General features: G+C 68.8%; 107 protein-coding genes, 1 tRNA gene, 1 other RNA gene, 1 pseudogene and 1 riboswitch (1 of these 111 only partly in view). Of the genes and pseudogenes, 58 read left to right on the plus strand and 52 right to left on the minus strand.

The genetic code is table 11. The features are described from left to right. The 4 genes and pseudogenes from ON41_RS02370 to tgt all read left to right on the plus strand — a co-directional run. Positions 1–248, plus strand: a pseudogene (locus ON41_RS02370) (RrF2 family transcriptional regulator); the annotation flags it as partial. 85 nt (positions 249–333) lie between these two features. Beyond that, positions 334–2067 (plus strand): ABC transporter ATP-binding protein, encoded by a 1734-nt coding sequence (locus ON41_RS02375; RefSeq protein ID WP_040744731.1) that lies wholly within the window; start codon positions 334–336, stop codon positions 2065–2067. Between the two features lie 82 nt (positions 2068–2149). After that, a complete protein-coding gene (locus ON41_RS02380; protein WP_040744732.1) occupies positions 2150–4084 on the plus strand; it encodes an ABC transporter ATP-binding protein in 1935 nt (644 codons plus the stop codon). A gap of 212 nt (positions 4085–4296) precedes the next feature. After that, positions 4297–5541 (plus strand): tRNA guanosine(34) transglycosylase Tgt, encoded by a 1245-nt coding sequence (gene tgt, locus ON41_RS02385; protein ID WP_040744733.1) that lies wholly within the window; start codon positions 4297–4299, stop codon positions 5539–5541. 58 nt (positions 5542–5599) lie between these two features. On the opposite strand, the gene ON41_RS02390 is transcribed toward tgt, so the two are convergent. After that, positions 5600–6373, minus strand: coding sequence for a queuosine precursor transporter (locus ON41_RS02390; protein ID WP_085995595.1), 774 nt, complete (start codon positions 6371–6373; stop codon positions 5600–5602). 49 nt (positions 6374–6422) lie between these two features. Between ON41_RS02390 and ON41_RS02395 the strand changes: the two genes are divergently transcribed. Next, a complete protein-coding gene (locus tag ON41_RS02395) occupies positions 6423–6977 on the plus strand; it encodes a DUF4190 domain-containing protein (RefSeq protein WP_040744735.1) in 555 nt (184 codons plus the stop codon). 63 nt (positions 6978–7040) lie between these two features. On the opposite strand, the gene ON41_RS02400 is transcribed toward ON41_RS02395, so the two are convergent. From ON41_RS02400 to ON41_RS02410, 3 genes are read right to left on the minus strand one after another with little or no spacing between them, the layout of a single operon-like run. Further along, a complete protein-coding gene (locus ON41_RS02400) occupies positions 7041–7793 on the minus strand; it encodes an RDD family protein (RefSeq protein ID WP_040744736.1) in 753 nt (250 codons plus the stop codon). A 44-nt stretch (positions 7794–7837) separates the two neighbouring features. After that, positions 7838–8776, minus strand: coding sequence for a tRNA glutamyl-Q(34) synthetase GluQRS (gluQRS, locus tag ON41_RS02405; protein ID WP_040744737.1), 939 nt, complete (start codon positions 8774–8776; stop codon positions 7838–7840). Positions 8777–8811: 35 nt separating this feature from the next. Further along, positions 8812–9282, minus strand: coding sequence for a DUF309 domain-containing protein (locus ON41_RS02410; protein WP_040744738.1), 471 nt, complete (start codon positions 9280–9282; stop codon positions 8812–8814). 398 nt (positions 9283–9680) lie between these two features. On the opposite strand from ON41_RS02410, the gene ON41_RS02415 reads away from it, so the two are divergent. Then, on the plus strand, positions 9681–9893 hold the full coding sequence (locus tag ON41_RS02415; protein ID WP_040744739.1) for a DUF397 domain-containing protein: 213 nt from the start codon (positions 9681–9683) through the stop codon (positions 9891–9893). A gap of 51 nt (positions 9894–9944) precedes the next feature. Here the strand turns inward: ON41_RS02415 and qcrB are convergent, their stop codons facing one another. Then, complete coding sequence (gene qcrB, locus ON41_RS02420; protein ID WP_040744740.1) at positions 9945–11567, minus strand: cytochrome bc1 complex cytochrome b subunit; 1623 nt, start codon at positions 11565–11567, stop codon at positions 9945–9947. A gap of 102 nt (positions 11568–11669) precedes the next feature. Here qcrB and ON41_RS39945 point away from each other — a divergent pair, with 102 nt between their 5' ends. From ON41_RS39945 to ON41_RS02435, 3 genes are all read left to right on the plus strand, one after another. Next, positions 11670–13124, plus strand: coding sequence for a WS/DGAT domain-containing protein (locus ON41_RS39945; protein WP_157185332.1), 1455 nt, complete (start codon positions 11670–11672; stop codon positions 13122–13124). A gap of 107 nt (positions 13125–13231) precedes the next feature. Continuing rightward, the gene (locus ON41_RS02430; protein WP_040744742.1) at positions 13232–13783 is read left to right on the plus strand and encodes a TIGR03086 family metal-binding protein; all 552 of its coding nucleotides are present in this window, start codon (positions 13232–13234) and stop codon (positions 13781–13783) included. An 80-nt stretch (positions 13784–13863) separates the two neighbouring features. Then, positions 13864–13949, plus strand: a tRNA-Ser gene (locus ON41_RS02435). Between the two features lie 54 nt (positions 13950–14003). Here ON41_RS02435 and ON41_RS38740 read toward each other — a convergent pair. Beyond that, positions 14004–14996, minus strand: coding sequence for a hypothetical protein (locus tag ON41_RS38740; RefSeq protein WP_157185333.1), 993 nt, complete (start codon positions 14994–14996; stop codon positions 14004–14006). A 182-nt stretch (positions 14997–15178) separates the two neighbouring features. On the opposite strand from ON41_RS38740, the gene ffs reads away from it, so the two are divergent. Together ffs and ON41_RS02445 are read left to right on the plus strand one after the other, a co-directional pair. After that, positions 15179–15273: signal recognition particle sRNA small type (gene ffs, locus ON41_RS39615), an RNA gene on the plus strand. A 173-nt stretch (positions 15274–15446) separates the two neighbouring features. Next, complete coding sequence (locus tag ON41_RS02445; protein WP_040744743.1) at positions 15447–16733, plus strand: aspartate aminotransferase type Ic; 1287 nt, start codon at positions 15447–15449, stop codon at positions 16731–16733. Here the strand turns inward: ON41_RS02445 and ON41_RS02450 are convergent, their stop codons facing one another. After that, a complete protein-coding gene (locus tag ON41_RS02450) occupies positions 16734–17558 on the minus strand; it encodes a methyltransferase domain-containing protein (protein WP_040744744.1) in 825 nt (274 codons plus the stop codon). It abuts the gene before it with no gap. A gap of 145 nt (positions 17559–17703) precedes the next feature. Here ON41_RS02450 and ON41_RS02455 point away from each other — a divergent pair, with 145 nt between their 5' ends. From ON41_RS02455 to ON41_RS02465, 3 genes are read left to right on the plus strand one after another with little or no spacing between them, the layout of a single operon-like run. Continuing rightward, positions 17704–17934 (plus strand): hypothetical protein, encoded by a 231-nt coding sequence (locus ON41_RS02455; protein WP_040744745.1) that lies wholly within the window; start codon positions 17704–17706, stop codon positions 17932–17934. Then, positions 17931–18329 (plus strand): TA system VapC family ribonuclease toxin, encoded by a 399-nt coding sequence (locus ON41_RS02460; protein ID WP_040744746.1) that lies wholly within the window; start codon positions 17931–17933, stop codon positions 18327–18329. Before ON41_RS02455 ends, ON41_RS02460 begins: the two co-directional genes overlap by 4 nt. Before the next feature lie 25 nt (positions 18330–18354). Further along, positions 18355–18927, plus strand: coding sequence for an HhH-GPD-type base excision DNA repair protein (locus ON41_RS02465; protein ID WP_040744943.1), 573 nt, complete (start codon positions 18355–18357; stop codon positions 18925–18927). Between the two features lie 563 nt (positions 18928–19490). Here the strand turns inward: ON41_RS02465 and ON41_RS38750 are convergent. The 7 genes from ON41_RS38750 to ON41_RS02500 all read right to left on the minus strand — a co-directional run bounded on the left by ON41_RS38750 (position 19491) and on the right by ON41_RS02500 (position 25342). Then, the gene (locus ON41_RS38750; protein WP_051160891.1) at positions 19491–19889 is read right to left on the minus strand and encodes a helix-turn-helix domain-containing transcriptional regulator; all 399 of its coding nucleotides are present in this window, start codon (positions 19887–19889) and stop codon (positions 19491–19493) included. Between the two features lie 124 nt (positions 19890–20013). Continuing rightward, positions 20014–20613: a DUF5753 domain-containing protein gene (locus tag ON41_RS02480; RefSeq protein ID WP_157185334.1), complete on the minus strand. Its 600-nt coding sequence runs from the start codon at positions 20611–20613 to the stop codon at positions 20014–20016. Between the two features lies 1 nt (position 20614). Next, positions 20615–21064, minus strand: a complete 450-nt coding sequence (locus ON41_RS43710; protein WP_373281311.1) for a Scr1 family TA system antitoxin-like transcriptional regulator — start codon at positions 21062–21064, stop codon at positions 20615–20617. Between the two features lie 617 nt (positions 21065–21681). Further along, the gene (locus ON41_RS02485; protein ID WP_040744748.1) at positions 21682–22830 is read right to left on the minus strand and encodes an LLM class flavin-dependent oxidoreductase; all 1149 of its coding nucleotides are present in this window, start codon (positions 22828–22830) and stop codon (positions 21682–21684) included. Positions 22831–22845: 15 nt separating this feature from the next. Beyond that, positions 22846–23844, minus strand: coding sequence for an ABC transporter substrate-binding protein (locus ON41_RS02490; protein ID WP_040744749.1), 999 nt, complete (start codon positions 23842–23844; stop codon positions 22846–22848). Beyond that, complete coding sequence (locus ON41_RS02495; protein ID WP_040744750.1) at positions 23841–24614, minus strand: ABC transporter ATP-binding protein; 774 nt, start codon at positions 24612–24614, stop codon at positions 23841–23843. Before ON41_RS02495 ends, ON41_RS02490 begins: the two co-directional genes overlap by 4 nt. Further along, positions 24587–25342: an ABC transporter permease gene (locus ON41_RS02500; protein ID WP_246829435.1), complete on the minus strand. Its 756-nt coding sequence runs from the start codon at positions 25340–25342 to the stop codon at positions 24587–24589. Before ON41_RS02500 ends, ON41_RS02495 begins: the two co-directional genes overlap by 28 nt. Positions 25343–25626: 284 nt before the next feature. On the opposite strand from ON41_RS02500, the gene ON41_RS02505 reads away from it, so the two are divergent. The 3 genes from ON41_RS02505 to ON41_RS41305 all read left to right on the plus strand — a co-directional run bounded on the left by ON41_RS02505 (position 25627) and on the right by ON41_RS41305 (position 27209). Next, the gene (locus tag ON41_RS02505) at positions 25627–26346 is read left to right on the plus strand and encodes a DUF8020 domain-containing protein (RefSeq protein WP_040744950.1); all 720 of its coding nucleotides are present in this window, start codon (positions 25627–25629) and stop codon (positions 26344–26346) included. A 187-nt stretch (positions 26347–26533) separates the two neighbouring features. After that, entirely contained in the window at positions 26534–27052 is a 519-nt protein-coding gene (locus ON41_RS02510) for a flavin reductase family protein (protein WP_040744752.1), read from the plus strand. Beyond that, on the plus strand, positions 27039–27209 hold the full coding sequence (locus ON41_RS41305) for a hypothetical protein (RefSeq protein WP_157185335.1): 171 nt from the start codon (positions 27039–27041) through the stop codon (positions 27207–27209). Before ON41_RS02510 ends, ON41_RS41305 begins: the two co-directional genes overlap by 14 nt. Before the next feature lie 63 nt (positions 27210–27272). On the opposite strand, the gene ON41_RS38755 is transcribed toward ON41_RS41305, so the two are convergent. Beyond that, entirely contained in the window at positions 27273–27866 is a 594-nt protein-coding gene (locus ON41_RS38755) for a hypothetical protein (protein ID WP_157185336.1), read from the minus strand. A 152-nt stretch (positions 27867–28018) separates the two neighbouring features. Then, entirely contained in the window at positions 28019–28882 is an 864-nt protein-coding gene (locus tag ON41_RS02520; RefSeq protein WP_040744754.1) for an SDR family oxidoreductase, read from the minus strand. A 186-nt stretch (positions 28883–29068) separates the two neighbouring features. Then, positions 29069–29162: riboswitch (SAM riboswitch) on the plus strand. A gap of 12 nt (positions 29163–29174) precedes the next feature. On the opposite strand from ON41_RS02520, the gene ON41_RS02525 reads away from it, so the two are divergent. From ON41_RS02525 to ON41_RS02575, 11 genes are all read left to right on the plus strand, one after another. Continuing rightward, complete coding sequence (locus ON41_RS02525) at positions 29175–30119, plus strand: amino acid ABC transporter permease (protein WP_040744755.1); 945 nt, start codon at positions 29175–29177, stop codon at positions 30117–30119. Continuing rightward, on the plus strand, positions 30116–30886 hold the full coding sequence (locus ON41_RS02530) for an amino acid ABC transporter ATP-binding protein (RefSeq protein ID WP_040744757.1): 771 nt from the start codon (positions 30116–30118) through the stop codon (positions 30884–30886). The genes ON41_RS02525 and ON41_RS02530 overlap by 4 nt, the downstream gene beginning before the upstream one ends. 36 nt (positions 30887–30922) lie before the next feature. Further along, on the plus strand, positions 30923–31993 hold the full coding sequence (locus ON41_RS02535) for an LLM class flavin-dependent oxidoreductase (RefSeq protein WP_040744758.1): 1071 nt from the start codon (positions 30923–30925) through the stop codon (positions 31991–31993). Then, positions 31990–32949, plus strand: a complete 960-nt coding sequence (locus tag ON41_RS02540) for an ABC transporter permease (RefSeq protein ID WP_040744759.1) — start codon at positions 31990–31992, stop codon at positions 32947–32949. The genes ON41_RS02535 and ON41_RS02540 overlap by 4 nt, the downstream gene beginning before the upstream one ends. Before the next feature lie 106 nt (positions 32950–33055). Beyond that, positions 33056–33967 (plus strand): ABC transporter permease, encoded by a 912-nt coding sequence (locus ON41_RS02545; RefSeq protein WP_444543672.1) that lies wholly within the window; start codon positions 33056–33058, stop codon positions 33965–33967. After that, positions 33964–35586, plus strand: coding sequence for a dipeptide ABC transporter ATP-binding protein (locus tag ON41_RS02550; protein ID WP_040744760.1), 1623 nt, complete (start codon positions 33964–33966; stop codon positions 35584–35586). The genes ON41_RS02545 and ON41_RS02550 overlap by 4 nt, the downstream gene beginning before the upstream one ends. Next, entirely contained in the window at positions 35586–36662 is a 1077-nt protein-coding gene (locus tag ON41_RS02555; RefSeq protein ID WP_174411283.1) for an LLM class flavin-dependent oxidoreductase, read from the plus strand. Before ON41_RS02550 ends, ON41_RS02555 begins: the two co-directional genes overlap by 1 nt. A gap of 7 nt (positions 36663–36669) precedes the next feature. Continuing rightward, positions 36670–38034, plus strand: coding sequence for an NtaA/DmoA family FMN-dependent monooxygenase (locus ON41_RS02560; protein WP_040744761.1), 1365 nt, complete (start codon positions 36670–36672; stop codon positions 38032–38034). After that, positions 38031–38831 (plus strand): DUF1684 domain-containing protein, encoded by an 801-nt coding sequence (locus ON41_RS02565; protein WP_040744762.1) that lies wholly within the window; start codon positions 38031–38033, stop codon positions 38829–38831. Before ON41_RS02560 ends, ON41_RS02565 begins: the two co-directional genes overlap by 4 nt. Next, complete coding sequence (locus ON41_RS02570) at positions 38828–39961, plus strand: LLM class flavin-dependent oxidoreductase (RefSeq protein WP_040744763.1); 1134 nt, start codon at positions 38828–38830, stop codon at positions 39959–39961. The genes ON41_RS02565 and ON41_RS02570 overlap by 4 nt, the downstream gene beginning before the upstream one ends. 104 nt (positions 39962–40065) lie before the next feature. Beyond that, on the plus strand, positions 40066–40620 hold the full coding sequence (locus ON41_RS02575) for a TetR/AcrR family transcriptional regulator (protein WP_040744765.1): 555 nt from the start codon (positions 40066–40068) through the stop codon (positions 40618–40620). Positions 40621–40766: 146 nt separating this feature from the next. Here the strand turns inward: ON41_RS02575 and ON41_RS39950 are convergent, their stop codons facing one another. Together ON41_RS39950 and ON41_RS02585 are read right to left on the minus strand one after the other, a co-directional pair. After that, complete coding sequence (locus tag ON41_RS39950; RefSeq protein ID WP_051160894.1) at positions 40767–41480, minus strand: hypothetical protein; 714 nt, start codon at positions 41478–41480, stop codon at positions 40767–40769. 331 nt (positions 41481–41811) lie between these two features. After that, entirely contained in the window at positions 41812–42129 is a 318-nt protein-coding gene (locus tag ON41_RS02585; RefSeq protein ID WP_246829436.1) for a DUF222 domain-containing protein, read from the minus strand. A gap of 136 nt (positions 42130–42265) precedes the next feature. On the opposite strand from ON41_RS02585, the gene ON41_RS02590 reads away from it, so the two are divergent. Next, a complete protein-coding gene (locus ON41_RS02590) occupies positions 42266–42820 on the plus strand; it encodes a DnaJ family domain-containing protein (RefSeq protein WP_040744767.1) in 555 nt (184 codons plus the stop codon). 56 nt (positions 42821–42876) lie between these two features. Here the strand turns inward: ON41_RS02590 and ON41_RS02595 are convergent, their stop codons facing one another. The 7 genes from ON41_RS02595 to ON41_RS02625 all read right to left on the minus strand — a co-directional run bounded on the left by ON41_RS02595 (position 42877) and on the right by ON41_RS02625 (position 50416). Then, complete coding sequence (locus ON41_RS02595) at positions 42877–43464, minus strand: hypothetical protein (protein WP_157185337.1); 588 nt, start codon at positions 43462–43464, stop codon at positions 42877–42879. A 178-nt stretch (positions 43465–43642) separates the two neighbouring features. Then, entirely contained in the window at positions 43643–46327 is a 2685-nt protein-coding gene (locus ON41_RS02600; RefSeq protein ID WP_040744769.1) for a fumarate reductase/succinate dehydrogenase flavoprotein subunit, read from the minus strand. A 19-nt stretch (positions 46328–46346) separates the two neighbouring features. After that, positions 46347–47102, minus strand: coding sequence for an ABC transporter ATP-binding protein (locus ON41_RS02605; RefSeq protein WP_051160895.1), 756 nt, complete (start codon positions 47100–47102; stop codon positions 46347–46349). Then, a complete protein-coding gene (locus ON41_RS02610) occupies positions 47099–47962 on the minus strand; it encodes an ABC transporter permease (protein WP_040744772.1) in 864 nt (287 codons plus the stop codon). Before ON41_RS02610 ends, ON41_RS02605 begins: the two co-directional genes overlap by 4 nt. Then, complete coding sequence (locus ON41_RS02615; protein ID WP_040744773.1) at positions 47959–49386, minus strand: ABC transporter substrate-binding protein; 1428 nt, start codon at positions 49384–49386, stop codon at positions 47959–47961. Before ON41_RS02615 ends, ON41_RS02610 begins: the two co-directional genes overlap by 4 nt. Positions 49387–49414: 28 nt before the next feature. Beyond that, the gene (locus tag ON41_RS02620) at positions 49415–49642 is read right to left on the minus strand and encodes a 4Fe-4S dicluster domain-containing protein (RefSeq protein WP_040744775.1); all 228 of its coding nucleotides are present in this window, start codon (positions 49640–49642) and stop codon (positions 49415–49417) included. After that, positions 49643–50416 (minus strand): GntR family transcriptional regulator, encoded by a 774-nt coding sequence (locus ON41_RS02625; protein WP_040744777.1) that lies wholly within the window; start codon positions 50414–50416, stop codon positions 49643–49645. Between the two features lie 473 nt (positions 50417–50889). Between ON41_RS02625 and ON41_RS02630 the strand changes: the two genes are divergently transcribed. Then, entirely contained in the window at positions 50890–52152 is a 1263-nt protein-coding gene (locus ON41_RS02630; protein WP_040744779.1) for an ROK family protein, read from the plus strand. 252 nt (positions 52153–52404) lie between these two features. Here ON41_RS02630 and ON41_RS02635 read toward each other — a convergent pair whose 3' ends face one another. Then, positions 52405–53517 carry an FAD-dependent oxidoreductase gene (locus tag ON41_RS02635; protein ID WP_040744781.1) on the minus strand — a complete coding sequence of 371 codons (1113 nt, stop codon included), beginning with the start codon at positions 53515–53517 and terminating at the stop codon, positions 52405–52407. A 109-nt stretch (positions 53518–53626) separates the two neighbouring features. Between ON41_RS02635 and ON41_RS02640 the strand changes: the two genes are divergently transcribed. Together ON41_RS02640 and bla are read left to right on the plus strand one after the other, a co-directional pair. Continuing rightward, the gene (locus tag ON41_RS02640; protein WP_051160896.1) at positions 53627–54190 is read left to right on the plus strand and encodes a TetR/AcrR family transcriptional regulator; all 564 of its coding nucleotides are present in this window, start codon (positions 53627–53629) and stop codon (positions 54188–54190) included. 12 nt (positions 54191–54202) lie between these two features. After that, positions 54203–55147, plus strand: coding sequence for a class A beta-lactamase (gene bla / locus ON41_RS02645; protein ID WP_040744964.1), 945 nt, complete (start codon positions 54203–54205; stop codon positions 55145–55147). Here bla and ON41_RS02650 read toward each other — a convergent pair. Then, positions 55122–56741, minus strand: coding sequence for a DUF2207 family protein (locus ON41_RS02650; RefSeq protein ID WP_040744783.1), 1620 nt, complete (start codon positions 56739–56741; stop codon positions 55122–55124). The genes bla and ON41_RS02650 overlap by 26 nt on opposite strands. A gap of 76 nt (positions 56742–56817) precedes the next feature. On the opposite strand from ON41_RS02650, the gene ON41_RS02655 reads away from it, so the two are divergent. After that, a complete protein-coding gene (locus tag ON41_RS02655) occupies positions 56818–57990 on the plus strand; it encodes a neutral zinc metallopeptidase (RefSeq protein ID WP_246829437.1) in 1173 nt (390 codons plus the stop codon). Positions 57991–58294: 304 nt separating this feature from the next. After that, complete coding sequence (locus tag ON41_RS42870; protein ID WP_040744787.1) at positions 58295–59266, plus strand: neutral zinc metallopeptidase; 972 nt, start codon at positions 58295–58297, stop codon at positions 59264–59266. Positions 59267–59273: 7 nt separating this feature from the next. Here the strand turns inward: ON41_RS42870 and ON41_RS02665 are convergent, their stop codons facing one another. From ON41_RS02665 to ON41_RS02680, 4 genes are all read right to left on the minus strand, one after another. Next, positions 59274–59960, minus strand: coding sequence for a TetR/AcrR family transcriptional regulator (locus tag ON41_RS02665; RefSeq protein WP_063709823.1), 687 nt, complete (start codon positions 59958–59960; stop codon positions 59274–59276). Continuing rightward, on the minus strand, positions 59960–62209 hold the full coding sequence (locus ON41_RS02670) for an MMPL family transporter (protein ID WP_040744791.1): 2250 nt from the start codon (positions 62207–62209) through the stop codon (positions 59960–59962). Before ON41_RS02670 ends, ON41_RS02665 begins: the two co-directional genes overlap by 1 nt. 110 nt (positions 62210–62319) lie before the next feature. Beyond that, positions 62320–63615: an ammonium transporter gene (locus tag ON41_RS02675; RefSeq protein WP_040744792.1), complete on the minus strand. Its 1296-nt coding sequence runs from the start codon at positions 63613–63615 to the stop codon at positions 62320–62322. A 50-nt stretch (positions 63616–63665) separates the two neighbouring features. Further along, positions 63666–64532: a hypothetical protein gene (locus ON41_RS02680; RefSeq protein WP_051160897.1), complete on the minus strand. Its 867-nt coding sequence runs from the start codon at positions 64530–64532 to the stop codon at positions 63666–63668. Between the two features lie 444 nt (positions 64533–64976). Here ON41_RS02680 and ON41_RS02685 point away from each other — a divergent pair, with 444 nt between their 5' ends. From ON41_RS02685 to ON41_RS02700, 4 genes are all read left to right on the plus strand, one after another. Then, on the plus strand, positions 64977–67847 hold the full coding sequence (locus ON41_RS02685) for a DNA polymerase III subunit gamma and tau (protein WP_040744795.1): 2871 nt from the start codon (positions 64977–64979) through the stop codon (positions 67845–67847). 235 nt (positions 67848–68082) lie between these two features. Further along, positions 68083–69294: an acetyl-CoA C-acetyltransferase gene (locus ON41_RS02690; RefSeq protein WP_040744796.1), complete on the plus strand. Its 1212-nt coding sequence runs from the start codon at positions 68083–68085 to the stop codon at positions 69292–69294. A gap of 31 nt (positions 69295–69325) precedes the next feature. Then, complete coding sequence (locus ON41_RS02695; RefSeq protein WP_040744798.1) at positions 69326–71473, plus strand: 3-hydroxyacyl-CoA dehydrogenase NAD-binding domain-containing protein; 2148 nt, start codon at positions 69326–69328, stop codon at positions 71471–71473. A 210-nt stretch (positions 71474–71683) separates the two neighbouring features. Then, positions 71684–75289 carry a serine/threonine-protein kinase gene (locus ON41_RS02700; protein ID WP_040744800.1) on the plus strand — a complete coding sequence of 1202 codons (3606 nt, stop codon included), beginning with the start codon at positions 71684–71686 and terminating at the stop codon, positions 75287–75289. Here the strand turns inward: ON41_RS02700 and ON41_RS02705 are convergent, their stop codons facing one another. From ON41_RS02705 to ON41_RS02720, 4 genes are all read right to left on the minus strand, one after another. Next, positions 75290–76606, minus strand: a complete 1317-nt coding sequence (locus tag ON41_RS02705) for a class I SAM-dependent methyltransferase (RefSeq protein WP_040744802.1) — start codon at positions 76604–76606, stop codon at positions 75290–75292. Beyond that, complete coding sequence (locus ON41_RS02710; RefSeq protein WP_051160898.1) at positions 76603–78042, minus strand: FAD-binding oxidoreductase; 1440 nt, start codon at positions 78040–78042, stop codon at positions 76603–76605. The genes ON41_RS02705 and ON41_RS02710 overlap by 4 nt, the downstream gene beginning before the upstream one ends. A gap of 184 nt (positions 78043–78226) precedes the next feature. Then, on the minus strand, positions 78227–78739 hold the full coding sequence (locus ON41_RS02715; protein WP_040744804.1) for a GNAT family N-acetyltransferase: 513 nt from the start codon (positions 78737–78739) through the stop codon (positions 78227–78229). Between the two features lie 23 nt (positions 78740–78762). Next, positions 78763–79491 carry a hypothetical protein gene (locus tag ON41_RS02720; RefSeq protein WP_040744807.1) on the minus strand — a complete coding sequence of 243 codons (729 nt, stop codon included), beginning with the start codon at positions 79489–79491 and terminating at the stop codon, positions 78763–78765. Positions 79492–79604: 113 nt separating this feature from the next. On the opposite strand from ON41_RS02720, the gene ON41_RS02725 reads away from it, so the two are divergent. After that, positions 79605–80039 carry an SRPBCC family protein gene (locus tag ON41_RS02725; RefSeq protein ID WP_040744969.1) on the plus strand — a complete coding sequence of 145 codons (435 nt, stop codon included), beginning with the start codon at positions 79605–79607 and terminating at the stop codon, positions 80037–80039. A gap of 98 nt (positions 80040–80137) precedes the next feature. Here ON41_RS02725 and ON41_RS02730 read toward each other — a convergent pair whose 3' ends face one another. The 3 genes from ON41_RS02730 to ON41_RS02740 are packed head-to-tail and all read right to left on the minus strand — an operon-like array spanning position 80138 to position 81937. Next, a complete protein-coding gene (locus tag ON41_RS02730; protein ID WP_040744808.1) occupies positions 80138–80485 on the minus strand; it encodes a VOC family protein in 348 nt (115 codons plus the stop codon). A gap of 14 nt (positions 80486–80499) precedes the next feature. After that, positions 80500–81321 carry a MerR family transcriptional regulator gene (locus ON41_RS02735; RefSeq protein WP_040744810.1) on the minus strand — a complete coding sequence of 274 codons (822 nt, stop codon included), beginning with the start codon at positions 81319–81321 and terminating at the stop codon, positions 80500–80502. Positions 81322–81355: 34 nt separating this feature from the next. Beyond that, positions 81356–81937, minus strand: coding sequence for a hypothetical protein (locus ON41_RS02740; RefSeq protein WP_040744971.1), 582 nt, complete (start codon positions 81935–81937; stop codon positions 81356–81358). Positions 81938–82063: 126 nt separating this feature from the next. Here ON41_RS02740 and ON41_RS02745 point away from each other — a divergent pair, with 126 nt between their 5' ends. The 3 genes from ON41_RS02745 (at position 82064) to ON41_RS02755 (ending at position 83776) form a co-directional block, all read left to right on the plus strand. Then, positions 82064–82405 (plus strand): YbaB/EbfC family nucleoid-associated protein, encoded by a 342-nt coding sequence (locus ON41_RS02745; protein WP_083905088.1) that lies wholly within the window; start codon positions 82064–82066, stop codon positions 82403–82405. 18 nt (positions 82406–82423) lie between these two features. Continuing rightward, positions 82424–83032: a recombination mediator RecR gene (recR, locus tag ON41_RS02750; protein WP_040744814.1), complete on the plus strand. Its 609-nt coding sequence runs from the start codon at positions 82424–82426 to the stop codon at positions 83030–83032. Between the two features lie 123 nt (positions 83033–83155). Continuing rightward, complete coding sequence (locus ON41_RS02755; RefSeq protein ID WP_040744816.1) at positions 83156–83776, plus strand: LysE family translocator; 621 nt, start codon at positions 83156–83158, stop codon at positions 83774–83776. A gap of 1 nt (position 83777) precedes the next feature. On the opposite strand, the gene ON41_RS02760 is transcribed toward ON41_RS02755, so the two are convergent. Then, complete coding sequence (locus tag ON41_RS02760) at positions 83778–84419, minus strand: hypothetical protein (protein ID WP_040744818.1); 642 nt, start codon at positions 84417–84419, stop codon at positions 83778–83780. Continuing rightward, entirely contained in the window at positions 84416–84634 is a 219-nt protein-coding gene (locus ON41_RS02765) for a hypothetical protein (protein WP_040744974.1), read from the minus strand. The genes ON41_RS02760 and ON41_RS02765 overlap by 4 nt, the downstream gene beginning before the upstream one ends. Before the next feature lie 201 nt (positions 84635–84835). On the opposite strand from ON41_RS02765, the gene ON41_RS02770 reads away from it, so the two are divergent. Then, complete coding sequence (locus ON41_RS02770) at positions 84836–85960, plus strand: PLP-dependent cysteine synthase family protein (RefSeq protein WP_040744819.1); 1125 nt, start codon at positions 84836–84838, stop codon at positions 85958–85960. A gap of 105 nt (positions 85961–86065) precedes the next feature. Here ON41_RS02770 and ON41_RS02775 read toward each other — a convergent pair whose 3' ends face one another. Continuing rightward, positions 86066–86830: a sulfite exporter TauE/SafE family protein gene (locus ON41_RS02775; protein ID WP_040744822.1), complete on the minus strand. Its 765-nt coding sequence runs from the start codon at positions 86828–86830 to the stop codon at positions 86066–86068. Between the two features lie 243 nt (positions 86831–87073). Between ON41_RS02775 and leuA the strand changes: the two genes are divergently transcribed. Together leuA and ON41_RS39625 are read left to right on the plus strand one after the other, a co-directional pair. After that, complete coding sequence (gene leuA, locus ON41_RS02780; protein ID WP_040744824.1) at positions 87074–88876, plus strand: 2-isopropylmalate synthase; 1803 nt, start codon at positions 87074–87076, stop codon at positions 88874–88876. 159 nt (positions 88877–89035) lie between these two features. After that, positions 89036–91147 (plus strand): MinD/ParA family ATP-binding protein, encoded by a 2112-nt coding sequence (locus ON41_RS39625; protein WP_085995596.1) that lies wholly within the window; start codon positions 89036–89038, stop codon positions 91145–91147. 205 nt (positions 91148–91352) lie between these two features. Here the strand turns inward: ON41_RS39625 and ON41_RS02790 are convergent, their stop codons facing one another. Beyond that, positions 91353–92303: a LysR family transcriptional regulator gene (locus ON41_RS02790; protein WP_083905089.1), complete on the minus strand. Its 951-nt coding sequence runs from the start codon at positions 92301–92303 to the stop codon at positions 91353–91355. Positions 92304–92378: 75 nt separating this feature from the next. Here ON41_RS02790 and ON41_RS02795 point away from each other — a divergent pair, with 75 nt between their 5' ends. The 5 genes from ON41_RS02795 to ON41_RS02815 all read left to right on the plus strand — a co-directional run bounded on the left by ON41_RS02795 (position 92379) and on the right by ON41_RS02815 (position 98119). Further along, positions 92379–93317, plus strand: a complete 939-nt coding sequence (locus tag ON41_RS02795; protein WP_040744978.1) for an EamA family transporter — start codon at positions 92379–92381, stop codon at positions 93315–93317. A 318-nt stretch (positions 93318–93635) separates the two neighbouring features. After that, the gene (locus ON41_RS02800) at positions 93636–95369 is read left to right on the plus strand and encodes a hydroxysqualene dehydroxylase (RefSeq protein WP_276325718.1); all 1734 of its coding nucleotides are present in this window, start codon (positions 93636–93638) and stop codon (positions 95367–95369) included. A 50-nt stretch (positions 95370–95419) separates the two neighbouring features. After that, positions 95420–96049: a pyridoxamine 5'-phosphate oxidase family protein gene (locus tag ON41_RS02805; RefSeq protein WP_040744827.1), complete on the plus strand. Its 630-nt coding sequence runs from the start codon at positions 95420–95422 to the stop codon at positions 96047–96049. A 53-nt stretch (positions 96050–96102) separates the two neighbouring features. Then, positions 96103–97338 carry a Mur ligase family protein gene (locus ON41_RS02810; RefSeq protein ID WP_040744829.1) on the plus strand — a complete coding sequence of 412 codons (1236 nt, stop codon included), beginning with the start codon at positions 96103–96105 and terminating at the stop codon, positions 97336–97338. Between the two features lie 70 nt (positions 97339–97408). Then, entirely contained in the window at positions 97409–98119 is a 711-nt protein-coding gene (locus tag ON41_RS02815) for a type 1 glutamine amidotransferase (RefSeq protein WP_040744831.1), read from the plus strand. Positions 98120–98122: 3 nt separating this feature from the next. Here the strand turns inward: ON41_RS02815 and ON41_RS02820 are convergent, their stop codons facing one another. Then, positions 98123–98497: a type II toxin-antitoxin system VapC family toxin gene (locus tag ON41_RS02820; RefSeq protein ID WP_040744833.1), complete on the minus strand. Its 375-nt coding sequence runs from the start codon at positions 98495–98497 to the stop codon at positions 98123–98125. After that, positions 98494–98751: a type II toxin-antitoxin system Phd/YefM family antitoxin gene (locus tag ON41_RS02825; RefSeq protein WP_040744835.1), complete on the minus strand. Its 258-nt coding sequence runs from the start codon at positions 98749–98751 to the stop codon at positions 98494–98496. The genes ON41_RS02820 and ON41_RS02825 overlap by 4 nt, the downstream gene beginning before the upstream one ends. A 429-nt stretch (positions 98752–99180) precedes the next feature. On the opposite strand from ON41_RS02825, the gene ON41_RS02830 reads away from it, so the two are divergent. Both ON41_RS02830 and ON41_RS02835 read left to right on the plus strand, forming a co-directional pair. Further along, positions 99181–100803 carry a GMC oxidoreductase gene (locus ON41_RS02830; RefSeq protein WP_040744837.1) on the plus strand — a complete coding sequence of 541 codons (1623 nt, stop codon included), beginning with the start codon at positions 99181–99183 and terminating at the stop codon, positions 100801–100803. A 165-nt stretch (positions 100804–100968) separates the two neighbouring features. Beyond that, positions 100969–101781, plus strand: a complete 813-nt coding sequence (locus ON41_RS02835; protein WP_246460936.1) for an ion transporter — start codon at positions 100969–100971, stop codon at positions 101779–101781. Here the strand turns inward: ON41_RS02835 and ON41_RS02840 are convergent. The 4 genes from ON41_RS02840 to ON41_RS02855 form a co-directional block, all read right to left on the minus strand. Continuing rightward, positions 101778–102989 (minus strand): low temperature requirement protein A, encoded by a 1212-nt coding sequence (locus ON41_RS02840; protein ID WP_040744840.1) that lies wholly within the window; start codon positions 102987–102989, stop codon positions 101778–101780. The two genes, ON41_RS02835 and ON41_RS02840, sit on opposite strands and share 4 nt — an antisense overlap. 47 nt (positions 102990–103036) lie before the next feature. After that, positions 103037–103492 carry an SRPBCC family protein gene (locus ON41_RS02845; protein ID WP_040744841.1) on the minus strand — a complete coding sequence of 152 codons (456 nt, stop codon included), beginning with the start codon at positions 103490–103492 and terminating at the stop codon, positions 103037–103039. Between the two features lie 135 nt (positions 103493–103627). Beyond that, entirely contained in the window at positions 103628–103813 is a 186-nt protein-coding gene (locus ON41_RS02850; protein WP_040744843.1) for a DUF1918 domain-containing protein, read from the minus strand. A gap of 83 nt (positions 103814–103896) precedes the next feature. Next, complete coding sequence (locus ON41_RS02855) at positions 103897–104469, minus strand: TetR/AcrR family transcriptional regulator (RefSeq protein WP_040744846.1); 573 nt, start codon at positions 104467–104469, stop codon at positions 103897–103899. Positions 104470–104544: 75 nt separating this feature from the next. Here ON41_RS02855 and ON41_RS02860 point away from each other — a divergent pair, with 75 nt between their 5' ends. Beyond that, positions 104545–105120 (plus strand): dihydrofolate reductase family protein, encoded by a 576-nt coding sequence (locus ON41_RS02860; RefSeq protein ID WP_040744848.1) that lies wholly within the window; start codon positions 104545–104547, stop codon positions 105118–105120. A 297-nt stretch (positions 105121–105417) separates the two neighbouring features. Here the strand turns inward: ON41_RS02860 and ON41_RS02865 are convergent, their stop codons facing one another. Together ON41_RS02865 and ON41_RS02870 are read right to left on the minus strand one after the other, a co-directional pair. Continuing rightward, a complete protein-coding gene (locus tag ON41_RS02865) occupies positions 105418–105837 on the minus strand; it encodes a secondary thiamine-phosphate synthase enzyme YjbQ (protein WP_040744985.1) in 420 nt (139 codons plus the stop codon). Between the two features lie 108 nt (positions 105838–105945). Beyond that, positions 105946–106401 carry a MarR family winged helix-turn-helix transcriptional regulator gene (locus ON41_RS02870; protein ID WP_040744850.1) on the minus strand — a complete coding sequence of 152 codons (456 nt, stop codon included), beginning with the start codon at positions 106399–106401 and terminating at the stop codon, positions 105946–105948. Positions 106402–106521: 120 nt separating this feature from the next. Between ON41_RS02870 and ON41_RS02875 the strand changes: the two genes are divergently transcribed. The 3 genes from ON41_RS02875 to ON41_RS02885 all read left to right on the plus strand — a co-directional run bounded on the left by ON41_RS02875 (position 106522) and on the right by ON41_RS02885 (position 109365). Next, the gene (locus ON41_RS02875) at positions 106522–106995 is read left to right on the plus strand and encodes an SgcJ/EcaC family oxidoreductase (RefSeq protein WP_051160912.1); all 474 of its coding nucleotides are present in this window, start codon (positions 106522–106524) and stop codon (positions 106993–106995) included. Positions 106996–107062: 67 nt separating this feature from the next. Continuing rightward, positions 107063–108328 (plus strand): aspartate kinase, encoded by a 1266-nt coding sequence (locus ON41_RS02880; protein ID WP_040744852.1) that lies wholly within the window; start codon positions 107063–107065, stop codon positions 108326–108328. A 2-nt stretch (positions 108329–108330) separates the two neighbouring features. Then, positions 108331–109365 carry an aspartate-semialdehyde dehydrogenase gene (locus ON41_RS02885; RefSeq protein ID WP_040744854.1) on the plus strand — a complete coding sequence of 345 codons (1035 nt, stop codon included), beginning with the start codon at positions 108331–108333 and terminating at the stop codon, positions 109363–109365. Between the two features lie 658 nt (positions 109366–110023). Here the strand turns inward: ON41_RS02885 and ON41_RS02890 are convergent. Beyond that, positions 110024–111373, minus strand: coding sequence for a serine hydrolase domain-containing protein (locus ON41_RS02890; protein ID WP_040744855.1), 1350 nt, complete (start codon positions 111371–111373; stop codon positions 110024–110026). A gap of 530 nt (positions 111374–111903) precedes the next feature. Here ON41_RS02890 and ON41_RS02895 point away from each other — a divergent pair. Together ON41_RS02895 and ON41_RS02900 are read left to right on the plus strand one after the other, a co-directional pair. Beyond that, on the plus strand, positions 111904–112347 hold the full coding sequence (locus ON41_RS02895; RefSeq protein WP_040744857.1) for a Fur family transcriptional regulator: 444 nt from the start codon (positions 111904–111906) through the stop codon (positions 112345–112347). Positions 112348–112416: 69 nt separating this feature from the next. After that, complete coding sequence (locus ON41_RS02900) at positions 112417–113877, plus strand: catalase (RefSeq protein WP_040744858.1); 1461 nt, start codon at positions 112417–112419, stop codon at positions 113875–113877. Positions 113878–113973: 96 nt separating this feature from the next. Here the strand turns inward: ON41_RS02900 and ON41_RS02905 are convergent, their stop codons facing one another. Further along, positions 113974–114102, minus strand: partial view of a TetR/AcrR family transcriptional regulator gene (locus ON41_RS02905; protein ID WP_040744860.1) — the 3' portion only. It continues 471 nt past the right edge of the window; only the last 129 of its 600 coding nucleotides appear in the window; its start codon lies off the right edge, out of view; the stop codon is at positions 113974–113976.

Genomic DNA, 114102 nt, shown 5'->3' on the forward strand with positions numbered 1-114102 from the left:
CCGACGTGATCCGCGCGGTGGAGGGCCCGCTCGCCTCGGTGCGCGGGCAGCGGCCGGAGGACGTGAGTTACGGCGGCGCGGCGCATTCGCTGCAACCGGTGTGGATCGCGTTGCGGGTCAACATCCGCGCGGTCCTCGAGCGGGTGTCGATCGCGCAGATCGCGGCGGACGAACTGCCGTCCTTCGTCGGCGAGCTGACCAGCGATCCCGGGGCCTGGGCGCGGCGTCCCGGACCGGCCGCGAGCTGACCGGCCGACGGGCGAATTCCGGGCCTTCGTGTCGCGGGAAAACGCCGGGGCACCTGTCGGTTCGACGCGGTAGCCTGCACCCATCATGTTGATCAGACTGTTACGCGGCTTCATGAGCCCCTACCGCACCCAGCTGGCAGGGGTCGTCGCGCTGCAACTCGTCTCGGTCATCGCCATGCTCTACCTGCCCAGCCTGAACGCCGACATCATCGACAACGGCGTCACCAAGGGCGATATCGGCTACATCTGGAATACCGGCCTGTGGATGCTGCTCGTCACCGGCGTGCAGATCGTGGCCTCGGCGTGTTCGGTGTACCTCGGCGCGCAGGCGGCCATGGGCGCGGGCCGGGATATGCGCGCGGCCCTGCTGCACCGGGTCGGCACCTTCTCCGCGCGCGAGGTGGGCATGTTCGGCGCGCCGTCGCTGATCACCCGCAACACCAACGATGTCCAGCAGGTCCAGCTGCTCGTGGTGATGAGCGCGACCATCCTGGTCATGGCGCCGATCATGTGCGTCGGCGGCATCATCATGGCGTTGAAGCAGGACCTCGGCCTGTCCTGGCTGCTGCTGATCGCGGTGCCGGCGCTGGCGCTGACCATGGCGGTCATCATCTCCCGCATGGTGCCCGGCTTCCGGCGCATGCAGGTCCGCATCGACGCGGTCAATCGCGTGCTGCGCGAACAGATCACCGGCATCCGGGTGGTGCGGGCCTTCGTGCGCGAGCGGCAGGAGACCTGGCGTTTCGGCGTCGCCAACAACGAGCTGACCGAGGCGTCGCTGTACGTCGGCCGGCTGACGGCGCTGATGTTCCCCGCGGTCATGCTGATCAGCAACCTCACCACGGTGGCGGTGATCTGGTTCGGCGGCCACGCCATCGACGCGGGTGAGATGCAGATCGGTTCGCTGACCGCGATGCTGGCCTACATCATGCAGATCCTGATGGCGGTCATGATGGCGTCGTTCCTGGCCATGATGGCGCCGCGCGCGGCGGTCTCGGCAGAGCGCATCGCCGAGGTGCTGGAGACCGAGTCGTCGGTGCGCCCGCCCCCGCTGCCGCAGCCGTTCGCCTCCGATCCGGGATCGGTGGACCTGCGGTTCGCCGAATTCAAGTTCCCGGGCGCGGAGGAGCCGGTGCTGCGCGCCATTCATTTCCAGGTGGAGCCGGGGAAGACCACCGCGATCGTCGGGTCCACCGGCGCCGGAAAGACCACGCTGCTCAACCTGATTCCGCGGCTGATCGATGTCACCGACGGCGCGGTCTACGTGGGCGGCACCGATGTGCGGCACATCGATCTCGACCTGCTGCGCTCCCAGATCGGCCTGGTGCCGCAGAAGGCGTATCTGTTCTCCGGCACCGTCGCCTCCAATCTGCGCTACGGCGATCCGGAGGCCACCGACGAGCAGCTCTGGCACGCCCTCGAGGTCGCGCAGGCCGCCGACTTCGTCCGCGATATGCCGCAGGGCCTGGAAACGCCTGTCGCCCAGGGCGGTACGACCGTCTCCGGCGGCCAGCGGCAACGGCTGGCGATCGCCCGTGCGGTCTTGAAGAAACCGAAGATCTACCTGTTCGACGACTGCTTCTCCGCACTCGACGTCGCCACCGACGCCCGCGTGCGCGAGGCGCTGCGGCCCGAGACCGCCGAATCCGCGGTCATCACCGTGGCCCAACGAATCTCGACCGTGCGCGACGCCGACCAGATCGTGGTGCTGGAGGACGGCGCGATGGCCGGCATCGGCACCCACGAGCAATTGCTGCGCGACTGCGCGGAATACCGCGAGATCGTGGAGTCGCAGCTGAGTGCGGAGGAGGCGCGGTGAGACACACTTGCGAAGCCGCTTGCCGCGCCGACCGGGTGCGGGTGTCCCGCATGACACGGCTGGAGGCGCGGTGAGGCCCGGCATGCCCAATCCGGGCGCACCCGATACTCGGGCCAAATCGTTCGGCCCGTCGCTGAAGCGCCTGCTGCGCAGGCTCGCTCCCGAGCGGATCTACCTGATCGCGATCCTCGTGCTCGCGGTCACCGCGGTGGTGCTCAACACCCTCGGCCCGCAGCTACTGGGCAAGGCCACCAACCTGATCTTCGACGGCGTCATCGGCAAACAGCTTCCGGCGGGAGTGACCAAGGACCAGGCGATCGAGGGCCTGCGCGCCCAGGGCCAGGACCGGCTCGCCGACATGCTCGTCGGCATGCACGTAACCCCCGGCGCCGGAGTCGATTTCGGCGCGGTGGGCCGGGTGGTGCTGGTGGTGCTGGCGCTCTATCTGGCGGCCGCCGTCTTCACCTGGCTGCAAGCATTCCTGCTGAACCTGGTCATCAACCGCACGGTCAAGCGGCTGCGCAGCGAGATCGAGGACAAGATCCACCGGCTGCCGCTGAGCTACTTCGACTCCACCCCGCGCGGCGACCTGCTCTCCCGGGTCACCAACGATGTCGACAACATCGCGCAGAGCCTGAACCAGACCATGAGCCAGCTGCTCATCTCGGTGCTGTCGGTATTCGGCATCCTGATCATGATGTTCTGGATCTCGCCGCTCTTGGCGCTGATCGCACTGCTCACGGTGCCCGCGGCGGTGATCGTCACCGCGCAGATCGCCAAGCGCTCCAAACCGCACTTCGTCGACCAGTGGAAGTACACCGGCCTGGTGAACGCGCAGGTCGAAGAGGCCTACACCGGCCACGAGGTGGTCACCGCCTTCGGCCGCGTGCGCGAGGTCGGCCGCGAGTTCGACGAGCGCAACGACAAGCTCTACGAGTCCAGCTTCCGGGCGCAGTTCATCTCGGGCCTGATCATGCCGGTCATCATGTTCATCGGAAACCTGAACTACGTGCTGATCGCCGTGGTCGGCGGGCTGCGGGTGGCGTCGGGCAGCCTGTCGCTGGGCGAGGTGCAGGCGTTCATCCAGTACTCGCGGCAGTTCAGCCAGCCGCTGACGCAGATCGGCTCGATGATCAACCTGCTGCAGTCGGGCGTGGCGTCGGCCGAGCGGATCTTCCAGATCCTGGACGCCGAGGAGCAGGTGCCGGATCCCGAGGAGGAGGATTCGCGCACGATCGACCGCGGCCGGGTGGAGTTCGACACGGTGTCGTTCCGCTACGAGCCCGACAAGCCGGTGATCGAGGAGCTGTCGCTGGTCGCCGAGCCGGGCCACGTCGTGGCCATCGTCGGCCCTACCGGCGCGGGCAAGACCACGCTGGTGAATCTGCTGGAGCGGTTCTACGAGCTGGACTCCGGCGCGATCACCATCGACGGCGTCGACATCACCCGCATCTCCCGCGACCGGCTGCGCTCCCGCATCGGCATGGTTTTGCAGGACACCTGGCTGTTCGGCGGCACCATCCGCGAGAACATCGCCTACGGCAATACGACCGCGAGCGAGGAGGACATCGTCGCGGCCGCGCGGGACGCCTACGTCGACCGGTTCGTGCACTCCCTGCCCGACGGCTACGACACGGTGATCGACGAGGAGGGCTCGGGAGTCAGCGCCGGCGAGAAACAGCTCATCACGATCGCCCGCGCCTTCCTGGCCAAGCCGACCATCCTGATCCTCGACGAGGCCACCAGTTCCGTCGACACCCGCACGGAACTGCTGGTCCAGCAGGCCATGACGGCCCTCCGCCGCGACCGCACCAGCTTCGTCATCGCCCACCGCCTCTCGACCATCCGAGACGCCGACACGATCGTGGTCATGGAGGCCGGCCACATAGTCGAACACGGCACCCACGACGAGTTGCTCGCCCGGCGCGGGGCGTACTTCAAGCTCTACAACGCCCAATTCGCCGGTGCGGCTGTAGATCAGGACCTGGTGGACGAAGAACCGGTCGACGCGGTGTAGGAGATCCCGGCCAAAAGCATGCCGGGAAATGAGGGTTGGCGTTGCGCCGGGTTGGCTTTCCCTGCTTGCGCTCCCTCCCTTCCCGGCGTGCCGCTCTCCCTTCCCGGCGTGCCTCCCTCCCTTCCCGGCGTGCCGCTCTCCCTTCCCGGCGTGCCTCCCTCCATTTCCCGGCGTGCTTTTGGCCGGGAACACGCGACTGGCAGTATTGCCCCGTGCCTGATCCCGCGTCCTTCTCCTTCACCGTCGGTACCCGCCTCGAGGGACGGCACGGCCGATCGGGCGTGATCACCACCCCGCACGGCGCCATCGCGACTCCCGCGTTCATCCCGGTGGGCACGAAGGCCACGGTCAAGGCCGTGCTGCCGGAGACCATGGCCGAACTGGGGGCGCAGGCGCTGCTGGCGAATGCCTACCACCTGTACCTCCAGCCCGGATCGGACATCGTGGACGAGGCTGGCGGCCTGGGCGCGTTCATGAACTGGCCGGGGCCGACGTTCACCGATTCGGGCGGGTTCCAGGTGATGTCGCTGGGCGTCGGATTCAAGAAGGTGCTGGCCATGGAGTCGGTCGGCGTGCAGAACGACGACGTCATCGCCAAGGGGAAGGAGCGGCTGGCGGTCGTGGACGACGACGGCGTCACCTTCCGTTCCCATCTGGACGGCTCCAAGCACCGGTTCACCCCCGAGGTGTCGATGGGCATCCAGCACCGGCTCGGCGCCGACATCATGTTCGCCTTCGATGAGCTGACCACATTGATGAATACCCGTGGCTATCAAGAGAAGTCGCTACAGCGCACGCACGAGTGGGCGCAGCGCTGCATCGATGAGCACGAGCGGCTCACCGCCGCCCGCGCCCACCGTCCCTACCAGGCGCTGTTCGCGGTGATCCAGGGCGCGCAGTACGAGGACCTGCGCCGCAAGGCGTGTAGCGATCTGGACGCGATGCGCGGCGCGGGCGGCACCGGCTTCGACGGCTACGGCATCGGCGGCGCGCTGGAGAAGCACAACCTGGGCACCATCGTCGGCTGGTGTTCCGACGAGCTGTCCGAGGACAAGCCGCGCCACCTGCTGGGGATCAGCGAGCCCGAGGACCTGTTCGTGGCTGTGGAGAACGGCGCGGACACCTTCGACTGCGTCAACCCGTCGCGCGTCGCCCGCAATGCCGCCGTCTACCTGGACGCCGGCCGGTTCAACATCAACACCAGCCGCTTCCGCCGCGACTTCACCCCCATCGACGAGACGTGCGACTGCTACACCTGCGCGCACTACACCCGCGCCTACCTCCACCACCTGTTCAAGGCGAAGGAGATGCTGGCGGCCACCCTGTGCACGATCCACAACGAACGCTTCACCGTCCGCCTGGTGGACCGCATCCGCGCCAGCATCGACGGCGGCTACTTCGACGACTTCAAAACAGAGGCCCTGGGCCGCTGGCAGGGCCGCGTCAGCAATCCGTAGCCCCCGCCAGCGCGCCGCCACCTCCATTTTCCGGCACGCTTTCGGCCGGAATCCACCATCAACTCCGAATCGCAGGCCGATCCAAGGGCTTATAGGTGGGCTCGTTCTTCTTCAGGAAGGCGATGCAGCGGTAGCTGATCGGCAGGATGAACACCTCGACCATCGTCTTCCACACGAAGCCGACGATCACGTAGTTGATGAACGCGCCCCAGGAGTCGATCCCGATGGCGGTCGCGGCGATCGAGCAGAACACCAGCGTGTCGCCGAACTCACCCGCGACGGTGGAGCCGAGCAGCCGGGCCCACAGATGCTTCTCCTTGGTGCGCTCCTTGATCAGCATCAGTGTCATGGAGTTGAGGAACTGACCCACGACGTACCCGGCGAGTCCGGCCGCGACCAGTTGCGGGGTCGTGCCGACCACCGTGCGGAAGGCGTCCTGATTCTCGTAGAAGCCGGCCGCGGGCAGCCCGATGGCGATCCAGAAGCACAGGACCATCAGGATCAGCATGGCGAATCCGTAGTAGATGGTGCGGCGCGCGGCGCGGAAGCCGTACACCTCGCTCAGGATGTCGCCGATGACGTAGGCGAGGGGGAACAGGAAGAAGGCCGCGTCGGTGGTGATCGGCAGGATCTCGATCGGCCCGAGAGACACGTGCTTGTCCGCGAAGAACTGCACGCCCTTGGTGGCACAGATGTTGGAAATCATCAGGGTTGCCGTGAACAGCGTCACGATCAACGTGAACGGACCCCCCGCGGCCTGCGCGAATGCTGCGTGCTCGGCCGCGGGGCGTCCAGACCCGTCGATTTCCGGTTTTTGACTGGTATCGCTCACGAAGAGACGACGATACCGGCCGAAGGTTGCTGTGGAATAGGCTGTGGCAATGACGAATCCCGGCGATTCCGACGAGTGGTGGAAGCAATACGGTGGCGAGGGTGTGTCGTCAGAGTCGGGGGGCCACGCTTCGGTGCCGCCGCCTCCGTCCGCGCAGCCGCCGGTGACTCCGCCCCCGCAGCAGCAGACGCCTCCGCAGCAGCAGTCGTATCCGAGCTATCCGCAGCAGCCGGCGCAGCCCTACGCGCAGCCGGGCCAGCAGCCCTACGGCCAGCCCGGCGCCCAGCCGTACGGTCAGCCGCAGCCGTACGGCCAGCCGGGATACGGCTATCCGGCGGGCGGCGCCTACCAGCCCTACGGCTACCCGCAGCAGGCCCAGGGCACCAACGGCCTGGCGATCGGCTCCCTGATCGCGTCGGTCCTCGGGCTGTGCACCTGCATCGGCGCGATCGTCGGGATCGTGCTGGGCATCATCTCGCTGAACCAGATCAAGGAGCGCGGCGGTGACGGCCGCGGCCTGGCGCTGGCCGGCATCTGGGTCGGCGTCGCGGCCATCGTGTTGCAGATCATCTACGTGGTGGTCAGCATCGTCGCGTCGAGCTGACCTCGCGGGCACACACAAGGGGCGCACCCGGAAACCGGGTGCGCCCCTTCGTTCGTGCGCGTGTCAGCCCTTGAGGACCTGCGTACCGCCCGCGAACTTGTCGTGCCAGCCCTGCTTGTTCGGGTCCTGGGAGATCGTCACAGCGATGTAGATGATCAGGCCGAGCTCGATCAGCGACCCCAGGCACGGGATGATCCCGGCGAGGTACCACGCGTTGCGCTTGAAGGAGGCGGCCGCGTCCACGTTGCCGCCGCCGGGCGCGACCACCCGCAGGCCGAGGATCTTCTTGCCGAGCGTGGCGCCCTGCGAGGACTCCAGCGCGACGTAGTAGCCGACGTACACCAGCGCGGCGACGATGCCCTCGAGGATCTGCACGCCGAGGCTGTTGCCGATGAAGAAGAAGATGATCGCGATCGGAATGCCGATGATCAGACCGTCGATCACACGGGCGCCCAGCCGGATGCCCAGGTCACCGGGAACCGCGCCCGGCGGAACGCCCGGAGCGCCGTACGGCTGCTGGCCGTAGGGCTGCCCGTACGGCTGGCCCGGGGGCTGCTGCCCGTACGGCTGCTGGCCGTAGGGCTGCTGCGGCTGCTGCGGGTACGGCTCCTGCTGTCCGTACGGCTGCTGACCGCCCTGCGGGTACTGCTGCCCGTACGGCTGCTGCGGGGGCTGCTGCCCGTACTGCGGCTGTCCGCCCTGCGGGTACTGCTGGCCGCCTTGGGGATACTGCTGTCCACCGCCCTGGGGATACGGCTGGCCATACGGCTGTCCGCCCTGCGGAAACTGGTTGGGGTCGTACCCACCGCTTGTCATCAAATGTCCTCGTGAATGGTTGTGGCTTCGGGCTTCTGCGTAGGTTACGGATTCCGGCTGGATTTCACCATGTTCTGTGGATCGAGTCGCCAGGCCTCGCGCGGCAGCGTATCCGGTCGAAAGTCTTTCAGCAGTTCGGTCGGGGTGGATCCGGTGTAGCCGAGCGAATCCGCGAGCAGCGCGAACACGTGCCGCGGCGTCTCGCCCAGCGCCGCGCGATCGGCCAGGGTGACCGCGCCGTCACGTTTGGCCAGCCGCTTACCGTCGCGGTTGAGTACCAGCGGAACGTGAGCATACTGCGGAACCGTGTATCCGAGCAGCGCGGCGAGGTAGGCCTGTCGCGGCGTGGAGGCGAGCAGGTCGTCGCCGCGCACCACCTGATCGATGCCCTGTTCGGCGTCGTCGACCACGACGGCGAGGTTGTAGGCGGGGGTGCCGTCGCCGCGCCGCAGGACGAAATCGTCCACCACTCCCCGGTAAGTCCCGTGGATTTCGTCGACGATCTCGAATTCGGTTGTCCGCGAAAGCAACCGCAGTGCCGCGGGCCGGCCCTCGGCGCGGCGTTCGGCGCGTTCGGCGTCGGTGAGGTCGCGGCAGGTGCCCGGATAGGCGCCCATCGGCCCGTGCGGCGCCGTCGCGGCCTGCTGGATTTCCCTACGCGTGCAGAAACATTCGTAGGTCGCTCCGGCCGCGACCAGGGTCTCGATCGCGGCGCGGTGGCGGTCCTGCCGCTCCGACTGCCGCACGATCGGCGGATCCCAGTCCAGGCCGAGGGCGGCCAGATCCGCGATCTGGCGTTCCTCCGCGCCGGGACGCACCCGGTCGAGATCCTCGACGCGGAGATAGTAGGCACGCCCGGTCGACCGCGCGAACAGCCACGCCAGCAGCGCGGTGCGCAGATTGCCCACGTGCAGGTCGCCCGACGGGCTGGGCGCGAACCGCCCGGCGCCGGGCCGCGTGGGCGCCTGCTCACCGATGGACATGCCGGTCCATCGTAGGGAGTGCGCGCATGCCGTGTTCAGGCGCGTAGACGGGGACGCAGGCGGTCCTCGCCGATCGCGCGCCCGGCGGCCAGATCCGCCAGCAGGTCCTCGGCATGGGCGATCAGTCCCGGGCCGTCGATGCGGTAGGGAGCCGGCCCGTAGGCGTCGAGGCGGCCCGCCGCGCGCTCGAGAAGGGTGCGGGCGCCCTTGGGATTGCCGCGCTGGATGTGGGTGAGGCCGACGGCGAGCTGGGCCAGACCCTGCCACAGCATCCTCTCCGCGAACGGCCCGTTCTTCCAGGCGGCCTCCAGGACCTCGTGGGCGTTGAAGGCCAATCCGTCGTCGAGCAGGCGCTGCGCGAAGTCGAGGGTCTCCTCGGGCCCGAGGTCCAGATCGTCCGGTATGCGCTCGACGCCGACGCTACCGGGCGGCAACGGGCGCCCGAACCGGTCCCGGGGACGGGCATTTCGGGCATGTCCGGCATCGTCTCGATCGCGTTCGACCACGACTCCATGATCCACGGTTTTGCGGCCGCGACGATTTCCGGGGTCCGGCGCGGTTGTACGAGCGTACGAGAATTCTTGTACGGAGCACATTTGTGAATCTTCATTCTGGTACATCCAGCAATTATTCCGCTATCAAATACCCGGACATTCTTCATCGGAATACGCACGATTGAAAACGAAAAGAAACCAGCGCCACATTGTGTGGTGCTGCTACCGTGCACCTCGGGGGCATAACCCCTGCATCGTGCCGGTCTCCCGTACGCGCGATGAACGCAATACACGCAATGTTGCGCGCTGTCACCAGGCGCATCGCGGGATTCCTGGATAGGGCGGGAATCTCGGTCTCGAAGAGAAATGCCAGGTTTATCTCGTTCTCGACGCAGCAGAGGAGCAGTGCCGTGAAGGTTGATTCGACCGGTGCCGTGTGGCGCAAAAGCACATACAGCGGCCCCGACGGAAACTGCGTGGAGGTCGCTTTTCTAGTGGACGGCAATGTCGCAGTTCGCGATACCAAGGACGGTGGCCGCGGACCGGAGCTGGCATTCGCGCCGGGCGCGTGGGACGCCTTCGTCGTGCGGGTCGGCGAGGGTGGATTCGAGCGGTCGCGCTAGGCGTCGAACCGGCTGACCAGGCCCCGGGCAGCGGCTCGGGGCCTTCGCAGGTCAGTCCTCGCCGTCCTGATAGCGGCGCAGGATCGCCAGCTGCTCGCGTTCCTGGTCGTGCTCGTCGGCGCGCAGCCGGTCGTTCTCGGCCGGCGGGTCGGCGCGGAAGAAACTACCGGTGCCCGGTTTGCCGGACAGGCCGAGACGGTTCATCTTCTTGGGGACCGGCGCGCCCTGATAGGGCAGCGGAATCGGATGCCCGTGGTCGTCGACCGGGCCCAGCGGCTGATGCAGTTCGATGTACTCGCCGTGCGGCAGGCGCCGGACGACGCCGGTCTCGATGCCGTGTTCCAGCACCGCGCGGTCGCTGCGCTGCAGGGCCAGGCACAGCCGGTAGGCGGCGAAGTAGGCCAGCGGCGGCGCGAGCAGCAGCGCGATCCGGAAGAACCACGTCGTCGCGTTGAGCGAGATGTCGAACCTGAAGGCGATGATGTCGTTGACGCAGGCCAGGGTCAGCGTGACGTAGAAGGTCAGCGACATGGCGCCGATCGCCGTGCGGACCGGCACGTCGCGGGGCCGCTGCAACAGGTTGTGGTGCGCGTAGTCCTTGGTGAGACGCTTCTCGATCCACGGGTAACCGATCAGGGCGACGAAGATCAGCGGCATCACGATCGCCACCGAGAAGGCGCCCGGCACGGTGTGCCCGAAGATGTACAGCTCCCAGGCCGGGAACAGGCGCAGGAAGCCGTCGGTCCACATCAGGTAGAAGTCCGGCTGCGTGCCCGCCGAGACCTGAGAAGGGTTGTAGGGACCCAGATTCCAGATCGGGTTGATCTGCAGGACGCCGCCCATGATCGCGACCACGCCCAGGGTGAACATGAAGAACGCGCCCTGGTCCAGCGAGAACACCGGCACGATCCGGGTGCCGATCACGTTCTTCTCCGTGCGCGCCGGGCCGGGGTACTGGGTGTGCTTCTGATACCAGACCAGCGCGATGTGGGCGGCGATGAGCGCCAGCATGATGCCGGGGAACAGCAGCACGTGCGCGATGTACAGGCGCGGGATGATGATGTCGCCGGGGAAGTCGCCGCCGAAAACCAGCCAGTGCAACCAGGTTCCGATCACCGGGGTGCTCGTGATGATGCCCGAGAACGCGGCGCGCAGGCCGGTGCCCGACAGCAGATCGTCGGGCAGCGAGTAGCCGAAGAAACCCTCGAACATGGCGATGATCAGCAGAATCGATCCGAGCACCCAGTTGGCCTCGCGCGGTTTGCGGAACGCGCCGGTGAAGAAGATGCGGCACAGGTGCACGATCATCGACGCGGCGAAAAGCAGTGCGGCCCAATGGTGTACCTGCCGGACGAACAGGCCGCCGCGGACGTCGAAGGTGATCTGCAGCGCCGATTCGTAGGCGCGCGACATGGTCACCCCGCGCAGCGGCTGATATGTGCCGTTGTAGACGACCTCCGTCATCGACGGATCGAAGAACAGGGTGAGGTACACGCCGGACAACAGCAGGATGATGAAGCTGTACAGCGCGATCTCGCCCAGCAGGAACGACCAGTGCGTCGGAAAGACCTTGTTGATGGATCGCTTGACGAACGCGGCCGCTCGGTATCGCTCGTCGAAGGAATCGGCCTGTGCGGCGATCCGCCGCTCGAGGGCGCCTTCTCGTACTGCCATGGCAGTCACCCCACCCAGGGAGAGAACGGTTCGATCTTCTACTACAGAGCGTAGCACTGGCGGCCGGCCGGATCGATGGGTTCGGCGGATATCGTCGGCGGGATGGACGCGCTGACACCCCAGGACGCCACCAGGTACTGGCTGTCGCACCGGACCCGCAACGATCTCTTCCTGCTCTATTGCTTCACCGATGCGGGCCGTTCCCTCGCCGACCTGCGCGCGGTCGTCGCGGAGCGGAGTGCGCGGATTCCGGATCTGACCGTGCGGGTGCGGGAACGGCGGTTCGCCTACCCGGTGTGGGTGTGGGGGTCCGCCGGTGATCGGGTTGTCGACCATACGGTTTCAGGGAGCACGTGGGAGGAGGTGGTGGCGGCGCTGGGCGGTCTTCTCGGGGGAGGCGTCCGTGCGGACGAATGTCCGTGGCGGGTGCATCTGTTTCGTGGCGTCACCGGCGCGCCCGGGGGTGAGGATCCTGCGCTGGTGGTGGTGCTTCAGGTGTCGCACGCGCTGGCCGACGGGCAGCGGGCGGCGGGTATTGCGCGGGCGTTGTTCAGCGAGAGTGACTCCTCGTGGCCTGTGGACAACGGGCGGGGCGCGGGTGCGCCGCGTCGGCTGGCGGGCCTCTACAGCGGGTCGGCGGACCGTGGCGAGAGTTGTGGAGGCTGGGTGTTTCCCGGGGCCGAACGAGTAGCGGGTCTGGTAGTTCAAGCGAGAGTTGTTGGGGAAGAGCTATTTTCGATCATGTCATTCCCGGTTAGGTTGGTGCGTACCGTGGTTCGCGGGCTTGCGGCCGCACGGGCTCGGCGGGCACTCGCGGAGCTGACCGAGCGGAGTGCGGTGCCGCCGCCCGCCGCGAGCCTCCCGGCCACGATGCTGAACCGGTCGCCGGAGCCCACCTCGCATATTGTGCGCATGCTGGTCCGGGATGACTTGCGCGTTCCGGGCTACACCGTGACCGTGGTGGCGCTGACCGCGATCGGCGCCGCACTGGATCGGTACCTCGCTCAGCGTGGCGAACCGGCAGAACTGTCCGCGCAGGTGTCCATGGCTGTTCCGGCGCGAAACAAACACTCTCGCAACAACTATCGCGATCTCGCCGTCGAACTGCACGGCGCGGAGCGGGATCCGCGGCGACGGGCCGAACGCATAGCCGCGGATCTGGAGTCGCGGCGTGTCCGGTCCGGACATCCGCTGACGGCGGTGGGGGGCCGCGTCACCGATGTGCTCCCCGCTCCGGTGCTGCGCCGCGATATCGCCACCTATCCGATCGACCAGGTCCCCGACACCCTCACCGGCCACACCGTGGTCTCGAGCGTGAACCGCGGCCCGGCGGACCTGACCTTCGGCAGCGCCCCCGTCCGCTTCACCGCCGGATTCCCCGCCCTCGGCACCGTCATGCACCTGACACACGGCATACACGGCCTCGGCAGCACGATCACCGTCTCGATCCACGCGGACCCCGAGGTGATCCCCGACATCGACGTATACGCCGCCCTCCTGAACACCACCCTGACCGAAACGGTCGACGCGCTGAGCCGCGTCCCCGCAGACGAGTGAGGTCCCGCGGACGTGGGATGAGCGACCACCGATGAGTTCCGATACTGCGCGGTGTCGTATAGGGAGGGGCGCGCCGTGCCCTGCCGAGCGACCCGGAGGAGAGCACCGTGATCGACCTGAAACCGGCCTGCCACACCATGATCGATCTGCTGGCCTCCGTCTCCGCCGAGCAGCTCGGCCGCCCGACGCCGTGCGCCGACTACACCGTCGCAGGCCTCATCGATCACATCGCCGAGGTCTCCCTGGGCTTCGCCGAACTCGCGCGCGGGCAGGCCACCGGGCCGCGTCCCGCCCGGCCCTCGGACGACCTCGCCGCGGTCGCGGATGCCGTCGGAACGCTGGGCGAGGCCTGGGCCGATCCGGTGGCGTGGCAGGGCGTCAGCGCTCCCGGCGGTCTGCCGCTGCCGAACGAGACCTGGGGGAAGATCGCCTTCACCGAGATGGTCGTGCACGGCTGGGATCTCGCCGCGGCGACCGGCCACCCGGTCGACCTGCCCGAGGAAACCCTGCGCGCCTGCCTCGACCACGTCGCCGTCTTCGTCCCCGCCGCCCCCGTCCCCGAACTCTGGGGCGCCGCCGTCGAGGTGCCCGGCGACGCCCCGCTACTCGACCGCATCGTCGCCGTCACCGGCCGCGACCCTCACTGGACCGCCGCCTGACCATGGCGATCACCGCCGGTCCAGCGCCGGAACGGCGGCCGTTTTTACACCGGCGAGCCCTGCCCGGTATGCTCCTCGACGGAGGATTCGCCTAGTGGCCTATGGCGCTCGCCTGGAACGCGGGTTGGGTTAACAGCCCTCGCGGGTTCGAATCCCGCATCCTCCGCGCACACACCGGCCGGGAGCACATCGCGTGCTCCCGGCCGGTGGTCTATTTCGGTCACTTGTGCAGGGCGGTGAGCGCCTTCTTCAGCTGTTCCTTGCAGACCGTGCCCACCTCGTCCTTGTTGGTGGCGGCGGGGGAGTCGATGGACAGCTTCACCTTGGCCGACAGGTTGGAGTCCAGGACCGCGCAGGTGTAGTCGAGTGTGACGAAGCTGGAGTACTTCTGCTCGTACATCGCGTAGTAGGCGTCCTGGCCGAGGCCGGCGATGGTGCCGGAGGTGCGGCCGCTGCCGGTGGTCTTGGTGTCGTAGTCCTTCCAGTTGTTGAAGTCCGGTGAGCCGTACTGGGATTGGAAGTCGGCCTCGAAGTCCAGGGTGGAGTCGTCGCTGCCGTACTTTCCGGCGCCGGTGTACTTGGCCCGGCATTCCAGGGAGCCGCCGGCGTAGCTGCTGTCGGGCTGGCGCTCGGTGTGCTCGTTCGCGCCGTCGGGCGTGGGCGCCCACTTCTTCAGCACGGTCGGGTCGACCAGCGTGCACGCGTCGGTGACGGTGGACATGGCGTAGTTGCCGTCGGTCTTCTTGTCCGTACCCGGCAGGCCGCCGCCGCCACCGCTGTCCTTCCCGGCCAGCGCCACGATGCCGATCACGACGCCCACGATCACCACGAGACCGACGGCGCCGCCGATGATCCAGGGCGTGGCGCTACCGCTCTTGGGCGGCTGCCGGTACGGCTGAGCCGGATACGACGGCTGGCCGTAGGGCGCACCGCCGTACGGCGGCGGTGGCTGCTGGGGCGGATAGCCGGGCTGCGGCTGGCCCTGCTGCGGGTACTGCGGCTGGGGCGTGCCCAGATAGTTGTCGAATCCGGCCCCCAGCACCGTCGGGTCGGTACCGGTCACCGGGCCCTGGTGCCCGCCGCCGCCCATGACGGTCGGTTCCGTACCCGTGACCGGAGTGCCAGGATTCGACGGCGGCGTCGACCACCACTGGGTTTCGTTCGTCTGCCCGCCGGGCTGATCCCGGTCGTGCGGTGGGTTGGTGCCTGTCACTGAATCAAATCCTCCGGTAGTGGCGCGGAAGCCCCCTCGAAATGTCGCACAGATCGTAGCCATTCAGGGGCCCGACGTCGTGGGCCCAGTTGTGGGGGCACCTGGGCGATATGCGTTCGCCGAGGTGAGACGGGGTATGAGGGTCCGGTTCGGTGGTTTCGGCCCGAGTCGCTACACTGGCCGATGGATCCCGCGCGGCGTGCATCCTGTGAACTCCCCCAGGGCCGGAAGGCAGCAAGGGTCAACGGGCTCTGCCGGGTGCGCGGGGTCCCCTATTTCATGGGGGATCTCTTTCATCGGCGCCTCGTCTGCGGGCGGATGCCCGGAATGTCGGAGAGATCCCGAAGTCGCATGCATCACACCTCGCCCGCCGGGTAACGTGGTCGGCTGGACCGGCGTGGGGGGCGCTCGTCCGCGAACCTGTACCTCGCTGCTTGAAAGGCCCTCAGGATGCCCCGGCAAACGCAGATCGGTTTGATGAGCCATGCGGAACTCGTGTCCGAACACGAGACGCAGAACGCGAACTACGCGAAGCTCAAGACCGAGAAGCTCACGCTGGACATCACGCGGGGTAAGCCGTCACCGGAGCAGCTCGACCTGTCGGCCGGTTTGCTCACGCTCCCCGGCGACCAGGACTTCCGCGACGGCGCCGGCACCGACTGCCGCAATTACGGTGGGCTGCAAGGACTCCCGGAGCTGCGCGCAATCTTCGGCGAACTGCTCGGCATCCCCGTCGAGAACCTGCTCGCCGGCAACAACGCCAGCCTCGAGCTGATGCACGACGTCATCATGTACGCGATGCTGCACGGCACGGTCGACTCGCCCAGCCGCTGGGTGGACGGGCCGATCAAGTTCCTGTGCCCGGCGCCCGGGTACGACCGGCACTTCGCGATCACCGAATCGCTCGGCATCGAGATGATCCCGATCGCGATCGGCCACGACGGTCCGGACGTGCGCGCGATCGCCGCCCTGGTCGCCGATGACCCGCAGATCAAGGGTCTATGGGCGGTGCCGAACTACTCCAACCCCACGGGCGTCACCTTCTCCGAGGAGGTCGCCCGCGAACTGGTCTCGATGCCCACCGCGGCGCCCGACTTCCGGCTGTTCTGGGACAACGCCTACGCCGTGCACCCGCTGACCGACACCGCGGAGCCGGTGATCGACATCCTCGGGCTGGCCGCGGCCGCCGGAAACCCCAACCGCCCCTTCGTCTTCGCCTCCACCTCGAAGATCACCTTCGCCGGGTCGGGCGTCAGTTTCATCGGCGGATCCGCCGCCAACCTGGACTGGTACCTGAAGCACGTCGCGAAGAAGAGCATCGGCCCGGACAAGATCAACCAGCTGCGGCACGTGCGCTTCTTCGGCGACGCCGAGGGTGTGCGGGCGCATATGCAGAAGCACCGTGCCATCCTCGAGCCCAAGTTCAAGCTCGTGCTGCGGATCCTGGAGGAGCGGCTGGGAGCGTCGAAGGTCGCGTCCTGGACCGAGCCCAAGGGCGGCTACTTCATCAGCCTCGACGTGCTGGAGGGCACCGCCGCCCGCGTGGTGCGGCTGGCCAAGGACGCCGGCATCGCGCTGACCCCCGCAGGTTCGGCGTTCCCCTACCGGAAAGACCCGGAGGACAAGAACATTCGCATCGCGCCGAGCTTCCCGTCGCTCGCGGATCTGGAGGCGGCGATGAACGGGCTGGCAACCTGCGTCCTGCTCGCGGCCACCGAGAAGTACCTGGACAACTGATCACTCGGGTTTGTGGGCGAGCACCGCGAAGATCGTCACCGACAGGTGGATATCGCCGGTGCGGGCCCCGGCCTCGAGATCGGCGAGCAGTTGCGCGCGCTGCTCCTCGGTGATCGCGCCACGGGCCACCGCCATCGCCGAGACCCGGCCCACCAGCGCACCCGCGCCGACGGCCGCGTCCTGGACCAGCGCGTGCGAACCCACATCGTCGATCACCAGCCCCGACCGGGTGAGCAGCCCGGGTAGTCGGCGACCCGCGAACGGCGCGGTGGTGTTGGCGATCAGCGTCTCGATCACCTCGTGCACCACATTCCGGTCGCCGGGATGCACGACCGCCGAACCCCAGTCGGTATCCATCACCACGACCCGGCCGCCCGGCCGCAGCACCCGCGCGATCTCACCGGCGGCGCGGGCGGGCGCGGTCAGGTGCTGGAACACCCGCTCGCACAGGACGACATCGCAACTGTCGTTGCCCAGCGGCAGGTTGTAGGCGTCGCCGGGAACGAACCGGGCGAGCGACCCGGCGTCCCCCGCCCGCCGCTCGGCCGCCGCGAGCAGCTCCGGATCGGGCTCGACACCGACGGCCGCGCCGTTCTCCCCGACCGCCGCCGCGAGCGCGAGAACCTCCGGACCGGTACCGGATCCGATATCGACCGCGTACTCGCCGGGTTGTGGATCGAGGGCCTCGTGGGCCCAGCGCCGCAGCCGGCGAATCCCCGGCAGAGTCGCCTGCAGATCGCGGACATCGATGAGCTGATCCCGGCCGTCCCGATCGAAACGGTCCGGAATCAAGCCGGAAAACGAGGAGCTGGATGTGGGCGCCATATCCCTTGCCGTTCTCTCTGTCGGCACCGTTGCCACCGTGGATGTAGCCATAGTGTCAGGCATGCGGTCACCCTACGCGCGATCGAAACCTACCCGCCGGTACGAGAAGGGGGTGTTCACTGAATCATGATGATAAGATGCACTGATGCGCACTACGATCGATCTCCCCGAGGATCTGCACCGTCAGGTGATGTCGATCGCTCACGACGCTCATCGAACGCTGAGCCAGACCGTCACCTGCCTCATCCGGCGCGGGCTGGATCAGGCCAGCGCACCTGCGGGTGACCTGGACAGAAGCGCCAAGACCGGCCTCCCCACGATCGGCCTCGGCAAGGTGGTCACCTCCGAGGACGTCCGGTCGCTGGAGGACGAGTGACGGTCCTGCTCGACGCCAATGTCCTCATTGCGCTGGTGGTCGCCGATCACGTGCATCATGATGCGGCCGAAGAGTGGTTCGGGGGATCGGCCGAGAGCTTCTCGACCTGCCCGATAACGCAGGGCAGCCTGCTGCGCCTGTTGCTCCGCGAGGGCCAGTCCGCACGGACCGCGATGGATGTTCTGGCGGGAGTAACCGGACACGAACGCCACGAGTTCTGGCCGGACGCCCTGCCTTACTCCGAGGTCCGGATGAATCCCGTTGCCGGACATCGCCAGGTGACCGACGCCTACCTCGCGCAGCTCGCACGCTCACGACAGGCCCGCCTCGCCACGTTCGACCAGGGGCTGGCGGCGGTGCACGCCGATGTCGTCGACCTCCTGAAGTCCGGATAGCGAAGGTGGGATGATCGACGGCATGGTGAGTCGCAAACTGTGCCTGGCGCAGGATCCGGAGGCGGACAAGCTGCTGTCGAGCGACAATTTCGCGTTGCTGACCGGGATGCTGCTGGACCAGCAGTTCCCGATGGAGCACGCGTTCCGCGGACCGCAGAAGCTCGCCGACCGGATGGACGGCTTCGACATCCGCCGCATCGCCGAGACCGACCCCGAGGAATTCGAGGAGATCGGCGCCACCCCGCCCGCCATCCACCGCTACGGCCGCTCCATGGCCCGCCGCGTCCAGGACCTGGCCCGCTACGTCCTCGAGAACTACGACGGCAAGATCGACAACCTCTGGACCGACGGCGACCCCGACGGCAAGGAAGTCCTCAAACGCCTCAAGGCCCTCCCCGGCTTCGGCGACCAGAAAGCCCGAATCTTCCTCTCCCTCTTGGGCAAACAACTAGGCGTCCACCCCGACGGCTGGCGCGAGGCCGCCGGCCCCTACGGCGAAGAAGGCTCCCGCCGCTCGGTAGCCGACGTCACCGATGCCGAATCCCTCACCCAGGTAAGGGAATTCAAGAAGAAGGCCAAGGCGGCGGCGAAGAAGTAGGTAACCACGGTCGGCTCCCGGGGAGTCGTGCAGACACACCGTCGCCGATTTCGGATGCCTGGCAGGTGACGCCACTATCGAGCGATGTCGCCTGACAAGCGAGTTCGTGGGAGTGGCCGTACCCCCAAGCGGCGAAGTCGCGTCTTAGCGCAGGCCAGGCCGTCGTCGGACGACCATCACGACGTTGTGTACTTTCGTCGCGCCGATGGCGAAGTCCCAGGGCGGGACTACATCCAAGCGTTGCCGGCGCAAGTCAGGGCGGAGGTCCGGGCTGTACTGATCGCCGTAGCCAAGGCTCCGCCCAAGCGATTCGCCGGCGGCGGTTATTGGGAAGCGATGCACGGCGACATGACCGGATGGTTCGAAGTTCGCTGCGACGCCAACCGCACCCACCACCGTGTCTTCTGTCGCCTCGACTATGACGCCGAAGGGCGGGGCACCCCGCTCTTGGTTGTTATCACAGGCCTCAGCAAGCCCCTCCGGACCGTGCTCTCCACAGCGGACTATGACCGGGTTCGTGGGCTGGGCGACGAGTACTTTGCGACGAACCCGCGATCCCTTGCCTAGTGGGCGGCGTGGTCGAACTGTTCGACAGCGCTCTCCAGGCCGGCCAGGTCGTCGACCTTACCGGCGACCAAAGCATCGACCAGGGCTTCTCGACCCGGTTCGGGGAGCGGTTCCAAGGTCAGCCGGAGCCCCACGGCGGCGGCTAGCTCGGACACCGTACGCAGTGTGGGATTGCCCTTCGCGCTGAGCAGGCGCCGTACCGTGGCCGGCTCGATCGCCACGGCTCTCGCCAGTTGAGCCTTGGAGAGCTGTGACTCGGCCCGTGCGTCATCCAGCGCGTTGATGATCGAGTCGACGGTCTTGATGCGAATCGACTCCAGAACGAACTCGCGCACGAATTCGGGGTCCTTCAGGTCCTCCGACAGATCGTCCCAGAAGACGCTCCGATCAGTCATTGACGCTCGCCTCCTCTCACGGCACGTGCAGTGCGTACCATATATGTTACGCAAGCTGGAGTGGTGGCGCCAGCCGGGGGTCGATGTAGATCACTCCGCCATTGCCGACCCCCGGCGCGCGGAGTCAGCGTGTCAGGTGGAACGCTCGAACCTTTCCGATCAGGTCTTTGGCCTTGGCGTCGTATACGGCCTGATTCTCGAGTATCTCGAATGTCTTCTCGTGCAGGGCGATGTCCGCGGGCTGGTCGCTGACGATCTCGCCTCCTACCGTCTCTGTCGAGACCACCCGGGAGTCCTGGATCACGAAGCCGTTGGCCGGTGCTCGGTATTCGGCTGCCAACGGGACGATTCCGAGGCTCACTCGTGGATTGGCCGTCGCATCGTGGAGCCGCTCGAGTTGTTCGGCCATGACCGCAGGAGTCCCCACAGTTCTCCACAGTGCCGCTTCGCCGATGAGGAATCGGAAGGAGCGGCCGTCTTCGTCCAGTAGCCGCTGCCGTTCCATCCGGGCGCTGACCGTCTCCTCGAGATCGTTGGGCAGATCCAGGACAGCGATGCAGGCAGACAAGATTGCTCGCGCGTACGCTTCGGTTTGGAGCAGGCCGATAATGATGTCGGGTTGCCATGTTCGGTTCAGTCGGTCGCGCGCTTCTTCGGTGATCAAAGACCTTTGGAGTGGGGCGAGCCCTGTTGCGCACATCTCTTGCCACTGGGTGTAAGTCATCTCATTCACCTTGGGAGTGTCTGTGGAGTTCGGGGGAGTGAACGGCCTGGTCGAGCCGGATGCTGATCGCCGTACGGATCAGATTTCTGGCGGCTTCGCCGGTAATTGCTTGCGACGCGAGGACATTGAATGCCCGACCGTAGGTGGATCTCTCTGGGCTGTGTGATCGTAAGTTCGGCCGCGGTGCCTTCGACCATGACGAGTCGTGTGTCGTACATCGAGAAGCTCGTGGACACAACGATGGCCTCGGCTGTGGCGGAACTATCCCCAGCGTGATGCGAGGCATCCCGATAATCGCCGCCAGTCTGTCGAGCTGCCCTCGCATGATGGCGTCATTGCCGACGGTTGTGTACAACGCCTGCTCGCACAGGACGAAATGAAAACGATGATCCCGCTGGTAGAGAGGGACACCCGCCGTCGTCCGACCCTCCTCGGCCCAAGAACTCGAGATGCATAGCCGTAACCCCCTGTCTTGACACTATGCACGGATTTTCCGTGACACGGATATATTCGCTCGGCTTAGTGATGGGTGTGTACAGATCGGAAGTTGTTCATCAAACTCGAGCAAAGTTCTCGCTCGTCGACTTGCTGCTTCGTAGCGTCGGACCCGGCACCCGGTTCCGGCGGAGTTGTCCCGGTCCCGGGTGGCCTTCCATCCACTTCTATCCACAGGCCTAGGGGTCGAGATGAATTGGCGTACGAGGATCTTCGAGTTTCCGGGTGGGGTGTTGGAGCTTCGTGGGTGCGGGGATGCGGAGGATGTGAATCCCGGTGTGTACCTAGAGCTTTACACGCCGGACGTCCAACCGGAGGAGGAGTGCGAGGGTGATGCGGAGGCGGAGGCTTCGTGAACCAGGTCGACTGGCACTTGGGGCTGCTGGTAGTCGTCGGGATTCCGCTGGTCGTCTGGGCCGGGGCCGTGTTCTGACCGCAGCGGGTGCCGAAAGGGCAGTCTCCCAAGGAGATTCGGGAGCGAATCGAGCGCGAGGAGGGTGGATGAACAGCGAAAGGCCCCGGTGTTCTACCGGGGCCTTTCGCTATCGGGTCGGCGGGGTGGCCGCCGACGGGTCAGCTGCTGCTGGCTCGGGCGGTGGCGAAGGGGACGGAGACTTGGGTTTCGCGGTGGGAGGTGGGTTTCCACAGGCCGCGGCGGCGGAGGATGGGGAGGACGCCCTCGCCGAACCAGTACGCCTCTTCCACATGGGGATAACCCGAAAGGATGAAGTGGTTGATGCCGAGGCGGGAGTATTCGATGAGGCGTTCGGCGACCTCCTCGTGGGAGCCGACCAGGGCGGTGCCGGCGCCGCCGCGGACCAGGCCGACGCCCGCCCACAGGTTCGGCGCGATCTCGAGGCGTTCGGTGGAGCCGCCGTGCAGGTCGAGCATGCGGCGCTGGCCCTCGGATTCGCTGCGCGCCAGGCTGGTCTGCACGCGCTCGATCTCGGCGGGGTCGACGGCCTCCAGCAGGCGGTCGGCCTCGGCCCAGGCCTGTTCGGAGGTGTCGCGGGTGATGACGTGGATGCGCAGGCCGTAGTCGAGCTTGCGGCCGTGGTCCACGGCGAGCCGCCGGATCCACTCCAGCTTCTTGCTGACCGCGAAGAGCGGTTCGCCCCAGGTGAGATAGGTGTCGGCGTACTGGGCGGCCACCGGCCCGGCCGCCTCCGACGAGCCGCCGAAGAAGATCGGGGGCAGCGGGTCGGGGTGGTTGTTGAGTAGCGCGTCCTGGACGTGAATGTGCTTGCCCTCGAACGAGAACGGCTCGCGCGAACGCCACAGCTCGCGCACCACGTGCAGGAACTCGCCGCTGCGCTCGTAGCGCTGCTCCTTGTCCAGGAAATCACCGAAGGCGCGCTGCTCGTGCGGTTCGCCGCCGGTCACGACATTGAGCAGCAGCCGTCCGCGCGAATGCCGCTGGAAGGTCCCCGCCATCTGCGCGGCCAGCGTGGGGCTCACCAGACCGGGCCGGAACGCGACGAGGAACTTCAGCGTCTCGGTGGTCTCGGTCAGCATCGCCGTGGTCAGCCAGGCGTCCTCGCACCACAGGCCGGTCGGGGTGAGGACGGCCTCGAAGCCGTTCTCCTCGGCGGCGCCGGCGATCTGGTTGAGGTAGCGCAGCGAGGCCGGCCGGTCGCCGGACATCTTGGTGCCGTGCCCGCCCGCGATCAGATCGCGCGAGTCACCGTAGGTCGGCAGAAACCAGTGGAACGACAGGGACATTCGAAACTGCTCCCTTCAGGAGGCCGTGGGGAAGAGGTCGTTGAATCGGGTGTCGACGAAGTCGGGGATCGTCACCTTGTGCGGTATGAGTCCCGCCTCCGAGAAGGCGTCGGCGACCTGTTGTTCGCCGTCGATCGTCGCGGCGTCGAGGGGATGGTCCCGATACTTGTTGCGGGTCACCGACAGCAGCGCCACGTCGGGCGGCAGGCCGGTCTGCTGTGCGAAGACCTGGGCCCACTGTTCGGGATGATCGTTGACCCACGCGTGCGCCCGCTGGATGCGCCCGATCAGATCGCGCAGCGCCGCCGACCGCGACTTGCTGTCCAGCGCACCGTTTCCGGCGACGTAGAAGGAATCGCCGTTGATCAGGCCCTCCCCGTCCGCCAGAATGCGCGCGTTCGCCTGCTGCTGGGCCTGGGCGGTATAGGGATCCCAGATCGCCCAGGCGTCGACGCGGCCGGTGCTCAATGCCGCCAGGGCGTCGGCGGGCTGGAGGTACTGCGGCTCGATATCCTTGAACGACAAGCCGTTTCGTGTCAGCAGTGTGAGCAGGTGATGGTGTGCGGAACTCCCCTTGGTGACCGCGATCTTCTTCCCGCGCAGATCGCCGGGAGCGCGCAGCGGCGAATCCTTCGGCACGACAACGGCTTGCCCCGCCACACCCGCGTAGTACCCCGTCACGATCTTGATCGAGGATTTCGCGGCCGCCGCGAAGACCGGCGGCGAATTCCCGACGCCGCCGACATCGACCGCACCGGAGTTGATCGCCTCGAGCATCGGCACGCCCGCGGTGTACTGCGACCATTCGATCTTGTAGGGCACCGATTTCAGCTCACCGGAGGATTCCAGCAGGGCCTGTAGCGCGGTGCCCTTCTGGTCGCCGACCCGCAGCGTCACCTGTGCGAGGTCGACGGTGCCGTCGGGTTGCACCGCCGCGTCCTTGTCGTCGGTCCCGCAGGCGGTCGCGACCAGCGCGGTGAGGGCGAGGGCGGCGAAGAGGCGGCGGTTGATCATGCGGTTCCTTCGAGTTCGGCCGTGCTGACGCCGAGTTCGGTCAGCAGTTCCTGCCGCAGCGCGGCGAAGCGGGGATGGTCGCGGTGGCGCGGACGGGGCAGGTCGACGCGGACCTCGTGCGCGATGCGCCCGCCGGCGAGGACCAGGGCGCGGTCGGCGAGCAACAGGGCCTCGTCCACGTCGTGGGTGACCAGCAGCACACCGGGCCGGTGCCGCTTCCACAGCTCGAGCACGAGGCTGTGAATGGTGATGCGGGTCAACGCGTCCAGGGCGCTGAAAGGCTCGTCGAGCAGCAGGAGTTCGGGATCGCGCACCAGCGCCCGCGCCAGCGACGCGCGCTGCGCCTCGCCGCCGGACAGCGTCAGCGGCCAGGCGTCGGCGCGCTCACTCAGCCCGACCTCGGCCAGCGCGTCCCGCGCCGCGGCCTTCGGATCGGCGTGCCGCAGGCCCAGGGTCACATTGGCGCGCACCCGTTTCCACGGCACCAGCCGCGGCTCCTGGAACGCGACGGCGACATCGCCGGACACCGTCAGCTCGCCGTCGTGATCGCGGTCCAGTCCGGCCAGGGCGCGCAGCAGCGTCGATTTGCCGCTGCCGCTGCGGCCCAGCAGGGCGACGAATTCGCCGCGCGCGATATCGAGATCGATGCCGTCCAGCACCGTCCGGTCACCGAAGGCCTTGGTCAGCTTGTGAATTCGAGCGACGGGACGCTCACCGGAATCCTCCTCCGGGACGGTCGGCCTCAGTTCCCCAAGAATCCGCGTCGCCATACCAGCGCCTTCCTTTCGACCAGCCGGACAACGGCATCGGTGATCAGGCCGAGCACGCTGTAGACCAGCAGCCCGACGACGATGACATCCGTGCGCAGGAATTCGCGGGCGTCGTTGATCAGGAAACCCAGGCCCGCGTCGGCGTTCACCTGCTCGGCGACGATCAGCGCGAGCCACGCCACCCCCAGTGACTGCCGCAGGCCGACCAGCGTCTGCGGCAATGCGCCGGGCAGCACGATGTGACCCACCGTGCCGAGCTTGGACAGTCCCTGCACCCGCGCGACCTCGGCGAGTTTGCCGTCCACGCCGCGGATCCCGGCGAAGGTGTTGAGATAGAGCGGGACCGCGACGCCGAAGGCGACCAGCACGATCTTGGGCAGCTCACCGATGCCGAACCACAGGATCAGCAGCGGGATCAGCCCGTAGAACGGCAGCGTGCGCAGCATCTGCAGGGGCGGGTCGATGATGTATTCGCCGAGCAGGCTGAGCCCCGCGAGTACCGCCAGGCCGACGCCGAGCGCGGCGCCGATGGCGAAGCCGATGGCCGCGCGGCCCAGCGATACCGAGATCGCGTGCTGGAGGGTGCCGTCGCGGAGCAGGTCGATGGCCGTGTCCACGATCGTGATCGGCGCGGCCAGCAGCCGTTCGGGCAGGACGCCGGTCGCGCTGGCGAGTTGCCAGGCGACGAGGATCACCACCGGACTGATCAGGCGCGCCCAGCGGGCCACATGTATTCGCGGTAGTCGAACGGGTGCGGACCGCAGGGCAAGTGAAGACAACGCAAAACCTCGTGCACTGGTAGCGGACTGTGTCGGCGGTGCCGAGCGGTCGGCAGCCCAGGCTCCGATAATGCCCGCGGCGAGGCGTGCCGTCACCGGTTGAAATCTGCCTGGTTCTTACAACTGACAAATCGCTGTGAACTCCCTGAGACTTGGCCCTCGTCGCCGCAGGTTTGCCCGAGCCGTCGCGGCGATTCCGGCGAATCCGCCGCCTGATGATGAGGAACAAGCTGGTGAAGATGAGGAAATTCGCCGCGGTCGCCGCCCTGGTGACCACGGCCATAGGTATCTCCGCAGGTACGGCCCATGCCGAGCCGTCCGATGAGGGGGTCGTCAATTACCAGGCGACGACCACCGAGAAATCCACGATCATTTCGACGGATGCCGGGTCACTCGACGCGGAAAACGGCGTATTCAAGATCAAAGCCGCGGACGGGACAACCGTCGCCGGCACCGAATTGTCTTTCCGGGTGGACGATTTCGTCTTTCCGATCGCCGCGGAAATCCGAGATCGGACCGCGACGCTGACCCCGCAGCTCGATCTCGCGCATGCCACCTACAAGCCGGTGGCGCTGCCGTTCGAGGACCAAGCTCCGTTCAAGACGCCCTACGACCGCGAAGTGGCCGCCTGGACTCGTCTGACCAGCACCATCACCGCCGGGGCCACCATCGGCACCCTGGTCGGCGGCATTACCGGCGGTGCGATCGGCTGCGTCCTGGGCGGTATCGCCGGCGCGACCGTCGCGGCCGCGGCCATCGTCGGCCTGTTCGGCGCGTTCATTCCGGCCGCCGCCGTCGGCTGCCTCGGTGGCATCATCGCCGTCGGCGCGCTGGGCACCCTCGCGGGCCAGCTGCTGGTTACCGCCCCCGTGGCGGTCCTGGCCGCGGCGCAGTACTTCACCACCATCAACCAGCCGTTCGTTCCGGCCGCGCCGGCGGCGCCGGCGAAGTAGGTGGGAAGACCCGGTGGAACACCGGGGGACGCCGACCCCGCCCGGAGGCCGTGCCGGGCGGGGTTCGGTCGTATCTCGTTGCGGCTCCGGCGATGCGATCGCCGCGATCGAAACCCTGGCATCGCGCACGGCGATGATGATGTAGTGGGCTGGCGCCCGAAGTACCCCGAGATCGAGCTGGTGAGTCATGGCTGAACTGCACGAGATCCCCGCCGACGGCGTAGGTTTACGCCGCGCCTTCGCGGCCTTCCCCAGCGGGGTGGTCGCGGTCTGTGCCGAGATCGCGGGGACGCCGTACGGGCTGGCGGTCAGCACGTTCGTGCCGGTGTCGCTGGATCCTCCCCTCGTGTCGTTCTGCGTGCAGAACAGCTCGAACACCTGGCCCCGGCTGTCCGCGGCGAGCTATCTCGGGCTGAGCCTGCTCGGCACCGATCAGCACGCGGCCGCGCGCTCGCTCAGCTCGAAGGACGGCGACCGGTTCCGCGACCTGGAGTTGCATCGCGGCGCGGGGCACGCGGTCTTCGTCGACGGCGCCTCGGCGTGGCTCGAGGGCGTGATCGAGACGCAGGTTCCCGCGGGCGACCACCACGTGGTCATCGTGCGGGTGCGGCGGCTGGCGACGCCCGCGGAGGTCGACCCGCTGGTCTTCCACGGCAGTCGCTTCCGGCGGTTGCATCCGGAGGAGGCCCGTAATGGAGTCGGATGATCCGGGGGAGTTCACCTTCACCCTGCCGAGAGTGCCGCGCGGGCTGCGAGAGCTGTTCGACACCACGTCCGTGCCGGCGGACGAGGCGTCGCGGCGGGCGTGGGACTGGGTGAACCTCAGCTGGATCGGCGCGGTGGTGGGGGTCGCGCCGCTCTAGCGCGAAGGCCCGCGATGCCTGGAAAGTAATGAGGGGCAAGGCATCACGGGGGAAATCGCTACGTCAGAGCGGCTGCGACGGACGGAAACACAACCTGCGACGCGGTTCGTTCAGCGGCTCGGTGTGCGCGACCACCGCCGCGGCCAGGCCCTGCGCCGGCAGGTCGTGCCGCTGCATGTCCTGACTGAAGGCGTCGAGGTGAATGAGCGTGTGCCGCAACAGCGCCGGGCCGATCTCCGGCGGGTCGGTGCAGGCCCGCTGATAGGACTCGACCGCTCGCGGATCCTCGGTCAGCGCGGCCAGCGCGCCGAGCCGCACCCGCTGCGTGAGGCTGCGCCACAGGCTGGCCTCCTCGGCGGTGTTGATGGTGCGCCAGCCGCCGCGATAGTCCAGGTCGCGGATGATATTGCCCGCCGATTTGCCCAGCCGGGTCTCGCAGACCACCGCCCACAGCGCGCACAGCCAGCTCAGCGCCAGCAGCATCGCGTCGGTGTCCACGGAGGCGATCTCCGAATCGGCCTGCGCGTGCGTGCCGAGACCGGCCCACCGGAACACCAGGTCCTCGGCGTCGGTGAGCAGCGAACCGGGTAACTCCGCCTCGTCCGGGCGCACGATGTGCACCACCCGTCCCGATACCAGATCCCGCAGTTCGACCATGTCCGCTTCTCCGGTCGGCGACCAGTGGTGCGAATGCCGAGTGATCACCGGTGGTCCCCCGCTCGCTCCGACTGCCACGTCCATTCGGATTGAGCCACGAATATCGCAGCCGCGCAAGCAAAACCCTGGTGTCCGGTCGGTTCGGCGGCGCGTCACGCCCCCGCGGATGTCCGGTCCGGCTCGGGAAGCAGCTTGCTGAACTGCCGGTTCGCGAGCCGCATGGCGATCTCGTAGGGCAGCGCGAATTTGCGGGCGAACCAGTAGCCCAGCCGGATGTCGAACGAGGTGTACACCAGGAAGCGGTTGCGCCGGATGCCCGCGAGGATCCGGTCGGCGACCTTCTCCGGCGTGGCCGCGTGGCCCTCGAACACCCCGGTCAGCTTCCGCACCCGGGGATCGTCGCGGTCGACGCCCACGATCTGCACGGTGCCCACCAGCGGCGTGCGCACCGCGCCCGGCACCACCAGGCTCACGCCGATGCCGTGCCGTTCCAGGTCGAAGCGCAGCACCTCCGACACCCCGCGCAGCCCGAACTTGCTGGCGCTGTAGGCGGCGTGCCACGGCAGGGCCAGCAGTCCGGCGGCGGAGGAGACGTTGACCAGGTGCCCGCCGCGCCCGGCCCGCACCATCGGCGGCAGGAAGTTCTCGATGATGTGGATCGGCCCCATCAGATTCACGTCGATGATCGACCGCCAGTGCCGGTGCTCGAGATTCTCCACGGTGCCCCAGGTGGAGATGCCGGCGATATTCATGACCACGTCGAGGCTGCCGTGGTCGGCGTGCACGCGCTCCGCCCAGGCGGTGACCGCGTCGTAGTCGGAGACGTCGAGCGCCTGGGCCGCCAGCACCCGGCCACCGCCGGTCTCGACCAGGCGCACGGTCTCGTGCAATCCCGCCTCGGCGATATCGGTCAGGACCAGGTGCGCCCCCGCGCGCGCCGCGGTCTGTGCCGTGGCCCGGCCGATGCCGCTGGCCGCGCCGGTGATCAGGCATTTCCGGCCGGTCAGGTCTTTCATGTGCGATCTCCTCGCCGATATAAGAACAACGGTGTTCACAATAGAGTATTGCGAACAATGCCGTACACAGGGTTGCTCTCGTTGCGGCGATTCCCCGCCGCCGCTCGGGAAAACCGCTTGCCAACAGTTGGATTCACGCTGATCGGGAGTGCAGACACCCGGTAGAGACTCCTTTACCGTCGGAAACACCCATCCAGAGCGGTTGAGAGACCTGGCTCGACGAGACCGCAGCAACCCCCCGCTCGCCGGGTGCGGGTGCTACCGCCAGGACCGATGGAGGATCGCGATTTCCATGAGCACACTGGCTGCCGCCGACCGCGCCCGCGCGGTTCCGGCGGACGACGAGGATGCGTTACCCGTCGCGCGGACCTGGCATCCGTGGCGCTGGCTGACCGGCGCGGTGGCGCTGGTGGTGGTCGCGCAGTTCGCGCACGGCCTGGTCACCAATCCGGGCTGGGACTGGCCGACGTTCGCGCGGTACTTCACCGCCCGCTCGGTCCTCGAGGCCGTCAAGGTGACCGTGGAGCTGACCTTCTGGGGCACGCTGTTCGGATTCCTGCTCGGCATCTGGCTGGCCGTGGCGCGGCTGTCGAAAATACCTGTGCTGCAAGTGATCGCATGGACCTACGTGTGGGCGTTCCGGTCCATCCCGCTGATCGTGCAGCTGCTGTTCTGGTTCAACATCGCCTATCTGTACAAGCGGATGTCCATCGGAATCCCGTTCGGCCCGGCCTTTCTCACCTTCGACGTGAACGGCGTGATCAGCGGCTTCACCGCGGCGGTCATCGGGCTGGCGCTGCACCAGGCGGCGTATTCGGCCGAGATCATCCGGGCCGGCATCATCTCCGTGGATCCAGGACAGCTGGAGGCGGCGAAATCGCTGGGCCTGCCGTGGCGGCGGCAGTTCTTCACCATCGTCGCGCCGCAGGCGATGCGGGGCATCCTGCCCAACGCGGCCAACGAGGTGATCAGCCTGTTCAAGGGCACCTCGATCGTGTCGGTGATGGCGATCGCCGAGCTGTTCTACCAGGTGCAGGTCATCTTCGGCCGCAACGGCCGGGTGGTGCCGCTGCTGATGGTGGCCACGGTCTGGTACATCGTGCTCACCACGGTGCTGACCGTCGTCCAGTACTACATCGAGCGGCACTTCGCGAAGGGCAGCCAGCGCGCACTGCCGCCGACGCCCTGGCAGCGCGTGCGCGGCAAGATCGCCGAGATCACCGGGGAGCGCCGATGAGCGAGCGGGAGTACGCCGTCGAAATCCGCGGGGTGCGAAAGCGTTTCGGGGCCGACGAGGTGTTGCGCGGTATCGATCTGGCCGTGCGGCCGGGCGAGGTGACCGTCATCGTGGGGCCCTCCGGATCGGGGAAGTCGACGCTGCTGCGGGTGATCAACCATCTGGAGAAGGTCGACGCGGGAACCGTCCGGGTCGGCGGCGACCTGGTCGGCTACCGGCGCAAGGGCGCCACACTGCACGAGCTGAGCGAACGCGAGATCCTGCGGCAGCGGTCGCGGATCGGGTTCGTCTTCCAGAACTTCAACCTGTTCCCGCACCTGACCGTGCTCGACAACGTCGCGCTGGCGCCGATTTCCGCGCAGGGCCGCCCCCGGGACGAGGTGCGGGCCGAGGCGCGGGAACTGCTGGAGCGGGTCGGGCTGGCCGACAAGGCCGAGGAGTATCCGCGCCGGCTCTCGGGCGGGCAGCAGCAGCGGGTGGCGATCGCGCGGGCGCTGGCGCTGCGCCCGGCGGTGGTGCTGTTCGACGAGCCCACCTCGGCGCTGGATCCGGAGCTGGTCGGCGAGGTTCTGGAAGTGATCCGCGGGCTGGCCCGCGACGGCGCGACCCTGGTCATCGTCACCCACGAGATCGGGTTCGCCCGCGAGATCGCCGACACCGTGGTGCTGCTGGATTCCGGGCAGATCGTCGAGCAGGGCCCGCCCGGGCAAGTGTTCGACAATCCGGCGCACCCGCGCACCAGAGCCTTTCTCTCGCATGTGCTCTGAGCGCGGCGGGAACCGATTCGAGGAGGCGGTCGCCGCATGAAATTCCTGCTCCTGACGCTGATCACCCACCAGCCGGATCCCGTGACCGGCGCGGTCGAGACGCCCGCGCGGCGGCTGCGGCGCGTGGTCGACAGCGCCCGGCTGGCCGAGGAACTCGGCTACGACGGATTCGCCGTCGGGGAGCGCCACGAGGACCCGTTCATCTCCTCCGCGCCGCCGGTGGTGCTGAGCCACATCGCCGCGGTGACCTCGCGGATCGCGCTGTTCACCGGCGTCACGACGCTGAGCCTGCTGGATCCGGTGCGGGCGTTCGAGGACTACTCGACGCTGGACAACCTGTCCGGCGGGCGGCTGGAATTGATCATCGGCAAGGGCAACGGCGCCGCGCAGGCCCAGCTGTTCCACGTCACCGCCGACGATCAGTGGGACCGCAATCGCGAAGGCTACGAACTGTTCCGGCAGTTGTGGGACAGCGCGGAGGTCACCTGGAGCGGCCGCTTCCGGCCGTCGCTGACCGCGGCCAAGGCGCTGCCGCGGCCACTCCAGGAGCGCCTGCGCATCTGGCACGGCAGCGCCACCAGCCGGGATTCGGTGGATCTGGCCGCGCGCTACGGCGATCCGCTGTTCTCGGCGAATGTCACCTATCCGATCGAGCCGTATGCCGAACTGGTGGAACACTATCGGGAGCGGTGGGCGGCCTACGGGCACGATCCGGCCGAGGCGCTGGTCGGGGCCGGGACCGCCGGGTTCTACGTGACCCGTGATTCGCAGGACGCGCTGCGAGCGTACCGGCCGATCTTCGAGGCGCGCCGGGCCTTCGCGCGACGGCACGGCCTGCCCGTCGTCTTCGACACCGCAGAGGATTTCGTCGCGCGCAGTTCGGCGCTGATCGGCAGCCCGCAGCAGGTGCTGGACAAGGTGTCGCGCTATCACGAACGGTTCGGGCACGAGGTGATCCACGCGTCCGCCGACGGGGACGGGTTCACCGACAAGCAGCATCGCGAGAGTCTCGAGCTGTTTCAGGCCGAGGTGGCTCCCGCACTGCGTGAGAGGATTCCGAGCCGGGCCCTGGGCGCCGGGCGGTACGAGGGGGCCGTCCTGCGATGACCCGGTATGTGAGTTCGCGTGTGCTGCAAGCGATCGGGGTGTTGTGGGCGGCGTTCACGGCCTCGTTCGCGGTGCTGTACCTGCTGCCGGGTGATCCGGTCGAGCTGGCGGCCGGCGCCACGCCGGGAACGCCGGTCGATCCCGCCGCGATCGCCGAGATGCGTGCGCGGTACGGGCTGGATCAGCCCGTGTGGCAGCAGTATTGGACCGCCCTGACCCATGCGGTGCAGGGAGATCTCGGCCGATCGCTGAGTACGGGGCAGACGGTGACCGGGGCGCTGGGTGACGCTCTGCCCGCGACGCTGGCTCTGGCCGGGCTGGCGCTGGCGCTGGCCGTGGTGTTCGGGACGGCGCTCGCGCTGGCGGCGACCTATACCGAACGGCGTTGGCTGCGTGGACTGCTCACGGCGTTGCCGCCCATCGGTGCGTCGGCTCCTACCTTCTGGGTGGGACTGCTTCTGCTGCAACTGTTCTCGTTCCGGCTGCGGCTGGTGCCCGCCTTCGGCGGTACCGGGCTCCAGGGCACGGTGCTGCCCGCGGTGACCCTCGCGATCCCGGTCGGCGCGGTGATCGCGCAGGTGCTCTACACCAGCCTCGCCCAGACCTGGCGGCAGCCGTTCGTCGAGGTGGCCTTCGCCAAGGGCGCCTCGCGCTGGTGGGTACAGCTGCGCCACGTCCTCCGTCCCGCCGTCGCCCCCGCCCTCACCGTCGCCGGGATATGGGTCGGCACGGTCCTCGCCGGCTCCGTCATCGTCGAAACCGTCTTCTCCCGAGCCGGCCTGGGCCGCCTGACCCAGACCGCCGTTCTGAACCAGGACATCCCCGTCGTCCAGGGCATCGTCATGCTCACCGCCTTGGCCTTCGTCCTGGTCAACCTCGCCGTCGACCTGGTGTACCCGGTGTTGGATCCCCGAGTCGCACAGGCCTTCCGGACCAAGGAGAGCGCTCATGCCTGAGTCCGCGACAACGCTTCCTCCCTCGACAGAGCCTCCGCCGTCCCGGCCCACCAAATCCCCCTTTCCGTTTTTCCGGCGTGCTTTTGGCCGGAATCCACTGCGCCTGCTGGGGGGATCCCGGCCAAAAGCACGCCGGGAAAATGGTGGGCGAGCGGGTACTCGCGGGGAGAACGGTGGGTCAGGAGCGCTCTGGGAAAGTGCCGCACGAGTTGTGCGGGTGTTGCGGCGCAATGTCTTTGCCGTGCTGGCGGGGCTGGTGCTGGTCGTGGTGCTCGGGTGGGCGGTGGTGCCGTCGGTGTTCACCGGGAGGGACCCGCTGGTCGGTGTGCCCGCGGAGAAGTTGCGGGGGCCCAGTGGCAGTCACTGGTTCGGGACCGACAATCTGGGGCGCGATATCTACACCCGGGTGGTGCACGCGGCCGGGTTGTCCCTGACGGCGACCGTGTGCGCGGTGCTGATCGGTCTCGTGTTCGGCACGCTGATCGGGCTGGTCGCGGGGGCTGTCGGCGGGGTCGTCGATGCGGCGATCATGCGGCTCGTCGATGTGCTGCTGTCGATTCCGGAGCTGCTGACCTCGCTGGCGCTGGTGACGGTGCTCGGGTTCGGTACCCGCAATGTGGCGATCGCGGTGGGTGTGGCGCTGGTCGCGCGGTTCGCGCGGGTCATGCGGACCGAGGTGCTGCGGGTGCGCCGCGCACAGTATGTGGAGGCTGCGTTCGCCGGTGGTGTGCGATGGCCCGCAGTGCTGGTCAGGCATATCCTGCGCAATGCGTACGCGCCCGTGGCCGCGCTGGCCGCCGTGGAATTCGGCGTCGCGGTGCTAGCGGTCTCCTCGCTGAGCTTCCTCGGCTACGGGGCGACGCCACCGACGCCGGAATGGGGGTCGCTGATCTCCGAGGGGCGCAACTACCTGGCCACGTCGTGGTGGATGACGACCCTGCCCGGCCTGGTCATCGTGGCCGTCGTCCTGTCGGCGCAGCATCTCGGCCGCACCGTCGCCCGGGACGGCGCGCGATGAGCGCCGAGGCGCGGGAACCGTTGCTGCGCATCGACGACCTGCGGGTGGAGTACCGCGGCGACGACGCGGTCACCACCGCGGTCGCGGGAGCGTCGCTGACGGTGTCGCCGGGGGAGACCGTGGCCCTGGTAGGCGAGTCCGGCTCCGGGAAATCGACCCTGGCCCACGCGGTGATCGGCCTGCTGACCGGCGGCACGGTGACCGGCGGGCGGATCCACTTCGCGGGCGAACGCATCGATGACGCACCGCGCCGCCGGTTGCGCCAATTGCGCGGCGCGCGTATCGGTCTGGTGCCGCAGGACCCGGGCACCTCGCTGAATCCGGTGCTGCGCATCGGCGATCAGGTGGCCGAGGCGCTGCGTGTCCACGGTCGCGCCACCCGGCGGACGGGCTGGGCACAGGCGCAACAGATCCTCACCGACGCCGGACTGGACCGGCCCGAACTGCGGGCCCGGCAGTATCCCCAGGACCTGTCCGGCGGGCAGCGCCAGCGCGTGCTGATCGGCATGGCGCTGGCCTGCGCCCCGGACCTGGTGATCGCCGACGAACCGACCAGCGCCCTGGATGTCACCGTCCAGCGCCGCATCCTCGACCACCTCGCCGCCCGCACGGCCGAATCGGGCACCGCGGTCCTGCTGATCACCCACGACCTGGGCGTGGCGGCGGACCGCGCCGATCGCATCGCGGTGATGCGGGGCGGCGAGATCGTCGAAACCGGCGCTACCGCCGAGGTTCTCGCGAACCCGCGGCACGAGTACACCCGCCGGCTGCTGTCGGCGGTGCCTAGTATGGACACCGCCACCCGGCCGGAACGCCCCGCGGCGGCCTCCCCGCTGCTGTCGGCCGCGTCGGTCCGCAAGACCTTCCGGATCGGCCCCGGCGCCACTCTCACCGCGGTGAACGACGCCTCCCTGCACATCGACCGCGGCGAAACCCTCGCGCTGGTCGGCGAATCCGGCTCCGGGAAGACCACGACCGCGCGGATCGTGGCCCGGCTCGAACCCTCGGATGCCGGGACCCTGTCCTTCGACGGGCAGGACATCGGTGGTCTGCGGGGCGGGCGGCTGCGGGAACTGCGCCGACGCATCCAGGTCGTCTACCAGAATCCCTATGCCTCCCTCGATCCCAAGCTGACCATCGCGCAGACCGTCGCGGAACCGTTGCGCGCCTTCGGTATCGGCGACCGGCGAGAACGCCGCGCACGGGTGGCCGAACTGCTCGACCAGGTCGCGCTGCCCGCCGAGTACGCGGACCGGCGGCCCGGCGCGCTGTCCGGCGGTCAGCGGCAGCGGGTCGCCATCGCCCGCGCCCTGGCCCTGCATCCGGATCTGGTGGTGCTCGACGAGCCGGTGTCGGCGCTGGACGTGTCGGTGCAGGCGCAGATCCTCGAACTGCTCGAACGCCTGCAACGCGATCTCGACCTGAGCTACCTGTTCATCACCCACGACCTGGCCGTGGTGCGCCGCATCGCCGACCGGGTAGCGGTCATGCGGTCCGGCGAGATCGTCGAAACCGCGCGCACCGCCGAACTTTTCGCCGCGCCGCGGCACGAATACACCCGCGAGCTGCTGTCGGCCGTGCCGGGCGCGGGCGCGACTCCGATCGAAAGGACGGCCTGATGACCTTGCCGAATCCGCTGCTGCTCGGCGTCGAATTCCCGGGCACCGGAACGCATCCCGCGTCCTGGCGGCGCGCGGACTCGCGCGCGGAGGAGCTGTTCACCGCCGGGTACTGGCTCGAGGCCGTGCGGGTCGCCGACGCCGCCGGTATCGACTTCGCCTTCCTGCCCGACTCCTTCGCGCTGCAAGCCGAGGGCGCGACCGGGCGGCTGGAAGCCGTGGGCATCGCCGCCCGGGTGGCCGCCGACACCCGCCGGATCGGGCTGATCCCGCAGGCGCCCGTGACCCACACCGAGCCGTTCCATGTCTCGAAGGCCGTGGCCAGCCTGGATTTCGCGAGCCACGGCCGGGCGGGCTGGGAGGTCGCGGTGTCGCGCGGGCAGTCGACGCTGTTCGGGCGCAAGGCTGAACAGGAGGAAAGCTCGCTGTGGCGCGAGGCCGACGACGCCGTCGAGGTGGTCACCCGGCTGTGGGACAGCTGGGAGGACGACGCCGAGATCCGCGATGTCGCGACCGGGCGTTTCATCGATCGCGGCAAGTTGCACTACATCGACTTCGCCGGGGAGCACTTCTCGGTGAAGGGGCCGTCGATCACACCGCGCTCGCCGCAGGCCCAGCCGCTGATCGCCGTCCGCGTCGCCGACCCGCACAGCACCCGGGTCGCCGTACACCGCGCCGACCTGATCCGGATCGCGGCGCCCGATCTGCCGGCGGCCGCACAGGCCCGTAGCGAACTGCGCGGCGCGATCGCGGCGGCCGGGCGTGACCCGAATCTGGTTCGGGTGCTGATCGATATCGATGTGCACCTCGCCGCGACCGAGGAGAACGCCGAACTGGATGTCGCCCAGCTCGAGGCGTGGACGCCGACCAGGCCACGAGAGTCGCTGCGCCACATCGGAACTCCGGGATCGCTGCGCACGCTGATCGAGGAGGTGCGCGGCGAGTGCGCGGGTGACGGCGTCGTGCTGCGCCCGCTGGCGCTGGCCGCGTTCACCGCTCAGCTCCCGCGGCTGGCCCCGACCCTGCGCGACCGGCTCGGCCTGCCGCGCCCCGCCAACCGCTACGCCACCGCCTGAGGACGATATGCCGAAGAACCAGGTACGCAAGCAGATTCACTTGGCCGCTCATTTCCCGGGCGTCAACAACACCACGGTCTGGAGCGATCCGGAATCGCACAGCCAGATCGAATTCGACTCGTTCGTCCACCTCGCCCGCACCGCCGAGCGCGGACTGTTCGACTTCTTCTTCCTCGCCGAGGGGCTGCGGCTGCGCGAACACCGGGGCCGCATCTTCGATCTGGACGTCGTCGGGCGGCCGGACACCTTCACCGTGCTCAACGCCCTGGCCGCGGTCACCACCCGGCTCGGGCTGGCGGGGACCATCAACACCACCTTCAACGAACCGTTCGAGCTGGCGAAGCAGTTCGCGACGCTGGACCACCTGTCCGGCGGCCGCGCCGCGTGGAACGCCGTCACCTCCTCCGACGCCTTCACCGGCGAGAACTTCCGGCGCGGCGGCTATCTCGACCACGGCGACCGCTACGTCCGGGCGGCCGAGGTGGTCGATTCCACCCGCGCGCTGTGGGACAGCTGGCCGGCGGACGCGCTGCTGGTCGACCGGGAACGCGGCATCTTCGCGCAACCCGCTCCGGCGGTATCGGTGCACAGCAGCCAGTTCGATATCGAGGGCCAGTTCGTGCTGCCGCGCAGCCCGCAGGGCTACCCGGTGCAGATCCAGGCGGGGGATTCCGACGAGGGCCGCGAATTCGCCGCCGCCAAGGCCGATGCCGTCTTCAGCCGCCACGGCGAACTCGGGGACGGGCGGCGGTTCTACACCGACGTCAAGAACCGGCTCGCGAAATACGGGCGCACCCGCGACGAGCTGAAAATCCTGCCCGCCGCGGCATTCGTCCTCGGCGACAGCCGCGCCGACGCCGAGGAGCGGGCGCGGCACATCCGGCGGCAGCAGGTCGGTCCGCGGACGGCGATCGCCTTCCTCGAACAGGTCTGGGGCCGTGACCTTTCCGGCTACGACCCGGACGGACCGCTGCCCGACGTGGACCCCGCCGACAATGTGAACATCACGCGCGGCCGGGTGCGGCACGCGAAAGATCCACGCGCGGTCGCCGAACAGTGGCGGGCCCGCGCGGAGGCGGACGGCCTCAGCATCCGCGAACTCATCATCGAGGTCACCGCGCGGCAGCAGTTCGTCGGCTCGCCGAGTGAGGTGGCCGCGGAGATCGACCGCTACGTGCAGAGCGACGCCGCCGACGGATTCATCCTGGTCCCGCATCTCACTCCCGGCGGGCTGGACGAATTCGTCGACAAGGTCGTCCCGGAACTGCAGGAACGCGGCAGTTTCCGGACCGAGTACACCGGCACGACCCTGCGCGAGCACCTGGGTCTGCGCCATCCCCACGAGAGCAGCGAAGGAGTACGGGCGTCATGACCGCAACCGTCACCGATTTCGAAACACAGTGGCACGCTTGGCATGCCGAGCGCGAGGCCTGGGCCCGCGAACCGCTCGGCTGGCTGAGCCTGACCGGGCTGCACTGGCTCGGCGGCCAGGACGAGACGGTCGAGGGGCTGCCGGGGACGTGGCGGGTCGACGGTGACGAGGTGGTCGTCACGGCCGATGCCGCGGACGGGCTCACTCTCGACGGAGAGGTGATCTCCGGCCGGGCCGAACTCACTCCGGGTGAGGGCGCGCCGGGGCTGACGATCCGTGCCGGGGAACGAAGTATCGAAGTGATCCGGCGCACCGGGCAATTCGCGTTGCGCGTCCACGATCCCGCTGCGCCGACGCTGGCCGGGTTCACGGGAATCCCCGCCTACCAACCGGATTCGAAATGGGTCGTGCGGGGGACATTCTCCCCGTACGACACCGCTCGCACCGTCACCACCGGCGCGGTGGTGGAAGGTCTGGAACACCACCATTCGGCCGCGGGGACCGTCACCTTCTCGTTCGACGGACAGGACCATCGCGTGATCGCGTTCGGGGAGGCGACGACCGGTCTGCGCCTGCTGTTCACGGACGGCACCAGCGGCGTCACGACCTATCCGGGCGCGCGCATCCTGCAACTCGGCGTGCCCGACGGCGACGGCGGTGTCGTGCTGGACTTCAACCGGGCGCAGAACCTGCCGTGCGCCTTCACCGACTACGCGACCTGCCCCGTCGCGCCCGGCGAGAACCGGCTCGCCGTCGCGATCGAGGCGGGCGAGAAGACCCCGGAGGTCGCGAGATGAGCATTCCGCTATCGGTCCTGGACCTGTCGCCGGTCAGCGAGGGATCGACGCCGCAACAGGCCCTGCGCAACAGCATCGACCTCGCCCAGCGCGCCGAATCCTGGGGATATCGGCGGTACTGGGTCGCCGAGCACCATTTCGTGCAGGTCGCCAGCTCCGCGACCGCGACCCTGATCGCGCTGATCGCCGCGGCCACCGAGACGATTCGCGTCGGCTCGGCCGCGGTGCAGCTGGGACATCACACCCCGGCCTCGGTGGTGGAGTCGTTCGGAACGATCGACGCCCTGTATCCCGGTCGCCTGGATCTCGGTCTCGGCCGGTCGGCGCACCGCGTGGCGCAGCTGCGCTCGGCCGGGGTCAAGCCGGTCTCCGCGCCGGAGGGGCCGACGCAGGTGCGCGACGGGGTGGTGATCCCGCCGCCGTTCACACCGGGACAGCAGCTCGACACCTCCCGGCTGGCGGCCTCGTTCGAGGCGCTGCTGCTGCCCGGCGCGGAGGCTGTGGACTACTCGGAGCAGGTGGAACAGATCCGCGCGCTGCTGGAAGGCCGCTACGAGACCGCGGACGGTATCGCGCTGCACGCCGTTCCGGGCGAGGGCGCCGAGGTGGACCTGTGGCTGTTCGGTTCCAGCGGCGGTGAGAGCGCGCGGCTGGCGGGGCGGCTCGGCCTGCCCTTCGCGGCCAACTATCACGTCTCGCCCGGCACCATCCTGGAAACCGTTGCGGCCTACAAGGAGTCGTTCCGCCCGTCGGCGCGGTACCCGAAGCCGTATCTCGTGGTCTCCGCCGATGTGGTTGTCGCCGAGGACGAATCGAGGGCAAAGCATCTGGCGTCCACCTACGGCCACTGGGTGTACAGCATCCGCAGCGGGTCCGGGGCCGTGCGGTATCCGGACCCGGACACCACCGCCCCGCTGACCGATCAGCAACAGCGCCTGGTGCGCGACCGCGTGACAACCCAGTTCGTCGGCACTCCGGCGAGCGTCGCCCGCCGCCTCACAGCATTGCAGCAGCTGACCGGCGCGGACGAACTGGTCGTGACGTCGGTGACGCACCGGCACGAGGACCGTCTGACCTCGCATCAATTGCTGGCTCGGAAATGGGGGTTGTCGCACATCCGCGCAGCCTGAGCACGGGCCGGCCTTTCTTCCCGACGAATCGACTTGCTGACCGGCTAGCAACCCGGCGAGGCTAGACTTCCGCTTGCCGGTCGTCAAGCAATCGAAGGGACTCGATGGACAGGCGTCGCAGCGACACCCGGGAACGTATTCGCGTCACGGCCATGGAGTTGTTCGCCGAGCGCGGGTACGAGAAGACCTCGCTGCGCGAGATCGCCGAACGGCTCGGGGTCACCAAAGCCGCTCTCTACTACCACTTCCGGACCAAGGAAGACATCGTGGCGAGCCTGTCGGAGGATCTGCGCCGGGGCGTCGACGAGATCGTGGAGTGGGGTGAGTCCGCGCCGCCCGGCCGGGAACGGGCCGAGGAGATCGTGCTGCGCTACGGCGCCCTACTGCACGACCTGGGTAAGGACATGATCCGCTTCTGGGCCGAAAACCAGTCCGCCTTCCGCGATCTCGGCATAGGCACCAGCCTCCGCTACCAATTCCGAGTCCTCGCCGACCTCATGACCGCCCACAACCCCACCCCACTGGCAATCTTCCACGCCCGCCAGGCCCTACTCGCCATCAGCTGGAGCCTCTCCATGATGGGCGACCTGAACCTCGACGACGAGCAAAGCCACACCGCCGCAACCCGAATAGCCTTGGATATCGTCGCGCGGATTTAGGCGACTGGGGAAGGTTGTGGACTATTCGCAATTGCATCCTGGATGCTAGCGCCCGCTCGAAATTCGATGTGCGATAGAGGTGCGGAGGAGTTCCATCAGCTCGTCTGTGCTCATCGACGTGGTTGCGCGTCCCCGCATTTGGCTGGTTAAAAGCTTTCCCCGCCGTGGTGTTCCCTCCCTGGGGGGTTGCGTACGTTCGGGCATGGTTTGCCCGCGAGGTGACACTTTTCTTCGAAGTTCGGGGGGAGCCAGGTGCCGGAGAGCAGTGTCGGGTGGTTCGGGAAGTTGGTGTAGGCCGCGATTACGAATATCAGTGGGGCCCAAGGGCAGTGCACCTGAGCGGTGACTGGCCTGCTGCTGTCGGCGGAGGAGTATTTGAAGCCGAGGCGGTCGGGGGCGAGGAGATCTACTTGGTCCAAGCCCGACCAGTAGACGGACCAGGACTGTTTGGAGTCGGCGAGAAATATCCGGCGGTCGGAGATGACGGCCATAGCGGGCGGAGACGCGATCCATCGCGGTTGCCTGGCCTGCTCGGCTCGGTGGCGTCGGCTGCGGTTCAGAGCGGCGTTGCCGAGATGTGCGGCGGCGACGAAACCGAGTGAGCCGAAGGCGGAGACCTGGTTGCGGTTCCAGCTGCCGTCGCCGGCGGGGCGCCACTCGGACCACACCGCAGGGCCCTCGGCGAGCGGCAGTTCACCGTGCTCCAACCTGACCCGGGTCGGCCGGGGCGGCAACTCGCTCAATCGCCCGTCTCGCAAGAACTCCACAACCCCGCACGTGTACAGCAGATGATCGTCGAACGGCGACCAGCCCACCTGCTGGGCGAGAATCCGGTTGATTTCGTCGTCGGCCTCATACATGCGTCTGGTTCCCCCGGGACTGCTTCTCCGTCACGGCGATTCGAGTTGATCTGCTGTATCAGTAACTCAGGTCGCGGTGAAAGTTTACGCCGGTGGGCACTTCGCGGTTCGAGGTAACGGCGCTGCTCGCGGCGATGACGTCCGACAGCGGCGGTAGTGATTCGTCGCGCCGGGGTGCCCGGGCCCACCAGCGGCCCGAGGGCCTCGCCGTCTTCTGTGGGGCCTCGGAACTCTGGCAGCCCCGCACTCCGGAACGCGGCTGCGCATTGCTGAGTACACTGCGGAGTGGTCGCTGATCCCGAGAACAGCCGTCCCGCAACGAGGCTCGGCCTCAGCCTGCCGCTGTCATCGCCCTCCACGCCTTTCTGGAACGTGAGCGGGCGCGTGGAGCGGCGTATTCGATTCGGCGGCGCGCCTCGGAGGCGGTGATCCGCAGTAGATCGGTCAAGAGGTCCGTGGTGTCGCGGTAGCCGGTGCCGGCGGCGAGTCCGCGGCGCTCGGCCTCGGCGACGGCCGCGACCATGGCCGCGGCCAGTCGGCGGCGGTGGCGTTCGGTTTCGACGAGGGTGCGCAGCAGGTCGACATCGGCCAGTTCCGACCATCTCCGTGCCGGAGCATCCGATGCCAGTGCAGTCGAATGTGTGTTCACCCGCGGCAGTCTACCTCAATCATCGAACATGCGTTCGATGATTGGGTTGTCTGTCTTTGATGCGATCTACGGGACCTTTACAATACACATGACATAATACATGTGACCTAAAAAAGTTCCGGGCCGTGGAGTTCTGATGAAGCATGAGCACGAACTGCCTCTCACGTTCTGCAACCCCTCCGCTTTCGCGTTCGACTCCGAGACGGCGATCGCGCTGCTCGCGGACAGGCAGATCCGGAAGGCGATCGAACGGGGCGATTTCGACGACCTTCCCGGCAGCGGTGAGCCACTCGATCTGTCCGATGCCGATGACCCGGATTGGTGGCTGAAGAGCTTCATGAAACGTGAGGGGCTCGCCTTCCTGCCACCCTCCATCCAGTTGCGTAAGGATGACGCCGCCCTGGACGATCAACTCGATCAGCTATCGGACGAGAAGGCCGTTCGGCACGAGATCGCCCAGTTCAACGAACGGGTGCTGCACGCTCGCCACCAACTGCCCTCGGGGCCGCCGCTGATCACCATGCTCCGTGACATTGAAGCCACCGTGGCAGCGTGGGCCGACCGTAAAGCGGCGCGATCTGGCGAAGCACGCACTCAGGCGCGTGAAGAAGCCAAGTCGCAGAAGCGTTCTCGGCGAGGCGTCTTCCGCAAGCTGGGTCGTCGACGACCGCGTCACCGCACCGAAATGTGACCGTCCCCGAGGACGACCCAGACACCAGCGTCAGGGCGTCGGAACCATTGCCGGTTCTATTCGTCCTCGTCGTCGGCGACCATTTCCAGCACGCGGAGGCGGTTGGCGGGGTCCAGGAGGAGGGCGGCGGACCATAGGTAGCCGGCCATGCCGAGCGGGGGTTTGGTGAAGTCGGCTGCGGGGGTGAAGAGGTCGGAGATTCCTCGTTCGGGGAGGTAGCGGTAGGTGAGGGCGACCCATTCGTTGCCGCGGGCGTCGTAGATGACGGCGTTGACCATTTCCTCGGCGGTGGGACGGTCGGGGAGGCGGCCCTCGAGGATGATGCGGCGCATCTCGCCGGAGGCGGTCTCCTCGGGGGTGAACTCCTCGCAGTAGCCCTCGAAGACGAGACCGAAACCCCACAGCGGGCTCCCGGTGTGCTTCATCCGCGCCGCGCGGAAATGCACGGGGTTCATCTCCGAGGTGGCGGTGTCCTTGTTCTCCAAAGGGCCGCCGGTGATGGACATCTCGCCGCTGGGGTCGGCGGCGAAGCCGAAGAACAGTGGCTCCGAATCCCATTCGTGATGCTGATCGAGCATCCAGTGGGTGAGATCGCGGATGGAAACGTCTTTCGGGTAGTGGATGGGGGCCGGGCGGGTGGCCACGTCGGGAATGTCCCTTCCTCGGTGCATATGGAAACGGCCCTGTCCACGATCGGTGGAACAGGGCCGCCAACGTCCGCTGTCGATTGTGTTCGGCCGGTCGAACTCGCCGCCCATGCTACCGGTGTGCCGTCGGTCGTCGCGGGCGACGTCGATCCGTGTGAACGCCCGGGACGAACCCCTATTGGAGCGCCCGCCGCGCGTAGGCCCGGACGTCGGCGTCGGAGTCGTCGAGGGCGGGGCGCAACGCTTCTCGGGCCGCCGGGTGCTCCGGCCAGCGGCCGAGCGTCAGGACGGTGGCCTTGCGGACGTCCGGGTGTGGATCCGCCGAGGCGGATCGCAGCGCCTCCGCCGCCTCTCCGGGGCTCAGCCCTGCCCAGCCGCGCGCCGCGCCCTCGCGCACCTGCCAAGCCGAATCCTGTAGTCCCGCAGTCAGAGTCGCGGTGTCGTCGGCGTCCCCGAGTGCTGCGAGGGCGGCCAGGGCGGCGGCCCGCACCAGCGGATCGCGATCCCCGGTGAGGGTGCGCACGGTATCGGCGCCGCCCCGGCCGACGGTAGCCAGGCCGTGCGCGGCGGCGATGCGGACCTCGCGGCTCTCGTCGTGGGCGGCGGTACTCAGCGCGGGCCAGTCGTCCAGGGACACCAGCGCCCGCACACCTTCGATCCGCACGCGATGATCGGGGTCGACCACCGCCTTCCCGAACAGGTCGGGATCACCGGCGTGCGCGGCGCGCAGCAGATCGATCACCGCCGCCCGCACCGAAGGGTCGGGGGAGTCCGCGAATTCGGCCAGACCGGTAGCGGAGGGCAGGATCTCGACCAGCTCGCGCAGCCCGGAGACCGCCGCGGACCGCACGCCCGCATCCGGATCGCCGAGGGCGCCGATCAGCGGCTCGGCGAAGCCGTCGGGCGTCTCCTCGGTCAGCACCGACAACGCCGTCGCGCGCACCCGAGGCTCCGGATCGGCCAGGTAGGCAGCGAGTTCCGCGGCCGAGGGAGCGTCCAGGGCGAGTAGTTCCGCGATCCGGGGCGCGTCCAGGGTGGCCGTCGCCGTCGTTTCCGCGACGCGGCCGATGGTGGTCGGCGCGGGCGAGTTCACCTGCGGCGGCCCGGTGGAGATCTCGGGTTGCGCCACCGACTCGACCGCACCGGTCGACGGCACCGACGCGAATTCCGGGACCGGCACGAAATACGGTGCGACGGGCCGCTTCAGGAACTCCATGCCGTCCGCGCCCTTGCGCAGGTTGAGGTGATAGCGCCACTCCGCGTCGTCGCGCTCGGGCAGATCGGCGCGGTCGTGGTAGAGGCCCCAGCGTGATTCGGTGCGGGTCAGCGACGAGCGCGCGGCCATCTCGGCGCAGTCCCGGATGAATGTGACCTCCGCGCAGCGCATCAGCTCGTGCGGGGTGGCCGCGCCCATACCGGCGATCTCGCCGCGCATGCGCTCGAAGGTCTCGACCGCCAGCGAGAGCTTGGTCGCGGTCTTCGGCGGCGCCACATAGTCGTTCACGAAACGGCGCAGCTTGTATTCCACCTGGGGCTGCGGCGGGCCGTCGGGCTGCCGGAGCGGGCGGTAGACGAGTTCGTGTGCGGCCGCCAGCTGATCGGCCGGAAGGTCCTGCGGGGCGGGCAGTTCAGCGAGGGTCGAGGCCGCGTGCTCGCCGGCCAGGTCTCCGTACACGAACGCGCCGATCATGTAGTTGTGCGGCACGCACGCCAGATCGCCGGCCGCGTACAGCCCCGGAACGGTGGTGCGGGCGTGCTCGTCCACCCACACGCCCGAGGCGGAATGCCCACTGCACAAGCCGATCTCGGAGATGTGCATCTCGATGTCGTGGGTGCGGTAGTCGTGCCCGCGGTTGGCGTGGAAGGTGCCGCGGGTGGGTCGCTCGGTGGTGTGCAGGATGCCTTCCAGGGCTGTCAGCGTCTCGCCCGGCAGGTGTGTCACCTTCAGATAGATAGGGCCCCGGGCGGATTCGATCTCGCGCTTGACCTCCGACATCATCTGCCCGGACCAGTAGTCGGAGTCCACGAAGCGCTCGCCCTGCGCGTTCACCTGATAGCCGCCGAACGGATTGGCCACGTAGGCGCAGGCCGGGCCGTTGTAATCCTTGATCAGCGGGTTGATCTGGAAACACTCGATACCCGACAGCTCCGCGCCCGCGTGATAGGCCATCGCGTAGCCGTCGCCGGCGTTCGTCGGATTCTCGTAGGTGCCGTACAGATATCCGGAGGCGGGCAGGCCCAGCCGCCCGCACGCCCCCGTCGCGAGAATGACGGCCTTCGCGCCGACCGCGACGAATTCGCCGGTGCGCGTGTGCAATGCGGCCACGCCGACCGCGCGGCCGCCGTCGGTCAGCACCCGCACCGGCATCAGCCGGTTCTCGATGCGGATCCGCTCGCGCATCTTGCGTTGCCGCAGTACGCGATACAGCGCCTTCTTGACGTCCTTGCCCTCGGGCATCGGCAGCACGTAGGACCCCGAGCGGTGGACCCGGCGCACCGCGTACTCGCCGTAGGCGTCCTTCTCGAACTTCACCCCGTAGCGTTCCAGCCGCTGCACCATCGCGAAGCCGCGGGTCGCGGTCTGATAGACGGTGCGCTGGTTGACGATTCCGTCGTTGGCGCGGGTGATCTCGGCGACGTAGTCCTCCGGCTCGGCCTTACCCGGAATGACGGCGTTGTTGACCCCGTCCATGCCCATGGCCAGCGCGCCGGAGTGCCGCACGTGGGCCTTCTCCAGCAGCAGGACGTTCGCGCCGTTCTCGGCGGCGGTCAGCGCGGCCATGGTGCCCGCGGTGCCACCGCCGACGACGATGACATCGCAGTCCAGGCGGGTGGTTTCGGACAGGTCGGGAATGTTCATCGGCACGACTCCGGTGGTATCAGTGTGCGAGGGCGGCGAGGATGTCGGTGCGGAGCCCGGACCGGTCGACGGCCGTCTCGCGCGGCCGGGGCACGTCGACCAGCGCGCGCAGCGGTTGCGCGGCGCGGCCCAGGACAGCGATCCGGTCGCCGAGCAGCAGGGCCTCGTCCACGTCGTGGGTCACGAAGACGACCGTCGCGGGATGGGCCCGCCAGGTGTCGATCAGCAACCGCTGCATGGTGGTTCGGGTCGGGGCGTCGAGCGCGCCGAACGGTTCGTCCATCAGGACCGCGCGTGGGGCTCCGGCCAGGCCGCGGGCCAGCTGCACGCGCTGGCGCATACCGCCGGAGAGGCTCTTGGGCAGGTGGTCGCCGAAGCCGTCGAGGCCGACCTCGTCGATCCAGCGGTCGGCTCGCGCGCGGCGGGTCGAACGAGGTTCGCCGCGCAGTTTCAGGGCCAGTTCGATATTGGAACGCACTGTGCGCCAAGGCAACAGCGCATTGTCCTGGAAGACCATGGCGCGGTCGCGGGACGGTCCGGTGATCTCGGCATCGTCCGCGAGGATCCGGCCGGAGCGCGGTGGCAGCAGTCCGGCGAGGGCGCGCAGCACCGTCGACTTCCCGCAGCCGGACGGGCCCGTGAGGACCAGTATCTCGCCGGGGCGGATGTCCAGTGTCAGATCCCGGACCGCGACGGTGCCCGGATAGCTCAGCTCGGCTCGGTCGAGCCGCAAGCCCATGGCGATGTCGATGTCGATGTCTTCAACCGTGCTCATTTGGTCGCCTCCTCAGCCCGCGGCAGCCACCGGGTGAAGCGGCGGCCCAGCAGTTCCACCGCCGCCGAGGTCGCGAAACCCAGCACGCCGATGGTGATGATGCCGACGAATACCGAGGGATAGTCCACGATCGTGTACGCCTGCCAGGTCCGGTAGCCGACACCCAGTCGGCCCGAGATCATCTCGGCCGAGACGACGCAGATCCACGCCACCCCGATGCCGACCGACAGCCCGCCGAACACGCCGGGGAGGCTGCCCGGCAGCACGACCCGGACCAGCACGTCCCACCGGTTGCCGCCCTGGGTGCGGACCGAGTCCTCCCAGATGGTCGGCAGCGCCCGCACGGCGTGGCGGGTGCTGACCATGATCGGGAAGTAGGCGGCCAGGAAGGTGATGAAGACGATTCCGGCCTCGTCGGTGGGGAACAGCAGGATCGCGACCGGGACGATGGCGATCGCCGGAATCGGGCGGGCGAGTTCGGTCAGCGGGCCGAAGACGTCCGCGAACAGGCGCGAGCGGCCCAGCGCCACACCGGTGGCCACGCCGAGCGCGCCGGCCAGCGCGAATCCGCTGAGAATGCGGATCAGCGACTGCCCCAGGTCCAGCCAGTATGTGTCGGTACCCAGCTGCCGTTGCAAGGCGTGCAGGATCTGCGTCACCGTCGGAAGCGTGTCGAACCGCACCCACAGGCGAATGTGGTTGGCGGTCAACAGTTGCCAGGCGGTCAGGGCCGCGGCGACCGAGAGCACGCGCAACAGACGGGAACGCCAGACGGTGCGGCCGCCGGTGCTCCGGACCGGCGCGTCGGTCCGCTCCGCCGCCGCGGGGGCTGCGTCGAGGGGAAATGTCGTCGTGCTCATGAGCGCACCTCGCCGACGGCCTGGTCGTAGGACACGAGCGCGCCGCCCGGGTGCGCGGCCAGATAGCGTTGCGCGCCGGCGGGCGTCGTGAACGGCAGGTAGGCGTCGCCGTCGCGAACCCACTGCGCCTTGTCGGCGAACCAGCGGGTGCCCAGCTCCGCATCGGGGACGTAGGCTTCCCGGACCTTCTTGCCCTGTGCGCGAGCGGTTTTCACGGTGCGCAGCAGGCCGGTCGGATCGGCGACCGGCTGGGTGGCGGACGCGCCGTCGAACCATACCTCGCTCGCGAGCGCGGGATCGCTCACCGGACGCGCGGCGAGCGGGTCGGTGCCGGTGATGGGCGCGGGATTGGTGAAATTCGCGACGGCGGCGTCGTAGTTCAGGCCCCGATCGGCGAACGCCTTGCGCAGCGGCGCGTCGTTGACGAAACCGTCGATATCCAGGTCCGCGAAATCGCCGATCGACTTCAGGTACGGCACATCGCCTTTGAACGCTTGGATCAGCTGCGGCTTCAGCGGCGTATCGAAGGAGGTGCCGCCGGGGCCGTTGTAGAGGTACACGACCTCCTGCGGCAGGCCCGAGCCCTCGGCCACCAGCTTCGACGCCTCCAGCGGCTGCTGATGCAGGAAGTCGGTCGCGTCGAGCTGTGCCTGCAGGAAGGCGTCGAGCACCTCCGGATGCTGTGCCGAGTAGTCCCGGCGGGCGACCACGCCGTGGAAGGTGGGCGTATTCAACTCCGCGCCGTCGAACAGCAGCTTCGCCTTGTCCTGGTAGACCAGCAGGCCGGGCCACGCCACGAATTGCGAGAGTGCCTGCACCTGACCGGATTCCAGCGCCGACGCGCCGATCTGCGGCTGCTGGTTCAGCACCTCCACGCCGGACTTAGGATCGATTCCGTTGCGGCTCAATGCCTGTCGCAACAGGCCGTCGCTGGCGGAGCCGACGCTCGACGACACCTTCTTACCGCCGAGGTCGGTCAGCGACCCCACCGGCGAATCCCGGTTCACCACGATCATGTTCAGCGAACCGCGCGGCTGATAGCCCGTCACCGAGACGAACTCGGTGCGGGACCGCTCGTTCGCCTGCGTGCGGGAGCCGTTGATGAGCAGGGGATAGTCGCCCATCGAGCCGATATCGATCTTCTCCGCCACCATCTGCGCGGTGATCGGGGCGCCGGTGTCGTAGTCCTGCCACTCCACCTGGTACTTCTTGCCGCCGCCCGCGGTGAGCCTCGCGAGGCGCTGCTCCAGAAAGCCCTTGGCGCGCAACAGGGTTCCCGCGGTGACGGTGTTGATGGTCTTGGATTGATAACCGACGACGACCTTGACGGTGTCGCCGGAGGCGGCCTGCTCCAGGGAGCAGCCGGCGGCGGTGAGCGCCACAACGGCGGCCACCGCGACGAATCGGGCACGGCGGTACTTCATGGTGTTCCTCGAGCGATGGTGGCGCGGTTCAGCGCAGGAGATAGGGCATGTTGACGGTCACGGCGCCGGTGGGACAGCGGGCCGCGCACGGGCCGCAGTACCAGCACTCGTCGACGTGCATGTACGCCTTGCCGTTGTCCGGGTTGATCGCCAGCGAATCGAGCGGGCAGATCTCCACGCACAGTGTGCATCCCTGAATACACAGCGATTCGTCGATCGTCACGGGAACATCGGCACGCTGATTGACCAGGGCCATTCAGATCAACCTCCAATCGGGGCTGTCGATCGAGCGAACAAGACTGCCGCGCATGGTGATTCGGTCGCCGCGCAGCCGGATGTACTCGAGGTCGACAGGCCGGCCGTCCTCGAGTTTCGTGAGCCGTTCGAGCAGCAGCAGCGCGCCGCCCTCGGGCATCTGCAGCGTCGCGGCCGAATGGGAGTCGGCCGTGATCGCCTCCAGCGCCAGCTCCGCCGAGCCCAGCGGACCGCCGCCGAACTCCTCGATGAGCGCGAAGATGTCGTTGGTCTCCAGATCGTGCGCGATCACCGCGTCGCCGATATCGGGCGCGAGGTAGGTCAGGTCCAGGCTGAGCGGCAGATCGCCGAGGTAGCGCAGGCGCTCTATATACACAGCCTGCTCACCGGGCTCCAGCCGCAGCCGCCGCGCCACCGCGGGCGGCGGGGTGATCCGCCGGGCGGCGCGCACCTCGTTGCGGACCTCGCCGTGTTCGCGCAGCGTCTCCTGCAGGCCGCGCAGCGCGTCCAGGCCGTGATCGTATTTGCGCTGCGCGACGTGGGTGCCGACCTTCGGGGCGCGTTCGATCAGGCCCTCGTCCTTGAGCAGCGCCAGGGCGTCGCGCACGGTGTTGCGCGAGACGGCGAACTCGGCGGCCAGCTCGGATTCGGCGGGCAGCGCGCGGTCGAAGGTTCCGGAGTGGATCTGCTGGCGTAGCACGTCGGCCACCTGGCGGGCGCGGTCGGCGCGGCGGATGCCGCGGTCGGTTCCGGCCTCGGTGTCGATGGGTGTCACCTCGCCCTCCTTCCGCCGTTGACCTGCGATTTCAGACTGTAACGGCGGTGGGTGGCGAGGCCGGGCGATTGCTTCCGGGTGGTAGCGGTGTCGGGGGCTATACGCCGCCCGCGGGATCCCGGGTCCTGCTCGAATCAGAGTGATTCGAGTCATTACGCCACCCCGGCGGCCTGCGGTAGGTATTCGAATCAGGGTGAGCCAAATGCATGCATACCGCCCGGTCTGGCGTCATTGATACATGGGATGTTAGCTTTGATGGCATGTCCTCCAGCCGACCGTATGCCGCACGGGTCACGTACATGACCGTCGCGCTCGGTGTGCGGCTGCCGCGGCAGCGGGAGCTGTGTTGCTCCCTGCCGCGCAGCTGAGAATCGCTCCTCGTATCCGAGTCCGGGCCTTTTTCTCGCTGCCTTGTTGCTGCTCCAGTTCGACCTGTCCCGGCAACCCCGGGTCCACAACAAGGATTCCGCACAATGACGAGCCCTATCCTCGAGCGAACGTCCTCGCAGACCCTCACTACTCGGGCCGCTGCCCCGCGTCCGGCGGTGCCACCCGAACTGCGCGTGGCCGACAATCCGGCCGCCGCCGTCCTCCGCGCCGCCACCCGCGGTCCCATCTTCCGTGATACCGCCGCGCAGACAACGGGTCTGAGCATCGCGACGGTGAACAGGCAAGTGTCCGCGCTGCTTTCGGCCGGGCTCCTGCGAGAGCGGGCCGACCTCACCGCGTCCGGCGCCGTCGGGCGTCCCCGGGTGCCCTTCGAGGTCGACACCGACACCTTCGCCACCCTCGGCGTGCACATCGGCGCCACGGTGACGCGGATCGTCGCGGCCGACCTGTCCGGGCGCATTCTCGGCGGGCTGGAGATCGCCACGCCGCAGGCCGGCCAGGAGGCCGCGCTCACCATCATCGCGCGCAGCGCCAAGGCGTTCCTCGATCGCCTGCCGCGGCGGCGGCCGCTGTGGACCGGCGTGGCGCTGGCCGGGCGGGTCGATCCCGCCGCCGGTGTGGTGGACCATCCACGGCTGGGCTGGCGCGCCGCGCCGGTGGCCGCGACCTTCGGCGCCGTCCTCGACCTACCGGTCTCGGTCTCCGCGCACGTGGAGGCCATGGCCGCCGCCGAGCTGCTGCTCGGTCCGGGCGAGGATCAGCGGCCCGGTTCCAGCCTGTACATCTACGCCCGGGAGACGGCGGGCATCGCGGTGACCCTGCACGATCGCGTGCACACTCCGACCAACGGTCCGGGGTCGATCGCGCACCTGCCGACCGGCTCCGATGTGGAATGCCAGTGCGGCCGTCGCGGCTGCCTGGAGGCCGCCGTCGGCGAGGCCGCGCTGCTCGGCCGCGCCGTGCGGGCGGGGATCGTGCCCAAGCGGGAGGCGCCGCGCCGTCCGGTGATCGCGGACCTGTACCGGGCCGCGGAGTCCGGCTCGGAGCCCGCGCGCGAACTGCTGGTGGAGCGGGCGGAGATCCTGGGCCACGCCGCGGCGCTGGTGCGGGACATGTTCAACCCGGACCGGGTCGTTCTGGGTGGCCAGGCCTTCACCGGCTACCGCCCCGGAATCGACCATGTCGTCAAGGCTTTCACCCAGGGCAGTACCCTCCCGGCGGCCGACCTCCGCATCAGCCGCTTCGGCGGCCGAGTCCAGGAGCACGCCGCCGCGGTCACCGCCCTGAGCGTCTTCTACGCCGACCCCCTCTCCGCCATGCGCCGCAGCATCCGCGTAGCCCGCTGATACCGGCCCGCCACACCCGAACTACGACAACCACATTCGGTCTGACGCGGGCATGCCACCCGACCTCGTTCCCGGCACGCCCCCATCTTTTCCCGGCATGCTTTTGGCCGGGATCCACCGTTCGCTGAGTGGATTCCGGCCAAGAGCGTGCCGGAAAAAGGTGTGGGCGAGTCCGGAAAAGGGTGTGGGCGAGTCTGGAAAGGGTGTGGGGCGAGTTTGAAAAAGGTGTGGGGCGAGTTGGGGGGGGCTTGTTCAGCTGGGGATGAAGCGGGCGAGGGTGTTTCGGATCGCGATGGTGGGGCGGTTGGTCGGGACCAGGAGGGTTGCGGCGGCTGTGTAGCCCCGCTGCTTAGGGGTGGTCAGGGCGCGGTGGCGTTGTTCGTAGCGGTGTAGGGCTGTGGCGAGGTCGGCTGGGGTGGCGGCGAGTTCGGTGGCCAGGGTGTGGGCGCCTGCTATGGCGAGGGTGGAGCCGTCGCCGAACAGAGAGAGGCTGGAGGCGGCGTCGCCCACCAGGGTGACGGGGCCGGTGGACCAGTGCGGCAGGGTGACTCGGCTGACCGAGTCGAAGAAGAGGTCGTCGGCGTCGCGGACCTGGTCGAGGTAGCGCTCGAACGTGCCCAGCCGGCCGGTGTATGCCTCGATTACCAGGCGCTTCTGGACATCGGGGTCGCGGTGGTCGGCGGCGGGCTCGGCGGTGTGGCGGAACATGAAGGCCGCCAGCGGCTTTCCGCCCGCGGGATGGACGCTGAACGCGCGGCCCGGAGTGTTCACCATGACCACCTCGCGTTCGTCGCCGATCGGACGGTCGACCCGGAGCGTGGCCACGGACATGCCCAGGGGCCGGACGAATTCCGGTTCGGGGCCGAAGGCCAGGCGGCGGACCGTGGAGTGCAGGCCGTCCGCGCCGATCACCAGATCGAAGCGCGCCTGATCGCCGCGGTCGAAGGTGACGTCCACGCCGCCCGCATCCGGCGAGAGCGTGGTAATCGTGTCGCCCCAGCGGATCTCGGCGTGATCGCGGGCCGCGGAGAGCAGCGTGGCCGCGAGGTCGGCCCGCGCGACCTCCACCTCGCTGTCGCCCGCGGAACTCTGGAACGCGCCCATGCCCACGCTCGCGCGCCGCCGCCCGGTGGTGTCGGCGAAGGTGAGCCGGTTCGCGGCCGTCGCGACCGCGCGCAGCCGCGGCATGACGCCCATATCCTCGACGATCCGCACGGCCGGACCGCGCACGTCGACCGGATTGCCGCTGGACCGTTCGCCCGCGGCGCGTTCCACCACGGTGACGCGGAAACCGTTCCGCGCCAGCCAATATGCCGCCGTGGATCCGGCGACTCCGGCGCCGGAGATCAGCACGCTCTTGTTCATTGCCTCGGCCTCTCGCTTCGAACACATCCAACCGGACGAATTTCGTCCACTTTCAGCACGCTACACTAAGTGGAAGAATTTCGTCCAGTTCCAACCGGGAGGTGGTCCGATGGCCGATCAACTGCGAGCCGACGCACGCAGCAACCGCGACCAGATCCTGGCGGCGGCGCAGACCGTCTTCCGGGAACAGGGCGTCGACGTGCCGATGAAGGAGATCGCCGACCGGGCCGGGGTCGGCGTGGGGACCCTGTACCGGCGGTTCCCGGACCGGGGCGCGCTCATCAGCGCGGCGGCGCAGGCGTATCTGCAGTCGCTGGCCGATCTGGCCGCGACCGCCCGCGCCGAGGAGGACCGGGCGTGGCCCGCGTTGCGCCGCTTCCTGCGCGAATGCGCCGAGCTACGCCTGGGCGCCACAGCCTCGGCGATCGAACCGGCCCTGCACGCCGATATCCGGGCCGATCCGGGCCTGACCGATATCCGCGCGAACGTCTCCGAGCAGGTGGCCCGGCTGACCGCACAGGCGCAGGTCGACGGCGATCTGCGCACCGATGTGGACGCCCAGGACGTGTCCCGGCTGATGACTTTGCAGATCTACGTCCGCCCGGACGAGTCCTACGATCGCGCCGTCCAGCGCACCATGGACATCGTGCTGGACGGCCTGCGCGCCCGGTAGTGTTTTGCGGTGATCGACGAACCGAAGTCCGGGCGAACCCGCCTCGGCCGCAGAACCTTCCTGGCGGGCGCGCTGGCGCTGCCGGCGGCGGCGTGCGCGGGGACCGATGCGGGCACCAGCACGCCGACGAAGACGGATCCGGTCTCCGACACCCGGGTGGACCCGAAGACCGCGGAAGACTACTTCGCGTCGCTGGAACGGAAATACGATGCGCGCCTAGGCGTCTACGCGGTGGCGACCGCGACCGCCGTCGCCCTGACGCACCGCGCGGACGACCGCTTCGCCTTCTGCTCGACGTTCAAGACGCTGGCCGCGGCGGCAGTGCTGCACCAGCGCCCGCTGTCCTACCTCGACACGGTCGTGAGATACACACGGGAGGACGTCAATTCGATCTCGCCCATCACCCAGGACCACATCGATACCGGCATGTCGATGCGGGACCTGTGCGATGCCGCGATCCGATACAGCGACGGGACCGCGGGCAATCTGCTGATGCGCGATATCGGCGGACCGCCGCAGCTCACCGCCTACCTGCGCGGCCTCGGCGATACGGTCGGCAGGATGGATCAGTACGAGCCCGAACTGAACAGCGACCCACCGGGCGATCCCCGCGACACCACCTCGCCGCGCGCCCTCGCGGCGGTCTACCAGCAGATCCTGCTGCGCGGCGCGTTACCCCCGGACCGGCAAGCGCTGCTGGAGGATTGGCTGCGGCGCAGTACGACCGGCGCGAACACCATCCGGGCCGGGGTGCCCGCCGACTGGACCGTGGCGAGCAAGACCGGGCACGGCGACTACGGGCGGGCCAACGACGTCGCCGTGGTCCGGCCGGCGGGCGGCGCGCCGCTCGTGATCGCCGTCATGACCGACCGCGCCGCCTTCGACGCCGAGCCGCCGTACGCGATGATCGCGGACGTCGCGCGCTACGTCGCTACCGAGCTGCACCGGAACCGGTGAACAGCCCCTCCAGCGCGGTGATGAAATACGGGAAGTGCCCGGCGAACCGGTGCAGGTTGCGGTCGCGGTCGAAGCCGCCGAACCAGTACAGACCCGGCCGCTGATCGGCCGACGGGTCGAGGTCGCGGAACGTGCGAATCCAGTTGTCGGCGCGCCCGCCGACCACGGTGAACGGCAGCGCGCGGGAGAACACGACCTCCCGGTCGTTGGGCGGAACCCGGTCGGGCGCAAGGGCATCCAGGCCGCGCTGCAACGCGCGGACCTGCCCGGCCAGCTCGCGCCCGGCGACCGTGCGCACCGGCAGATAGCGCGGTAGCAGCAGCGAGGCCACCCCGCCGAGCGCGATCGCGATACCGACCAGCGCGTGCCCACCGGTGATCGCCAGCGCGATCGTCGTCCCGATACCGGCCACCACCAGCACCGCGCCCAGCCAGAACGCCGGGCCGCGGCGCGTCCGGTCGATCAGCGTGCCCCGCGTGAGCGCGTCCTCGCGCAGCTTCTCCCGCACCGGGTCGCCGCCGACCCGGCCGCGTAGCTCCGACAGCAGCACCGATTCGACGCCGTCGGGCAGCAGGGCCCCGTATACCGCCTTCTCATAGTCGCGCAGCTGATCGTCGGCGGGATTGACGCGGCTGAGGCGCCAGTCCGACTCACTGACGGACGTGATCCACAGGTAGCGGCGCACCGCGAGATCGACCACGGTGGCGGCCAGGTCGCTCGCATCGGCCGACCCGTCCAGCAGCAGGCCCGCCTCACCCGGCAACACCCCGCCCGGCGAGACGAACTGTGCCTGATTCCCGTTGTGCTGCACCGGATCCAGGGTCTCCTGCCCGGCCGTCGCCGCCGCGTCCTGGCGTCGGGTCCACGCCACGTAGCCGGCGGCCGCGGCGAGCGCCGCCAGCAGCACCCCGAACGCGACGAGCACCGGCGTCGTGATCGCGAACGCGCTCGGCTCGTCGCCGGTGATATCGGCGTTGGCGGGCACCGTCCCCGGCGGCAGTTGCAGCGTGAGGTCGATCAGATCGCCCTTGTGCAGCCCCTCCTTGTACAGCGACAGCACGCCGTCCGGTTCGATCCGCACATCCGCGCACGGCGACGGGCTGCCCGCCGGGCCGATCTTGCAGTCGACGATGCCCATCTGATAGCTGGGGCTGATCACCGAGGCGGTGATCGAGGCGACGTCGGTGTTGAGAACGCCGCTCCAGCGGAAGATCTGGGTGCCCGGTGCGTCGTTGACCGCGTTGTGCACGGTGTACTTGTACGACGATTCGCCCGGCTGCGCGTCGATACTGAACCGGTCGCCGTCGACCTTGGCCGTACCCGGCCCGGTGGCGGAGATATCGGTGACGGAGAAGCGGCGCTCGCCCTTGTCCTTCAACGCGACCCGCAGCGGGACGACCATGTGGAACTGGCCGCCCGGAGGCACCTGCACCGTCTCGGCCACCTCGAGCAGACCGTCTTCGCTCAGTTTGATGTCGGTGTTGATCGTCACCCCGTCGGCCGGCTGCTGCGCCTGCACCGCGGGCGTGGCGGCGAAAAGTCCCGCCAGTACCAGCAACAGAGCGCCCAGAGCGCCCCCCCGAAAGATCAGCATGGGGCCATAGCTTAGACAGCTTGCTATCCTGCGTCAGCGGCTGTCGAGTACGGAATGAAGCAGGGGGCACGGGGGAGTGAGTCAACCACCCTACGGATACGGCCCGATTCCACCCGGTCGCAGGCCGCCGCCGCCACCGTACGGACCGCCGCCCGGCTATCCGCCGCCGCGCTACGCACCGCCCCCGCCGCCGGGGTACGGCCCGCCCGGATACGGTCCGCCGCAAGGCTATCCGCCGGGCAACCCGCCCCAGGGCTATCCGCCGCCGGGGCACGCCGCGCCGCAGCCGGGCTATCGCCCGCCGATGCCGCCGCCCGCGCCGTACGGCCCGCCGGGCCGCCCGCCGCAGCGCAAACGCGGTGGCGGCGGCTGGATCGGCATCCTGATCGTGCTCATTCTCATAGTGACGAGCGGCCTGGTGCGCACCGCCATCCGCACCGGCGTGCACGCGGCCGCCCACTCCGGCGACCAGCCGAGCTACACCTACTCGCCGACGACCAAGAACAGTTCGGGAAACGATTCGGGCGCTACGGGAATCGCGGCGACGGATTCGAATCCGCTGCTGTCCGATCCGGGTTCGCCGTTGAGCCCGGCCCGATGCAGCTATTCGCCCTGGAGCACCCAGGTCGACGCGGCACGCAAATTCTTCGAGAGCGCCGCCACCTGCCTCGAACAGGCCTGGCGGCCGGCGCTGTCGTCGGCGAAGCTGTCGTTCACGCCGCCGAAGCTGAACGTCACCGCCACCACCGCGGGGATCAGCACGCCGTGCACGGGCACCAGCAACAGTTTCGCGGCGTTCTACTGCGGCGCGAACCAGACCATCTATATGCCGATCAGTCAGCTGCAGACCGATATGTTCAAGGACCACTGGGAGATCTACCTGTCGGTCTTCGCCCACGAGTACGGCCATCACGTGCAGGCGCAGTCCGGAATCCTGATGGAGGCCAACAAGCAACGCCGCCAGGCGGGGACGAGCAGCGCGAAGGGTCTCGAGCTGTCGCGCCGGGTCGAGTTGCAGGCCAACTGTTTCGACGGCATGTTCCTCTCGGCCACCGCGGGCGGCGGCTCGCTGAACTCGACGCAGACCGGCAATACCCGCGAGGACGCCTACGGCCGCGGCGACGCTCCCGGCGATATGCGCGACCACGGCTCGGCACAGCACATGGGCGACTGGTGGGTCACGGGCTTCGAGAAGAACAAGACCGCGGAGTGCAATACGTTCGAAGCCCCAGCGAGCCAGGTGAGTTGATGCCGTCGTGAACCAGCCGCCCGGCTACCCGCCGCCACCGGGGTCCCCGCCGCCCGGCCGTCCGCCCTACGGCCCGCCGCCGGGTTACGGACCTCCACCCGGGGCTCCTCCGCCAGGGTATGGCCCGCCGCCCGGATACGGACCCCCGCCGGGTTACGGTCCGCCGCCCGGCTACGGTCCGCCCGGACCGCGGCCTCCGTACGGTCCGCCGCTGCCGCCCCCGGGCGGGCCGCGCCCGCCCTACGGTCCGCCGCTGCCGCCGCCCGGCTACTACGGTCCGCCTCCGCGCTCCGGCGGTGGCGGGGTGCTCGGCGCGGTCTTCGCCGTGCTGCTGGTATTCGGCGTGGTCGGCGCCCTGGTCGTCTTCGCCACGGTCGGCTCGACCTCCGATCACGCGTCGCGGAGCACCTACGACACGCCCAGCTACACCTACACCCCGCCGACCTACGCCACCACGACGACGAGCGCGGCGACCACCACCTCGTCGGCCGCCACGACGTCCCGGTCCGCCACGACCACCCGAGCCGTGACGACCGCCTCGAAACCCGCGGGGCCGCAACCGGTCAAGGCAACCGGTGACAATCCGCTGTTCCGCGATCCCGACGCCGGACTGATCAACATCGAGTGCGGCTATCCGCGCTGGGGTTCCAGCGTCGCGGCCGCGCGGGCCTTCTTCGAGGCGGCCCGGACGTGCCTGGACAACATGTGGAAGCCGGCGCTGCAGGCCGCGAATCTGCCCTTCTCCAGCCCCAATATCTCGGTTCCGGCGCGCGCGACCGACGAGACGTCGCCGTGCAGCAGCTCCGGCGGCAGCTACGCGGCGGTCTACTGCTCGGCCAACCACACCATCTACATGCCGCTCGATCACATCCAGATCGAGGAGTACGGCGACGATTCGGTGATCTACCTCGCGGTGTTCGCGCACGAGTACGGCCACCACGTGCAGGCCGTGAGCGGCGTGATGGAGAAGTCGCACCGCGATCGCTACGACGCGGGGCTGAGTTCGTCCAAGGGACTGGAGCTTTCGCGGCGGCTCGAGCTCGAGGCCCAGTGCTTCGGCGGCATGTTCATCGGGTCGTCCAACTTCATCGGGACGGTGAGCGACGACCAGGCGCAGCGCACGGTCCGCGACAACTACTCCCGCGGTGACGACCGCAGCGACATCCGGGACCACGGCACCAACCAGCACTACGGCTCCTGGTACGAGCACGGCTACACCAACAACCGCACCCAGAAGTGCAATACCTGGCTGTCCTCGTCCGGCGACGTCTCCTGAGCGGCGCTCAGCGGCGCTCGCGCAGCTCCGCCAGCCACCGCGCGGCCTCGTCGGGTCCGGGGAAGGTGCCGTCGCCCATGATGTCCAGCACTGCGTGCCCGACACACGCCGCGCCCAATACGCGGTCGGCGACGGCCTCCGCGTCGCCCCACGGCAGATAGGGCTTGGCGATCAGCAGCGAGGCGATGCCGTGCGCGGCGGCCCACAGTTCCAGGACCACCGGCAGCGGATCGCCCGGGGCGATCGCGCCGTCGTCCATCGCCTCCTGGACGGTCTCCGAGAAGCGCCGGAACGCACCGCTTCCCATGACCTGGTCGACCGCGCGCGGCCCGTCGCCCGAGGTGCCCGCGGTGGCGACGCGGTACTGGCCCGGATGTTCCAGCGCGAAACGCACATAGGCCATGCCCTGCTCGCGCATCCGGGTGATCGGTGACTGCGCGGGATCGGTGGCGGCCGCGACGGCGGCGTCGAGATTCTCGAACACCTGCGCCACGGCCGCGTCGATGAGCGTGTCCTTGTCGGCGAAGTGCCGGTAGATCGACGGCGCGCTCACCCCGACCACCCTGCTGACGTCGCGGATCGAGACCGCGTCGGCATTTCCGGTGTGGGACAGCAGGTCCCGGGTGGCGTCGAGGATCTCCGCGCGCAGCCGGTCCCCGGTGCCGCGGGCCGAGCGGGGCCGCCGCGGGCACATCACGATCGGCCCGCCGGTTCCGGTAGTCGGGCCGGGCTCTCGTCCGCCGCCTCCTCCGACAGCCCGAACCGCTCGTGCAGCCGGGCCAGCGGCTTGGGCGCCCACCAGTTGGCGCGGCCCATGAGCTTCATCAGGGCGGGGACGAGCAGCCCGCGGATGACGGTGGCGTCCGCGAGCACGGTCAGGGTGAGGCCCAGACCGAACATCTGCATGAAGGACACCTTCGAGGTAATCATCGCGCCCAATACGATAGCCATCAGCGCCGCCGCCGCGGTGATGATGCGTCCGGTGCGTGCCACGCCGATCGCCACCGAGCGCGTGTTGTCGGCCGCCGTGCGCCCGGAGGCCAGCCACGCCTCCCGGATTCGCGAGAGCAGGAAGACCTCGTAGTCCATCGACATCCCGAAGGCCAGGCAGAACATCAGGATCGGCATGGTCGCCACCAGGTATCCGGTCGCGGTGAATCCCAGCGGTCCCGACAGGTGCCCCTCCTGGAAGATCCAGACCATCATGCCGAACATCGCGCTGAGCGAAAGCGTGTTGAGCACCAGGGCTTTCAGCGGCAGCACCACGCTGCCGGTGAACAGGAACAGCACGATGAAGGTGGACAGCACGATCAGCGCCGCGGCCAGCGGAAGCCGCGCCCCCAGCGCGTGCAGGGTGTCGGCGTTGATCGCCGCCGCCCCGCCGAACAGGGCCGGCGCCGGAGCGGGCACGTCGCGCAGTTGCCGCAGCTGGTTCTGCCCGTCCTCGGTGTACGGGTCGAATTTGGAGCTGACACTGAGGTATTGGCCATTCTCGTTGGCCATACCGGGCGGCGTGGGCGCGACCCGAGCCCCGGAGACGTAGACCCCGGAGTCGGACAGCACCGCCGAGACGCCGTTCACCCGGGACAGCGCCGTGGCGTAGCCGCCGACCCCGTCGCCGCGATAGCCGTCGAGCACGATGGTGGTCCCGGAACCCGAATTGACGGACGGATATTCGGCGCGCAGGACGTCGCCGACGGCCCGGGCCTCCGCGCCGGCCGGGAGCACCCGGTCGTCCGGATAGCCGAATTTCACGCCCAGGAACGGTGATCCGATCGCCAGCAGCACCGCGACGATCGCCACCGCCACCGGAACCGCCCGCCGCATGACCCACACGACCACGCGATACCACCCGGACCGCTCGAGCGGGCGCGGCTCGGGCCGCGGGCGGCGCAGCAACCGCCGCAACGGAATTCGCAGATCCCAGGCGTTCACCCGATCGCCGAGCAGGACGAGTACGGCGGGCAGGATCACGATCGACGCCGCGGCGGCGGCCGCCACGACGGCCACGCCCGCGATGGCGACCGAGCGCAGGAAGTAGAGGTCGAAGACCGCGAGCGCCGCCAGCGCCAGCACCACCGTGAGGGTCGAGTACAGCACCGTGCGCCCGGCGGTCTGCACCGCGCGGACGGCGGCGTCGCGATGCGCGAGGCCGCGCGCGAGTTCCTCGCGGTAGCGGCTGACGATGAACAGGCTGTAGTCGATGGCGAGCGCCAGCCCCAGCGCCGTCGTCATATTCAGCGCGTAGATGGAGACATCGGAGACCAGCGTGAGCGCCCGCAGGATCGCCAGCGTCCCCAGGATCGCGAAGCCGCCGATCACCAGCGGCAGCGACGCCGCGACCACGCTGCCGAACACCAGCATCAGCACGATCGCCGTCAGTGGCACCGCGATGCCCTCCGCCAGCGCGAGATCCTTCGTGACCTGGGTGTTCACCTCGTGGTAGAGGGCCGACAGCCCGCCCGCCCGCACCGTGACGCCCGGTGTCGAGCCGTCGAGTCCGGCGATGATCTCCGCGGCCGCCTTCTGGGCCTGGTCCTCGCCACCGGTGAGATAGGCGAGGACCAGCCCGCTGCGGCCGTCCGCACTGCGCAGCGCGGAGGCCTGTTGCGGCGGGCTCGTCCAGTAGGAGCGGACGCCGACCGCGTCGCCGCGGCTCTGGATCCGCGCGGTGATATCGGCGGCCGCCGCCCGCGCGGCGCCCGAGTCGACACCCTGATCGGCATCGACCAGCAGCACCAGATTGGGGTCGGCGCCGCCGAAGTTGTCCGCGAGCAACTGGGCGACCTGCGCCGATTCCGCGCCGTCGGAGGTGAATCCGCCCGCCTTCAGCCGGTCGGTCACGGTCGCGCCGAACCCGCCGCACACCAGGGCCAGCGCCAATGCCGCCAGCAGGATCCACTTCGGGTACCGGGTGGTGATCCGAGCGATTCGGGTCAGCATGGGGGCTCCTCGGTGCGGCCGTAAGGTAACAGCGTTAGCGTAACGCCGTTACCTGTACGGTCCGCAAGAGCGGGCGCCCCAGGGATCCGGTGATCCCGGTCACCGTGCGGCTACGTCTGGTCCCGTTCGGCCTTGCCGTGCTGATGGCCGAAAAGGCCGCGCGGCGCGTGCCCGTGCACGCCCTCGGCGTAGGCGGTCTCGGCGTGCAGCGCGAAGTCGATACCGGCGACCTCGTCCTCCTTGGTGATCCGGAAGCCCATGGTGCGGTCGATCAGCGTGCCCAGCGCGAAGGAGACGCCGAAGGCCCACAGCGCGACGACCAGCACGCCCACCGCCTGCTTGCCGAGCTGGGACAGTCCGCCGCCGTAGAGCAGCCCGCGCACGCCGCCGGTCATCACCTGGTTGGCGAGCAGGCCGATGAGCAGGGTGCCGACGATGCCGCCCATGAAGTGCACGCCCACCACGTCCAGCGAATCGTCGTAGCCCGCCTTGAACTTCCAGCCCACCGCGTACGAACACACCACGCCCGCAACGAGTCCCACGATCACGGCGCCGAGGGTGTTCACCGAACCGCAGGACGGCGTGATCGCCACCAGGCCCGCCACCACGCCGGAGGCCGCGCCGAAGGTCGTCGGCCGCCCGTCCCGGAGCCGTTCCACCACAAGCCATCCCAGCATGCCGAGGCAGCCGGCCACCAGGGTGTTGAGGAAGACCGCGGCGGCGATCCCGTTGGCCTCCAGCGCCGATCCCGCGTTGAACCCGAACCAGCCGAACCACAGCAGGCCCGCGCCGAGCAGGACGAACGGCAGGTTGTGCGGCCGCATCGCGTCGACCTTGAACCCGACGCGCGGGCCGAGCACCAGGGCCAGGGCGAGCGCGGAGGCGCCCGAGGTGATCTCGACGACGAGCCCGCCCGCGAAGTCCAGGGCGCCGAACGAGGACAGCCAGCCGTCCGGTCCCCACACCCAGTGCGCGATGGGGGCGTAGATCAGCAGCGTCCACAGCGGGACGTACACCATCCACGCCGAGAATCTGGCCCGGTCCGCGATGGCGCCGCTGACCAGCGCCGCGGTCAGGATGGCGAAGGTCAGCTGGAAGGTGGCGTACAGCAACTCCGGCACCGAACCGTGCACGGTCGACGGGTCGATACCCGCCATTCCGGCGTGGGCGAGGCCGCCGATCAGGCCGCCGCCCGCGTCGTCGCCGAAGGCCAGCGCATAGCCGAGCAGTAGCCAGACCACGGTCACCAGCGGGATGGCGATGAAGCTCATCATCAGCATGTTCAGCACGCCGGTGGAGCGGACCATCCCGCCGTAGAAGATGGCCAGGCCTGGCGTCATGAGCAGCACCAGGGCGGTGCTGGCCAGCAGCCAGGCCGTGGCGGCGGGGTCGATCGTCGGGGGCACGGTAACTCCTTCCGGCGCGTTCTGCGTAGGGAGAAATTACCGGACGAGCGTTACGTGAGATCCCGGCGCGAGTGCTCGCCGCGCCGGTGCCGGGCGCGGCGGGTCAGCGCCCGGCGACCGCGCGGGCCGGGTACCGGCAGGTCGTCGCGGAGTTCCAGCCATTCGGCGGTGATCAGCCACTGCTGCTGGGCGCGGGCGTCGGCGGTGTCGTTGAACACCCGGCGCCCGCGGTCGTCGCGCACCTCGTGTGCGAGCACCGACCAGCGCGGCGGGCGCTCGTTGTCGCGCTCGTACTCGGCGAGAAATCCGGCGACCAGGGTCCCGATCGTATTGACCGGGCGCAGCGAGACCCGGTTGCCGAATTTGGCGGAATGGAAACGCCGTGCGGCGCACAGCGATCGTGGGGTCGCGTTGAATGCGATCCAGCCGGCGCGCTGGGCGCGTTCGATCAGCCACAGATGTTTGATCGCGGTCGGCGGGATGTCGCCGACGTGTTCGCGGATCAGCGTCAGCACGGGGTCGGTCTGCAGAATGTCGCGCCGGGTGGGACCGATTCCGTGGGCGGCGCGGTAATCGTTCGTCGCGGTGGCGAGTACGCGGCCGATTTCATCGATACCGCGCTGGGCCCGCTTACCCAGGCGTTCGATGCGTTCGGCCTCGGCGCGCATCTCGTTCTGCGTGATGAGGGTGCGGATGGCCGCCATTGTCGGCACCTGCCCGCGTTCGAGGAGTTCGAGGATCGCGCCCGAGGTGACGGGGTCGGCCGTGGCGGCCACCGGTAGCGAGTCGCGGTTGAGCGCGAATTCGTGCGGGCCGATCGCTCGGCTCAGCAGATCCGCGGCCGCCCGATCGCCGGCGAATTCGGTATGCGAAAGCAGGGTGGTGGCGATGTCGTCACACGACTGCACGGTCGACATTTCCTCCGGGACGTGCGGGAGGGTCCGGCGGCGCCGTAGGGAGAACTCCCGCTGGGCTCTGTGCGTGGGGGTGATTAGGTTGTGCCCCGGTCGGGATGAGGGACCGACCGGGGCCACCAACCTGATGAAGGTTTGGCTACCGAAGTTGCCGAAACCAACGTTAGCCATTCGATTGCAAGAATGGCCAACCCAGTTGCTGGATCGTTATGTCCAGAATCTGTGAGGCAAACGGGGACGGAGTCCGATGATTTCGCCGAACTGCGGTTTCGCTTTCCGGACGAGGTCCAACTTGAACGTTTGACGAAATTGTTTGCCACCCCCGACCGGACCCATCAGTCTGTTGCACTCCGCGGAATCGGGCCGGAGGAATCGTCCCCGCGCATCTGTTCACGGGGGTAGCCGCCGCCATCAACACTGTCGGTCTGCGCCGGTACCCTCAGGCGCGTGGCTCTGTACCGGAAGTATCGACCGGCAACGTTCGCAGAGGTAGTGGGGCAGGAGCACGTCACCGATCCGCTGAGTACGGCGCTGGACACGGGGCGGATCAGTCATGCCTATCTGTTCTCCGGCCCGCGCGGGTGTGGCAAGACCTCCTCGGCGCGCATCCTGGCGCGCTCGCTGAACTGTGTGGAGGGCCCTACGTCCCGCCCGTGCGGGGTGTGCCCGTCGTGTGTGTCGCTGGGTCCCGGCGGTCCGGGCAATCTGGATGTCATCGAACTCGACGCCGCGAGTCACGGCGGTGTGGACGACACCCGTGAGCTGCGCGATCGCGCCTTCTACGCGCCGGCCGAATCGCGGTATCGCGTCTTCATCGTCGACGAGGCGCACATGGTCACGACCGCGGGCTTCAACGCGCTGCTCAAGATCGTCGAGGAGCCGCCCGCCCACCTGATCTTCATCTTCGCCACCACCGAACCGGACAAGGTGCTGCCGACCATCCGCTCGCGCACCCACCACTATCCGTTCCGGCTGCTGCCGCCCGCGACCATGCGCGGCCTGCTCGGCAAGATCTGCGAGCAGGAGGGCGTACAGGTCGAGGAGGCGGTGTACCCGCTGGTGATCCGCGCCGGCGGCGGCTCGCCCCGCGACAGCCTGAGCGTGCTGGACCAGCTCCTCGCCGGCGCCGGGCCCGACGGCGTGGCCTACCAGCGGGCGCTGGCGCTGCTGGGCGTCACCGATATCGCGCTGATCGACGAGGCCGTCGAGGCCCTGATCGCCGCCGACGGCTCGGCCCTGTTCGGCACCGTGGACCGGGTGGTCGAGGCCGGGCACGACCCGCGCCGCTTCGCCACCGACCTGCTGGAGCGCATGCGCGATCTGATCCTGCTGCGTGCGGTCCCCGACGCCGCCGACCGCAACCTGGTCACCGGTCCCGGCGATGTCCTGGAGCGCATGCGCGACCAGGCCGAGCGCATCGGCCCGGCCACGCTGACCCGCTACGCCGAACTCCTGCACGAGGGCCTGGGCGAGATGCGCGGCGCGACCGCCCCGCGCCTGCTGCTCGAGGTCGTCTGCGCCCGCATGCTGCTGCCCTCGGTCTCCGATGCCGAATCCGCCGCCCTGCAACGCCTGGAGCGGCTGGAACGCGGAATGGCGGGAGGCGCTGTACCTCAGGCCCCGAATCCGGGCCAGGGCGCCGGTTCCGCGCCCGCTCCGGCGAGTGCGCCGTCGCAGCCTGTCGCCCAGCCCGCCGGGGGGTCGCGGCGTCGTGGTGCCGAGGCCCTTGCCGCCATCCGTGCGGAGAAGGACGGGCCTTCGCCGTCCGGAGCCACCTCTGCCCCAGCGGCACCTTCTGCTCCTCCGAGTGCCGATGCGGGACAACCGGGCGATGCCTCCCGGTCCCCGCAGCCCGCCGAACCGGAGGAGTCTGCCGCCGGTCCGGACACCGCGGCCGGACGGGTGCAGGAGCAGCGGCCGCACCCCGCCCAGCGGGCACAGACGCCCGGCGGTCCGGAAAATTCCGATGCGCGGCCACAACCCGGCGCGGATCCGGCCTCGGTAGGTGCTGCCGACGCAGGCTCGGCCTCGGTAGACCCATCGAGTAGCCGGTCCGAATCCGGTGCGCCGCATGGTCATTCGACCGCGGAAACTGTCACCGCCCCGGCCGATGCGTCGGCCCCGGTGGGTGCAACGCCGGATGTCGGCGTGGTGGACGACGGCGGTGACAACCGCGTCGACGCCACGGAACTGGGGAACGCCGTCGAGCCCCCTATACACCCTCAGAGTGGCGCTGCCGATTTGCCGAGCGCACCGTCACCCACCCGGGCAGGTGAGTCCGAAGGCGTGGCGGTTTCCGCGCAGACCGGTGCCCCCGCTGCCGCGGCGGTTTCCGAGCAGACCGGCGGCCCGGATGGCGTGGCGGCTTCCGCGCAGGACGTCGCCGAGGAGCCTGCCGCGCGGCCCGAGTCCGGTGCTGTGGCATCGAATGCGTCCGAGGGCGCGGCTGCTGTCGGCGGAGCGGCCGAGGTGGAGGCTCCGGCAGACGAATACGCAGCGCCGCAAGGTGATTCCACGCCCGTGCGGGCTGTGGATGAATCTCGGCAGGCCGCAACGGGGGATGCCGCGCGGGAGATCGAGGCCAAGTGGGGCGAGATCCGGGCCAAGGTGCGGGAGTTCGGGGCGGCGGTGCACGCGCTGCTGTCCGGGGCCTCCGTGGCGCGGGTGGAGGGCGACACGATCGTCTTCGCGCATCAGCACGCGCCGCTGGCGCAGCGGCTGTCGAATCCGAAGTACGTCGAGGCCGTGCAGGGTGCGGTGCACGCCGTGGTGGGCCGCGAGTACGGGGTGCGCTGGGAGGTCGGCTCCGGCGCGGCCCCCGCCGCCGGTGGTGCGACCGGTGGGGCACAAGCCGCGGGCAGTGGCGGACGAGCGGGGAGCGGCGGGGGGCGAGGCGCCGGTAGCGGGGGCCACGCACCGGCGCCGGCGAGTAATGCGGGCGGCGCGGCGCATACGGAGCCGCCCAAGTACACCCGCCCGAGCCAGTCGCGGGCGACGAGCCCGGAGAACTCCGCGTCCGCTCCGGCCGCGCGCGGCCGCGAATCGAGTTCTTCCGCCGCCGATTCCGGCACCCGTTCCGCGCCGCCCGACGACGATATTCCGCTGCCCGACGGGCCGGATGTCCCGGACGACCCCGGCCCGGCAGACTACTCGCCGGTAGGTTATGACGGTGTCCCACCTGCGTCGACGCCCGAGGAAGAGCAGGAGATGCTCGCCGAGTCGGTCCGCCCGGTACCGGCGGAAGAGCGCCGCGACCCCGATGAGGTGGCCTTGGAGTTGCTGGTGAGTGAGCTGGGCGCCACACGCCTGGAGGGTTGACAGACACCTGCCGGACGGCCTTAAGTTAACCGGAGTTCGCATCCGGCTGTACTATGAACGGGTGGTCGTCAGCAGCGGTGCTACGAGGTTCTATGGTTTGTCCGGACAGTCCGGGCGACCGGAGGCTGCGTGGGCCGAGGCATGCCGACGTTTGTACAGCGTCCAGTCGCAGGTCACCTGCGGCGATACCGAGCACTGCGGTGTCGGCGCAGCCTAAGGAAGGAAACACTCCGATATGACCACTGAGGCCTACATTTTCGAGGCCATCCGCACACCGCGTGGCCGTAACAAGAAGGGCTCGCTGCACTCGGTCAAGCCGATCGATCTGACGACCGGTCTGGTCAAGGAGCTGCGTAACCGCTTCCCGAACCTGGACGAGGACCGCATCTCGGACGTCGTCCTGGGCGTCGTCTCGCCCGTGGGTGACCAGGGCGCCGATATCGCCCGCACCACCGTCCTGACCTCCGGCCTGCCCGACACCGTCGGCGGCACCCAGATCAACCGCTTCTGCGCGTCCGGCCTGGAGGCCGTCAACCTGGCCGCCCAGAAGGTCCGCTCCGGCTTCGAGGACCTGGTCATCGCCGGCGGCGTCGAGGCCATGTCGCGCGTGCCGATGGGCTCCGACGGCGGCGCCATGTTCATGGACCCCTGGACCAGCTACGAGAGCTACATCGTCCCGCAGGGCATCTCGGCCGACCTGATCGCGACCATCGAGGGCTTCTCCCGCGAGGACGTCGACGCCTACGCCGTGCGGTCGCAGGAGCGCGCCGCGGCGGCCTGGACCGGCGGCTACTTCGCCAAGTCGGTCGTGCCGGTCCGCGACATCAACGGGCTGGTCGTGCTGGACCGCGACGAGCACATGCGTCCCGGCACCACCCTGGAGGATCTGGCCAAGCTCAACCCGTCGTTCGCGACGATCGGCGAGATGGGCGGCTTCGACGCGGTGGCCACGCAGAAGTACCACTTCGTGGAGAAGATCAACCACGTCCACCACGGCGGCAACAGCTCCGGCATCGTCGACGGCGCCGCGATCCTGCTGGTCGGCAACGAGGAGGCCGGCAAGGCCTCCGGCCTGACCCCGCGCGCCCGCATCGTCGCCACCGGCATCAGCGGCGCCGACGCCACCATCATGCTGACCGGGCCCACCCCGGCCGCGCAGAAGGCGCTGGCCAAGGCCGGCCTGAGCGTCGACGACATCGACCTGTTCGAGCTGAACGAGGCCTTCGCCTCGGTGGTCCTGAAGTTCCAGAAGGACCTGAACATCCCGGACGAGAAGCTGAACGTCAACGGCGGCGCCATCGCCATGGGCCACCCGCTCGGCGCCACCGGCGCGATGATCACCGGCACCATGGTCGACGAGCTGGAGCGCCGCAACGCCCGCTACGCCCTGGTGACCCTGTGCATCGGCGGCGGCATGGGTGTGGCCACCATCATCGAGCGCGTCTGACGCCCCTACCTCACAGGAGAGACGAAAACACATGACCGACAACATGATCGCCTGGGAGAAGGACGCCGACGGCATCGTCGTGTTGACCATGGACGACCCCAACCAGGGCGCCAACACGATGAACGAGCTCTACAAGACCTCGATGCAGGCCACGGTCGATCGCCTGGAGGCCGAGAAGGACGACATCACCGGTGTCGTCATCACCTCCGCGAAGAAGACCTTCTTCGCCGGCGGTGACCTCAAGAACATGATGAAGACCGGGCCGGAGGACGCCGCGGGCATCATGGAGGAGCTGACCGTCATCAAGGGCGCGCTGCGCCGCCTGGAGCAGCTCGGCAAGCCGGTCGTCTCCGCGATCAACGGCGCCGCCCTCGGCGGTGGCCTGGAGATCACGCTGGCCACCCACCACCGCATCGCCGCCGACGTGAAGGGCCTGAAGATCGGCCTGCCCGAGGTGAAGCTGGGCCTGCTGCCCGCCGGCGGCGGCGTCACCCGCACCGTGCGCATGTTCGGCATCCAGACCGCGCTGCTGCAGATCCTGCTGCAGGGCAACGAGTTCGACGCCAACAAGGCCAAGGGCATCGGCCTGGTCGACGAGGTCGTCGGCACGGTCGAGGAGCTGGTCCCGGCCGCCAAGGCGTGGATCAAGGCCAACCCCGACAAGGGCGTGCAGCCCTGGGACGTCAAGGGCTACAAGATCCCCGGCGGCACCCCGTCGAGCCCGGCGCTGGCCGCCAACCTCCCGGCCTTCCCGGCGAACCTGCGCAAGCAGCTCAAGGGCGCCAACATGCCGGCCCCGAAGAACATCATGTCCGCCGCCATCGAGGGCGCGCAGGTCGACTTCGACAACGCGTCGCTCATCGAGTCGCGGTACTTCGTGAACCTGCTCACCGGCCCGGTCGCGAAGAACATGATCCAGGCGTTCTTCTTCGACCTGCAGACCATCAACAACGGTGGTTCGCGGCCGAAGGACGTGCCGAAGCGCGAGATCAAGAAGGTCGGCGTGCTGGGCGCGGGCATGATGGGCGCGGGCATCGCCTACGTCTCCGCCAAGGCCGGCTACGAGGTCGTGCTGAAGGACGTCTCGCAGGAGGCGGCCGACCGCGGCAAGAACTACTCGGAGAAGATCGAGGCCAAGGCCCTCTCGCGGGGCAAGACCACCGAGGAGAAGTCCAAGGCGCTCCTGGATCGCATCCACCCGACCGCCGAGGCCAAGGATCTCCAGGGCGTCGACTTCGTCATCGAGGCCGTCTTCGAGAACACCGAGCTCAAGCACAAGGTCTTCCAGGAGATCGAGGACATCGTCGACGCCGACGCGCTGCTCGGCTCGAACACCTCCACCCTGCCGATCACCGGCCTGGCCGCCGGCGTGAAGCGGGAGAGCGACTTCATCGGCATCCACTTCTTCTCGCCGGTCGACAAGATGCCGCTGGTGGAGATCATCAAGGGTGAGAAGACCTCCGACGAGGCGCTGGCCCGGGTGTTCGACTACACCCTCGCGATCCGCAAGACCCCGATCGTGGTCAACGACAGCCGCGGCTTCTTCACCTCGCGCGTGATCGGCACCTTCGTCAACGAGGCGATCGCCATGCTGAAGGAGGGCATCGACCCGCAGACCATCGAGCAGTCCGGTCTGCAGGCGGGCTACCCGGCGGCGCCGCTGCAGCTGTCCGACGAGCTGAACATGAAGCTCATGCAGAAGATCGCCACGGAGACCCTGGAGGCCGCCAAGGCCGGCGACACCAAGCTGGGCACCGAGCGGCACCCGGCGCAGGACGTCATCGACTACATGGTCGGCGAGGGTCGTCCGGGTCGTCTCGAGAAGGCCGGCTTCTACGAGTACGACGAGAACGGCAAGCGCCAGGGCCTGTGGGCCGGACTGCGTGAGCACTTCAAGACCAGCACCGAGGACAAGGTTCCCTTCCAGGACCTGATCGACCGGCAGCTGTTCATCGAGGCCATCGAGACCCAGAAGTGCTTCGACGAGGGCGTGCTGACCGCCACGGCGGATGCCAACATCGGCTCGATCTTCGGCATCGGCTACCCGGCCTGGACCGGTGGCGTGCACCAGTTCATCGTCGGCTACCCGGGTGGGCAGGAGGGCTTCGTGGCCCGCGCCGACGAACTCGCCGCCAAGTACGGCAAGCGGTTCGAGGTGCCCGCCTCGCTGCGCAAGTAGGGGCCCACATATAACTATGTGGATTCCGGCCACATGCGCGCCGGAAACAACGGACGGCCCGGATCACGGATTCTCGTGATCCGGGCCGTGCTGTCTGCGAAGGACTTTCGCCGCGCCGTCCGGGACACGCGCACGTGGGGGCGGAATTGCCACCGCATGTCTGGTCTCCGCGCTACGTTGGAATCAGTGCGGAACGTTCGAGGTGGTCCCATGAACCCACACGCGGGCAGGATCCGCAGCGCCGATCCCGCCGAGTCGAACACCCAGCGGCACCCGTCGGTCGGTATCGCCGACGAACTCGCGGCGATGGGTCTGTTCGACGCCGAGGAGATAGGCCGCGGCGGCTTCGGGGTCGTCTATCGCTGCGCCCAGCGGGCCCTGGATCGTGTCGTCGCCGTGAAGGTGCTGTCCTCGGAGATAGATCAGGAGAGCCGCGAGCGGTTCCTGCGCGAGGAGCACGCGATGGGCCGGCTGTCCGGCCATCCCAACATCGTCGACGTGCTGCAGGTGGACGTGACGCCCAGCGGCCTGCCCCTGATCGTGATGCCCTACGCCACGCACGGGTCCCTGGAACAGCTGATCCGCGACCACGGCCCGCTGGGCTGGCAGGATTCGCTGCGGGTCGGGGTGAAACTGGCCGGGGCGATCGAGAGCGCGCACCGGGTGGACGTGCTGCATCGCGACGTGAAACCGGCGAATGTGCTGCTGAGTCGCTACGGCGAACCGCAGCTGACCGATTTCGGCATCGCGCGGATCCCGGGCGGCTTCCGCACCTCCACCAGCATGATCACCGGATCGCCCGCCTTCACCGCGCCCGAGGTGCTCAAGGGCACAGAGCCGACCGTCCGGTCCGATCTCTACGGCCTCGGATCCACCCTGTTCGCCCTGCTGACCGGGCACGCGGCCTTCGAGCGCCAGTCCGGGGAGCGGGTCGTCGCGCAATTCCTGCGGATCACCACCCAGCCCATTCCGGACCTGCGTGACCAGGACATCCCCGCCGGGGTCGCGGCGGTGATCGAGCGGGCCATGGCGGCCGATCCGGCCGAGCGGCCGGAGTCGGCGCTGGAACTGGGCGAACTGCTGCGATCGGTCCAGGCCGAACTCGGGGAGGTACCCGACGAGATGGCCCTGCTGATCCCCGGCCCGGAGACGAGCGAGAGCGGGGACGGCAGCCCGGTGGACCAGTCCGAGCGACGGTTCCGGTCGGTGCTGACCGGCCAGCGCGGTTCGACGACGCTGCGGCCGCCCACACTGGGCCCGCGCGACGCCACGCATCCGGGTGCGCCGACCCGATCCGTCCCGGTGACGCTGCCGCCCACGGCCGCGACGAAATTCCGCCCGCCGACGCCGACCCGGGAACCGGTCTCCCGCCCCCGGCTGCTGGACATCCTGCGGGCGGGCGACCGTCGCCGGCTGGCCGTGATCCACGGCCCCGCCGGATTCGGCAAGAGCACCGTCGCGGCCCAGTGGCGGGCCGAGCTGACCGCGGGCGGTTCGGCGGTGGCATGGATCGGCATCGACCGCGACGACGACAACGAGGTGTGGTTTCTCGCCCATCTCGTCCAGGCGATCCGGCGGGTGTGCCCGGATATCGGCGCCGGCCTCGAACAGGTGCTCGAGGAACGCTCCGGAGAGGCCGTGCCGTACGCGATCTCGACGCTGATCGACGAGATCCACGCCGCCGGGCGGCCGGTCGTGGTGGTGGTCGAGGACTGGCACCGGGTCACCGATGCCGGGGCGCACCGGGCCATGGATACGTTGCTGGACAACGCGTGTCACCACCTGCGCTTCGTGGTGACCACCCGCGAACAGGCCGGACTGCCGCTGAGCCGGCTGCGGGTGCGCGACGAACTGGTCGAACTCGGCTGCGAGGAGCTGCGCCTGACGACGGCCGAGACCCGGCAGATCCTGGTGGAGCGCAACGGTTTCGAGCTGACCGACGAGCAAATCGAGCAGATCCACACCGCGACCGACGGGTGGCCGGCGGCCATCCAGCTGGTCAGCCTGTCGCTGCGCGGCGCGCACGACGTGGATCCGGCACAACTCATCGCGCATCTGTCCGGCGGTAATCAGGCGATCCGGGACTATCTGTCGGAGAACGTGCTGGACACCCTCGACACCCGCATGCTCGAGTTCCTGATGTCGATCTCGGTGACCGAGAAGGTCAGCGGCGCTCTGGCGGCGGCCCTGAGCGGGGAGCCCGACGCCGAGCAGCTGCTGGAGCAGGCGCAGCAGCGGGAGCTGTTCGTCAGCCGCATCGAATACGACCCGGAATGGTTCCGGATCCAGCCGCTGTTCGCCGAGCAGCTGCGCAACCGGCTGGAGCGCACCCATCCGGGCAAGCTGAAGTCGTTGCACCGCAAGGCCTCCCGCTGGTACGCCGAACACCAGCTGGTGCGCAAGTCGGTCGACCACGCGCTGGCGGCGACCGATCTCAAGCTGGCGCTGGACCTGCTGGAGAACGGCGGCATGGACCTCATCGACACCTCGAAGCTGGCCACGCTGCTCGGCTCGGTGTCGAAACTGCCGGTGCAGCAGGTGGCCTCGCGGTCGAAACTGCTGATGGCCCTGGCCCGCGCCAATATCACCCTGCAACAGTCCGGGGCGGCCCGCACCGCGCTGGGGCGGCTGTCGAGCATGCTCGCGCGCGGCGGCTCGTCCACCGAGACCGCGCGGCAGCGCTGTGAGGCCGCGGTGTTGGCCGCCGCCGATCAGGTGGCCCGCGACCGCTCCGACGGTGTGCTGGACAAGATCTCGGACTGCCTGCGGCTGGCCGACGAACTGCCGCCCTGGACGGTGTCCACGGCGGCCAACCTGGTGTCGTTCGTGCGGCTGTGCGAATTCGACTTCGACGGCGCGCGGGGCGTGCAGGACTGGGCCGCCCCCTATCACGCGCGGTCCAAGGATGCGCTGGGCGTGGTGTTCGGCCTGCTGGGCAAGGGCGACGCGGCCTACGAGCAACTCGACATCGATACGGCCACACAGTGTTTCGAACAGGCGTGGCAGACCGCCCGCGACCGCTCCGGCCCGCGGTCGCACGCGGTGCGGGTGGCCGCGGCGATGCTCGGCGAGGTCACCTACCGGCGTGGCGATCTCGACGCGGCCGAACGGCTGCTGGACCAGAGCCACCAGCTCGTGGCTCGGGTGGGGCCGGTCGATTTCATGATCACGACATTCGTGGTGGGCGCGCGGGTGAAAGCGGTTCTCGGAGACCGGGATACCGCGGTCGCGCGGCTCGACGAGGGCGCGCGGATCGCGGCCGACCGCAAGCTGCCGCGGCTGGCGGCGCACATCCGCGCCGAACGGCTGCGCCTCGCGCTGCCGGGCGAGCAGAACGCCGGAACCGCTGCGGCGGAAGGGCTCCGGCCGCTGCGCCACAGCACGGGGACCGCGGCCCTGACGGCCGAGGCCGAGGAGCTGGCGGGTATCCGCGCGCTGCTGGCCCGGCACTACGACGGCGCGCCCGATCCGGCCGGCGACGACGAGCCGGCCCCGCTGGGCACCACCGACTCCGCGGTGAAGCGGGCCCGCGCCCTCTACGGCCGGATGGTCGAACAGCGCCGTCCCCGTGCGGAATTGGAGGCGGCGCTGCTGCTGGCCGAATGCCTGTCGGCCGCGGGCTGGACCGGCGAGGCGATCGCCACGCTCACCCCGGCGGTCGCGCGCTGCGCCGAACTGGGCTGGACCCGGCCACTGGTGGACGCCGGGCCGGGTGTGCTGTCACTGCTGCACACGCTGCGCGACGACATGCTGCTCGGGGCCGAGCACGGCGACGTCCCCGACATCCCCAGGAAATTCCTCGATTCGCTGTTGTGATCAGGCCTTCCACCAGGGGCGCAGCGGAACCGTCCACTCCTCGTTCTTCCCCAGCTTCATGCCGAGCACCTGGTGTAGCTGCACCACATTGCGCTCGAAGCCCAGGGCGCTGCCGGCCATGTACAGGCCCCACACCTTCGCGGTGCCCTCGTCGACCTCGCCCAGGCAGGCGTCCCAGTTGTCGACCAGGTTCTTACACCATTCGTGCAGCGTGAGCGCGTAGTGCGGGCGCAGGTTCTCCTCGTGCACGACCTCGAGGCCGATGTTCTGGATCTCGGAGATGATGCGCCCGGAGCCGATCAGCTCGCCGTCCGGGAAGACGTAGCGGTCGATGAAATCACCGGCCCGCGTGGTGCGGGTGTTGTCGGGCCGGGTGATGCAGTGGTTCAGGAACAGGCCGCCGTCGCGCAGCTTGCCCTGGATGAAACCGAAGTAGCCGGGGTAGTTGTGTACGCCGATGTGTTCGGTGAGGCCGATGGACGACACCGCGTCGAACTCCGATTCGGGCACGTCGCGGTAGTCGGAGTGACGCACCTCGGCCAGGTCCTGCAGGCCCTCCTCGGCGATCTTCTTCTGCGCCCACTCGGCCTGCTCCTTGGACAGGGTCGCGCCGATCACCTTGACCCCGCGCTTGGCCGCGTAGCGCACCATGCCGCCCCAGCCGCAGCCGATATCGAGCAGCCGGTCGCCGGGCTTCAGGTTGAGCTTGTCGAAGACCAGGCGGTACTTGTTCTCCTGGGCCTGTTCCAGGGTCCAGTTCTCGTCCTCGTAGACCGCGCAGGTGTAGGTCATCGACGGGCCGAGCACGTACTCGTAGAACTCGTTGGAGACGTCGTAGTGGTGGTGGATCGCCTCGGCGTCGCGGCCCTTGGAATGCCGGAAGCCCTCCAGCGCGATGCGCCGCCAGCGCGGCAGGGTCTCCTGCGGCGGCGGGGCGATCGGCTTGAGCGCGTCCCAGCCCAGCGAGCGCGCGATGGTGACCAGCGCCAGCGCCGACGGCCGCCGGAACTTCAGGTCGCTCATGGCGCGCAGGATGTCGTACGGGTTGCCCGGGTGCACGCCCTCGACGGACATGTCGCCGGAGATGTAGGCGCGGGCCATACCGAGATCGCCCGGGGCCGTGGCGATGTAGTTGATACCGCGCGGCGTGCGGATGTCCAGGCGGAACGTGGAATCCTCCGGCCCGCAGCTGGATCCGTCGTAGGCCGTGAACCGGATCGGCGCCGGGCCTTCGAGGAGGGTCTCGAAGATCTCGGCGATGCTGAGTTTGGTTCCCAGTTCCGCGAAGACGTCGGAACGGTCTTTGAACGTGGTCACTTGCGTTGCACCGCCTTCGAGTACAGATCCAGCAAACGATGGTCTGGGTCGTAGTGTTTCTTCAGCTCGGGGTAGACGTCGCCGCCGTACAACTCGGCGAATTCATCTTTGTCGTAGAAGGCGTCCGAGTACAGAGATTTGTGACCGTCCAGTTCGGAAACCTTGTGTTCGATCGCCCGGTTCGCGGCGCCCTCCGGCTGTCCGGGAACGATCGGGACCGCCGACCAGAAGCCGGCGTTCACATAGGTGCGGCCCGGCTCCAGGGGGTACAGGGGCCAGGGGCGCGAGCCGGGCGCCGCATTCGCCTTGTCGCGCAGGCGAAGCGGGCACAGCCAGATCGGCTCGATGGGGATCTCGGCGAGGAACCACTCCATGAAGTCGGCGGTGCGCTCGATGGGCACCTCGATGTCCTGCACCACCCGCTCCTGCGGCGGGTTGCCCTTGCGGGCCTGGAGCTTGTCGCCGATGTCGTACTTGTGGTCCAGCGCGATCAGCTTCCAGTAGAAGCTGGAGCGCCGGTACTGCCGGGGCCAGAAGCGGCGGATGTTCGGGTTCTGCGTGCCGAACGCGCGCGAGCACCAGAACCAGTCGGTATCCCAGCGCCACAGGTAGTCGTGGATGGTGAGCCGGTCGCGCTTGGGCTGCGGCGAGTCGTGCTGGAGGGACCGGTAGTAGATGTCCATCCCGGTGTAGTCGCTGACCGGGCCGGGCTCGTCGGTCTGGCGGCCGAGGACGAGGTAGCTCTCGTCGGAGGTGAACACCACGCCGTCGATGTAGTCGACCCGCTCGCCGTCGTAGGAGCGGTCGGTGACGATCTGCGCCATGACCGTTTCCAGTTCGCGCAGGTCGTGGAAGCGCACATGCCGCAGCGCCACGTAGGGCTGCACGGTTTCCAGCTCGATCTTCAGGCGCGTCGAATAGCCGAGGGTCCCATAGGAGTTCGGGAAGCCCCGGAAAAGATCAGCATTGTCGCCATTCGGCGTCGCGGTGACGATCTCTCCCGCGCCGGTGAGCACGTCGATCTCCAGCACCGATTCGTGCGGCAGGCCGTTGCGGAAGGAACTGGACTCGATGCCCATTCCGGTGACCGCGCCGCCGAGCGTGATGGTCTTCAGCTGCGGCACCACCATCGGCGCGAGGCCGTAGGGCAGCGTCGCGGCGACGAGGTCCTCGTAGGTGGTCATCCCGGCGACGTCGGCCGTCTTGGCCTCGGGATCCACCGCGATCACCTTGGTCAGGCCGGACACGTCGAGACCCGGCGCGGTGCTCTTGGCCCGCGCGCGGAAGAGATTCGAGGTCTTCTTGGCCAGCCGGACGTTCGCGCCGAGGGGGATCGCGCGGTAACTGGCGAGGAGGCGGTCGACCCCCGCCCGATGCGCGGCGAAACCTGATTCGTATGCGGCCGGTGCGCGGCCGGCCTTCCCCAACAGACTCACTGCCACACCATGACGCTATCTCTCCCCGCAGTGGTAGGCCACCGTGAGGGTACCTAACGCCCGGAATTTTCACGCATATGTTGCGTGGCGTTGGGGTATTGGCTCGGTGGGTCAGTAGGGGGACGAGCGCCTGGTCACAGCGGTAATTAGCGGCGCTAATGGAGTTGGTTCGCGTCCTTGGGGGTCATCGATCGCGGTCGGTCAAATGCTTGGCGAACCAGTGTTCGGCGTACCGGTGGTCGTTGTACGGCGCGGTCTCCGCGTAGCCGAGCCGGGCGTACAGGGCACGGGCCTCGACGAGATCGGAGCGAGTGTCCAGGACCAGGCGCGCGGCGCCCAGCTCCCGGGCCGCGTCCTCGGCCGCGGCCACCAGCAGAGCGGCCCCGCCGCGCCCGCGCACATCCGGCGCGAGATAGACCCGTTGCATCTCGGCCACGCCCGGTTCGATCAGGTGCACCCCGGCCGTGCCCGCCGGGCGTCCGTCGTACCGGGCGATGAGCAGGGCGCCCGACGGCGGGTCGAGGTGCGTGCCGCGCTCGGCGGCGATCCCGCGCGCCAGATCGTCCGGCGGGGTGGACCGTCCCTCGTGCAGTCGATGCCAGCGGTCACCGACCTCGGTGTAGTAGTCCCGCCACAGCGCGCGGGCGACCGGCGAGCCGACGGGCTCGGGGGTGAAGGTCCAGCGTGGGGCGCTCATGACGGGACACGGACCGGCCCGTCTCAGTACTGCCGCGGGCCCGGCTGTGGATAACCCTGGGGCGGAGGCGAATAGCCCTGCTGCGGGGCGGGAGTGTGCTGCGGCGCGGGGTACCCGGGCTGCGCGGCGTACTGCGGCGCGGGGTAACCGGGGTGCTGGGGTGCGGGGTATCCGGGGTGCGGGCCGTTCGGGTACCCGGGCTGGGGACCGTTGGGGTAGCCGGGCTGCTGTGGATGCTGAGGTGCGAACTGGCCGGGCTGCGGGCCGTTCTGAGGTGCCGGGTATCCGGGTTGTGGGGCGTTCTGCGGCGCGGGATAGCCGGGCTGCGGGGCGTATTGGGGCGCGGGGTGCCCGAACTGCTGACCGGGCGGGAAGCCGGGCTGCGCCGGATTCGGCTGGGGTGCGGCGAAGTTCGCCTGCGCGCCGCCGCCCTTGGGGCGCCGCGCATTACGCACCTCGCGGCTCAGCATGAAGGCGCCCGCGCCGAAGAAGAGCGGGCCGAAGATGATCATGCCCCAGGCGGCCTTGGTATTCGACGACTTCTGCTCTTCGAGGTCGCGAGTGGTCGAACCGCGCTTGCTCGTGGTGACGCACTTCTCCCCGGCCGACATCTTGTGCCCGCCGCAATCGACTTCGCCGTCGTTGTTCAGCATGACGATTCCGGCTATCACAGCGCCGATTCCGATGATCACGCAGAAGACATAGGCGATGATCTCTTTGATCCGACGCATGCGCAGCACGACGTTCGACACGAACCCCCCTTGGTGATTCCGTAACTCTCCCGGTCCGGACGGTCCGGAACGCGGCGTAGCATAGCCCGGCGGCAGTCATCGTGCAGAACGCCGACTCATACAAGGAGTACATAGTGGGACAGGTCAGCGCCTCCAGTTCGATCGTCGTTCCGGCAGATCCGCAGCGCACGCTCGAGGCGATCGCGGACTACGAGACGGTACGGCCCCGCATCCTCTCCTCGCACTATCGCGACTACAAGGTTCTCGAGGGTGGGAAGGGCGCCGGCACGGTCGCGGAGTGGACCCTGCAGGCCACCGAGAAGCGCTCGCGCAACGTGCACGCGGTGGTGTCGGTCTCGGATTCGATGGTGACCGAACGGGATTCGAACTCCACGCTGGTGACCACCTGGACGGTGACGCCGTCCGGCTCCGGCTCCCTGGTCACCATCCGGACCAGCTGGAAGGGCGCCGGCGGCGTCCCCGGCTTCTTCGAGGGCATCTTCGCCCCCCTGGGCCTGAAGAAGATCCAGGCCGAGGTGCTGGAGAAGCTGAAGGGGGAATTGAGCTAGCGTCCACATTCCCGACGCTCAACCTCGTTGCCCCGGCACCCTCAGCTTCGTCGCCCGGCACACCCAGGCCCATTGCCCCGGCACGCTTTTGGCCGGGGTCACCCCTGCGCGATATCGAAAAGGTTCCCCTCCGGATCGGCCAGCGTCGACCAGCTGATCCCGTACTCGTCGTAATCGGCGATGTGCTTGGCGCCCAACGTGATCGCGCGCTCGATCTGGTCGCGCCGATCGGTCGCGACCAGATCGAGATGGACGACGTTCTTACCCGGATTCTTGTCCGGAACCCGCAGGAACATCAGGGTCGGCGTCATGGTCTCGCGGCCGATCGACGCGAAGTTCTCGTTCGCCCCCGGATCGGCGGGCTGCTCCAGCAGTTCGGCGTAGAACCCGGCCAGTGCGGCCGCGTCGACGCAGTCGACGGAGATGTTGGCGAGCCTGAGCGGCATCGGTATTCCTTTCTTCACAGCCGGCCGACGGGCCAGCAGACCTCGGTGCGGAAGGTGGCGGGATCGTCCACGTCGCCGGGACCGACGACGTAGCTCTCCCGGATCGGTTCGTGCAGGGCGGACCCGTGTTCCGCGACGTAGCTGCCCAATGCGCCATAGGTGCGGTCGAAATCGGTGAACGGCCCGGCGTGCACGGCGATCGCGAAGCGTCGGCCCGGAAGTTCCTGCACCGCAGTGCCTTTCGCGGCGGCGAGGCGGCCGCGATCGGCGTCGGCGATCGGCACGTACGCGACGACCTCACCGCTCTCGTTCTCGAAGAATTCGGGGGAGTACGTCGCCCCGCCCGGCCCGGCCGGCGCCACGCCCGCCGCCGCGAGGGCCCCGTACAGCAGGTCGAAGGTCCTACCGCACCAGTCGCCGATCCCGTCCCGCGTGACCGCGTCCGCGACGGTGAGCGCGGGAAACCCGGGGACGGACCGGTATTCGACCTCGATCGGCGCGCCGGGCGACAGCAGCGCCCGCAGCGAGGCGACCACATCGCGGGTGCGGGCCAGCTCGGCCTCCATGCGCTCGAGATGGGCCCGCAGCGCGGAATCCCGCGCCGCGGCGTCCGAGGCGGCCAGCACCGTGCGGATCTCGGGCACCGGCATATTCAGCTCACGCAGGCGGCGGATGAGATGCGCCTGCTCGACCTGCCCGGTCGAATAGCGCCGGTACCCGGACGCCGGATCGATCGCGGCGGGTTCCAGCAGCTCGATCTCGTGGTAGTACCGCAGGGTCTTGACGCTGAGGTACGTCAGCCTGGCGAACTCCCCGATGGAGACTGTCGCTGTCATACCGGTCAGCGAACACCCTCCAGTGGGTGGAGAGTCAATATGTCAGCACGAAGGTCAGCAGCGGCGTCGTCTGGAAGGCGCCGCGCCACCACGAGTAGCCGAACCACACGTTGGGCGTGACCTCGCGGATCTCGTCCCAGATCTGCGGGGTGATGGAGGGCGCGTAGTCCAGCGCCCAGACCGGCTGACCGTCGAGGAACGACGGCGCGGTGTAGACGTTGGCGGGGAATCCCTCGATGCCGGCGCCGGTGATGCGGTTCATCAGCCGCCCGCCGTCCGGGCCGGTGTAGAAGTTCTTGCCGATCCAGAACGGCGGCGCGACGGCCTCCATGACCGGCGGCCGCGCCACCCAGCCGTTGGTGATGCCGTTGGGAACGGCGCCCTGCGGCGCATCCAGGAAGATCTGGTCCTGCTGCTCCGCGGTGCAGATATCGCGCAGCGCGATGATGGTCGCCTGGGGATCGTCCGGATACAGCACGCACCCGCCGCCGTAGTCGGTATCGGCGTGTGCGGCGGGCGCGGCGACGGCCGGAGCCACGATGAGCGCGGCGACCAGGCAGGCAGGCGCGAGCGCGCGCACCACGGACGAACGTAGTAGGTCACTGTCTATACGCATATACGCCTCCACACCCACTGACCCGACCCTTCAGTGATGGTAGTTCGCTATCGCCGGGGGAATGGGGGTGGAGACCCAACCGTGACTACGCTTAGGGGCAACCCCTTACCGCAGAGGAGACAGCCAGTGGAGCCCGGTGGACAGGTCGACATGCAGGCGTTGCTTGCGCAGGCCCAGCAGATGCAGCAGGCCGTGATGGAAGCCCAGGCGGAGATCGCGGCGGCGGAGGTCGAGGGCGAGGCCGGGGGCGGCCTGGTGAAGGTGACGGTCAAGGCGACCGGCGAGATCCAGTCGCTGTACATCGACCCGAAGGTCGTCGATCCCGAGGACGTCGAAACCCTGCAGGACCTCGTGGTGGGCGCGGTCAACGCCGCGATGAACAACGCGCAGGAGCTGGCCGCCGAGAAACTGGGCCCGCTCGCCGGCGGCATGGGCGGCGGCGGTTCGCTGCCCGGCCTGCCCTTCTGATCGCGGGGGACGTCGGCGTTGTACGAGGGTCCGGTTCAGGATCTGATCGATGAGCTGGGCAAACTGCCCGGGGTCGGTCCGAAGAGCGCGCAGCGCATCGCCTTTCACCTCCTGTCGGTGGAGCCGCCGGAGATCGACCGGTTGCAGGCCGCCCTGCAGAAGGTGCGCGACGGCGTGCGGTTCTGCGCGGTCTGCGGCACCGTCTCCGACGGCGAGCTGTGCCGCATCTGCGCCGATCCGCGCCGCGACCGCACCCTGATCTGTGTGGTCGAGGAGCCCAAGGACGTGCAGGCCGTCGAGCGCACCCGCGAATTCCGCGGGCGCTACCACGTGCTCGGCGGCGCGCTGGATCCGCTGTCCGGGGTGGGCCCCGACCAGCTGCGCATCCGGGAACTATTGGGCCGCATCGGAAATCAGGACGACGGCGTCGACGTCACCGAGGTCATCATCGCGACCGACCCCAACACCGAGGGCGAGGCGACGGCCACCTACCTGGTCCGAATGCTCCGCGACTTCCCGGGCCTCTCGGTCACCCGCCTGGCCTCCGGCCTCCCCATGGGCGGCGACCTGGAATTCGCCGACGAACTGACTTTGGGTCGCGCCCTGTCCGGCCGCCGCGCCCTCTAGTCGGCCACCACCCACCACTTTTTTCCGGCACGCTTTTGGCCGGAATCTCCCGATGGATTCCGGCCAAAAGCGCGCCGGAAAAAAGTGTGTAGGGGTGTGGCCGGACCGGCTACTGTCGCGGGGATGAGTCCCGAGTTCTTGCTTACCACCCTGGTCATCGTTGCTACCCCCGGAACCGGGGCGTTGTACACCCTCGCAGCCGGGCTGAGCCGGGGGACCAAGGCCAGTGTGGTGGCCGCGTTCGGGTGCACGCTGGGGATCGTGCCGCATATGGTCGCGGCGATCACCGGGCTGGCGGCGCTGATGAATACCAGCGCGATCGCGTTCCAGACACTGAAGTATCTGGGCGTGGCCTATCTGCTGTACATGGCCTGGAATACGTTCCGGGACAAGGGCGCGCTGGCGGTCGAGGAGGAACGGTCTACCGGCCCGGCGCCCTCGGCGCTGCGGGTGATCGTGTCGGCGGTGCTGCTGAACCTGCTCAATCCCAAGCTGACCATCTTCTTCCTGGCGTTCCTGCCGCAGTTCGTGAGCCCGGGCGAGGCCGAGGCGCTGCCCCGCATGCTGGAACTCAGCGCGGTGTTCATGCTCGCCACGTTCGTGGTGTTCGCGGCCTACGGGGCCGGCGCCGCCGCCGTTCGCACGCACATCATCGATCGGCCCGCCGTCACGACCTGGCTGCGCCGCGTATTCGGCGCCTCGTTCCTCGCACTCGCGGGGCGTCTCGCCGTCGAGAACCAGTAGGTCAGAGGTCGACGCGCTCCCAGTCCAGGGCGTCGAGGTCGGCGCGGTCGCCGGTGGTCCAGCCCCAGACGAGGGCGGCCACCTGCGCGGCGTCGGTGAGTTGGGTACCGAAGTGCTTGTCGGGGGAGCCGTCCCGATATTCGAGGGTGTAGACGCCGCTGCCGTCGCGGAAGGTCTGGATGTAGACCTGCGGTGCGCGTTCGACGATCAGATAGGGATTGGGATCGGCCAGCTCCGGAATCCAGGCGTGCGCCAAAGTCTCGGTGAGATAGGGGAATTCGCCCGCACCGCCGTGGGTGACGGCGACCGCGACGTGCTCGTCCGGGTCGATCAGCCACGTCAGCTGCGGGTCGTAGACTGCGTATCCGCGCGGTGTGGCCAGCTCGAACAGCAGGCCGCGCAGATGGCCGACGGCATCCAGCGGGCTCGAAACATACAGCGCCGCACCGTTTTCCATGCCTCCCACGGGTGCGGACGAGAGGAAGCCGTCCTCGCCCAGGGCGGCGTCGCGCTCGTTCAGTACGGCCGAGATCTCCGCTACCGCAGCCGATTCCGGCAGCCCGCGCTGGGCGGTCAGGTACGCGTCGACCTCGTCGGGGGTCGCGGCGACGCCGGAGGGCAGCAGGACGTGGTCGTAGCTCACCCGGCCAGGCTACGTGGCCCGGTACAGGTCTCCGTCAGCGCGCACCCGCACCCGCCCGCGACGTCGAAGCAGTCGACGATGAACGTGTGCCGGGAGTGGTCGGTGTCGTGGCAGCCGGCGTCCGTGCATTCCACCGACCGGTCGGTGTGCACGATGAGGGTGCCGTGACAGTGGTCGAGTGCCGAATCGCACGAGGTGCAGGCTCGTATGTGCATGAAGACCTCCTGTGAGACCGTCCGCTTCTCGACTAGTACCACTCTTGCGCCGCCACCCCGAATCCCCCGGAAGCGTGTCGTCCGATCCGTCCGAAACACCCCTGGACATCCGGACGGTGGATTGGCAACCCCTCCGCAACCATTGCTGGAGGTTGTGGAAATATCGAGTTACCTCATCGAGCTCGAAGGCGAGGAGCGCGCATGACAGCCACCGTCCCCTCTACCGGCGCCGAGCCGGACACGGTCGACATCAACCGGTACGACCCGGACCATCGGCGCTGGCTGGCCGATGCGATCGCCAAGGTGCGCGCGGATATGCGGCGCTCGTCGGATACCCATTTGCTGCGGGTGCCGGTGCCGTCCGTACCGGGCGTCGATCTGTACCTGAAGGACGAGTCGACGCATCCGACCGGCTCGCTCAAGCACCGGCTCGCGCGGTCGCTGTTCCTGCACGCGCTGTGCAGCGGGTGGATCCGGCCCGACCGCCCGGTGATCGAGGCGTCCAGCGGCTCGACCGCGGTGTCCGAGGCCTATTTCGCGCGGCTCGTCGGCGTGCCCTTCATCGCGGTGATGGCGCGCGGCACCAGCCGGGAGAAGGTGCGGCTGATCGAATTCCACGGCGGCCGATGTCATTTCGTGGACAACGCCGACCAGGTCTACGAGGTGGCGGCCCGGCTGGCCCGCGAGACCGGCGGCCACTACATGGACCAGTTCACCTTCGCCGAGCGCGCCACCGACTGGCGCGGGAACAACAACATCGCCGAATCGATCTTCGACCAGCTCGCCGAGGAGCCGCATCCGGATCCGGCCTGGATCGTCGCGACCGCGGGCACCGGCGGCACCTCGGCGACGATCGCCCGCTACATCCGCTACACCGGCCGCGCGACCGGGCTCTGCGTGGCCGATCCGGACAATTCCGCGTTCTTCCCCGGCTGGCGCGACGACGACCCCGACCTGACCACCGAGGTGTGCTCGCGCATCGAGGGCATCGGCCGCCAGCGGGTGGAACCCAGCTTCGTCGGCACCGCGATCGATCGGATGATCCACGTCCCCGACGCCGCCGCCATCGCCGCGATCCAGGTGCTCGAGCAGCTGATCGGCCGCAAGGCGGGCGCGTCCACCGGCACCGGCCTGTGGGCGGCGTTCCACATCATGTCCGAGATGGCGGCCGCGGGCCGCGAGGGCAGCGTCGTCGGCCTGCTCTGCGATCCGGGCGACCGCTACATAGACAAGTACTACTCCGCCGAATGGCTCGATGAGCAGGGGATAGACATCACCCCGTTCCGGGCCCGCCTGGATACGTTCCTCGAGTCCGGGTCACTGTAGGCCCCTTGTTTCCGGCCAAAAGCGTGCCGGAAAAAGGATGTGCGCGTCGGAAAGGATGTGCGCGCCGGAAACAAGGATGTGCTGGTGGGGCGTGGGGTGGGGGCGTCAGGTCGTCAGCAGGCGGACGATCGCCACGATGCCGACCACGACGATCACGCCGCGCAGGACCGTGGGTGGCATGCGGCGGCCGACGGTGGCGCCCAGTTGGCCGCCGATGATGGAGCCCACCGCGATCAGGGCGACGACCTGCCAGGCGACGTCGGCGATGAAGACGAAGATGAGCGCGGACAGGAAGTTCACCAGGAGCGCGAGGAAGTTCTTCACGGCGTTCAGGCGCTGTAGTTCGTCGTGCACGAAGACCCCGAGCAGGCCGATCAGCAGCACGCCCTGGGCCGCGCCGAAGTACCCGCCATAGACGCCGCTGGCCAGCACCGCCACCCACAGCAGCAGGCCGCCGTGCTCGGGCGCCGCACCGTCGGCCTCGCGTCGCTTCTTGACCCAGCGCGCCAGCCGCGGCTGCACCACCACCAGCACCAGCGCGATGACGATGAGCACCGGCACGATCGCCTTGAACGCCTCGGCCGGCAGTTTCAGCAGCAGGATCGCGCCGATCGCGCCGCCGATCAGGGAGGCCGCGCCCAGGCGCAGCAGCCGATCGCGCTGACCCGCGAGTTCGCGCCGATATCCCACCACGCCGCTGAGTCCGCCGGGCACCAGGCCGACCGTATTCGACACGTTCGCCGTCACGGGCGGATAGCCCAGGGCCAGCAACACGGGGAAGGTGATCAGCGTGCCGGAGCCCACGATGGTGTTGATACATCCGGCCGCGATGCCCGCTCCGAAGACGGCCAGCTGATCCAGCAAGGTCATGCGCGTGGTTCCTATCGACGTCTCGGCGGACCAGACGCTATAGGTAGGACGAATCGGGCAACGGCGCGGGGCGGATCGCGAGGGGGCTGTCACTGTCTGTAAACTGCGGACATCATGCAGCGGGCTCTCCTCCTCGGCCGCCGCGACGGGGTCTGATACGGACCGGCTCCCGTCGCGGGGTTCAGCTGTGCCGGTCGACCCAATAACTTGGGATACACCACACCCACATCCTCGGAGAATCGCATGTCACCCGCTGACGCCTTCGTTTCCGGATCGCGCACCATCACCGCGCCGTCCAAGCCCGCGCCCGCCGACCAGCCTGCGTGGAACACCCAGAAGAACTCGTCCATGCCGGCCTTCCGGTACCGCCCGTTCGCCGAAGAGGTCGAGCCGGTCGCGGTGCCCGATCGCACCTGGCCGGACAAGATCATCGACCGCGCCCCGGCGTGGTGCGCCGTCGACCTGCGCGATGGCAACCAGGCCCTGATCGACCCGATGAGCCCGGCCCGCAAGCGCCGCATGTTCGACCTGCTGGTGCGGATGGGCTACAAGGAGATCGAGGTCGGCTTCCCGTCGGCCAGCCAGACCGATTTCGACTTCGTCCGCGAGATCATCGAGGACGGCGCGGTACCGGACGACGTCACCATCCAGGTGCTGACCCAGTGCCGCCCGGAGCTGATCGAGCGCACCTTCCTGGCCTGTCAGGGCGCGCCGAACGTGATCGTCCACTTCTACAACTCGACGTCGATCCTGCAGCGCAAGGTCGTCTTCCGCGCCGATCGCGACGCCGTGAAGAAGATCGCGACCGACGCCGCGACGCTGTGCCTGGAGATCGAGCAGCGCTACCCGGACACCAACTGGCGCTACGAGTACAGCCCGGAGTCCTACACCGGCACCGAACTGGACTACGCCCGCGAGGTGTGCGACGCGGTGTCGGCGATCATCGCCCCGACCCCGGACAAGCCGATGATCATCAACCTGCCCGCGACCGTCGAGATGGCGACGCCGAACGTCTACGCCGACTCGATCGAGTGGATGAGCCGCAACCTGGCCCGCCGCGAGTCGATCGTGCTGTCGCTGCATCCGCACAACGACCGCGGCACCGCGGTGGCCGCGGCCGAGCTGGGCTACCAGGCCGGCGCCGACCGCATCGAGGGCTGCCTGTTCGGCAACGGTGAGCGCACCGGCAACGTGTGCCTGGTCACCCTGGGGATGAACCTGTTCTCCCAAGGCGTGGATCCGCAGATCGACTTCTCCAACATCGACGAGATCCGCCGCACGGTCGAGTACTGCAACCAGCTGCCGGTGCACGAGCGGCACCCCTACGGCGGCGATCTGGTCTACACGGCGTTCTCCGGCAGCCACCAGGACGCCATCAACAAGGGCCTGGACGCGATGAAGGTCGCCGCCGACGCCGCGAACGCGGATGTGGACGACATCACCTGGGAGGTCCCGTACCTGCCCATCGATCCCAAGGACGTCGGCCGCACCTACGAGGCCGTGATCCGGGTCAACTCGCAGTCCGGCAAGGGCGGCGTCGCCTACATCATGAAGACCGACCACGGCCTGGCGCTGCCGCGCCGGCTGCAGATCGAGTTCTCGCAGGCCATCCAGAAGATCACCGACGGCGAGGGCGGCGAGGTCTCCCCGAAGGCGATGTGGGACGTCTTCGCCGAGGAGTATCTGACGCCGATCCTGCCGCTGGAGCGCATGCGCCAGAAGGTGACCGCGGCCGAGACCGACGGCGGCACCGACCACATCGATGCGGTGGTCAAGGTGGACGGCGTCGAGCAGGAGATCTCCGGCGAGGGCAACGGCCCGCTCGCGGCGTTCGTGGACGCGCTGGCGACCATCGGCTACGACGTGCGGGTGCTGGACTACTCCGAGCACGCCATGTCGGCCGGCGACGACGCGCAGGCCGCGGCGTATGTCGAATGCGCCGTGGGCGACAAGGTGTCGTGGGGCGTCGGCATCGCCACCTCCATCACGACCGCGTCGTTGCGCGCGGTGGTATCGGCCGTCAATCGGGCACATCGCGCCGCCTGATCGAGGGGCGCGGCGGAAGTTGTTCACCTGTGGATAACTTTGCCGCGCCCACGGTGCGGACCTGGTCGGCCACGGCACGGGCATCCGGCCAGCGTGCTAGCTTTGGAGTGCATTCAGCGCCGAGCTCTCTGCTCGAAAACCCGAGCAGATGGGGGAAACGTGACACCTAACGACAATTCGACTTCACCACCCTGGTTGCAGCAGAACCACGGCGTGGACGTGGCCGCCGAGCAGGACGACCCGATCTCGAAGCCGGCGCGCGACGATGAGGCGGACGACGCCGGAGTGGCTCAGGCCGAACCGGATTCGCCCGCGCCGACCGACACCGAGCCCTCCGACGACGATGCGGCGGACGAATCCGAGCAGGCGGCGGGCATTTTCCCGCCCGTGCCCGATTCGATCGAGCACACCACGTTCCAGCCGCAGTTCGGCCAGGAACAGCAGGGTCCCTACGCGCCGCCGCCCCCCGGCTTCGGCCCCGAGGGCCAGTTCGCGCCGCCCGGACCGTATCCGCCGAACCCCGGCTTCCCGACCGGTTCGTATCCGACACCGGAGCAGGGCCAATTCGCCCCGCCCCCAGGTGGTCCCAACGAATACGGCCAGTTCGCGCCTCCGGGGGAGCAGGGGCAGTTCCCGCCGCCCGGCCAGTTCCCGCCGCCGCCCGGCGGTCCGAACGAATACGGGCATTTCGCACCTCCCGGCGAACAGGGGCAGTTCCCGCCACCGGGAAATCCGAACGAGTACGGGCAGTTTCCGCCGCAGGGCGGTCCGAACGAATTCGCGCCGCCACCGGGACAGTTCTCGACGCCGCCCGGCGATGTCACCGAGCACTTCTCGTCCGCGCCCGGCGGGCCGGGCGAGCAGGGCGCGTTCCCGCCGGCCTACGGCGAGGTGCGCCAGGAGATCGGCGCCGACGGCATGGTCCGGCGGGTGCACGACGAGGACCAGCCGCCCGCGCCGCCGAGCCCCGAGCATTCGGGTGGTGGCGAACAGTTCAGCTGGGCTCCGCCGCCGCTACCCCCGCAGCCCCAGCACTCGCCTCCGCCGCAGCAGTCGTATCAGCAGCAGCAGCCGCCGCAGCAGCACGGTCAGGACAACTGGCAGGGCGGTCCGCCGCAGCACGTCGGCCAGGACAACTGGCACGGCGGTGCGCCGCAGCAGCAGTCGCAGCCGCCGGCGGGTTTCCAGCAGCAGCATCCCGGCCTGCCGGGCCAGTCGATGAACGACCTGAATCTGCTCAAGCGGTCGCGGCGCTCACCGCGCAGCGGCTGGCGCAAGGCGGTGCACAAGGTCACCGGCGGCACCATCAATCCCGGTGAGGCGCCCGCCGATATCGTGCGGCGCGAACTCGTCGACCGGGTGAACCAGCCGGTCCGCGGGGACTACCGGATCGCGATCCTGTCGCTGAAGGGCGGCGTCGGCAAGACCACGACCACGGTCGGCCTGGGCTCGACGTTCGCGTCGTCGCGCGGCGACCGCGTGATCGCCATCGACGCCAACCCGGACCTCGGCACCCTGGCCCATCGGGTGCCGCGGCAGACCCGCTCCACGGTCCGAAACCTGTTGGAGGACCAGCACATCAGCCGCTACTCGGACGTGCGGGCGCATACCTCGCAGGCGCCGAGCCGACTGGAAGTGCTTGCCAGCGAACAGGATCCGGCGGTCTCGGAGGCGTTCAGCGAGGCCGACTACCGGCGCGCGATCAACATCCTGCAGCAGTTCTACAACATCATCCTCACCGACTGCGGCACCGGCCTGATGCATTCGGCCATGAAGGGCGTGCTCGACCTGGCCAGCTCGCTGATCCTGGTGACCTCGCCGGCGATCGACGGCGCCCGCAGTGCCTCGGCCACGCTGGACTGGCTGGAGCACCACGGCTACGGCAAGCTGGTGGAGCGAACGGTGGTGGTGGTCAACGCCTCTCGCCGCGGCGCCTCCACGGTCGACCTGGACCAGCTGCGCAAGCTGTTCCTGGACCGCACCCGCGCCGTCCAGGTGGTGCCGTTCGACGATCACCTCGCCGAGGGCGCGGAGATCGACCTGGAGCTGGTCGGCAAGCCGACCCGCACGGCCCTGCTGGAGCTGGCCGCCATGGTCGCCGACGATTTCGGCTACCACGTCCCGCAGCCTCCTTTCCCGGGCCCGCACACCCAGTACTCCGGGCCGCAGAACCAGTACCCCGGTGGGCAGGGCGGTCAGTACCCGGGCGGGCCGGGCCAGTACCCGGGTCAGGATCCCTACCCGAGTTTCGACCGCTACCGCGGCCAATAACACCGTCCCGCAACGATTTTCGAGGCGGCCCCCGGCACTGTCCGGGGGCCGCCTCGTCGTTAGGCGGGTGCCGCCTCGCCGCCCGTGCACATCGGCCAAGTGCGGGTGCCGCCCGTGCAGGTAGTCGGCGCGATGCGGTGTCGTGTGGCCGCCCGTGCGGGTAGTCGGCGCGATGCGGTGCCGTGTGGCCCGTTGGCGCGGATGGTCAGCGCGTGGTGCGGCGGTCGGCGGGGGCGGTGACCGTGGTGGCGGCGGTGTGGAAGGCGTCGAGGACCGTGGCGATGGCGGGGCGGTTCTCGGCGTGCGGGCGGGTGACCAGCTCGTAGAGGCGGGCGGCGCGGACGCCGGCCAGGCGTAGCACCGCCAGTTCGGGGTGGCGGACCGAGAAGCGCGGCATGAGCGCCACCCCGTACCCCGAGGCGACCAGTTCCTCGATGACGAGAAAGTCGTTGAGCCGCTGCGCGATTCGCGGCTGAACGCCGGTGACGGTGGCGATCGAGCGCAGCACGTCGTCGACGGGGAAGCCGCCGCGCACGCTCAGCCAGGTCTCGTCGGCCAGTTCGGCGGGTACCACCGCGCCCTGTCCGGCCAGCCGATGACCCGGCGGGACGACGACATCGATCGGCTCCCGCATCAGCACCCGCGTATCGACCCGCGGTCCCGCGACGGACGGCGCGCGCTCGTCCCGGTGGGTGAGGACCACGTCGTAGTCGGCGAGCAGCCGCGGCACCCCGGTCGGCGGCACGTCCTCGTCGCGGGCGAACACCTCGACGCCGCTGTCGGCCAAGGCGGCCAGGACCCGCGGCAGCAGTAGCGCGGCGCCGGACGGGAACAGCGCGACCCGCACCTGTCCGCGCGGCGAGCGCCGGTACAGCGCCATCTCGGCGACCGCGCGCTCCATGGCGGCCAGCACATCGTCCGCGCGGACCACCAGCGCCCGGCCCGCGTCGGTCAGGCGCACCCGCCGCCCGTCGGGTTCCAGCAGCGGCACTCCCGCCTCCCGGGCCAGCACTTTCAACTGCTGCGACACCGCCGAGGGCGTCATCGACAGCGCCCGCGACACCTCCGCGACCGTCCCGCGATCCGCCAGCTCGCGCAGGATGCGCAGCCGCTCGATGCCCAGGGACGCGCCGCCGTCCGCCGTACCGCTGTCCATTATTCAGTTCTACTACATCGATGGTCCATATATATTCGATTGTTCTTATCAGTTGCCGACTTCATGATTGTCGGCGTGAGTAACCGTGACCGCCTGCTCGGACTGGCCGTGGTCGTGTTGTGGGGGCTGAATTTCCTGGCCCTGCACGTCGGCCTCGAGCATTTCCCGCCGTTCTTCTTCGCCGCGCTGCGGTTCGCCGTGCTGGCGGTGCCGGTGGTCCTGCTGGTCCCGCGGCCGCGGGTGCCCTGGCGCTGGCTGCTGCTGTACGGCGCCGGATTCGGGATCGCCCAGTTCGCGTTCCTGTTCACCGCGATGCGCGCGGGGATGCCGACCGGCCTCGCCTCGCTGGTCCTGCAGTCCTCGGCGCCGTTCACCGTGGTGCTGGGCGCGCTGTTCCTGCGGGAGCGGCTGCGCGGGACGCAGATCCTGGGCCTGGCGGTCGCGGTGGCGGGCATGGTGGTGATCGGCTGGGACCGCGCCCAGCACGCGGCGCTGCTCCCGGTGCTGCTGACCCTGGCCGCCGGGCTGGGCTGGGCATTCGGCAATATCGGCTCGCGCCTGGCGGCGGGCGGCGGCGAGCGGGTGGATCCGCTGCACCTGGCCCTGTGGATGGCGGTCGTGCCGCCCGTCCCGATGTTCGTGCTGTCGGCCTTAGCCGAGGGTCCGGCGGCCGGCCCCCGCGCGGTGCTGGAGTCGTTCTCCGCGAGCGGCTGGCCCGCCCTGGTCGCCCTCGCGTACACGGCGATCCTCGCGACCGTGGTGGGCTCGGGCCTGTGGACCTACCTGATGGGCCGTTATCCCGCCGGCGCGGTCGCCCCGCTGACCCTCCTCGTACCCGTGGTGGGAATCGGCGCCGCCTGGGCCTTCCTCGGCGAACAGCCGTCCGCACTCTCCCTGATAGGAGCCGTCGTGGTCATCACAGGCGCCTCCGCCGCAACCTCCGCCCGCCGCCCCGGCCCCCTCACAGAACGCGCGGCCGCACCCGCCACCCCGGAACCGGCGCTCAGCAGATAGCTCGCGACAGGTACCGCCATGAGGACGAGCCGAACGGGTGGAGCTAGCAAATAGCCCACGGCGGCACTGGCCGTGGTGCCATGAACTAGTCCACGACGGGCACCGGTACAGGTGGCGAGCCGGGCGGGTGCAGCCACAAACCGCCACGGCGGGCACTGGTGGCGCGGCGGTAGAGCTGGGTGGGTGGGCACAGAAAGCCTGGGCGGGCCGGGATTTCGTACCTGCCGGACCCAGGGTCGGGGCCGAGCGCCTACAGTGAGCGCGGCGTGGAAGGTCCGGTAGATGGCAGAACGGCAGGGGGCCCTCTCGCGGAGAACGATGCTTCGCGGGACGGCAGGCGTGGTAACGGCGGGGATGGCGGTCGGCGCGACGGCGCTGCGCCCGGGACGGGCGAGGGCGGACGCGGGCAGGCGGGTCGCGGTGTTCGGCGGCGGCGTGGCGGGCCTGACCGCCGCGCACGAACTGGCCGAGCGCGGCTTCGAGGTGACCGTGTACGAGCGGCGGGCGCTGGGCGGTAAGGCCCGCAGCATCCCGGTCCCGGACAGCGGCCGCGACGGCCGCCCCGACCTGCCCGGCGAGCACGGATTCCGCTTCTTTCCCGGCTTCTACCACCACATTCCGGATACGATGCGGCGAATTCCGTTCCCCGGCAACCCGAATGGCGTGCGGGACAATCTGGTCCCGGTGGCCGAGGTGCGGTTCTCGCGGCAGGGCAGCGACGACACCGTTGTGCCGATGCGCTCCGGCGGTGGTCGCGGCTGGTCCACTCCGGACGACTTCCGGCAGACCGTGGGCTCGGTGATCGCCACCTCGACGCGCATGCCGATGACCGACGCCGCCTACTTCGCGAACCGGCTGCTCGTGTTCAACACCAGTTGCGACGCCCGCCGCTTCGGCCAGTGGGAGAACCTGTCATGGCGCGATTTCGTCGGCGCCCACGACCGTTCCGCGGAATTCCGGGCTCTGCTGTCGCGCACGCTGACCACGCTGCTGGTCGCGGCGAAGGACGAGCTGGCGAGCACCCGCACCATCGGCGCCATGGGCGAGCAGTTCCTGGGGAACCCGCTCGAGATCGCCAACGACGGCCCGCTGGACCGGGTGCTGAACGGCCCGACCAACGAGGCGTGGATCGATCCGTGGGTACGGCTGCTGCGCGAGCTGGGCGTGCGATTCGTGACCGGCGAGGTGCGCGGGCTGACGGCGCGCGGCGGGCGCGTCACGGGCGCTCGGGTCACCGACGGATCCGGGGCCGAAAGTACCGTGGCCGCAGACTATTTCGTGCTGGCGGTGCCGGTCGAGGTGGCGCGCACCCTGTGGAGTCCCGAAATCCTCGACGCGCAACCGGAATTGGCCGCGCTGGACGATCTGGTCGTGGACTGGATGGCCGGTATCCAGCTGTACCTGCGGCGTCCGGCCCAGATCGCGCGCGGACACACGGCCTACGTCGATTCGCCGTGGTCGCTGACCTCGATCGCGCAGAATCAGTTCTGGTCCCGCACAACGCTTTCCGGCTACGGCGACGGCGCGGTGCGGGACTGCCTGTCGGTCGACGTCTCCGACTGGAACACCCCCGGCCCGCTGTTCGGCAAGCCGGCCAAGGAATGCACCCGCGACGAGATCGCCCGCGAGGTGTGGGCGCAGCTGCGGGGCCACCTGAAGGGCGCCGCCGAACTGCGCGACGAGGACCTGCACTCGTGGTTCCTCGATCCGGGCATCTCCTGGGACGCCGGGAACCGCCGCAACAGCAATGCCGATCCGCTGCTCATCAACACCACGGGCTCCTGGTCGTCCCGCCCGCAGGCGCACGGCGCACTGGAGAACCTGTTCCTGGCGGGCGATTACGTGCGCACCGATATGGACCTGGCCACCATGGAGGGTGCGAGCGAGGCCGCCCGCACCGCGGTGAACGCGCTGCTCGACGTGGCCGGATCCGGCGCCGAGCGCTGCCGGCTGTTCACGCTGTACCGCGCCGCGGAGCTGGAGCCGCTGCGCCGACAGGACGCCGGTCGGTACGCGGCCGGACAGCCCAACCTCTTCGACGGTCCGATCTGATTGCTCACAAACCCCTGGCTTCGCACGGTGATCCGCAGTTCAATCGGAGGATGAGCGAGATCACGAACGCCGCCGAGCTGCGTGAGCTGCTCGGCGAGCCACACCCCCGCGCGGCCGACAAGGAACGCGTCGCCCTGCATCCGCGCGACCGGCAGTGGATCGCCACCGCACCGTTCGTGGTGCTGGCGACCAGCGACGCCGACGGCAACTGCGACGCCTCCCCGAAGGGCGACCCGGCCGGCTTCGTCCAGGTCATCGACGACACGACCATCGCCATCCCCGAGCGCCCCGGCAACCGGCGCGCCGACGGCTATCTCAACATCCTGTCGAATCCCCATGTGGGCGTGATCTTCCTCATCCCGGGCCGCAACGAGACGCTGCGCGTCAACGGCCGCGCCCGCCTGGTCCGCGACGCGCCCTACTTCGACGACATGATCGTCAAGGGCCACCGCCCGATCCTGGCCGTCGAGGTGGCCATCGAGCAGATCTTCTTCCACTGCGCCAAGGCGTTCATGCGCAGCAGCCTGTGGAAGCCGGAGGGCTGGCCGCAGGACGATCTGCCGGGCGCGGCGCGCCTCGCCAAGGAGGTGCAGACGAACCTCACCGAGACCCTGGAACAACTGGAAGAGCGTTACGCCCCGGCGAACTACGAGAAACTGCTCTACAGCACCGGTGGGTAGCGTCACGCGACACCGCGCGCGCATTCCCGGCGCACCACCAATAAACTCGCGGCGTGGCAGACATCTCGGTGCGCGGACGGCTCGCGCTGCGTGCGGCGGCGACCGCGTCGTGGGCCTCGCAGAAGGCCGGTCGCGGTAAGGGGTCCATGATCGGCGGCCTGATCGCGCTGCTGATCGACCCCGAGCTGATGACGCAGCTGGGTCGCGGGCGGCGCACGGTGCTGGTGACCGGCACCAACGGCAAATCCACCACCACCCGGATGACCGCGGCCGCGCTCGGCACCGTGGGCCGGGTCGTGACGCAGGCCGACGGCGCCAATATGGACGCCGGTATCGTGGCCGCGCTGAGCACCGACCGCGCCGCGCCGCTGGCGGCGATCGAGGTGGACGAGCTGCACCTGCCGCACGTCGCCGACGCGCTGAACCCGGCCGCGGTGGTGCTGCTGAACCTGTCCCGCGACCAGCTCGACCGGGTCGGCGAGATCAATATGATCGAGCGCAAGCTGCGCGCGGGCATGGCCCGGCATCCGGATACCGTCCTGATCGCCAACTGCGACGACGTGCTGATCACCTCCATCGCCTACGACCATCCCAATGTGGTGTGGGTGGCCGCGGGCAGCGGCTGGGCCGTCGACGCCACCAGTTGCCCGCGCAGCGGCGAGCCCATCGTCTGGGAGGGCACGCACTGGCGCAGCACCGGCGCCGACTTCCACCGGCCGGAGCCGGACTGGTGGGTGGACGAGGAACACCTGCACGGCCCCGACGGCGTGAAACTTCCGCTGCGCCTTGCCCTTCCGGGCCGCGCCAATCGCGGTAACGCCGCCCAGGCCGTGGCGGCCGCGGTCGCGCTGGGCGTGCGCCCGGACGCGGCGGCGGAGGCGACCGGCACCGTGCGCGAGATCGCCGGCCGGTACCGCAGTGTCGAGGTCGGCGACCACAGCGCGCGGCTGCTGCTGGCCAAGAATCCGGCCGGCTGGCAGGAGGCGCTGTCCATGATCGACCCGGCCGCAACGGGTCTGGTGATCGCGGTCAACGGCCAGGTGCCCGACGGCGAGGACCTGTCGTGGCTGTGGGACGTGCGATTCGAACACTTCGAGGGCACCCAGGTAGTGGCCGCGGGGGAGCGTGCCACCGATCTGGCGGTGCGCCTGACCTACGCCGGCGTCGAGCACACCACGGTCCCGAACCCGTTGCGCGCCATCGCCTCCTGCCCGCCCGGGCAGGTGGAGGTGCTCGCCAACTACACCGCGTTCCGCGACCTCAATCGGGATCTGGAGGCCCGGGCATGAGCGACGCGACCGGAGGCGGCAGCCTGCGTAACCACGGAGGGAGCCGGGAATGCCCGAGAGGACACAGCGCATGAGCGAATCCACCGTCCGTATCGGCTTGGTCTTGCCCGATGTGATGGGCACCTACGGCGACGGCGGCAACGCGGTCGTGCTGCGGCAGCGGCTGCGGCTGCGCGGCCGGGACGCCGAGATCGTCGAGATCACCCTGAACGACCCGGTGCCCGAATCGCTGGACGTCTACCTGCTCGGCGGCGCCGAGGATTCGGCGCAGCGGCTGGCGACCCGCCACCTGCAGCGCTACCCGGGCATGCAGCGTGCCGCCGCGAAAGGCGTTCCGGTGCTGGCGATCTGCGCCGCGATCCAGGTTCTCGGGCACTGGTACGAGACCTCGGGCGGCGAACGGGTCGACGGCGTCGGCCTCTTCGACGTCACCACCGCCCCCCAGCGCGAACGCTCCATCGGCGAGGTGGCCACCACCCCGCTCGTCCCCGGCCTCTCCCAGCCCCTCACCGGCTTCGAAAACCACCGCGGCGGAACCACACTCGGCCCCGAGGCCACCGGCCTGGCCCGCGTCACCCGCGGCGTGGGCAACGGCGTCGGCGACGGCCTCGAGGGCGTCGTCCAGGGCTCGGTCATGGGCACCTACATGCACGGCCCCGCCCTGGCCCGCAACCCCGAACTAGCCGACTACCTCCTCCTCCGCGCCCTGGGCGTCGACGAGTTGGAACCCCTCGACCTCCCCGAGGTAGACCAACTCCGCCGCGAACGCCTACGCGCCTGAGCCTCAGGCGTCGAGTATCGCGACCTCGTACTTCCGGCAGTACGGATCCCCGGTCACCAGCGTGAGATTCTCGCATCGGGCCTGCGCGACCAGAATGCGGTCGAACGGGTCGCGATGGTGCAACGGCAACCGCCCCGCCGCCATCGCGTGGTGATGCTCGATGGCCAGCGGGAAGAATCCGCTGTCGCGAATACGCTCCGGCAGGTCGGCAGGGCCGTCGAGCTTGCCGATGGCCTGTTTGATCGCCACTTCCCAGACGGTCGCGGAGCTGATGTACACGTCGGGCTCGTGGTCGAGCGTGTCCTTCAGGTCGTCGGAGAGTGCCGGATCGTCCGCGAGCCACCACAGCACCACATGCGTATCCAGCAGCAGGCTCACGGCAGCATCCCGAAGTCGCGGGCGATTCCGGAATTCGTCTCCTCGGAATCCCAGTCGCCCTGGAGCGTGAGTTGCCCGCGCAGGGAGCCGCGGCCGGTGCGGTCGACACGGCGCACCAGCGGCACGACCTTCGCCACCGGGTGTCCCGCCCGGCTGATGACGATCTCCTCGCCGTGTTCCACCCGCTCGATGATGCGTGACAGGTGCGTCTTGGCTTCGTGGATGTTGAATTGTTCGGCCGCATTACCCGACATGACGCCTCCTTAGCTAAGAGGTTAGTCCATCGGTGGTGTGACGGCACCCTTCGTTGTCCCCGACGGCGCACCTCGTTGTTCCCGACGGCATACCTGTATGTTCCTGGCGGCATCCTTCTTTGTTCCCGGCGGCTGCCCCCTCCTGCTCCCGGCGGCTGCCCCCTCCTGCTCCCGGCGGCTGCCCCCTCCTGCTCCCGGCGGCTGCCCCCTCCTGCTCCCGGCGGCTACCCCTCTCTTGTTCCCGGCATGCTTTTGGCCGGGAACTCACCTGTGGATTCCGGCCGAAAGCCCGCCGGAAAACGCGGGTCGAGCTGATCATTGCTTATAGCAAGGGGCTATTTGTTTGCGTGGTGAGTACTCCCGATTCTGTTGAGCGCGTTGGTATCTCCCGGTAGTCTCGCGCGCGTTCATGCTGATGAAGGAGTCCGGGTGCGCAGACGTGCCTTTATGAAGGCCGCCGGGACGGCGGCGTTGCTGGGCGCGGCGGGTGCTGCGTACGGGGCCGGGGCGGCCGCGGCCGATCCGGTCTGGGACGAGCTGTTCCGGGGGTGGGTGCCGGAGATCTTCGCACCGCTGCCGGATCCGCCCGAGCATTCGCCCGCCATCGTCGTGGGCTCCGGGTTCGGCGCCGCGGTGGCCGCGCTGCGGCTGGCCGAGGCGGGCATCGCGAATACCGTGCTGGAGCGCGGATCCCGCTGGCCCAACGATCCGCAGCGGGAGATCTTCACCGGTGACGACCTGCCGGACGGGCGGGGCTTCTGGCATCGCACCAGCTTCACCGGAGTCACCAAGGTGCCCATGCACTTCGGCTCCTTCGGCGGCGTCCTCGACGTCACCGAGTTCTCCGGTATCGACGTGTGGCGGGCCGCGGCGGTGGGCGGCGGATCGGTCGTCTTCACCGGCGCCATGATCGCCCCCGAGCGGCGCTGGTTCGACCAGATCTTCGGTGGCACAGTCGCTTACGACGAGATGGACCGGGTGTACTACCCGCGGGTGCGGCAGCAGCTGCGGCTCGACCCGCTGCCGCCGGATCTGTACGCCGCGGCCCCGTTCAGCCACTCGCGGCGCTGGGACGAGCAGGCCCGCAAGGCCGGATACCAGCCGCAGGCCAACGACTCCATCTTCAACTGGGATATCCTGCGCGCCGAATTGTCCGGCGCCAGTAGGCCTTCCGCGACCGCCGCGCGCAGCAATCTGGGCAACTCCAACGGCGCGAAGTTCGATCTCAACCAGAACTACCTGAAATACGCCCAGGACACCGGCAAGTCGGGGGTCTACCCCGGCCACCGCGTCGACACCATCGCCCAGGACCCCTCGGGCCGCTACGTGGTGACCGTGACCAAGCTGGCCCCCACCGGCGCCGTGCTGGCCACCCGCACCCTGACCTGCGATCGGCTGTTCCTCGGCGCCGGCTCCGTCGGCACCACCGAACTGCTGGTGCGCGCGCAGGCCACCGGCGCGCTGCCGCATCTGAACGAGCACATCGGGGACGGCTGGGGCACCAACGGCGACGTCGTCCTCGCCCGGGTCGACAATTCGCTGTCGGGCACCGGCCAGGGCGTGCCGAGCGCCAGCCGCGTCTTCGACGACTCCGGAATGCCGCTGACGCTGGAGAGCTGGTTCATCCCCGGTATCCCACTGGAGACCGGCGCGCTGGCCTCGCTCGGCATGGTCCTCGACCCCACCCGCGCCCGCATAGGCTTCGACGCCGCCCGCAACGCCGCCGCGCTGAGCTGGCCGCGCGCCGCGCAGGATCAGGTGGTGGAGGCCTGCCGCGCCGTCGACCACCGGATCGCCGAGCGCTCCGGCGCCGTCTTCGACTACGTCACCCCGCTCGGATACGACGCCAACGCCGTCTTCACCGCCCACCCGCTGGGCGGGGCCGTCCTCGGCCGCGCCACCGACAACTACGGGCGTGTCGAGGGACATCCGGGGCTGTACGTCGTCGACGGCGCCGCGGTTCCGGGCAGTACCGGCACGGTGAATCCGTCGCTCACGATTACCGCACTCGCCGAACGTAATATGGAAGCGATCGTGCGCGCCGGTAAGTGAATTCGTATTTCGCCGAACCGATTGTGCGGTGTGCCGTGTGCGGGAGGCGCAATTGTGACATCTGGCGTGTAGGAGACATCATCGGTGGCGAAGCGTGATCCGCTCGCGCTTCGAGATCTGCCCGCCGGTTGCCAGAACCCATTAGTCTCGGCGGGACCGTTCGATGTGGAAGGGATCGCTGTGTCGCAGTACCGCACCGCGGCGGGCGCACCGCCGGAGGAATTTCCGCGCAAGCCGCCGGCGCTGTGGACCGATTTCCTCATGCTGGCGCTCGCGGTGGTATCGGTGGTGCTGGTCGGCTGGGTGACATTCTTCCCGCCCCCGCCGGACGCCTATCACGTGTTCGTGATCATCGACTACTCCATCTGCGCGGTCTTCGCCGTCGAATTCCTCTGGCGCTGGCGCCGCGCGGGCTGGCCGTGGACCTTCCCGTTCGTGTACTGGTACGAGGTCCTGGGCATGATCCCGGTGACCAGCCCGTTCTTCCGCGGCTTCCGGCTGCTGCGGATCGTGGTGATCCTGGTCCGGCTCGCCCGGGTGGCCGACCGCGCCTTCGGCGACCGGGTGACCGCGGCGGTGGTCAACCGCTCGGTCGGCACCATCGTCGAGGCCATCAAGCGCCCGGTGACGATGGCGGTGCTGGAGGAGGTCGCGACGGTGCTGCGCGCGGGCCAGTACACCCGCAATATCGCCGCGGCGCTGGAGGAGAACCGCGGCGAGCTCGACGCCATGATCGTGGAGCTGATCCGCAACGATCCGCAGATCGGCCGCGTGCGCTACCTGCCGTTCCACGAGGAGATCATCCGGACCATCGCCGATATCAGCTTCCGCATCGTGTTCCAGGCCCTGTCCGATCCCCGCACCGACGAGCTGATCGGAGATGTGCTGCGGGAGAACGTGAATCAGATGCGGGACGCGGTGCGCGAGGGGGTGGAGGTCCCGGAGACCGTGGACCACAAGGGAACCGGACGGTTCTAGTGCTCGGCCGCCGGGTGCCGGATCTCCTCGCGCGGCTCCGCGTACCGCACCAGCTCCCAGCAGGTCAGACCCACCAGCACCGCGCACAGCAGCGCCAGCGCGGCCATCGCCGGCAGGTGCGAGCCGGCCGGGATCAGCGCGATCAGCAGGACCGCGGTGACCACCCGCGCCCACGACACCTGCCCGGTGGCGTACTGCTTGAATCCGACCAGCGCGACCAGATACAGCGCCACGCCGCCGAACAGCGCGAACAACGGAATCCCGTGCAGCACATCGTGCAACGTGTGCCCCTGCGCGCCGCCGAGATAGTTGAGCACCTTCTTCAGCCCCAGCGAGAGCGCGATGATGCCCGCGATCATCGGAAAGTGCCAGTAGGTGTAGCAGTTTCGCGCGATCTGGATGCGCCGCGCGCCGCGGGCATGGGTCATCGCGTGCTCCACCACGGTCGCCGCGACGTCGAAATACGCCCACCACAGCAGCCCCGAAACCGCCAGTGCCAGTATCGATCCCACCGCGATCGGCCAGGAGATCGGCAGTCCGGCCATGCCGACGCCGATGGAGACGATCGACTCGCCGAGCGCGACGATGATGATCAGCCCGTGCCGCTCGGCGAAGTGGCTCGCCGAATTCACCCGCCATTCGTTGCCCGCGAAGAACGTCCACAGCATGTCGCCGACGATGGCCGCGATCCACAGCAGGATCTGCGCCGTGCCCTCGTTCATCGCCGCGATGATCAGCAGCGTGGTGCCCAGCGTGATCGAGCCGGTGGCCCAGCGCGTCACCTGCCCGCGCAGCTGCGCGTCCTCGTCGCTGGCCATCCAGAACATGATCAGGTGCACCAGCCGGATCACCAGGTACGCGATCGCGAACACCAGCGGACCGGACCAGCCGCCGGGCATGTCGTGGAAGGCCTCGGGGATCACCTCCGCCGCGATCAGGCCGCCGCCCATCGCCACGAACATCGCGACCCGCGCGAATCCCTCGTCGGCCTTGACCACGTTGCCCAGCCAGGCGTACGCGATCCACACCCACCACATGACCGCGAGCACCAGCACCGCGCGCAGCACGTTCACCGCGGTCGTCTCGTGCGCGGCCAGGTCGGTCACCTGGGTGAACGCGAACACCAGGACGAGGTCGAAGAACAGCTCCAGCTGGGTCACCGAGGCGTCCTCGGAGACGACCTGGAGACGCCGTTTCACACCGGTCATGGGGATATCGTGCCAGCTCCCCGCGGTGCGGTCGCGTCGGTCGGTGCTCAGCCGACGTCGTAGTTCTCGAACCTGAACTTCTCGACGAACTCGATCAGGTTCTGCACCGCCTCCTCGTTGACGCGGGCGATGCTGCGTTTCATCAGGATGCCCGGCACGGGGATGGGTAGGTAGATCTCCGCGTGGTACCAGACCTCGGTGCCCTCGTCGGTCACGTCCAGTTCGAACCAGCCGCGGCCGCCCCCGCCCGCGCCGCTCTCGACGACCTCCCAGGCGATGCGATCGTCGGTGCAGTCGTAGGCGAGGACCTGGCGGTCGGAGTTGCCCAGCGGGGTGACCGTGGCGTAGACCCGCTGGGGGCGGCCGTAGTCGTCGTATGTCGCCACGCGCACATCCTTGTGCGACGGTGACCATTCCGGGATCCGATCGACCGCGAGCAACGCTTCCATGACTTGTTCGGGATCGATATCGATGACGAATCGGTGGTCGGTCTTCGTGCGCATGCTGTGCCCTCCACTCCCCGTAATGCTTCAGGCCGATTGTCTCCGGGGTCACACGGCACGTCAACCGGATGGTTTGGCCGGCGGTTCGCTGGAATATCGCCGCGACACCGCCCGGGGGCGGGCGAGAAATTTCCGTCAGGAATGAGAACGGATCTCGCACTCGGGTCCGGGATACATGAGACTTTCGTGCCCGTCGTCGAATCGGACCACGAACGGCGGGTTCCCGTCGTCGCCGCGCACCTCGACGATTTCTCCGGTGCGCACGGGCATGCCCACCACGCGGCTGTGCACCAGAAGCCGGTCACCGACATTCGCTCGCATGTCCGCATTATCTGCCCGTAGTGATGAGCATCACAAGGCTTCCCACTGCCGAATAGCCCCGAACCCCGATGCGCGCGGCCTCGCTACCCGCCGATCGCTCGCTCCACGGCGGCCCGTACCAGGTCGCGCCGCTGCTGTTCGCCGAAGATGTCGGGCAGCGTGAGGCTTTCGAGAATCAGCCAGTTCAGGGCCAGGTACAGCAGGACGACCGTGGTCTCGTCGCCGGGCATCGCGGAGTCGAGGTGGTTGCGCACGTTGAAATCCAGGTCGGCGCGCACCCGCTCGGTGAGGATCGCCCGCAGTTCGGGGCGGCGCACGGCCTCGAGCCGCAGCTCCAGCTGTGCCAGGTAGCCCGTGCGGAAACCCGCGACGCGCTCGACGACCTCGGTCATCAGTTCGGTGATCGTGTCCGTGGTCTTGGGAGCGTCGGTGAGCATGGACATGGTGTCCGCGCTGGGTTGCAGCCGCTCGTAGTACCGGCCGCAGACCTGCGTCAGCAGGTCGTCGCGGTTGGCGAAGTAGTTCGACGCCGTACCCGCCGGAACCGCGGCCTCCTTGTCCACCGCGCGGAAGGTGAGCCCCCGCGCGCCGTCCCGGGCCAGCACCTCGATCGCCCCGTCCAGCAGAGCCTGCCGGCGTTCCGGATTAGTCCGCATGTTGACACCACTCCATCCGTAGTACTACAGTTCAAATCACTTCAAGCAGAGTACTACACGCAAGGCGGTAACCACATGCGAAAGCTCGTCTACTACGTCGGTGTGTCCCTGGACGGCTACATCGCCGGGCCTGATGCGGAAGTCGAGTTCTACCCGCTGGCCGACGACATGACGGCCTGGGCCAACGAGCGGTTCCCGGAGACGCTTCCCACGCATCTCCGCCCGCACTTCGGGATGGCCGTGGACGAACCGAACCGGGCGTGGGACACGGTGATCATGGGCCGGGGCACCTACGAGCCCGCGCTCGAGCTCGGCGTGGCCAGCCCCTACGACCACATGAAGCAGTACGTCGTGTCCAGCACGCTGGCCCCGGTCGACCATCCGAACGTCGAGGTCGTCAAGGGCGATCCGGTGGAGCTGGTGCGCCGGCTCAAGCAGGAGGACGGCAAGGACATCTGGCTGTGCGGCGGCGGCATGCTCGCCGGCGCGCTGATCGACGAGATCGACGAACTCGTCCTCAAGAGCTATCCCGTGATCGCGGGCAGCGGCGTATCGGCGCTCTCCGGCAACTTCCGCCCCGCGCTGTTCCGGCCGACCCACCGCGAGCAGTTCAGCAACGGGGCTCAGATCACCCTGTTCACCCGGGCATAGTCCCCTTCCGACGCGACGCGCCCACCTCGTTTCCTTCGCGACGCGCCCACCTCGTTTTCTTCGCGACGCGCCCACCTCAGTTGTTCCGGCGTGCTTTTGGCCGGAACCTCGCGAGATCCCGGCCAAAAGCACGCCGGGACAACGAGGAGGCGGGTACGCCGAGAACAGCGAGACTCACCAAATCAAGGCGGTACCCCATGCGAAAGCCAGTCCGTAACAACGCTATTCAGCATCGTTTCATCAGTCGCCCGGTGCATCCGGTCCGTTCTGTGCCCCCTCCGGCGCAATCCTTCCCCGTCAGTCGGGGGAAGCAAGGAAGGAGAGGCGTACCCGGCGGTTCGGGTTGTCGACGTTGAGGTCGACGAATGCCACCGATTGCCAGGTGCCCAGGGCCATCTCGCCGCGGAGTACCGGAACGGTGGCGTAGGGCGCGATCAGCGCGGGCATGACGTGCGAGCGGCCGTGCCCGCGCGATCCGTGCGCATGCCGCCACCGATCGTCGGCCGGCAGCAGATCGCGCAGCGCGGCCAGCAGATCGTCGTCGCTCCCCGCGCCCAATTCGATGAGCGCCACACCCGCCGTGGCATGCGGGACGAAGATGTGCAGCAGACCGTCGCCCCCACCGGCGGCCTCCCATACGAACCCCGCGCACTGCGGGGTGAGGTCGTGGACGACTTCCCGACTGCCCGTGGTCACTTCGATCTCGGTGCTCTTCATGAGTTCTACCGTCCTCTCGCTCCTCGGCGTGCCCGCCTCCTCGTTTCCCGGCACGCTTTCGGCCGGGATCTCCCGCTGGATTCCGGCCGAAAGCACGCCGGAAACGAATCAGGCCCGCAGCATCGTGGTGACGCGCAGCGACGTCTCGTGCAGCCGGTCGAACAGGTCCAACAGCAGTTCCAGTTGCTCGGGGGTGTAGTCGCTCATGATCTTCTCGAATTCCCTGGCGAGCGATTCGTAGTGCGGGGCGATCTCCGCGATCCGGCCGTCGTCGGCGGTGACGATGACCCGGCGGCGGTCCCGGGCGTCGTGTTCGCGGGTGACGTAGCCGCCCTTCAGTAGCCGGTCGATCATCCGGGTGACCGCGCCGGTGGTCAGGCCGGTGCGGGCGGCCAGCTCGCCCGGGGTGGCGGGACCGCCGAGACGCAGCAGATTCAGGCAGCGCAGATCCGTGACGTGCAGGCCGAGCCGGTCCGCCACGGCCTGGTGCATCATCACCGCGTCCGTCGCGTTGCGCTGTGCCGCCAGGGTCAGCCGCTCACCCAGATCGTTCGTACCCGCCATCCGCCGGCGCTCCTCTCCTTCGAACTCAGTCTTGACAGTATCGGCGCGTCCAATCATTATCTTACTCAATCAACTATTGATTCGATCAGTAGATGATCTAAGAAGATGAAGGAGATTTCGATGACCGACCGTCACGCCGACGAACTCGCCGTCCGCACCGTCCTCGACCGGGTCCACGCGGCCTGGGCGGCGGGTGATGCCGCCGCCTTCGCCGCCGAGTTCACGCCCGACGCCGACTACGTGACCTTCCTGGGCACCCATCACCTGGGCCGGGCCGATATCGAGGCCTGCCACGTCCCGCTGTTCGAGAAGTTCCAGAAGGGCTCGCGCCTCGACGGCGACATCACCCAGGTCCGCTTCCTCGGTCCCGACGTCGCCCTCGTGCACGGCGTGGGCGCGGTCGTGAAGGGCAAGCAGCGCCGCAACTCCCGCAATACGAAGGTTCAGACCTGGGTCCTCGTCCGGCGCGACGGCGAATGGGAAATCTCGGCTTTCCACAACACGAAATATCACTGGGTCATGGCCGCGCTGACCGCGAAGTTCGACGCTCGGATGGCCTCCTCGGCCGTGCCGCCCGTGGAGGTGCATCGATAACCGGTGGACCGCTGTCGGTACTCTTGGTTCCTGGTAATGCCGCTAGTCGATCTTGGAGGACCCCGCCGTGGCTCTCGTCGTTCAGAAGTACGGAGGATCCTCGCTCGAATCAGCCGAGCGGATCCGGCGCGTCGCTGAGCGGATCGTGGAGACGAAGAAGGCGGGCCACGACGTCGTGGTCGTCTGCTCCGCGATGGGTGACACCACCGATGAGCTGCTGGACCTGGCTCAGCAGGTTTCTCCCGCACCCCCCGCCCGCGAGCTGGACATGCTCCTGACCTCGGGCGAGCGGATCTCCAACGCCCTGGTGGCCATGGCCATCCATTCGCTGGGCGCGGAGGCGCAGTCGTTCACCGGTTCGCAGGCCGGCGTGATCACCACCGGCGCGCACGGCAACGCCCGCATCATCGACGTGACCCCGTCGCGGGTGCGCGCCGCCCTCGACGAGGGCACGATCGTGCTGGTCGCCGGGTTCCAGGGCGTCTCGCAGGACAGCAAGAACATCACCACCCTCGGTCGCGGGGGTTCCGACACCACGGCGGTGGCGCTGGCCGCCGCCCTGGAGGCGGACGTCTGCGAGATCTACACCGACGTGGACGGCATCTTCACCGCCGACCCGCGGATCGTCCCGGACGCGCAGAAGCTGGATCAGGTCTCCTTCGAGGAGATGCTCGAGATGGCGGCCTGCGGTTCCAAGGTGCTCATGCTGCGCTGCGTCGAATACGCGCGAAGCTTCAATGTGCCCGTCCACGTGCGCTCGTCGTACACGGACCGGAAGGGCACCTACGTTTACGGATGGATGGAGGACATCCCCTTGGAACAAGCAATCCTCACCGGCGTCGCCCACGATCGCAGCGAGGCCAAGGTGACCGTGGTAGGCCTGCCCGACGAGCCGGGTTACGCCGCCAAGGTGTTCCGTGCCATCGCCGATGCCGAGATCAACATCGACATGGTGCTGCAGAACATCTCCAAGGTGGAGACCGGCAAGACCGACATCACCTTCACCCTGCCCAAGACCGATGCCCCCAAGGCCGTCGAGTTCCTGACCAAGCGCCAGGGCGAGATCGGCTTCTCCCAGGTCCTCTACGACGACCACATCGGCAAGGTGTCGCTGGTCGGCGCGGGTATGAAGAGCCATCCCGGCGTCACCGCCACCTTCTGTGAGGCGCTGGCCGTCAACGGCATCAACATCGACCTGATCTCCACCTCGGAGATCCGGATCTCGGTGCTGGTCAAGGACACCGAGCTGGATCAGGCCGTGCAGGTGCTGCACAAGGCCTTCGATCTGGGCGGCGACGAGGTGGCGGTCGTGCACGCCGGATCGGGGCGATAACCGTGGGTGTACGCGTAGGAGTGGTCGGCGCGACCGGACAGGTCGGCGCCGTCATGCGAAAACTGCTGGAGGAGCGCGATTTTCCCGCCGACGAGGTGCGGTTCTTCGCCTCGTCGCGGTCGGCCGGCAAGACGTTGCCGTGGCGCGGCGGCGAGATCGTGGTCGAGGACGCCGAGACCGCCGACCCGAGCGGCCTGGACATCGCGCTGTTCTCCGCCGGGGCCACCATGTCGCGGGTGCAGGCGCCGCGGTTCGCGGCCGCCGGTGTCACCGTGATCGACAACTCGTCGGCGTTCCGCAAGGATCCCGACGTCCCGCTGGTCGTCAGCGAGGTCAATCCGGAGCAGACCCGCAACCTGGTCAAGGGCATCATCGCCAACCCGAACTGCACCACGATGGCCGCGATGCCGGTGCTCAAGCCGCTGCACGACGCGGCCGGGCTGGCGCGCCTCATCGTCTCCAGCTATCAGGCGGTGTCCGGTAGCGGCCTCGCCGGTGTGGAGGAGCTGGCCGGGCAGGTCCGCGCCGTCGCCCCGGAGATGGAGAAGCTGACCCACGACGGGTCGGCCGTCCAGTTCCCGGCGCCGAACAAGTACGTCGCCCCGATCGCGTTCGACGTGCTGCCGCTGGCCGGTTCGCTGGTCGACGACGGCTCCGGCGAGACCGACGAGGATCAGAAGCTGCGCAACGAGAGTCGCAAGATCCTCGGCCTCCCGGACCTGCCGGTGAGCGGCACCTGCGTGCGCGTCCCGGTCTTCACCGGGCACTCGCTGTCGGTGAACGCCGAATTCGCGCAACCGCTTTCGGTCGAGCGGGCGAAGGAGATCCTCGCCGCCGCGCCGGGCGTGAAGCTGGTCGACGTGCCGACCCCGCTGCAGGCGGCCGGTATCGACGAATCCCTGGTCGGGCGCATCCGCCAGGATCAGGGCGTTCCGGACGGCCGCGGCCTGGCCCTGTTCGTCTCGGGCGACAACCTGCGAAAGGGCGCGGCCCTCAACACGATTCAGATCGCCGAGGTGCTGCTGAGTCAGCGCTGACCGTTGGTGACAGTGAGGTAAATTCGTCGGCGAACTCGTGTTATTTTCCCCGACACGAGCAATGACGTTGGCGCGCAGGGCCGTTCACTCGCGATGATCGATCGATGGACGACGAACTGCGTGCGCGGCTGGACTGGATCCGGGGCCGCCTCGCCTGGCTGCGTGGGCGGGTCGCGTTGTCGGCGAGGTCTTTCGACAGCGGCGATCCCCCGTGGGTGCGACTGCACTCCTTCCACACCTGGCCGGTGCGGCCGGAGCTGCTGGCCGACTTGGAGGCGGCCATGCGCGGGACGCTGCCCCGGGACTTCCGGGCCTTCCTCGCGGATATCGGCGTCGGCGCCGGGCCCTACTGCGGCGTGAGCTGGGTGCGCATGGTCCGCTCCGCCCATACCGCCTGTGCCCGGCCGTTTCCGCCGGGTGAGCAGGGGCCGCTCGGGCCTGGATCCGGCGGTGGCTACCTGGTGATCAGTGATGTGGGCTACGGCGACTTCATCGGCCTGATCGTGGCCGGGCCGGCGCGGGGGAGGGTGGTCTACCTCGGCCATCGGCGCGGCGAATGGTCGCTGGGCCCGGACTTCCTGGACTACTACCAGAGCTGGCTCAACCACGCGGCCGCCCGCCTCGACGCCGAGGCGAGGTCCCGCCCCGACGACCCCGGTCAGTGGATGCCGGGCGTCCGCGGATCCGGGCCGAGGCAGGTCACCAGCAGGCAGCCCGGCGGCAGGTCCGCGAACGGCGGCGCGAGCGGGGTGCTCGAACAGGACACCACGGTGCAGCCGGGATAGGAATCCGGGCCGACGCCGAAGACGGCGAGGGTGATGTTCGGGTCGAAGTAGTTGCGCGGGTCCAGTTCCACGGGCGGCTCCACGTACGGCCCGGGGTCCGGCGCCGGCGGTTCGTGGAACGCGGCGAACAGGCGGCGGAAGAACTCGTGGGTGAGTTCGGTCGTATTCTGCAACACCCCGGAAGGCCCTCCGCTGCTGCGGTTTCCGAACGCGCCGGTCCACACCACGGTCAGGCCGAGGCTCGGAATGACGAACACGTTCTGCAAACCGAGCCCGGCCATCTCGTAGGTGTCGCGCGGCAGGAACGACGGCATCTCGACGCAGCCCGCGCCCAGCCAGAACAGATATCCGTAGCACGGTTCGGTGGCCGACGGGGAGAGGGCTCGGTGCAGGTAGTCGGCGGAGACGACATCGGTGCCGTTCCACTGCCCGTCGTTGCTCACCAGCAGTCCGAGCTTGGCCAGGTCGTCGGGCGGGATCATCAGATGCGCGTACCCGTAGGTGTGGCCGGCGCGGTCGCGGGCCCAGTAGTAGTCGCCGCGGGCGATACCCAGCGGGTCGAACAACTCCCGCTGCGCGAACTGCTGCAGCGGCTCGCCGACGGCCAGTTCGATGATGTAGCTGAGCAGGTCGACATTGCGCTGGCTGTAGGTGAATTCGGTGCCGGGCTGATGATCGAGGTGCACCCCGAGCGCCAGCACGGCGCTGTTGGGATCGATCGGCACGACGCCGGTGAGACCCTCGTTCACCGTGCCGATGTGCAGGCCCGAGGTCTCGGTGAGCAGATTCTCGACGGTGATCGCGCGATGCGCGGCGTCGCCCTGCCCGGGCGGCAGATAGCGGCCGATCGGGGCGGAGAGGTCGAGTTTGCCCTGGTCCCAGGCGATTCCGGCGACGAGGGAGACGATGCTCTTGGTGACGCTCCAGATATTCCACGGGACGCCGCCGGTCCGATCGTTGCGCGGTCCGGAACCGATCAGGCAGTTGTGCCGGAACACCTTGACGTTCAGCCGGTTCCGGTCGGCGGCGAAGGCTAGCGCGGCCTCCAGGCGTCCGGCGTCGAGCCCGACCTGTTCGGGGTCCGCGCGCTCGAACGCGCGGCCGGAACTCACCGCGCACCGCGCGTCGTCACCCGCCGATGCCTGTGCGCGCCCGGCGGAGATGCCGCCCGCCACCAGCGCGAGAACCGTTACGCCCACCATCCAGCCGAGGATGCGCCCCATGGCGGTCAGGCTAACCCGCCGTCCCCGCTCGACGGGCAAGAAACGCCGCCGGCCGAAGGCGACCCGCCGTCCCCGTTCAGCGGACGAGAGCGCCGCCCGTGAGGCTGGCCCGCGGTACCCGCAGCGGACGAGAGCGCCGCCCGTGGGGCTGGCCCGCGGTACCCGCAGCGGTCGAGAGCGCCGCCCGTGGGGCTGGCCCGCGGTACCCGCAGCGGACGAGAGCGCCGCCCGTGAGGCCGGCCCGCCGTACCTGACGCGGACGAGAAACGCCGCCAGGTCGGGGGGATGACCTGGCGGCGTCCGTCGGGTGCCGACGCCCAACATGCGCCTCTCGGCGAGTGGTCGCTCGTAGCGACGAAGTGGTGAGGCCCGGGGCTGTCCCGACGCCGGCAAGGGGTATCAACGGGGCCACCCCGGGATCTATTCCGGACCCGGCGGTGTGATCTGGGCGACGCGCCGGTCAGGCGGCCATTTGTACAGACTGTTGAGTCTTTTCTTGACTAACTCCAGAAAACGTGGAAACTGGAGACATGCACACCGATGGTTTCGATCCGCGCGAACGGTTGCGCGCGGTCGGCCTGCGGGTTACCGCCCCGCGGGTCGCGGTGCTGGACGCGGTTGTGGCCCAACCGCATTCGGATGCCGATCGGGTGGCAGCCTCGGTTCGGCAGCAGCTCGGCTCGGTGTCCACGCAGGCCGTCTACGACGTATTGCGCGCCTGCGTGAACACAGGTCTGCTGCGGCGTATCGAACCGGCCGGTTCCGCGGCGCTGTACGAGGCCCGCACCGGCGACAACCATCACCACCTGGTGTGCAGGAGTTGCGGCACGGTCGTGGATGTGGACTGTGCCGTGGGTAGCGCCCCCTGCCTGGACCCGTCCGACGCGCACGGTTTCGCGATCGACGAGGCCGAGGTCGTGTATTGGGGGCTGTGCCCGGACTGCCGTCCGGCCGACTCCGTGCGTGCCCGATAAGCACCGCTCCATCCAGATGACCCGGGCAGCCCGTATCCGGGGCGATGCTCACAGCCAAGGAGGCGTCGAATGACCAAGCCGACCACCACCAACACCGGCACCCCGGTACCCAGCGACAACGAGTCGCTGACCGCCGGCGCGCAGGGACCCATCCTGCTGCACGACCACTACCTCATCGAGAAGCTCGCCCAGTTCAACCGGGAGCGGGTGCCGGAGCGGATCGTGCACGCCAAGGGCGCGGGCGCGTACGGCGAACTGGTCGTCACCAACGATGTCAGCCGCTTCACCAAGGCCAAGCTGTTCCAGCCCGGCGCGCGCACCGAGTCGCTGGTGCGCTTCTCCACGGTCGCGGGTGAGCAGGGCAGCCCCGACACCTGGCGCGACCCGCGCGGTTTCGCGGTGAAGTTCTACACCGAGGACGGCAACTACGACCTCGTCGGCAACAACACGCCGGTCTTCTTCATCAAGGACCCGATCAAGTTCCCCGACTTCATCCGCTCGCAGAAGCGGCTGCCGGGCAACGGACTTCGTGACCACAACATGCAGTGGGACTTCTGGACCCTGCGCCCGGAGAGCGCTCACCAGGTCACCTGGCTGATGGGTGACCGCGGCGTCCCGAAGACCTACCGGCACATGAACGGCTACGGCTCGCACACCTACCAGTGGATCAACGCGCAGGGCGAGCGGTTCTGGGTGAAGTACCACTTCCGCACCGATCAGGGCCAGGACTTCCTCACCCAGGAGGAGGCCGACCGCCTCGCGGGTACCGATCCGGACTACCACCGCCAGGACCTGTGGGACGCCATCGAGCGCGGCGACTATCCGAGCTGGACGGTCTACGTGCAGGTCATGCCGGTCGACGAGGCGGAGGGCTACCGCTTCAACCCGTTCGATCTGACCAAGGTGTGGTCGAAGAAGGACTACCCGCTGATCGAGGTGGGCCGCTGGACGCTGAACCGCAACCCGCGCAACTACTTCGTCGAGATCGAGCAGGCCGCGTTCGAGCCGTCGGCGATCGTGCCGGGCATCGGCTACTCGCCCGACAAGATGCTGCTGGGCCGCGTGTTCTCCTACGCCGACGCGCACCGCTACCGCATCGGCACGAACTACGCGCAGCTGCCGCCGAACCGGGCGCGGGCCGCGGAGGTGAACTCCTACTCCAAGGAGGGCGCGATGCGGTTCGACTTCAACGAGCCCGAGGTGCCGGTGTACGCGCCGAACTCCTACGGCGGCCCGCACGCCGACGAGTCCCTCGCGCCGGAGGAGGCCACCTGGGCCTTCGAGCCGAAGCAGGTCCGCGCCGGCTACATCCAGCACGCCGAGGACGGCGACTTCACCCAGCCCGGCACCCTCGTCCGCGAGGTCCTCGACGACGAGCAGCGAGACCGCCTGGTGAACAACGTCGTCGGCCACGTCCTCGGCGGCGTCCAGGAGCCCGTCCTGAGCCGCGTCTTCGAGTACTGGAAGAACGTCGACACCGAACTCGGCAAGCGCATCGAGGACGGCGTCCGCGCCGGCCTCGAAGGCTGAGCCCGACAACTACGAAGGCCCGCATCGGAAACCCGATGCGGGCCTTCGTAGTTCCGGCAGACTTATGTTTCCGGCACGCTTTTGGCCGGAATCCCCTCACTGAGCCGGTAGCAGGGAATTCGTAACCTGCTCGGCCGCAGCATGATCCAGCGGTGCGTGACCCAGCAGGAAGCGGTACCAGAACAGGCCGTAGAACTGGTCCACGATCAGGTCCGGGTCGGTGCC

Source organism: Nocardia transvalensis NBRC 15921 (assembly GCF_000308875.1).
Lineage (GTDB): Bacteria > Actinomycetota > Actinomycetes > Mycobacteriales > Mycobacteriaceae > Nocardia > Nocardia transvalensis.

What these genes read in the sequence shown, in the direction of transcription:
- ON41_RS02610 (WP_040744772.1), bottom strand. Translation starts at nt 47,962, where the DNA reads ATGAGCACGACGACATTTCCCCTCGACGCAGCCCCCGCGGCGGCGGAG.
- ON41_RS02755 (WP_040744816.1), top strand. Translation starts at nt 83,156, where the DNA reads ATGAGTCCCGAGTTCTTGCTTACCACCCTGGTCATCGTTGCTACCCCC.
- ON41_RS02600 (WP_040744769.1), bottom strand. Translation starts at nt 46,327, where the DNA reads ATGAACATTCCCGACCTGTCCGAAACCACCCGCCTGGACTGCGATGTC.
- ON41_RS02485 (WP_040744748.1), bottom strand. Translation starts at nt 22,830, where the DNA reads ATGTCCCTGTCGTTCCACTGGTTTCTGCCGACCTACGGTGACTCGCGC.
- ON41_RS02680 (WP_051160897.1), bottom strand. Translation starts at nt 64,532, where the DNA reads ATGTCGACCGTGCAGTCGTGTGACGACATCGCCACCACCCTGCTTTCG.
- ON41_RS02715 (WP_040744804.1), bottom strand. Translation starts at nt 78,739, where the DNA reads ATGAGCGCCCCACGCTGGACCTTCACCCCCGAGCCCGTCGGCTCGCCG.
- ON41_RS02445 (WP_040744743.1), top strand. Translation starts at nt 15,447, where the DNA reads ATGCCCCGGCAAACGCAGATCGGTTTGATGAGCCATGCGGAACTCGTG.
- ON41_RS39950 (WP_051160894.1), bottom strand. Translation starts at nt 41,480, where the DNA reads ATGTATGAGGCCGACGACGAAATCAACCGGATTCTCGCCCAGCAGGTG.
- ON41_RS02480 (WP_157185334.1), bottom strand. Translation starts at nt 20,613, where the DNA reads ATGACTTACACCCAGTGGCAAGAGATGTGCGCAACAGGGCTCGCCCCA.
- ON41_RS02805 (WP_040744827.1), top strand. Translation starts at nt 95,420, where the DNA reads ATGAGCGAGATCACGAACGCCGCCGAGCTGCGTGAGCTGCTCGGCGAG.
- ON41_RS02840 (WP_040744840.1), bottom strand. Translation starts at nt 102,989, where the DNA reads ATGACCGGTGTGAAACGGCGTCTCCAGGTCGTCTCCGAGGACGCCTCG.
- ON41_RS38755 (WP_157185336.1), bottom strand. Translation starts at nt 27,866, where the DNA reads ATGGTCGAACTGCGGGATCTGGTATCGGGACGGGTGGTGCACATCGTG.
- ON41_RS02395 (WP_040744735.1), top strand. Translation starts at nt 6,423, where the DNA reads ATGACGAATCCCGGCGATTCCGACGAGTGGTGGAAGCAATACGGTGGC.
- ON41_RS02400 (WP_040744736.1), bottom strand. Translation starts at nt 7,793, where the DNA reads ATGACAAGCGGTGGGTACGACCCCAACCAGTTTCCGCAGGGCGGACAG.
- ON41_RS02575 (WP_040744765.1), top strand. Translation starts at nt 40,066, where the DNA reads ATGGACAGGCGTCGCAGCGACACCCGGGAACGTATTCGCGTCACGGCC.
- ON41_RS39945 (WP_157185332.1), top strand. Translation starts at nt 11,670, where the DNA reads ATGGACGCGCTGACACCCCAGGACGCCACCAGGTACTGGCTGTCGCAC.
- ON41_RS02790 (WP_083905089.1), bottom strand. Translation starts at nt 92,303, where the DNA reads ATGGACAGCGGTACGGCGGACGGCGGCGCGTCCCTGGGCATCGAGCGG.
- ON41_RS02815 (WP_040744831.1), top strand. Translation starts at nt 97,409, where the DNA reads ATGAGCGAATCCACCGTCCGTATCGGCTTGGTCTTGCCCGATGTGATG.
- ON41_RS02700 (WP_040744800.1), top strand. Translation starts at nt 71,684, where the DNA reads ATGAACCCACACGCGGGCAGGATCCGCAGCGCCGATCCCGCCGAGTCG.
- ON41_RS02800 (WP_276325718.1), top strand. Translation starts at nt 93,636, where the DNA reads ATGCTTCGCGGGACGGCAGGCGTGGTAACGGCGGGGATGGCGGTCGGC.
- ON41_RS02900 (WP_040744858.1), top strand. Translation starts at nt 112,417, where the DNA reads ATGACCAAGCCGACCACCACCAACACCGGCACCCCGGTACCCAGCGAC.
- ON41_RS02560 (WP_040744761.1), top strand. Translation starts at nt 36,670, where the DNA reads ATGCCGAAGAACCAGGTACGCAAGCAGATTCACTTGGCCGCTCATTTC.
- ON41_RS02530 (WP_040744757.1), top strand. Translation starts at nt 30,116, where the DNA reads ATGAGCGAGCGGGAGTACGCCGTCGAAATCCGCGGGGTGCGAAAGCGT.
- ON41_RS02665 (WP_063709823.1), bottom strand. Translation starts at nt 59,960, where the DNA reads ATGTGCCCGCGGCGGCCCCGCTCGGCCCGCGGCACCGGGGACCGGCTG.
- leuA (WP_040744824.1), top strand. Translation starts at nt 87,074, where the DNA reads ATGTCACCCGCTGACGCCTTCGTTTCCGGATCGCGCACCATCACCGCG.
- ON41_RS02375 (WP_040744731.1), top strand. Translation starts at nt 334, where the DNA reads ATGTTGATCAGACTGTTACGCGGCTTCATGAGCCCCTACCGCACCCAG.
- ON41_RS02775 (WP_040744822.1), bottom strand. Translation starts at nt 86,830, where the DNA reads ATGACCTTGCTGGATCAGCTGGCCGTCTTCGGAGCGGGCATCGCGGCC.
- ON41_RS02740 (WP_040744971.1), bottom strand. Translation starts at nt 81,937, where the DNA reads ATGCGTATAGACAGTGACCTACTACGTTCGTCCGTGGTGCGCGCGCTC.
- ON41_RS02870 (WP_040744850.1), bottom strand. Translation starts at nt 106,401, where the DNA reads ATGGCGGGTACGAACGATCTGGGTGAGCGGCTGACCCTGGCGGCACAG.
- ON41_RS02895 (WP_040744857.1), top strand. Translation starts at nt 111,904, where the DNA reads ATGCACACCGATGGTTTCGATCCGCGCGAACGGTTGCGCGCGGTCGGC.
- ON41_RS02490 (WP_040744749.1), bottom strand. Translation starts at nt 23,844, where the DNA reads ATGATCAACCGCCGCCTCTTCGCCGCCCTCGCCCTCACCGCGCTGGTC.
- ON41_RS02695 (WP_040744798.1), top strand. Translation starts at nt 69,326, where the DNA reads ATGACCGACAACATGATCGCCTGGGAGAAGGACGCCGACGGCATCGTC.
- ON41_RS02875 (WP_051160912.1), top strand. Translation starts at nt 106,522, where the DNA reads ATGACCGACCGTCACGCCGACGAACTCGCCGTCCGCACCGTCCTCGAC.
- ON41_RS02540 (WP_040744759.1), top strand. Translation starts at nt 31,990, where the DNA reads ATGACCCGGTATGTGAGTTCGCGTGTGCTGCAAGCGATCGGGGTGTTG.
- ON41_RS02825 (WP_040744835.1), bottom strand. Translation starts at nt 98,751, where the DNA reads ATGTCGGGTAATGCGGCCGAACAATTCAACATCCACGAAGCCAAGACG.
- ON41_RS02495 (WP_040744750.1), bottom strand. Translation starts at nt 24,614, where the DNA reads ATGGCGACGCGGATTCTTGGGGAACTGAGGCCGACCGTCCCGGAGGAG.
- ON41_RS02770 (WP_040744819.1), top strand. Translation starts at nt 84,836, where the DNA reads ATGACAGCCACCGTCCCCTCTACCGGCGCCGAGCCGGACACGGTCGAC.
- ON41_RS02510 (WP_040744752.1), top strand. Translation starts at nt 26,534, where the DNA reads ATGGCTGAACTGCACGAGATCCCCGCCGACGGCGTAGGTTTACGCCGC.
- ON41_RS02380 (WP_040744732.1), top strand. Translation starts at nt 2,150, where the DNA reads ATGCCCAATCCGGGCGCACCCGATACTCGGGCCAAATCGTTCGGCCCG.
- ON41_RS02850 (WP_040744843.1), bottom strand. Translation starts at nt 103,813, where the DNA reads ATGCGAGCGAATGTCGGTGACCGGCTTCTGGTGCACAGCCGCGTGGTG.
- ON41_RS02565 (WP_040744762.1), top strand. Translation starts at nt 38,031, where the DNA reads ATGACCGCAACCGTCACCGATTTCGAAACACAGTGGCACGCTTGGCAT.
- ON41_RS02620 (WP_040744775.1), bottom strand. Translation starts at nt 49,642, where the DNA reads ATGGCCCTGGTCAATCAGCGTGCCGATGTTCCCGTGACGATCGACGAA.
- ON41_RS38750 (WP_051160891.1), bottom strand. Translation starts at nt 19,889, where the DNA reads ATGACTGATCGGAGCGTCTTCTGGGACGATCTGTCGGAGGACCTGAAG.
- ON41_RS02890 (WP_040744855.1), bottom strand. Translation starts at nt 111,373, where the DNA reads ATGGGGCGCATCCTCGGCTGGATGGTGGGCGTAACGGTTCTCGCGCTG.
- ON41_RS02550 (WP_040744760.1), top strand. Translation starts at nt 33,964, where the DNA reads ATGAGCGCCGAGGCGCGGGAACCGTTGCTGCGCATCGACGACCTGCGG.
- ON41_RS02730 (WP_040744808.1), bottom strand. Translation starts at nt 80,485, where the DNA reads ATGCCGCTCAGGCTCGCCAACATCTCCGTCGACTGCGTCGACGCGGCC.
- ON41_RS02735 (WP_040744810.1), bottom strand. Translation starts at nt 81,321, where the DNA reads ATGACAGCGACAGTCTCCATCGGGGAGTTCGCCAGGCTGACGTACCTC.
- ON41_RS02765 (WP_040744974.1), bottom strand. Translation starts at nt 84,634, where the DNA reads ATGCACATACGAGCCTGCACCTCGTGCGATTCGGCACTCGACCACTGT.
- ON41_RS02635 (WP_040744781.1), bottom strand. Translation starts at nt 53,517, where the DNA reads ATGAACAAGAGCGTGCTGATCTCCGGCGCCGGAGTCGCCGGATCCACG.
- gluQRS (WP_040744737.1), bottom strand. Translation starts at nt 8,776, where the DNA reads ATGTCCATCGGTGAGCAGGCGCCCACGCGGCCCGGCGCCGGGCGGTTC.
- ON41_RS02845 (WP_040744841.1), bottom strand. Translation starts at nt 103,492, where the DNA reads ATGCGCACGAAGACCGACCACCGATTCGTCATCGATATCGATCCCGAA.
- ON41_RS02525 (WP_040744755.1), top strand. Translation starts at nt 29,175, where the DNA reads ATGAGCACACTGGCTGCCGCCGACCGCGCCCGCGCGGTTCCGGCGGAC.
- ON41_RS02520 (WP_040744754.1), bottom strand. Translation starts at nt 28,882, where the DNA reads ATGAAAGACCTGACCGGCCGGAAATGCCTGATCACCGGCGCGGCCAGC.
- ON41_RS02590 (WP_040744767.1), top strand. Translation starts at nt 42,266, where the DNA reads ATGAAGCATGAGCACGAACTGCCTCTCACGTTCTGCAACCCCTCCGCT.
- ON41_RS02570 (WP_040744763.1), top strand. Translation starts at nt 38,828, where the DNA reads ATGAGCATTCCGCTATCGGTCCTGGACCTGTCGCCGGTCAGCGAGGGA.
- ON41_RS02630 (WP_040744779.1), top strand. Translation starts at nt 50,890, where the DNA reads ATGACGAGCCCTATCCTCGAGCGAACGTCCTCGCAGACCCTCACTACT.
- ON41_RS02535 (WP_040744758.1), top strand. Translation starts at nt 30,923, where the DNA reads ATGAAATTCCTGCTCCTGACGCTGATCACCCACCAGCCGGATCCCGTG.
- ON41_RS02855 (WP_040744846.1), bottom strand. Translation starts at nt 104,469, where the DNA reads ATGCGGACTAATCCGGAACGCCGGCAGGCTCTGCTGGACGGGGCGATC.
- ON41_RS41305 (WP_157185335.1), top strand. Translation starts at nt 27,039, where the DNA reads ATGGAGTCGGATGATCCGGGGGAGTTCACCTTCACCCTGCCGAGAGTG.
- ON41_RS02615 (WP_040744773.1), bottom strand. Translation starts at nt 49,386, where the DNA reads ATGAAGTACCGCCGTGCCCGATTCGTCGCGGTGGCCGCCGTTGTGGCG.
- qcrB (WP_040744740.1), bottom strand. Translation starts at nt 11,567, where the DNA reads ATGGCAGTACGAGAAGGCGCCCTCGAGCGGCGGATCGCCGCACAGGCC.
- ON41_RS02670 (WP_040744791.1), bottom strand. Translation starts at nt 62,209, where the DNA reads ATGCTGACCCGAATCGCTCGGATCACCACCCGGTACCCGAAGTGGATC.
- ON41_RS02455 (WP_040744745.1), top strand. Translation starts at nt 17,704, where the DNA reads ATGCGCACTACGATCGATCTCCCCGAGGATCTGCACCGTCAGGTGATG.
- ON41_RS02690 (WP_040744796.1), top strand. Translation starts at nt 68,083, where the DNA reads ATGACCACTGAGGCCTACATTTTCGAGGCCATCCGCACACCGCGTGGC.
- ON41_RS02605 (WP_051160895.1), bottom strand. Translation starts at nt 47,102, where the DNA reads ATGAGCACGGTTGAAGACATCGACATCGACATCGCCATGGGCTTGCGG.
- ON41_RS02640 (WP_051160896.1), top strand. Translation starts at nt 53,627, where the DNA reads ATGGCCGATCAACTGCGAGCCGACGCACGCAGCAACCGCGACCAGATC.
- ON41_RS02860 (WP_040744848.1), top strand. Translation starts at nt 104,545, where the DNA reads ATGCGAAAGCTCGTCTACTACGTCGGTGTGTCCCTGGACGGCTACATC.
- ON41_RS02865 (WP_040744985.1), bottom strand. Translation starts at nt 105,837, where the DNA reads ATGAAGAGCACCGAGATCGAAGTGACCACGGGCAGTCGGGAAGTCGTC.
- ON41_RS02450 (WP_040744744.1), bottom strand. Translation starts at nt 17,558, where the DNA reads ATGGCGCCCACATCCAGCTCCTCGTTTTCCGGCTTGATTCCGGACCGT.
- ON41_RS02650 (WP_040744783.1), bottom strand. Translation starts at nt 56,741, where the DNA reads ATGCTGATCTTTCGGGGGGGCGCTCTGGGCGCTCTGTTGCTGGTACTG.
- ON41_RS02555 (WP_174411283.1), top strand. Translation starts at nt 35,586, where the DNA reads ATGACCTTGCCGAATCCGCTGCTGCTCGGCGTCGAATTCCCGGGCACC.